At 54.1% G+C, this 115,343-nt stretch carries 87 protein-coding genes, 13 tRNA genes, 2 rRNA genes and 1 pseudogene (2 of these 103 cut by a window edge); 74 read left to right on the top strand and 29 right to left on the bottom strand.

The annotated features are described in order from the left end of the window. The 5 genes from msrAB to MHH28_RS26475 all read right to left on the bottom strand — a co-directional run. Nucleotides 1-1,392, bottom strand: partial view of a bifunctional peptide-methionine (S)-S-oxide reductase MsrA/peptide-methionine (R)-S-oxide reductase MsrB gene (msrAB, locus tag MHH28_RS26455; protein WP_405107112.1) — the 5' portion only. 162 nt of this gene lie to the left of the window's left edge; the window shows 1,392 of its 1,554 coding nt (coding positions 1-1,392); the start codon lies at nt 1,390-1,392; the stop codon falls past the left edge of the window. Between the two features lie 18 nt (nt 1,393-1,410). Beyond that, nucleotides 1,411-2,127, bottom strand: coding sequence for a cytochrome c biogenesis CcdA family protein (locus tag MHH28_RS26460; RefSeq protein ID WP_076158670.1), 717 nt, complete (start codon nt 2,125-2,127; stop codon nt 1,411-1,413). A gap of 44 nt (nt 2,128-2,171) precedes the next feature. Next, entirely contained in the window at nt 2,172-3,212 is a 1,041-nt protein-coding gene (locus tag MHH28_RS26465; protein WP_076158673.1) for a cell wall metabolism sensor histidine kinase WalK, read from the bottom strand. Next, nucleotides 3,212-3,916 carry a response regulator transcription factor gene (locus MHH28_RS26470; RefSeq protein WP_339222257.1) on the bottom strand — a complete coding sequence of 235 codons (705 nt, stop codon included), beginning with the start codon at nt 3,914-3,916 and terminating at the stop codon, nt 3,212-3,214. The genes MHH28_RS26465 and MHH28_RS26470 overlap by 1 nt, the downstream gene beginning before the upstream one ends. A 75-nt stretch (nt 3,917-3,991) precedes the next feature. Continuing rightward, nucleotides 3,992-4,624 carry a hypothetical protein gene (locus MHH28_RS26475; RefSeq protein ID WP_405107117.1) on the bottom strand — a complete coding sequence of 211 codons (633 nt, stop codon included), beginning with the start codon at nt 4,622-4,624 and terminating at the stop codon, nt 3,992-3,994. A gap of 223 nt (nt 4,625-4,847) precedes the next feature. On the opposite strand from MHH28_RS26475, the gene MHH28_RS26480 reads away from it, so the two are divergent. From MHH28_RS26480 to MHH28_RS26495, 4 genes are all read left to right on the top strand, one after another. Further along, the gene (locus MHH28_RS26480; protein ID WP_405107119.1) at nt 4,848-6,005 is read left to right on the top strand and encodes a 5-methyltetrahydropteroyltriglutamate--homocysteine methyltransferase; all 1,158 of its coding nucleotides are present in this window, start codon (nt 4,848-4,850) and stop codon (nt 6,003-6,005) included. Nucleotides 6,006-6,755: 750 nt separating this feature from the next. Beyond that, nucleotides 6,756-7,823 carry an ABC transporter substrate-binding protein gene (locus MHH28_RS26485; protein WP_405107122.1) on the top strand — a complete coding sequence of 356 codons (1,068 nt, stop codon included), beginning with the start codon at nt 6,756-6,758 and terminating at the stop codon, nt 7,821-7,823. Nucleotide 7,824: 1 nt separating this feature from the next. Next, nucleotides 7,825-8,592 (top strand): (2Fe-2S)-binding protein, encoded by a 768-nt coding sequence (locus MHH28_RS26490; protein WP_405107125.1) that lies wholly within the window; start codon nt 7,825-7,827, stop codon nt 8,590-8,592. A gap of 51 nt (nt 8,593-8,643) precedes the next feature. Further along, nucleotides 8,644-10,368: a helix-turn-helix domain-containing protein gene (locus MHH28_RS26495; RefSeq protein WP_405107128.1), complete on the top strand. Its 1,725-nt coding sequence runs from the start codon at nt 8,644-8,646 to the stop codon at nt 10,366-10,368. A gap of 54 nt (nt 10,369-10,422) precedes the next feature. Here MHH28_RS26495 and MHH28_RS26500 read toward each other — a convergent pair whose 3' ends face one another. Together MHH28_RS26500 and MHH28_RS26505 are read right to left on the bottom strand one after the other, a co-directional pair. Then, entirely contained in the window at nt 10,423-10,854 is a 432-nt protein-coding gene (locus MHH28_RS26500) for a hypothetical protein (protein ID WP_405107131.1), read from the bottom strand. Continuing rightward, nucleotides 10,851-11,057 (bottom strand): helix-turn-helix transcriptional regulator, encoded by a 207-nt coding sequence (locus MHH28_RS26505; protein WP_405107134.1) that lies wholly within the window; start codon nt 11,055-11,057, stop codon nt 10,851-10,853. Before MHH28_RS26505 ends, MHH28_RS26500 begins: the two co-directional genes overlap by 4 nt. A gap of 373 nt (nt 11,058-11,430) precedes the next feature. On the opposite strand from MHH28_RS26505, the gene MHH28_RS26510 reads away from it, so the two are divergent. The 3 genes from MHH28_RS26510 to MHH28_RS26520 all read left to right on the top strand — a co-directional run bounded on the left by MHH28_RS26510 (nt 11,431) and on the right by MHH28_RS26520 (nt 15,159). Then, the gene (locus MHH28_RS26510; RefSeq protein ID WP_405107137.1) at nt 11,431-12,978 is read left to right on the top strand and encodes a diguanylate cyclase domain-containing protein; all 1,548 of its coding nucleotides are present in this window, start codon (nt 11,431-11,433) and stop codon (nt 12,976-12,978) included. Continuing rightward, entirely contained in the window at nt 12,968-13,906 is a 939-nt protein-coding gene (locus MHH28_RS26515) for a phosphotransferase (protein WP_405107140.1), read from the top strand. The genes MHH28_RS26510 and MHH28_RS26515 overlap by 11 nt, the downstream gene beginning before the upstream one ends. Before the next feature lie 83 nt (nt 13,907-13,989). Continuing rightward, a complete protein-coding gene (locus MHH28_RS26520) occupies nt 13,990-15,159 on the top strand; it encodes a DUF4317 domain-containing protein (protein WP_036730773.1) in 1,170 nt (389 codons plus the stop codon). A gap of 86 nt (nt 15,160-15,245) precedes the next feature. Here MHH28_RS26520 and MHH28_RS26525 read toward each other — a convergent pair whose 3' ends face one another. Next, the gene (locus MHH28_RS26525; RefSeq protein ID WP_405107145.1) at nt 15,246-15,848 is read right to left on the bottom strand and encodes a DUF4304 domain-containing protein; all 603 of its coding nucleotides are present in this window, start codon (nt 15,846-15,848) and stop codon (nt 15,246-15,248) included. A 152-nt stretch (nt 15,849-16,000) separates the two neighbouring features. On the opposite strand from MHH28_RS26525, the gene MHH28_RS26530 reads away from it, so the two are divergent. Next, nucleotides 16,001-16,735 carry a hypothetical protein gene (locus MHH28_RS26530; protein ID WP_340956065.1) on the top strand — a complete coding sequence of 245 codons (735 nt, stop codon included), beginning with the start codon at nt 16,001-16,003 and terminating at the stop codon, nt 16,733-16,735. A gap of 282 nt (nt 16,736-17,017) precedes the next feature. Then, nucleotides 17,018-23,332, top strand: a complete 6,315-nt coding sequence (locus MHH28_RS26535) for an S-layer homology domain-containing protein (protein ID WP_405107148.1) — start codon at nt 17,018-17,020, stop codon at nt 23,330-23,332. Nucleotides 23,333-23,513: 181 nt separating this feature from the next. Here MHH28_RS26535 and MHH28_RS26540 read toward each other — a convergent pair whose 3' ends face one another. The 3 genes from MHH28_RS26540 to MHH28_RS26550 form a co-directional block, all read right to left on the bottom strand. Then, nucleotides 23,514-23,684: a hypothetical protein gene (locus tag MHH28_RS26540; RefSeq protein ID WP_405107151.1), complete on the bottom strand. Its 171-nt coding sequence runs from the start codon at nt 23,682-23,684 to the stop codon at nt 23,514-23,516. A gap of 121 nt (nt 23,685-23,805) precedes the next feature. Next, complete coding sequence (locus tag MHH28_RS26545) at nt 23,806-24,234, bottom strand: IS3 family transposase (protein ID WP_405107154.1); 429 nt, start codon at nt 24,232-24,234, stop codon at nt 23,806-23,808. Between the two features lie 34 nt (nt 24,235-24,268). Then, nucleotides 24,269-25,210: a helix-turn-helix domain-containing protein gene (locus tag MHH28_RS26550; protein ID WP_405107157.1), complete on the bottom strand. Its 942-nt coding sequence runs from the start codon at nt 25,208-25,210 to the stop codon at nt 24,269-24,271. 195 nt (nt 25,211-25,405) lie between these two features. Between MHH28_RS26550 and MHH28_RS26555 the strand changes: the two genes are divergently transcribed. From MHH28_RS26555 to MHH28_RS26570, 4 genes are all read left to right on the top strand, one after another. Next, on the top strand, nt 25,406-26,425 hold the full coding sequence (locus MHH28_RS26555) for a glycoside hydrolase family 105 protein (protein ID WP_405107160.1): 1,020 nt from the start codon (nt 25,406-25,408) through the stop codon (nt 26,423-26,425). Between the two features lie 12 nt (nt 26,426-26,437). Beyond that, on the top strand, nt 26,438-28,609 hold the full coding sequence (gene gnpA / locus MHH28_RS26560) for a 1,3-beta-galactosyl-N-acetylhexosamine phosphorylase (protein ID WP_405107163.1): 2,172 nt from the start codon (nt 26,438-26,440) through the stop codon (nt 28,607-28,609). An 87-nt stretch (nt 28,610-28,696) separates the two neighbouring features. Beyond that, entirely contained in the window at nt 28,697-29,455 is a 759-nt protein-coding gene (gene yaaA, locus MHH28_RS26565; protein WP_405107166.1) for a peroxide stress protein YaaA, read from the top strand. A 262-nt stretch (nt 29,456-29,717) separates the two neighbouring features. Next, nucleotides 29,718-33,080 carry a HEAT repeat domain-containing protein gene (locus tag MHH28_RS26570; protein ID WP_405107169.1) on the top strand — a complete coding sequence of 1,121 codons (3,363 nt, stop codon included), beginning with the start codon at nt 29,718-29,720 and terminating at the stop codon, nt 33,078-33,080. Here the strand turns inward: MHH28_RS26570 and MHH28_RS26575 are convergent. Beyond that, nucleotides 33,075-33,518: an acetyltransferase gene (locus MHH28_RS26575; protein WP_405107172.1), complete on the bottom strand. Its 444-nt coding sequence runs from the start codon at nt 33,516-33,518 to the stop codon at nt 33,075-33,077. The genes MHH28_RS26570 and MHH28_RS26575 overlap by 6 nt on opposite strands. Nucleotides 33,519-33,790: 272 nt before the next feature. On the opposite strand from MHH28_RS26575, the gene MHH28_RS26580 reads away from it, so the two are divergent. The 7 genes from MHH28_RS26580 (at nt 33,791) to MHH28_RS26610 (ending at nt 40,401) form a co-directional block, all read left to right on the top strand. After that, entirely contained in the window at nt 33,791-34,918 is a 1,128-nt protein-coding gene (locus MHH28_RS26580; RefSeq protein ID WP_405107175.1) for an ROK family protein, read from the top strand. Between the two features lie 358 nt (nt 34,919-35,276). Continuing rightward, entirely contained in the window at nt 35,277-36,317 is a 1,041-nt protein-coding gene (locus MHH28_RS26585; RefSeq protein ID WP_405107178.1) for an NAD(P)-dependent alcohol dehydrogenase, read from the top strand. A gap of 356 nt (nt 36,318-36,673) precedes the next feature. Further along, nucleotides 36,674-37,306, top strand: coding sequence for a glycoside hydrolase family 11 protein (locus MHH28_RS26590; RefSeq protein ID WP_405107181.1), 633 nt, complete (start codon nt 36,674-36,676; stop codon nt 37,304-37,306). 167 nt (nt 37,307-37,473) lie between these two features. Continuing rightward, the gene (locus tag MHH28_RS26595) at nt 37,474-38,334 is read left to right on the top strand and encodes a formylglycine-generating enzyme family protein (RefSeq protein WP_405107184.1); all 861 of its coding nucleotides are present in this window, start codon (nt 37,474-37,476) and stop codon (nt 38,332-38,334) included. 257 nt (nt 38,335-38,591) lie between these two features. Further along, nucleotides 38,592-39,587 (top strand): glycosyltransferase family 39 protein, encoded by a 996-nt coding sequence (locus MHH28_RS26600; RefSeq protein WP_405107187.1) that lies wholly within the window; start codon nt 38,592-38,594, stop codon nt 39,585-39,587. 126 nt (nt 39,588-39,713) lie between these two features. Next, nucleotides 39,714-40,163, top strand: a complete 450-nt coding sequence (locus tag MHH28_RS26605; protein ID WP_405107190.1) for a hypothetical protein — start codon at nt 39,714-39,716, stop codon at nt 40,161-40,163. Then, the gene (locus tag MHH28_RS26610) at nt 40,150-40,401 is read left to right on the top strand and encodes a hypothetical protein (protein ID WP_405107193.1); all 252 of its coding nucleotides are present in this window, start codon (nt 40,150-40,152) and stop codon (nt 40,399-40,401) included. Before MHH28_RS26605 ends, MHH28_RS26610 begins: the two co-directional genes overlap by 14 nt. A gap of 67 nt (nt 40,402-40,468) precedes the next feature. On the opposite strand, the gene MHH28_RS26615 is transcribed toward MHH28_RS26610, so the two are convergent. After that, entirely contained in the window at nt 40,469-40,999 is a 531-nt protein-coding gene (locus MHH28_RS26615; RefSeq protein WP_405107196.1) for a ClbS/DfsB family four-helix bundle protein, read from the bottom strand. A gap of 107 nt (nt 41,000-41,106) precedes the next feature. Here MHH28_RS26615 and MHH28_RS26620 point away from each other — a divergent pair, with 107 nt between their 5' ends. Both MHH28_RS26620 and MHH28_RS26625 read left to right on the top strand, forming a co-directional pair. After that, nucleotides 41,107-42,024, top strand: a complete 918-nt coding sequence (locus tag MHH28_RS26620) for a GyrI-like domain-containing protein (RefSeq protein ID WP_405107198.1) — start codon at nt 41,107-41,109, stop codon at nt 42,022-42,024. A 24-nt stretch (nt 42,025-42,048) separates the two neighbouring features. Beyond that, on the top strand, nt 42,049-42,651 hold the full coding sequence (locus MHH28_RS26625) for a GNAT family N-acetyltransferase (protein ID WP_405107201.1): 603 nt from the start codon (nt 42,049-42,051) through the stop codon (nt 42,649-42,651). A 630-nt stretch (nt 42,652-43,281) separates the two neighbouring features. On the opposite strand, the gene MHH28_RS26630 is transcribed toward MHH28_RS26625, so the two are convergent. Together MHH28_RS26630 and MHH28_RS26635 are read right to left on the bottom strand one after the other, a co-directional pair. Continuing rightward, nucleotides 43,282-45,057 carry an ABC transporter ATP-binding protein gene (locus MHH28_RS26630; RefSeq protein WP_405107204.1) on the bottom strand — a complete coding sequence of 592 codons (1,776 nt, stop codon included), beginning with the start codon at nt 45,055-45,057 and terminating at the stop codon, nt 43,282-43,284. Then, nucleotides 45,044-46,819 carry an ABC transporter ATP-binding protein gene (locus tag MHH28_RS26635; RefSeq protein ID WP_405107207.1) on the bottom strand — a complete coding sequence of 592 codons (1,776 nt, stop codon included), beginning with the start codon at nt 46,817-46,819 and terminating at the stop codon, nt 45,044-45,046. Before MHH28_RS26635 ends, MHH28_RS26630 begins: the two co-directional genes overlap by 14 nt. A 226-nt stretch (nt 46,820-47,045) precedes the next feature. On the opposite strand from MHH28_RS26635, the gene MHH28_RS26640 reads away from it, so the two are divergent. Next, nucleotides 47,046-48,425, top strand: coding sequence for an amino acid permease (locus MHH28_RS26640; protein ID WP_405117260.1), 1,380 nt, complete (start codon nt 47,046-47,048; stop codon nt 48,423-48,425). Between the two features lie 87 nt (nt 48,426-48,512). On the opposite strand, the gene MHH28_RS26645 is transcribed toward MHH28_RS26640, so the two are convergent. After that, a complete protein-coding gene (locus MHH28_RS26645; RefSeq protein WP_405107209.1) occupies nt 48,513-49,490 on the bottom strand; it encodes a DUF4003 family protein in 978 nt (325 codons plus the stop codon). Between the two features lie 171 nt (nt 49,491-49,661). Here MHH28_RS26645 and MHH28_RS26650 point away from each other — a divergent pair, with 171 nt between their 5' ends. The 12 genes from MHH28_RS26650 (at nt 49,662) to MHH28_RS26705 (ending at nt 66,182) form a co-directional block, all read left to right on the top strand. Further along, nucleotides 49,662-52,055, top strand: coding sequence for a GH36-type glycosyl hydrolase domain-containing protein (locus MHH28_RS26650; protein ID WP_405107212.1), 2,394 nt, complete (start codon nt 49,662-49,664; stop codon nt 52,053-52,055). Between the two features lie 20 nt (nt 52,056-52,075). Further along, the gene (locus MHH28_RS26655) at nt 52,076-52,915 is read left to right on the top strand and encodes an aldo/keto reductase (protein WP_405107215.1); all 840 of its coding nucleotides are present in this window, start codon (nt 52,076-52,078) and stop codon (nt 52,913-52,915) included. Between the two features lie 167 nt (nt 52,916-53,082). Next, nucleotides 53,083-53,979, top strand: a complete 897-nt coding sequence (locus tag MHH28_RS26660) for an SDR family oxidoreductase (protein ID WP_405107217.1) — start codon at nt 53,083-53,085, stop codon at nt 53,977-53,979. A gap of 218 nt (nt 53,980-54,197) precedes the next feature. After that, the gene (locus tag MHH28_RS26665) at nt 54,198-54,899 is read left to right on the top strand and encodes an ABC transporter ATP-binding protein (RefSeq protein ID WP_405107220.1); all 702 of its coding nucleotides are present in this window, start codon (nt 54,198-54,200) and stop codon (nt 54,897-54,899) included. Nucleotides 54,900-54,912: 13 nt separating this feature from the next. Beyond that, the gene (locus MHH28_RS26670) at nt 54,913-57,471 is read left to right on the top strand and encodes an ABC transporter permease (RefSeq protein WP_405107223.1); all 2,559 of its coding nucleotides are present in this window, start codon (nt 54,913-54,915) and stop codon (nt 57,469-57,471) included. Nucleotides 57,472-58,047: 576 nt separating this feature from the next. Next, nucleotides 58,048-59,790 (top strand): peptide-binding protein, encoded by a 1,743-nt coding sequence (locus MHH28_RS26675; RefSeq protein WP_405107225.1) that lies wholly within the window; start codon nt 58,048-58,050, stop codon nt 59,788-59,790. A gap of 120 nt (nt 59,791-59,910) precedes the next feature. Further along, entirely contained in the window at nt 59,911-60,882 is a 972-nt protein-coding gene (locus tag MHH28_RS26680; RefSeq protein ID WP_405107227.1) for an ABC transporter permease, read from the top strand. Between the two features lie 59 nt (nt 60,883-60,941). After that, nucleotides 60,942-61,901 carry an ABC transporter permease gene (locus MHH28_RS26685; protein ID WP_405117262.1) on the top strand — a complete coding sequence of 320 codons (960 nt, stop codon included), beginning with the start codon at nt 60,942-60,944 and terminating at the stop codon, nt 61,899-61,901. Beyond that, complete coding sequence (locus tag MHH28_RS26690) at nt 61,868-62,884, top strand: ABC transporter ATP-binding protein (RefSeq protein WP_405107229.1); 1,017 nt, start codon at nt 61,868-61,870, stop codon at nt 62,882-62,884. The genes MHH28_RS26685 and MHH28_RS26690 overlap by 34 nt, the downstream gene beginning before the upstream one ends. Further along, nucleotides 62,881-63,906, top strand: coding sequence for an ABC transporter ATP-binding protein (locus MHH28_RS26695; protein WP_405107232.1), 1,026 nt, complete (start codon nt 62,881-62,883; stop codon nt 63,904-63,906). The genes MHH28_RS26690 and MHH28_RS26695 overlap by 4 nt, the downstream gene beginning before the upstream one ends. A 250-nt stretch (nt 63,907-64,156) precedes the next feature. Next, nucleotides 64,157-65,491: a hypothetical protein gene (locus tag MHH28_RS26700; protein ID WP_405107235.1), complete on the top strand. Its 1,335-nt coding sequence runs from the start codon at nt 64,157-64,159 to the stop codon at nt 65,489-65,491. Nucleotides 65,492-65,525: 34 nt separating this feature from the next. Then, nucleotides 65,526-66,182 carry a M48 family metallopeptidase gene (locus tag MHH28_RS26705; RefSeq protein ID WP_405107237.1) on the top strand — a complete coding sequence of 219 codons (657 nt, stop codon included), beginning with the start codon at nt 65,526-65,528 and terminating at the stop codon, nt 66,180-66,182. 364 nt (nt 66,183-66,546) lie between these two features. On the opposite strand, the gene MHH28_RS26710 is transcribed toward MHH28_RS26705, so the two are convergent. After that, a complete protein-coding gene (locus MHH28_RS26710; RefSeq protein ID WP_405107240.1) occupies nt 66,547-67,422 on the bottom strand; it encodes a GNAT family N-acetyltransferase in 876 nt (291 codons plus the stop codon). A gap of 30 nt (nt 67,423-67,452) precedes the next feature. After that, nucleotides 67,453-68,037 carry a GNAT family N-acetyltransferase gene (locus tag MHH28_RS26715; RefSeq protein ID WP_405107243.1) on the bottom strand — a complete coding sequence of 195 codons (585 nt, stop codon included), beginning with the start codon at nt 68,035-68,037 and terminating at the stop codon, nt 67,453-67,455. A 272-nt stretch (nt 68,038-68,309) separates the two neighbouring features. Here MHH28_RS26715 and MHH28_RS26720 point away from each other — a divergent pair, with 272 nt between their 5' ends. The 6 genes from MHH28_RS26720 to MHH28_RS26745 all read left to right on the top strand — a co-directional run bounded on the left by MHH28_RS26720 (nt 68,310) and on the right by MHH28_RS26745 (nt 74,066). Beyond that, a complete protein-coding gene (locus MHH28_RS26720; RefSeq protein WP_405107246.1) occupies nt 68,310-70,235 on the top strand; it encodes an asparagine synthase-related protein in 1,926 nt (641 codons plus the stop codon). Nucleotides 70,236-70,263: 28 nt separating this feature from the next. After that, complete coding sequence (locus MHH28_RS26725) at nt 70,264-70,389, top strand: paeninodin family lasso peptide (protein WP_036694602.1); 126 nt, start codon at nt 70,264-70,266, stop codon at nt 70,387-70,389. Nucleotides 70,390-70,560: 171 nt separating this feature from the next. Further along, a complete protein-coding gene (locus MHH28_RS26730; RefSeq protein WP_405107249.1) occupies nt 70,561-71,499 on the top strand; it encodes an aldolase in 939 nt (312 codons plus the stop codon). Continuing rightward, nucleotides 71,496-71,801 carry a lasso peptide biosynthesis PqqD family chaperone gene (locus MHH28_RS26735; protein ID WP_405107252.1) on the top strand — a complete coding sequence of 102 codons (306 nt, stop codon included), beginning with the start codon at nt 71,496-71,498 and terminating at the stop codon, nt 71,799-71,801. The genes MHH28_RS26730 and MHH28_RS26735 overlap by 4 nt, the downstream gene beginning before the upstream one ends. Beyond that, on the top strand, nt 71,798-72,256 hold the full coding sequence (locus tag MHH28_RS26740) for a lasso peptide biosynthesis B2 protein (protein ID WP_405107255.1): 459 nt from the start codon (nt 71,798-71,800) through the stop codon (nt 72,254-72,256). Before MHH28_RS26735 ends, MHH28_RS26740 begins: the two co-directional genes overlap by 4 nt. A gap of 13 nt (nt 72,257-72,269) precedes the next feature. Further along, on the top strand, nt 72,270-74,066 hold the full coding sequence (locus tag MHH28_RS26745; RefSeq protein ID WP_405107258.1) for an ABC transporter ATP-binding protein: 1,797 nt from the start codon (nt 72,270-72,272) through the stop codon (nt 74,064-74,066). A gap of 184 nt (nt 74,067-74,250) precedes the next feature. Here the strand turns inward: MHH28_RS26745 and MHH28_RS26750 are convergent, their stop codons facing one another. Further along, the gene (locus tag MHH28_RS26750; RefSeq protein ID WP_405107261.1) at nt 74,251-75,447 is read right to left on the bottom strand and encodes a nucleotidyltransferase family protein; all 1,197 of its coding nucleotides are present in this window, start codon (nt 75,445-75,447) and stop codon (nt 74,251-74,253) included. A 326-nt stretch (nt 75,448-75,773) separates the two neighbouring features. Between MHH28_RS26750 and MHH28_RS26755 the strand changes: the two genes are divergently transcribed. Beyond that, the gene (locus MHH28_RS26755) at nt 75,774-76,484 is read left to right on the top strand and encodes a DUF554 domain-containing protein (protein WP_405107263.1); all 711 of its coding nucleotides are present in this window, start codon (nt 75,774-75,776) and stop codon (nt 76,482-76,484) included. A gap of 24 nt (nt 76,485-76,508) precedes the next feature. Here the strand turns inward: MHH28_RS26755 and MHH28_RS26760 are convergent, their stop codons facing one another. Next, on the bottom strand, nt 76,509-77,012 hold the full coding sequence (locus MHH28_RS26760) for a hypothetical protein (RefSeq protein ID WP_405107265.1): 504 nt from the start codon (nt 77,010-77,012) through the stop codon (nt 76,509-76,511). A gap of 58 nt (nt 77,013-77,070) precedes the next feature. Beyond that, nucleotides 77,071-78,018: an NADP-dependent oxidoreductase gene (locus tag MHH28_RS26765; protein WP_405107268.1), complete on the bottom strand. Its 948-nt coding sequence runs from the start codon at nt 78,016-78,018 to the stop codon at nt 77,071-77,073. A gap of 210 nt (nt 78,019-78,228) precedes the next feature. Here MHH28_RS26765 and MHH28_RS26770 point away from each other — a divergent pair, with 210 nt between their 5' ends. Then, complete coding sequence (locus tag MHH28_RS26770; RefSeq protein ID WP_341186978.1) at nt 78,229-78,669, top strand: HEAT repeat domain-containing protein; 441 nt, start codon at nt 78,229-78,231, stop codon at nt 78,667-78,669. Nucleotides 78,670-78,771: 102 nt separating this feature from the next. Then, nucleotides 78,772-79,344, top strand: coding sequence for a hypothetical protein (locus tag MHH28_RS26775; protein WP_405107271.1), 573 nt, complete (start codon nt 78,772-78,774; stop codon nt 79,342-79,344). A gap of 136 nt (nt 79,345-79,480) precedes the next feature. On the opposite strand, the gene MHH28_RS26780 is transcribed toward MHH28_RS26775, so the two are convergent. Next, nucleotides 79,481-81,019: an acyl-CoA synthetase gene (locus MHH28_RS26780; protein WP_405117263.1), complete on the bottom strand. Its 1,539-nt coding sequence runs from the start codon at nt 81,017-81,019 to the stop codon at nt 79,481-79,483. A 282-nt stretch (nt 81,020-81,301) separates the two neighbouring features. On the opposite strand from MHH28_RS26780, the gene MHH28_RS26785 reads away from it, so the two are divergent. Together MHH28_RS26785 and MHH28_RS26790 are read left to right on the top strand one after the other, a co-directional pair. After that, the gene (locus MHH28_RS26785; protein ID WP_405107274.1) at nt 81,302-81,844 is read left to right on the top strand and encodes a GNAT family N-acetyltransferase; all 543 of its coding nucleotides are present in this window, start codon (nt 81,302-81,304) and stop codon (nt 81,842-81,844) included. A 107-nt stretch (nt 81,845-81,951) separates the two neighbouring features. After that, entirely contained in the window at nt 81,952-82,668 is a 717-nt protein-coding gene (locus MHH28_RS26790) for a hypothetical protein (RefSeq protein WP_405107277.1), read from the top strand. 182 nt (nt 82,669-82,850) lie between these two features. Here the strand turns inward: MHH28_RS26790 and MHH28_RS26795 are convergent, their stop codons facing one another. Further along, nucleotides 82,851-82,976, bottom strand: coding sequence for a DUF4023 family protein (locus MHH28_RS26795; RefSeq protein ID WP_076081926.1), 126 nt, complete (start codon nt 82,974-82,976; stop codon nt 82,851-82,853). 399 nt (nt 82,977-83,375) lie between these two features. On the opposite strand from MHH28_RS26795, the gene MHH28_RS26800 reads away from it, so the two are divergent. The 17 genes from MHH28_RS26800 (at nt 83,376) to MHH28_RS26880 (ending at nt 93,196) form a co-directional block, all read left to right on the top strand. Beyond that, nucleotides 83,376-84,936, top strand: a 16S ribosomal RNA gene (locus tag MHH28_RS26800). 290 nt (nt 84,937-85,226) lie between these two features. Then, nucleotides 85,227-88,153, top strand: a 23S ribosomal RNA gene (locus MHH28_RS26805). The 16S and 23S rRNA genes sit together here with 13 tRNA genes alongside, the layout of an rRNA operon. A 61-nt stretch (nt 88,154-88,214) precedes the next feature. Then, nucleotides 88,215-88,290 (top strand) — tRNA-Asn (locus MHH28_RS26810). 3 nt (nt 88,291-88,293) lie between these two features. Then, nucleotides 88,294-88,383: transfer RNA gene (locus tag MHH28_RS26815), tRNA-Ser, on the top strand. A 151-nt stretch (nt 88,384-88,534) separates the two neighbouring features. Continuing rightward, nucleotides 88,535-88,609: transfer RNA gene (locus tag MHH28_RS26820), tRNA-Glu, on the top strand. A 116-nt stretch (nt 88,610-88,725) separates the two neighbouring features. After that, nucleotides 88,726-88,801: transfer RNA gene (locus tag MHH28_RS26825), tRNA-Val, on the top strand. Between the two features lie 32 nt (nt 88,802-88,833). Continuing rightward, nucleotides 88,834-88,907: transfer RNA gene (locus MHH28_RS26830), tRNA-Met, on the top strand. Nucleotides 88,908-88,980: 73 nt separating this feature from the next. Next, nucleotides 88,981-89,058: transfer RNA gene (locus tag MHH28_RS26835), tRNA-Asp, on the top strand. 211 nt (nt 89,059-89,269) lie between these two features. Continuing rightward, nucleotides 89,270-89,345, top strand: a tRNA-Gln gene (locus MHH28_RS26840). A 24-nt stretch (nt 89,346-89,369) separates the two neighbouring features. Then, a tRNA-Lys gene (locus tag MHH28_RS26845) sits at nt 89,370-89,445 on the top strand. A gap of 16 nt (nt 89,446-89,461) precedes the next feature. Beyond that, nucleotides 89,462-89,545: transfer RNA gene (locus MHH28_RS26850), tRNA-Leu, on the top strand. Nucleotides 89,546-89,552: 7 nt separating this feature from the next. Next, nucleotides 89,553-89,627, top strand: a tRNA-Gly gene (locus MHH28_RS26855). 10 nt (nt 89,628-89,637) lie between these two features. Then, a tRNA-Arg gene (locus tag MHH28_RS26860) sits at nt 89,638-89,714 on the top strand. A 130-nt stretch (nt 89,715-89,844) separates the two neighbouring features. Further along, nucleotides 89,845-89,918 (top strand) — tRNA-Pro (locus MHH28_RS26865). 17 nt (nt 89,919-89,935) lie between these two features. Then, a tRNA-Gly gene (locus MHH28_RS26870) sits at nt 89,936-90,006 on the top strand. A gap of 1,217 nt (nt 90,007-91,223) precedes the next feature. After that, nucleotides 91,224-92,177, top strand: a complete 954-nt coding sequence (locus MHH28_RS26875; RefSeq protein WP_405107282.1) for a helix-turn-helix transcriptional regulator — start codon at nt 91,224-91,226, stop codon at nt 92,175-92,177. Between the two features lie 176 nt (nt 92,178-92,353). Next, nucleotides 92,354-93,196 carry a DNA-binding protein gene (locus tag MHH28_RS26880; protein WP_405107285.1) on the top strand — a complete coding sequence of 281 codons (843 nt, stop codon included), beginning with the start codon at nt 92,354-92,356 and terminating at the stop codon, nt 93,194-93,196. 195 nt (nt 93,197-93,391) lie between these two features. On the opposite strand, the gene katA is transcribed toward MHH28_RS26880, so the two are convergent. Together katA and glgP are read right to left on the bottom strand one after the other, a co-directional pair. Beyond that, nucleotides 93,392-94,846 (bottom strand): catalase KatA, encoded by a 1,455-nt coding sequence (gene katA, locus MHH28_RS26885; RefSeq protein ID WP_405107288.1) that lies wholly within the window; start codon nt 94,844-94,846, stop codon nt 93,392-93,394. Between the two features lie 268 nt (nt 94,847-95,114). Further along, nucleotides 95,115-96,731 (bottom strand): alpha-glucan family phosphorylase, encoded by a 1,617-nt coding sequence (gene glgP, locus MHH28_RS26890; RefSeq protein WP_405107291.1) that lies wholly within the window; start codon nt 96,729-96,731, stop codon nt 95,115-95,117. 300 nt (nt 96,732-97,031) lie between these two features. On the opposite strand from glgP, the gene rbsK reads away from it, so the two are divergent. From rbsK to MHH28_RS26920, 6 genes are all read left to right on the top strand, one after another. Beyond that, entirely contained in the window at nt 97,032-97,952 is a 921-nt protein-coding gene (rbsK, locus tag MHH28_RS26895) for a ribokinase (RefSeq protein WP_405107294.1), read from the top strand. Between the two features lie 160 nt (nt 97,953-98,112). Next, on the top strand, nt 98,113-98,877 hold the full coding sequence (gene aroD / locus MHH28_RS26900) for a type I 3-dehydroquinate dehydratase (RefSeq protein ID WP_405107297.1): 765 nt from the start codon (nt 98,113-98,115) through the stop codon (nt 98,875-98,877). 182 nt (nt 98,878-99,059) lie between these two features. After that, nucleotides 99,060-99,752, top strand: a complete 693-nt coding sequence (locus tag MHH28_RS26905; protein WP_405107300.1) for a response regulator transcription factor — start codon at nt 99,060-99,062, stop codon at nt 99,750-99,752. Then, on the top strand, nt 99,749-101,116 hold the full coding sequence (locus MHH28_RS26910) for a sensor histidine kinase (protein WP_405107302.1): 1,368 nt from the start codon (nt 99,749-99,751) through the stop codon (nt 101,114-101,116). The genes MHH28_RS26905 and MHH28_RS26910 overlap by 4 nt, the downstream gene beginning before the upstream one ends. Next, nucleotides 101,113-101,715 carry a PepSY domain-containing protein gene (locus MHH28_RS26915; RefSeq protein WP_405107305.1) on the top strand — a complete coding sequence of 201 codons (603 nt, stop codon included), beginning with the start codon at nt 101,113-101,115 and terminating at the stop codon, nt 101,713-101,715. The genes MHH28_RS26910 and MHH28_RS26915 overlap by 4 nt, the downstream gene beginning before the upstream one ends. Nucleotides 101,716-101,903: 188 nt before the next feature. Continuing rightward, nucleotides 101,904-102,392, top strand: a complete 489-nt coding sequence (locus tag MHH28_RS26920) for a PepSY domain-containing protein (protein WP_405107307.1) — start codon at nt 101,904-101,906, stop codon at nt 102,390-102,392. A gap of 160 nt (nt 102,393-102,552) precedes the next feature. Here the strand turns inward: MHH28_RS26920 and MHH28_RS26925 are convergent, their stop codons facing one another. Both MHH28_RS26925 and MHH28_RS26930 read right to left on the bottom strand, forming a co-directional pair. Continuing rightward, the gene (locus MHH28_RS26925) at nt 102,553-103,317 is read right to left on the bottom strand and encodes a MerR family transcriptional regulator (protein WP_405117264.1); all 765 of its coding nucleotides are present in this window, start codon (nt 103,315-103,317) and stop codon (nt 102,553-102,555) included. 243 nt (nt 103,318-103,560) lie between these two features. Then, nucleotides 103,561-104,313: an exonuclease domain-containing protein gene (locus tag MHH28_RS26930; protein ID WP_405107310.1), complete on the bottom strand. Its 753-nt coding sequence runs from the start codon at nt 104,311-104,313 to the stop codon at nt 103,561-103,563. 213 nt (nt 104,314-104,526) lie between these two features. Here MHH28_RS26930 and MHH28_RS26935 point away from each other — a divergent pair, with 213 nt between their 5' ends. The 3 genes and pseudogenes from MHH28_RS26935 to MHH28_RS26945 all read left to right on the top strand — a co-directional run. Continuing rightward, a complete protein-coding gene (locus tag MHH28_RS26935) occupies nt 104,527-104,946 on the top strand; it encodes a hypothetical protein (RefSeq protein ID WP_405107312.1) in 420 nt (139 codons plus the stop codon). A 13-nt stretch (nt 104,947-104,959) separates the two neighbouring features. Then, nucleotides 104,960-109,945, top strand: coding sequence for a DUF4132 domain-containing protein (locus MHH28_RS26940; protein ID WP_405107315.1), 4,986 nt, complete (start codon nt 104,960-104,962; stop codon nt 109,943-109,945). A gap of 517 nt (nt 109,946-110,462) precedes the next feature. After that, a pseudogene (locus tag MHH28_RS26945) lies at nt 110,463-110,561 on the top strand (ATP-binding cassette domain-containing protein); the annotation flags it as partial. 54 nt (nt 110,562-110,615) lie between these two features. On the opposite strand, the gene MHH28_RS26950 reads toward MHH28_RS26945, so the two are convergent. Together MHH28_RS26950 and MHH28_RS26955 are read right to left on the bottom strand one after the other, a co-directional pair. Further along, nucleotides 110,616-111,356, bottom strand: a complete 741-nt coding sequence (locus MHH28_RS26950; RefSeq protein ID WP_405107318.1) for a spermidine synthase — start codon at nt 111,354-111,356, stop codon at nt 110,616-110,618. Between the two features lie 214 nt (nt 111,357-111,570). Beyond that, nucleotides 111,571-112,923 carry an MATE family efflux transporter gene (locus tag MHH28_RS26955; RefSeq protein WP_405107321.1) on the bottom strand — a complete coding sequence of 451 codons (1,353 nt, stop codon included), beginning with the start codon at nt 112,921-112,923 and terminating at the stop codon, nt 111,571-111,573. Nucleotides 112,924-113,056: 133 nt separating this feature from the next. On the opposite strand from MHH28_RS26955, the gene MHH28_RS26960 reads away from it, so the two are divergent. After that, nucleotides 113,057-113,755 carry a TetR/AcrR family transcriptional regulator gene (locus MHH28_RS26960; protein WP_405107323.1) on the top strand — a complete coding sequence of 233 codons (699 nt, stop codon included), beginning with the start codon at nt 113,057-113,059 and terminating at the stop codon, nt 113,753-113,755. Nucleotides 113,756-114,004: 249 nt separating this feature from the next. Continuing rightward, nucleotides 114,005-115,343: the 5' portion of a glycosyl hydrolase 2 galactose-binding domain-containing protein gene (locus MHH28_RS26965; RefSeq protein WP_405107326.1), read on the top strand. The gene runs 1,235 nt beyond the window's last position; 1,339 of the gene's 2,574 nt are visible here — the first part of the coding sequence; its start codon is at nt 114,005-114,007; its stop codon lies beyond the right edge, outside the window.

The raw sequence follows: 115,343 nt of genomic DNA on the forward strand, positions 1-115,343 counted from the left end.
GACCTCGGTGCGTTCCATGCCGAAGTTGGTATCCGTATCATAGGTGACGACCTGCGGGGCAAGGGGCTTGGTGAAGCTGGGCCAGCCGCAGCCGGAATCGTATTTATCCTTGCTGGAGAAGAGGGGCTGACCCGTGGCGATATCGACATACAAGCCAGGATCGTAGTTATCCCAATAGTCGTTGCTGAAGGCACGCTCGGTGTCATTATTGACGGCTACCGCGTATTGGTCGGCGGTTAACCGCTCCTTCAGTTCTGCGTCGGAAGGGCGCGGATATTGGGCCGGATCGATAACCGGCTCTTGCTCATCCAGGATGCTTAAGTCAATGTGGCAGTACCCGTTCGGATTCTTCGCCAAGTAGTCCTGATGATATTCCTCCGCCAGATAGTAGTTCTCCAGAGGAAGGACTTCCGTTACGATCTTCTTGTCATACTTGGTCTGCTCCTGCGCTACAGCCTGCTGGATAACAGCCGCATCCTCCGGGGACGCATAGTAGATTCCTGTCCGGTATTGAACGCCCCGGTCATTGCCTTGCTTGTTGAGGCTGGTCGGGTCAACGACCTTGAAGTAAGCTTCCAGGATCTGCTTCAGGGTGACCTGCTTCGGATCATACTTCACATGCACAGTCTCCGCGAACCCCCGGTCCCCGCGAATAACATCCTCATAGGTCGGATTCTCGCCTGTCCCGTTGGCATAGCCGGAGGTGACATCCTGAACCCCTTGAATGCGGGCCATATACGCTTCCACGCCCCAGAAGCAACCGCCCGCCAGGTACAGGCTACGCAGATCCTTCTCGGCTATAGCTGCGGTCTTGACCGCTGGAACCGGAGCGGCGGCTGAGGCGGAGCTCATTCCTGCGAAGGTGTCCTTAATCTGCTCGTTGGAGGCATGACCCGGGAGGGATTTTACCAGCAACCCTTCTTCATCGATATAAAAAGAGCTCGGATATGCCCGTACCTGAAACTCCTTAGCCCATGTCCCGTCTTCATCGAGCAGCACAGTCAGATTGTTATACGACTGCTTGCTGAACCAGTCCGTGAACTCCTTGGCAGATTTCTCGCCTTTGTAGCCGGGAGTTACAATCGATACCACCTGGAAATCCTTCTCCTGTCCGGCCAGCGTATTCAGGTCTTCCAGACCGGCAAGACAGATGGAGCACCAGGAGGCCCAGTACTTTACATAGACCTGTTTGCCTTTCAGATCCTCGAGCTTCATAGGGTCGCCCTTCAGATCATTTAACGCGAATGCGGGTGCTGGCTTCCCCTTGCTCATGGAAGCCGGGGAGTCCATCTTGCCGGATGCTGTATCGGGCTTCGCACCGCATGCGGCCAGGATCGACAGCAGACCGCCAATCACCAGCATATATCCCATCCACTTCCATATCTTGTTCATGCCTGATTCCTCCTCCCGTTATTGAATCCAGCTCACAATCGTATTCAGCTGGTCTGTCATTAGCAGCAGCCCCATGGCGATCAGCATACAGCCGGAGGCGATCTTGATCCCTCCCATGAACCGGTACAAGCGGCGAATCCGCTGCACCAGAACTTCCGAGAAGACGGATAGTATGAGAAAAGGAATCGCCAGACCCAGCGTGTACAGCAGCATGAGGAACCCTCCGTAGGCAGGGGAGCCTTCCCCAGCGGCGATGCTGAGAATGCCCGCAAGTACCGGGCCGATGCACGGCGTCCACCCGAAGCTGAACGTCAGGCCGAGCAGGAAGGCCCCGATATAGCCGCCGCGTGCTGCGCGGGGACTGGACAGTTTTTTTTCCCGTTCCAGCCAGGAGATCTTGATCAGTCCGGTCTGGTAGATTCCGAATAAGATGACAATCGCTCCGCAGACGGCAATGAATCTGGAGCTTGAAATGACACTGCCAAGGATACCGGAGCCGAAGCCCAGGGTAATGAAGACTACAGACAGTCCAAGCACGAATATTAGCGTCCGCAGCATGAATACCGAACGGAACCGCATGGAGCCTGTGTCCACCCCTCCCTGATTCACATTGCCCGCCAGGCTTCCGGACAGATACGAGACATAGACCGGAAGCAGCGGCAGAATACAGGGTGCAAAAAACGATAATACCCCTGCGCCGAAGACGCCGAACAGGAATACAAAATCACCAGCCATCTCTGTCACCACCTATATGAATACTGCTTCTCTAACGCTAAGGCTTACCGGCTGGTGTAGATGGGGACCGTGAACCAGAAGCAGCTTCCAGAACCCTTAGTGCTCTCTACACCAATCTTGCCGCCATGCAGCTCCACAATGGATTGTGCAATGGCAAGACCCAGACCGGCGCCTCCGCTATTCTTACTGCGTGATTTATCTATCCGGTAGAACCGCTCGAAGATCCGTGAGGTCTCTGCCGCATCGATTCCCTGACCCTCATCGCTCACAGCGATCCGCAGGAACGGCCCTTCCTCAGCGGCGGACAGCACGATATGGCCTTCTTCAGGGGAATGTTGAATCGCATTCTGGACAAGATTGGACAGTACCCGCTTAATCTGCGTGGGCATCATCAGGGCCGCGGGCAGCTTATCCGGCAGCTCAATCTCGACCTTCAGCCGCTTCTCCGCCAGATGGAAGGAGAAGCTCTCCAGCGTGCTGATCAGCAGCTCATCTGCATGGCACGGCTGCGGGTCGAACGTTCCGCCGCTGGCCTCCAGGCTGGATAGTTCAAAGAGGTCCTGGATCAGTCCGGCCAGCCGCTTCGTCTCGAGCCGGATCGTATTCAGATACCGCTGGAAGGTCTCTTCGTCCTTGATCACATCATCCTCCAGCGCTTCCACGAATGACTGAATGGAGGCAAGAGGGGTCCGCAGATCGTGCGAGACATTCGCGATCAGCTCCCGCCGGGCGGACTCGGACTGGTGGAGATGGTCGAAGCTCTCTTTTAACTTACTGCTCATCTCATTGAATTGCCGGGCCATCAGCTTGAACTCGTGCGGGCCGATGGTGGGAACTTCGGTGTGGAAATCCCCCTTGGCAATCCGTACCGTCTGCTCGGTAATCCGGGCAATGGACTTCTCCACCGGCCGCGTCAGCAGATGCTGAACGATGAAGGAGAACACGCCGATCCCGGCTGTGATGCCGGACAGATAATAGAGCTGATCGATGGTCAGCAGCATTTTGGAATAACTGACGAACAGACAGATCAACAAGACGCCGATACCCGTGAGACTGGACAACATTAGATACGTACGCAGTTTCATTAGATGCCATCACCCGCAAACTTATAGCCGATTCCCCAGACCGTCTTGATGTATTTCGGGTCGGAGGGAGTCTGCTCGATCTTCTCGCGTAATCTCCTTATATGCACCGTAACGGTAGTCGTATCTCCTTCATAGCTGAAATCCCAGATCTTGCTCAGCATCTGCGTCCGGGAGAACACCTGCCCCGGATGGCTCGCCAGCAGATACAGCATTTCGAATTCGGTCACCGTCAAGTCAATCGCCTGCCCGCTGATCTCCACCGTACGCTTCCCGACATCGATAGTCAGTCCTTCGTACTTGATCGTGTGCTCAGCGGCGGTAGCCGGCGATACCTGCACATATCTCATTCTTCGTAGAATCGCCTGCACCCGCAGTACGAGCTCCCTTGGACTGAAGGGCTTGGTCAGATAATCATCCGCTCCCATCGTCAGCCCCATCAGCCGGTCCTGTTCCTCGCCGCGCGCCGTCAGCATGATGATCGGGAGATCTTCGGTCTGCCGTATCTCGCTGCACACTTCCCAGCCATTCTTATGCGGCATCATGAGGTCGAGCACAATCAGGCTTGGAGACTGGCTGCGCCATAGCTCTAGCGCCTCCAAGCCGTCCTTGGCGGTGGTGACCAGATACCCCTCCCGTTCCAGATACCTGCGGCACACATCGGTAATATTCGGATCATCATCCGCGACTAGCACTCGTTCATTCATCCTAACCCACCCCATATCCGGAAAAATCCATTTGATTCCATCATATCACAGGGTGAGGGTATCGCTCATCCCGTCTTATTTCATGGCCTTGGCAGGCTTCATGTACATGGTCACTACCGTATCCGCCACATAAGTGCTGCCATCGTACAGGGCAGTGGCCATGCTCAGATTAACCGTCTTACCGTCGACCATCATTTTTTTCGACCCAATCATAACCTTGATCATCTTGGCTGCCGGCTTCATGCCGTCGTCCATCATCTTGCCATCATCCATCATCTTGCCGTCGTCCATCATCTTGCCATCGTCCATCATCTTGCCGTCATCCATCATCTTGCCGTCATCCATCATCTTGCCGTCATCCATCATCTTGCCCTCGTCCATCATCTTGCTGTCGTCCATCATCTTGACGTCCTCCATCATCTTGCCGTCCTCCATCATCTTGCCGTCCTCCATCATCTTGCCGTCGTCCATCATCTTGCTGTCGTCCATCATCTTGTCCATGTACATCAGCGATACGGAGCGGTCCTTGCTGTTCCATTCAATGCTGTAGCCGTACATCATGGCGGCCTGTCTTAGGTTCATTAGCTCCATGCCGTCTTTTTTCATCGTCTTGATGCCTGCCGCTGCGCCGGAGATGCCGGACACCGCCAGAGAAAGTACCAATACTGCCGCCATCATGAACCGTTTGCCTGCTTTGCTGTTACCCATGCTTATCACGCTCCATATCTTTTTAGTGGTTTACATGGAACAGCATAAGCGGAAGAGCTTACGATTCTCTAAGCGAAACCTTACGATTGTATTACGGCAGCGAAAAGAACGTATAACTTCTCCCTATAGCCAGATATCAGTTATAAGTGTTACGTCTAAGGCCGCACTCCATGCTAGAATTTATACACAAAGACAGAACAGTGGAACTAGAGGAGGGCTAATCATGTGTGATAGATTTCAGATCGTAGGCAGCCTGCTGCGTCCGGCGGAGCTATTAGAATATAAGCAGCAAATCGAACACCGGGACGATATTCAGTATCCTTTTTACGGGGATTTCCAGGGCTATGAGCAGTGTGAGGCGAAGGCGATTCAGTCGGTAGTCGAGCAGGCGAGCGAGAATGGGCTGAGCATTCTGACGGATGGGGAGTATTCCAAGTCGATGTGGCATCTGGACTTCGTATGGGGCTTCCAGGGGATTGAGCGCTATATTGCACCTCACGGGTATTTCTTCAGAGATATTGACGGCACCTCCAAATACGAGACGCGAAAAGACATCGGTCTGCGCATCACAGGCGAGCTGGGCGGGAAGAATCACCACTTCCTTCAGGCGTACCGCCAGCTTCAGGAGCATGCCGGAGACCGGGAGACGAAGCTGTGCGTGCCTTCGCCGTCCCATATCTTCGGAGAGCTGTCCTGGTCGGATAACCTTGGCGGCGAGGGTGCAGTGTACCAGAACCGTGATGAGCTGAAGGAGGGTCTGGTGACGGCGTATAAGGATTTCGTAGGGGAATTCGCAGCCGCTGGCGGTAAGATTCTGCAATTCGACGACTGCCTCTGGGAGCTGTTCGCGGACGATAATCCGAATTCGCCCTTTACCGGCGAGAAAATCAACCATGAAGAAGTACAGAGTCTCGCCACAGAGTTCATCGATATTAATAACACCATTATTGATTACGGACATAGCCTGGGGCTGAAAATGTGGACCCATAACTGCCGCGGCAATTATGATTCCCGGAATATGGGCGGCGGCTCTTATGTGAAGATTGCCAACCTGTTCCTGAAGCAGCTGAAGTACGACCGCTTCTTCCTGGAGTGGGACGACGAACGCGCTGGCTCGCTGGAGGCACTTGCTGTGTTCAAGGATAGACCGGAGACGGAAATTGTACTTGGCTTGCTGTCTTCCAAAACCAGTACGCTGGACGATGAGACCCGTGTCCTCCGCATGCTGGATGAAGCGTCCACGATCATTCCGAAGGAGAGATTACTGCTCTCCCACCAATGCGGCTTCGCCTCCTGTGACGGAGGGAATGAGCTGACGGAAGCGGAGCAATGGGCGAAGATCAGACAGGGGCAAAAGATTGCCCAGCAATATTGGGCTTAATGCATTAATAGATAGCAACTGTTCATAAAAGTAAGCCCGCATCTGACCACAGGATGCGGGCTTGTTGATTGTTTAGGTAACATTTATAGAGAAATCCTGCAAGAAATGCAACATTGCTGCCCATTAGAAGCGTCTTACGCTGAAATTCTGCACGATATGCAACAAATCCAGGGCTAACTTACTCTAAACACCGAAATTTGTGCAAATAATGCAACATTGTACTTCAGCCAGTAACATGTGTAGAGGAATCCTGCAAGAAATGCAACAATTCTCTCTATAAACGGTCGGTGAGAGAAGGCATCAGCAACCTTCACCCGTTAGGGTGATTTTGTAATGTTTCCGTCTATAGCACCTGCTATATAGATTAAACTTGAAAATTTAAGTAAGGGAAAAGTGGCGGAGGGGAATTTTGGAACTGTAGGAGCGGAAGCGTCCGCCTGAAGGCTTTCCGCAGGAAAGCTCGCATCGTAAGCATAGGCTGTGTTTGGATTTCCACCGCGCGTAGCAGTTTTAATCAAGAAATTCAAACACAACAGCGGCCGGAAGTCCAAAACTTCTCTGGAGTCACGGCCAATCCCAAAACATAAAAAACCATTAGTTCAATTTATATAGCTAAACACCATGTCGCATTTATCCGGCTGCAATGTCGCAAAAGTACATGGAAACAGAGGTTGCAAATCGGCTATACTCGCTGTAACAATTATGATAATGAAAATCATTATCACATAATACATAACAGGGGGAGTCAGCGTGAACAGAGCAACAAGGAGACAGAAAGCGGGCAGGAAGAAGTACGCCGCCCCAAAATTAGGACTATTCATGGTATGGATGCTGGCACTGGTACTGGTAATGACAGCTTGCGGATCTGGAGAAGGAGCTAATGCCGGTACAGCCGCACAGCCGTCTGCGTCAGCGGAACCGTCCCCGTCGGCTGAAGCACAGGCGCAGGCATCACCGGAGGCACAGGCTACAGCGGCTTACCCGGTCACCCTCACACATATCAAGGGTGACTATACGCTGAGTGAGAAGCCGAAGGTGATTGCTGTGCTTGATGTGAAATTCGCCGATCAGCTGATCGCGCTTGGAGAGAAGCCGGCAGGCAGCGTGGTTGCCGGAACCAAGGACGAGTTCCCGGAATATCTGAGTGCTCAGATGGACGGGGTGAAGGTCCTGGGTACACGCGATGAGCCCAATCTGGAAGCGATAGTGGCATTGAACCCGGATCTGATCCTGATGACAGATTTTCAGGAAGAAGCTTATGAGAGTGTGAGTAAAATTGCGCCTACTATCGTCCTGGACTTCTATGAGGATTGGCGGGATACGCTGGCTACCATCGGTACAATAACAGGCAAGCAAGCAGAGGCCGAAGTGGTGAAGAAGGCCTATGAGGATAAAATCACCGGATTGCGTGAGCAACTGTCGGCGAAGCTGGGCGACGAGACGGTCGCGCTGATTCGTCCGAGACCGGAAGGGATTCGTGTACATGGTCCAGAGCACCGGACCGGAAGCATTTTGTATGAGGATCTGGGCTTAAAGGCTCCTGCCTTCGTTCAGGCGATTAAAGATGACACCTCGGTTGAAATATCGATGGAGACTGTTGGTGATATCGGGGCAGATCACTATTTCCTGCTCTCGGATGATCTATTCGCCAAAGAGGCAGAGGTTCTGGCAAGCAGTCCAATCTGGAAATCCCTAGATGCAGTCAAGAATAACCGTGCCTATGATGTGAATTCAACGCTCTGGATCGCGTACTATGGTCCTCTTGCGATTAATATTATTGTAGATCAGGCCTCGGAAGCGCTGCTTGGAGCTCACTGAGATGGACCGCTATCTGTCGTCGGCCCCCTGGAGGGAACTGGCGGAGGATTACCGGATGAGGCTGGGGGAGCCGCCTGCGGGCAGCGTTCGCACCATCGCTCTGAGTGAGCTGCAAGATGAAGCCGCCTGCCGCGAATATGTCAGCTGGTTGAAGGATTATATCGGCGCGCCGGACATGCAGGTGGCGGCTTCCATGCTGGCCAAACGGATCGGCTATCTGTGGATCGCGCCAATATTGACCGCCATGACCTTTCATCATCGTGAAGTCTTCTTCCCGCTGGACAGAAGCTTCCTCTATCATCCGGCCTCAGCAGAAGAGACGACATTCCCTTTCCTGGCACTGGACAGGCTGCAGTCAGCCTCCCCGGCGGATGATCGGGGAGTATGGCGCGAAGCTGTTGTTAAGGAAAATTTTGCAGTACGGCTTGCGCCGATGCTGCAGACGCTTGCCACCGTTGGACCTGTCTCCATGGCTGTGCTGTGGGAGAATATTATGGTGCGTATTGCCCCGCTGTATGCGCCAGAAGCAGGTCAATCCGGCGAAGAAAGGCTGCGGATTCAAGAGGATTTTGCGTATCTGACCCGGACGGCTCCCGGCCAATGCTTCGGCGCAAGACGTAATCCGTTCACCCGGTTCACAGAGGGGAATGACGAGGCTCCGGTTGCGAAGAGCAAGCGCCTTACCTGCTGCTTTTATTACCGGATGTCCGGGGAGTATTGCCGCAAATGCCCGAAAATTGACAATGAGAATGAATCTCAATTAAAATGACAGCAGGTCTATCCGTTTAGCAAAGGATACTGTTGTCAGGAGATGAGAGAAATGCCGCAACAAGAACAGGCGAGTCTATGGAGTGATACGGCGGTCAAGATGCTTGATGTGCGCAGTGGTACTGTGCCGCCCGGCGGCGTGCTGAGCGAAACGGAACTGGCGGCAAATCAGCTGCTGCTGGCCATCGGCGGGCAGGGAAGGCTTGTGATGAATGGTGAAGGCAGCCATGTCCAGGCCTCTTTTGCTTGTCATGCTGCCAAGGGATCAGCCTACACTCTGAGTGCGGAATCAGACAACATTCATTATACAGTTATTAGCTACAAGGCCATTCCTGTGGCGGGAGCCGCCCATGTGCTCTTCCCGCAGCGTAATCACCCGCTGCGGACTTCGTTCATTCACTACTCCACGCCCCCGGCGGATCTGCATATGGCAGCGGAGAGAATTGCAGCCAAATGGAGCCGGGGAGAAGGGCTGGAACGCTTCCATGCCAATGCGTTGCTGCAAGGTATGCTCTACGAGCTGATTATGGAGCAGGAACGTGGTCAGGGCGGCAGAGAGCCGGATATGGTGGAGGTTGTTGCCGCCTATATCGCGGGGAACTATCGTCAGGAGCTGGGGCTTAAACAGCTGGCTGCACTGGCCGGATGCGGCGTGCGGCAGCTCCAGCGGCGGTTCAAGCAGGAGAAGCAGCTCGGGCCCATGGAATACGTAATCCGGCTGCGGATGGAGAGCGCAGAACGGATGCTGCGTTATACGGACGCTTCCATCGGCGAGATTGCTGAGCGGACAGGCTACCGCGACATGTATTATTTCAGCAGGGCGTTCAAGAAGCATTATGGAGTTCCCCCGCAGCTCTACAGGCGTACTGCTGCTTCAGCTCCCGGTACGCTTATCGTTCCTTCGGGACGGTCAGAGCGCTTGGCCTCCCTGAACGCTTCACCACGGGGTCCGGTGATCTTCCATCTGCGGGGCGAATATCGTGTCACCGCTGCTCCGCGGCGGATCGCTGTGCTTGACGTCCAGTATGCTGACCATTTGCATGCGCTGGGGATATCCCCCGCAGGAAGCGTAGGCTTCGGAAGCGGGGCGCTGAATTTCCCCGCTTATTTCCGGGAGAGACTATTGGAAACGGAAATGCTCGGAACCTATGAGTACCCGGACCTGCTGGCTGTAGAACGGCTGCGCCCGGACCTGATTATCTGCACTGAGGTGCATGAACCGCACTATGAACGCTTCAGCCGGATTGCGCCAACAATTATGTTCAAGCGCAATGAGAGCTGGCAGACGATTCTGCGCCTATTCGGCGAGCTGACAGGCAAGCAGGCGGAGGCCGAACGCATTATTACCGATTACCTGCGCCGTACGGCATTGCTGTCCGCAGAGCTGGCCCCGGTACTCGCGGGTAAAAGCGTGGCTCTGATCCGTCCGCGCGAGTCCATCGTCAGGGTACATACGGCTTCTCACCGCACAGGCGCTGTGCTGTACCGCGACCTGGGTCTGCCTGCTCCGCGATTCGTGGCAGAACCGTCCTCTGACACGGCTTATCATATCTCCGTGGACAGACTGCCGGCTGTGCATGCCAACTATTACTTTTTGCTGAGCAACGAGAAGATGCAGGAGGGGATATCCATGACAGAGCACAGTGTGAGGGGGATGCTGGGTGCAGACCGGCGGCAGCTTATATACCCGGTGGATGCTGCTACCTGGATCGGCTGTTACGGACCGACTGGCATCAACTGCATTCTGGATCAGGTGGCCCGGGCCTTACTGGCTTGAGCGGACTAGCGGCAGACGGAACCCATGCCAACCAGTCTATCGGTACGTAGCCGCTCACATCTCCCGATCATACTTGAACCGGTAATAGACGCCGTACCCAATCGTGAACAGGTAGCCGAATACCAGTAACAGCACAACGGTGAGGTCAGTCTCCATTAAGGCGAGAGCCAGCATTAAAGCCCCGAATACAAAAATCATCATGTCATAGGCCTTCGCTTTCGCCCGGGTTGCAATGGCGATATTGCGTTCATCGTGCTTGTTGATCTCCATCTGCTTGGCGATGGCGGGGCTATTCTTCAATGCGCGCCGTCCGATGAGTTCTCCCATCCCGCTCCCGAACATGCCGGAAGCAAGCCCGATACAGACATAGGGCAGTGTCCGCATTAACCCCTCCGGGTCTGGATTGGCTCTAATAAGGTACAGGCTGCCAGCCAATAAAATTAGACCTGCAACGACCCCAATATAAGCGGTGACCGATTTCTTCATTTCTTTTCTTCCTCCTCATAAATAAAAATCTCCTCTATGCTCAGCCCGAAATAACGTGCGATCTTGAACGCCAGCAGAATGGACGGATTATAGCGGCCGTTCTCCAGTGAACCAATCGTCTGCCTGGACACCTCAAGCGCCGCTGCTAATTCCTCTTGCCTGATCCCGCGTTGCTTGCGTAATTCTTCCAAACGGTTGTTCATGGAATCACTCTCTTCATGGAAAGTTAACTTTACATATGGAGTGTACTGCATGTTGTATTGAATGTAAAGCTTACTTTCCATTTCGGGGTGGGAGAACTTCTTCACTCCACCTATGCGAACATCCGTGCTACAATATTCCTTGTGAATATATGGAAGGCGGTGGGGCAGTGACTGCAAGACGGCAAGGTGGCAGCCTGCGATACCCATGCCAACCTGCGTAACCGGAATGAAGCGTATGATCTGCTGTTCCGCAGTCAATACGCCTCCTTGATCAATACCACAGAACTTGTTCATTGACGGCGTCTCCGCCCGGTAATATATTAAAATTAAGATTTAATAGGCGGCCCGTGACGGACTGTAGAGGAGAAGAGAAATGAGCCCGACCCATGTGTGGATACCTGTCGTATGTTATTGGCTGCCGATGCTCTTCTTTTTCTACATGGGAATGGATGTGCTGCTGCGCAACCCGAGGAAGATTGAACATCGTCTGGTAAGCGCTACAATTCTATGCTACTTCCTGCTGTTCCTGGAGGAGTACATCCGGTATATGCTGCCGATTGAATATAGTCCGCTGCTGGCTGCGGTCTGGTTCGCCAATGTGGGGATTCTCATTCCAGGGCTTGGCTTCCATCTGATGGCCCGGTTAATCGGCTTGCATAAGCGGATGGCCCGGCCGTGGTATCCCTATCTGTTCCATATATTAACGCTGGCTATTCCAGCAGGACTTATCGGTCAACGTTCCTATACCTCGGTCGAGCTGTTCACGGCCTCCGGGGTGTGGAAATGGCCGGTGGCGAATGGAGCCTATTACGGAACCCTGACAGCCAGCCTGCTGCTGAGCTTCGTTCAGATCGTCATGCTGCGCCGCACGCGCAAGTGGAGTGCAGCCGATCCTGACCAACAGGAGCATGACGGCATCTTCAAGCTGCTGGAGTACGGCTCCTGGGTGACGTTCCTCTGGGTAGCCGTATTTGGCTATTTCCGCTTCCATGAAGTGCTGCCGCCCTATACGTATATCTATGGGGGGTTGATCTGGTGCTTCGTGCTGCGCCTGTCCATGCAGAGATACGAGTTCCTTAATCATTCGGGGCAACGCTATAAAAAAATGTTCCAGATCAACTCGCAGGCTGCGCTGCTCGTCTCGCTGTCCGGCAGCATCAAGGAAGCGAATCCGAGTGCCGGCAAGATGTTTGACCGGCTGACACTCGGGAAGGCCAACCTCGCGGATCTGGGAGGTGCGGATATCGTGGCGAAGCTTCAGGCACAAGCGGATATCGGCGAGCTGGAAATGGTATTGCGCAACGGGGACAGTCTGATTGAGGTCATGATTAATGGGGATTACGTGACCGTGGATCATGAGATTCATGCTGTTCTGCTCATCAGGGATATCCGGCTGCGCAATCAGCATCTGCGCCAGATTGCCTTCATGGCCTATCATGACCCGCTTACCGGGCTGCCGAACCGCAGACAGTTCTATGACAAGCTGGAGGAGGCTCTTGCCGAAGCAGAGCGCAGCGGCGGGGAAGTGGCAATCCTGCTGATCGACCTCGACCGGTTCAAGCAGGTGAACGACCGCTGGGGACATGAAGCCGGAGATCTGGTCTTATGCCATGTGGCTGCCATGATCCGCGAGCAGGTCCAGCCGGACGGGCTTGCGGCCCGCTTCGGCGGCGACGAATTCGTGCTGTTCTGCCCTGTGGGCCGGAACGGGCTGAGCGCCGCAGAGCTGGAGCACCGGCTGCACACGGCTGCCAGTCAGGCTGCACTTGATTACGAAGGCGAAGAGCTGAAGATTGATATGAGCATCGGGATCAGCCTCTACCCGCAGGACGGAACCGCCCCGGATGCCCTGCTGCGCCAGGCGGACAGACGGATGTATGCGATTAAGCGGGGAGAGGCGGAGGGAAATCATGAGATTTGAGATTGGCGGGGGGATGTCGTTAATTGAGGAAACCGTGCGGGAGTTTCTGTGTGAGACGGCAAGGGTCCTCCATATGGAGAGCACTCCGTTACATTCAGGATACCAGGCGGTAGGCTTATTCCGGCACAAGATTCTGCTGGAGAATGAAGGCAGACAAGAGTATATCTCTGTGATTACCAAAATGGCGAATAGTATTGAACGCCGGGTGATGAACCGGTTATGGCAACAGAGAGCTAACGTTCCTTTTAACAGAGCGGTTAATCTCAATTCGGACCAACGGGCGCTCCTATGCATTCAGGATGTAGATTATCAGACGGATTATCAGAATCTGGATATCGGCAGGCTTCAGCACAAGGAAATGCAGGCGCTGGCTTATATTCATAACCATAATCGTGGATTGCAGGAGGAGTTAGCCGGGCTCCCCCGGGTTAACCGTGCATACATAGAGACTATAATTCATGGACTATGGAAGCCCGCATGGGAAGAGGCCAAGCACAATGAACGGTTCGTGGAGACCTTCGGGGCGTATATGTCTGAGATAGATGCCGTATCGGGGAACATAGTGGACGAGCTTGAAGCCGTCTGGAAGGATGACACCACTCACACGCTGATACATAATGATCTGAACCCCGGCAATGTATTGGTACACAATAATGATGACGTTATGTTCATTGACTGGGAAGAAGCGCGCTACGGTTCCCTGTTTCTGGACATCCCGATGCGAGTTGACCGGTCTCAAGCTGGAGAATACCGTGAAGTGCTGGCTTCACTGGGCTGGAAGCTTCCTGCGGATACGTTCGAGCAGAGGTATAGGGCTGCTTCGCGGTATCTCGGCCTGCGTTATATGACTTGGAGCTTGGGGGCGTGGCTTAAGGACCCTGGTACTGAGGGCGGGCTGCGGCGATATTTGGATATGGTTATTGTGTAGTAGAATACTGAACTAGCGAAGTTTAGTGCCTATCGTTTATACTAATACAACCAATTGATTTCATAGGAGCTGTGTCACAACCCATGATCAAGAAAGAAGCCGCACATATCCGCAAACAGTTCAAGATGGACCACGACCAGTTGAATCTGTACGATATTCTGAACGTCTATATTATGAAAGAAACGAACGAAATCTACCACTTCGAGCGCCAGCCGTTCGCCATGCTGGAACGCGAGAAGCAGGAGCTGTATATGAGTAACTTCCGGAAGCTGCTGACGGGCGAGCTGGATCAGAAGCTGTTCGAGTTGAAGTTCCTGGAGGAAGCGGAGGAGCCGTCGCAGGTGATGCTGCACCAGGGGCTGATAACCGGTGACCCGGAGGAGTGGCAGGATCTGATGCTCATGCTGGTGGACAAAATGCTGGTGGATGCCAAGTATGAGAAGGATGCTGTAATCACGTTCGTCCGTGGGCAATACTTCCGGCCGACCAAGGCGCGTAATGACGAAGCGGAGGAGACCGGGAAGGACGAGGTGTTCGCGCATCCGTTCATTCTGTGCAGCGTGAATTCCACGGAGCAGCAACGCAAGACGCTTTTGTTCGATTATGTGGAGCGGGAATTCAAGTATAATATTATGGTTGATCCGATCATCAAGCTGAGTACACCGGAGCAGGGCTTCTTCTATCCGAGTGTGACGGACAACTATTCGGATATTAACCGTGTGCTGTACTGCACGGGAAGCGCGAATAATCCGAACCCGCAGTTTATCGAGCAGGTGCTGAATGCGGAGCGGTCGGTGACGGCGCTGGAGGAACGGTCTATTTTTGAGGACATCGTGAAGGAAGTGGCGGGCGAACAGATCGATGTGGCGACCATTGCCCAGGTATACGAGGAGATTCACCAGGTCATTGAGGACAATGCGGAAGAGGAAGAACCGCCGAGACTCGATTACCGCGATGTGGAGCGTGTGCTGAAGGCCAGCGGCGTGGAGGATGTGACGGCGGAGAAGGTGGAGCGCGCGTTCGAGACCATTGTGGACAATAAGCACTACGAGTTGAAGGCCAGCAGTGTCATCCCGAAGTTCACCTCCAAGTCGATCAAGATCGATACGAAGGTCGCTTCCATCACGATTAGCCCGCAGGACCTGAGATATGTAAGACAAGTGAATTACCAGGGCAAACGCTGCATCATGATTGAGATCGATGAGGATGCGGTGATCGAAGGCTTCACGCTGCTGACGGAGAACTTATCTTAATCTGTACAGATGTATATTGAAAAAGGGCTATCCCGATCTCTCCTAACGAGAGCGGGAGGCCCTTTTATTTGTGGAGGGTGGCTGTGCTAGGAAGAGCTTCCGTATTTCTCCCAGACCGCCGCAAACTTCTTCTCCCAAATCGCCCAGCGCTTCTCGGCGCCGTATTTCGCTTGGAGCTGCTGCAGGTATTGCTCCGCAGTCTCTGTATCCCCTGTATCCAGCAGGAACCCAAAGGTCTCCTCACTTAAATGCAGTGCTATCCGCGGCATATAGTATTCAATAATGGCCCTGGCATCGGTTAGGGTGTACATGAATTGGAGACCCTGATCCAAGTGGAGCAGCAGGTCTGCCGTGAACTTGTCCACATCTACCTCCGGCGTCAGGAAGTAGCGTTCCGGGGCGGCGGGGACGATTTGGTTGATCCGGGCATAGAAGTGAGGCAAGCCCAGAGACGAAGCAGGCCTATATTGCGCAAGCTCTTCGGAATGAAGATTGTAATTCACATAGAAGCTGAGTTGCTTGTGTGTATTGTACTTGAATTTCTGGATATTGATTTTATAGCTGAGTTGGCCTTCTGTTTTGTAGAAATTCAGATCTTTTGTACGATAGCCCTGTGCGGAGAACAAAGGTTTGACGTCCTGCTTGATGATCTGCTTGAACAATTCCTTCATATCTAACAATTCATTCATAGTAAGTAAATCCTCCTTCACCTGGGTTAATTATAGACTACATTTATAACATGTCGGCTGACAGCTATAATTGTACTATAAACAGGATCGCCTCAAATGACTTCATTCTGGGTAAATATAGGATAGGAGGCAGGAGAGGAGGAATGAAGGTAGTGATGAAGAATGTTAAGATTTTATTGTTTTTCTTTGGGTTTGCGGCTGTTATGGTGCTGCTGTTCGGGTGGGGGCTGCCGGTAGTTTTTCAATTATTCCTACATAACGATTACATAAGAAGTCTGACTTTGCTGGTTGTGTTCAGTATGGTGGTATTAGTCAAAAGGTTGAATTGGTCTAATTATCTAGTTTTTGCTGTCGCCATATTCTCGTTCTTGGGCATGATGATCGATACAGCCGGGAACCCCGTAACCAACAAGCCGCTGGAATGGATTGTCTCACCTATAGGTCAGTTGCAGCTGGACCAGGATATCAATAATTATGCGCCAGGCCAGTACGTCATTTCGGATAACCTCTCCATTCTGAAGCCAGGCGGGGAGATGGTTACGCTAAGTACAGTATGGTTATACCTGTACCGGTGCGCTCAGTATCTGGTGCTCTACTCGATTGTAGGCACCTTGCTTGCAGTGATCCGGGGGAGTAAGCCAGAGCGCTGGCCGGTGCCTGCCGCGACCGTAGACGAGACGTTGACACCGGATATGGAGCAGCGGGTAGCCGCTGAGCTGAAGCGCCGGGAGGCAGCAAGCACTACGCTGAGGGTCCTGCCTGAAGAGGTCCAGGAGCATGTCCGGCAGTTAAAAAAGGACGGCAAGCTCATTCTTGCCATCAAGCTCGTCCGTCAGCATACGGATATGCCCCTTGGCGAAGCCAAGCGGTATGTGGAAGAAATGTAGAGGATATTTTTCAGCCCGTTCTGTTCAATCGACAGAGCGGGCTTTTTTGTGCGCATTTTCGTCTTTTTAAATTATACAAGGACTTAAAGCGCACTTATTGACGATATGACTGATATTTATTTGTCGAATTAGTTAAATTTAGCGCGGAAAATGTCGATAAACCATTATGGAAAACTAATGCTTGCTAATGCCGGGCATGTGCAGAATGTGTGCAGCATGTTCAGAGTTTTACGGAAGCGTTATCAATATTATGGAAATGTTCATTCGACAAGGAGGAAAGCGATGTTTGGAAAAATTGGAAAGATAGTCCTGGCTCTGGTATTGGTGGTTGGGCTGCTGCCCATGATGTCGCTCCGTGCTTATGCGGCGGTGCCGTCATTTAATGAAGCGGCTGATTTTGTAATTGAGCCTCCGGTTACGTATTCGGCGGGCAAGAATCTGGCGGATGCGAAGGGTCTACAGGATGGAAGTACGGCGGTTCTGCTGAACTCATTTGTTTATCAGGGGAATTCTTACACAGCCTCTAATTTCTTAAGGGTCTTTAACAGCACAGGAACGCTTATAACGGACGTTAACCTGGGCAGCCTGATGGACACCTATTACAAAATGACGTATGTGAGCATGCTTGCGCTCAATAACGGCAATCTGCTGATTATGTACAGTAAAAGCGACTCCAGCGAATACAACCTGCAGCTGGGCACAGTTACTGAGAGTACACCCAATGCCTATTTCATGGTGCTGGATAAGAACGGCCAGAAGGTGACCGGCCAGACCCGGCTGAATACCTTCAGTGCGGCCAGTCTGCCGCAGCTCACGCGCTTTATATCTGCGGCTGAGCTGTCTAACGGCGATATCGCTTTTTCCTGGCAACGAAATGATAATAAAAGCACGGTTACCCGTGTGTTCACCGCTGCGGGCGTACCGGTATCAAGCGAAACCCTGCTGATCGACGCTAATGCAAGCATGTCCTACGTAGCTGCTGGTGACGGCGTGTATATGGCTGCGTATAATTCAGGACCCTCGAATGATAATATTTACCTGAAGTTATTCAATAACAACGGAACCTCCATAACCACCATTAATGTTGGGGCGAGAACGAATGAGAAGCAGCTGTATCTGTCTACACTGAGCAACGGGAATTTCATGTTCAGCCAGTATAGCTGGCAAACCGGAATCACCAGTGTCTCCTTATATGACAATGCGGGTGTAAGCCAAGGCGGATTCAACGTAAATGGTTCGCTGGGCGAGGCGTCAGCCGCTGTCTACAAGAAAGGCGCGATGCCGGGATTCGTAACGGTTAGTACAGATCCTGTGTCGAATAAGGCCATCGATGATGCCTACAATTACGGTACAGAATGGTCTGGAACCCAGTACGCATACCTGAATTACTATGACAATGACGGGACCCTGCTGTATACAACGGATCAGCCGGTGAATTCTGCTCCTGCTGTATTTCAGGGATACAATGAAGACACCTGGATGTTCAATGTGGAATATTATCCGAAGTTTGCCGTATATCCGGCCTTCGGCGACAAGATTGTTTTCATCACAACAGATAATACAGATGCCACTCATTTCCGAATCACCGGCAAGCTGTTCAACAGGGAGGTCTTAACTCCGGTTGTGCTGCAATCGGCTGTAGCGGACGGTGTGCCGGGAACAACCACTTCAACGAAGATTGATCTGACCTTTGATGCTGCGATTGCCGGATTGACGGCAGACGATATCACGATTACAGATGGTACAGGCTCTGCGGTAAAAGGGTCCTTAAGCGGGTCGGGAACCGCTTGGAGCCTAGCGCTTACTTCAGTCACCGGCGAGGGCGATGTGTCCGTGGCTGTGAATTCGCCAAGCGGATACACGGTTAGCGGTTCGCCGCAGACGGCAACTGTATCGCTGTTCAAGCCAGCGCTGGAGCCGACACCGGCAGCGGTGATTGACTATGAGGCGGAGCAACTTAGCGGTCTGACGGCGAATGGCACGTATACCGTGAACGGTACGGCGGTAACGGCGAGTGCGGCTGGCACCCTGGTGCTGGATCAGAGCTGGCTGGGAGAGTCACTGAGTATTGTGAAGAAGGGGAATGCTTCGACAACCGTAGACAGTGCGGCGCAGGTGCTGGTCATTCCATCCCGTCCGGCAGCCCCTACGGGTGTGACGGCAACGGATGAACTGGCCATAGATGCGAACAACGGTACGCTTGTGAATGTGACTGCTGAGATGGAGTACAAGCAAGGTGCCTTGGGAACGTGGACCGATGTGACGGGTACAACGGTGACGGGGCTTGCTCCGGGTACGTACGAGGTCCGTGTGAAATGGACGGCGGGGTCTTTTGTATCGGAGCCGCATAGTGTAACGGTGAAGGCGTATGTGCCCACACTGGAAGCAACTCCTGCTGCAGTCATTGACTACACAGCCGAGCAGTTGAGCGGCCTGACGGCGAATGGAAAGTATACGGTGAACGGCACGGCGGTAACAGCCGATGCTGCGGGCAAGCTTGCACTGGACAGCAGCTGGCTGGGAACGTCACTGAGTATTGTGAAGCAGGGGAATACTTCGACAACCGTAGACAGTGCGGCGCAGGTGCTGGTCATTCCTTCCCGTCCGGCGGCGCCTACAGGGGTGACAGCAACGGATGAAATGGCGATAGATGCGAAGAACGGTAAGCTTGAGAATGTGACTACTGCGATGGAGTACAAGCAAGGTGCCGCAGGAGCATGGATCGATGTGACGGATACAACGGTGACGGGGCTTGCTCCGGGCACGTATTACGTCCAGTCAAAGGCGACAGCGGGGGCTTTTGCCTCGGAAGCATATCCTGTGACGGTGAAGGCGTATGTGCCAACGGCTGAAGCCACCCCGGCAGCGGTCATTGACTACAAGGCTGAACAACTGGGCGGTCTGTTGGCGAATGGTCTGTACACGGTGAATGGCACGTTATCGGTTCAAGCGGATGTGGCGGGCAAGCTGGCACTGGATAGCTCCTGGCTGGGAACCTCCCTGAGCCTTGTGAAGCAGGGGAATACGTCAACGACTATTGACAGCGCGGCGCAGACCTTGAATATTCCAGTCCGTCCGGCAGCCCCTGCCGGAGTAGCGGCAACGGATGAGACAGCGATTAATGCGAAGAACGGTACGCTTACGAATGTGACTCCGCTCATGGAGTACAAGCAAGGTGCCGCAGGAGCATGGATAGATGTGACGGATACAACGGTGACGGGGCTTGCTCCGGGTACGTACTACGTCCAGATTAAGGCGACATTGACGGCTTTTGCCTCGGAAGCACAGAGCGTGAATGTGGTGGCGTATGTAGCGATACCGGAAGCCACGCCTACAGCGGTCATTGACTATGAAGCAGAGCAGCTGAGCGGGCTTGCGGCCAGTGGCACGTATACACTGAACGGTACGTTGACCGTAACAGCAGATGCAGATGGTAAGCTGGCGCTGGATAGCTCCTGGCTGGGCAGCTCCCTGAGCCTGGTGAAGCAGGGGAATGCGTCCACAACCATTGACAGTGCGGCGCAGAGCTTGACTGTTCCTGCCCGCCCGGCAGCACCTGCCGGAGTAACAGCAACGGATGAGACCGCGATTAACGCGAAGGATGGCACACTCACGAATGTGACTACAGCCATGGAATACAGAAAAGGTACAGCAGGTGCATGGACAGATGTTCCAGGCACCAGCGTAAGCGCACTAGTTCCGGATACGTATTATATCCGTACAAAGGGGACGGTGACAGCTTTTGCCTCGGAAGCACAAGCTGTAACAGTGAATGCTTACGTTCCCATACCGGAAGCTACTCCTACAGCGGTCATTGACTATGAAGCGGAGCAACTGAGCGGGCTTGCGGCGAAAGGCACGTATACAGTGAATGGTTCGTTGACTGTAACGGCGGATGCAGACGGCAAGCTGGCGCTGGATAACGGCTGGCTGGGAAGCTCCCTGAGCCTGGTGAAGCAGGGGAATGCATCCACAACCATCGACAGTGGGGCGCAGACCTTGAACCTTCCTGCCCGCCCGGCAGCGCCTGCCGGAGTAACAGCAACGGATGAGACCGCGATTAACGCGAAGGATGGCACACTCACGAATGTGACTACAGCCATGGAATATAAAAAAGGTGCCGCTGGCGCATGGACAGATGTTCCAGGCACCACGGTGACAGGGCTTGCGCCGGACATCTATTATGTCCGCACGAAGGCGGCAGTAGAGACATTCCGCTCGGCTGCGGCGGCAGTGACGGTGGCATCCTTTGCCTCTGCGGCGGAAGTGACACCTGTTGCGGTGATTGATTTTGCCGCTGAGATATTGACGGGTCTGATCCCGGAAGGCTTATACACTGTAAACGGTGCGGCTGTAACAGCGACAGCGGATGGAACGCTGGTTATAGATAACAGCTGGCTGGGCACCGCATTGAATATCGTGAAGACGGGCAACGGCGTGACCACTACCGACAGTGATGCGCAAATGCTGAGTATTCCTGCCCGTCAGGCTGCTCCGGTTGGGGTGAGTGTCACGGATGTGACCTATAACGGAGCCAATGACGGAACAATGGGGAATCTGACCGTCCAGATGGAATACCAGCTTGGTAACAGTGGTGCTTGGACAGAAGTTACAGACACCACGCTCACCGGTCTAACACCGGGCATGTATTATGTCCGTGTGAAGGCAACGTCAACAGATTTTGCCTCAAATATTGCTCAGGTTACCGTTCATGACTCGGATGCAGTTATCCCGTCTGCACCTGAAGTAGCGGCAGATGATCTGAACAATAAGATTATGGGTCTGAACACCAGCATGGAATTCTCTGTAGATGACGGACCTTACGTAAGGTATGACGGAACCAACCTGCCGGACCTCAGCGGCGAGCATACCGTGAACGTACGGGTTGCGGCCAGCGGATCAGTTCCGGCAGGACCGGCGGCTACACTGACTTTTACAACGAATGTCTTGATCCCTGCCGGAGACCTGGCTGTGAGTGCCAGCGACCCGAGTGGTGCGGCCAATAACGGCTATACGCAAATTAATGTAACGCCTGCACCGGCTGAAGGGCATAAGCTGCTGTATAAGAATTTCGGTGCCGGCAGCATCATCGTTCCGAATGTGGGAGACCTCCTGACCGGATACACACTTGTAGGCAGTCAGGGTCTGATTCCGGCAGCCGATGGAGATACGATTGGCGTTGCTGAGGTAGATGCGGAAGGAAATGTGGTGAAGTACGGCAGTGTCATTGCAGTGGTTGCGGCTACTAATCCGGTAACGCCAGATCCTGATCCGGTCAGTCCGGGCAGTGGAAGTAATCCGAACAGTGGCGGGACTCCTTCCGGAACTCCGGCCATTACGGTCACTGATGTGATTGTCCTTGTGAACGGCAAGGAGGAGAATGCAGGCAAAGCAACCACAACGACCATCGGCAATATCAGAACAACGACCATTGCTGTAGATCCGGCCAGACTTCAGGCGAAGCTGGATGCCGAAGGGAACGGAGCTGTAGTAACCATCCCGATGATGCTGGATTCCAACATTGTTGTCGGTGAGCTGAGCGGCCAGATGATTAAGAATATGGAGAATATGGCGGCAACCCTGGTGCTTCAGACCAGCAAGGGAAGCTATACGTTGCCTGCCTCCGAGATTAACATCGGCGCATTGGCCGGAAGATTAGGAAATGGGGGTAAGCTGGAGGATATTACACTGAGAATTACCATTGGTGAGGCTTCGGCGGCCATGAATCAGGCGGTTACCGCTGCGGCAAGCAGGGGCGGACTTACCCTTGCAGCGCCAGCCCTGGATTTCACAGTTACGGCTTCTTCCGGTACCTCGACCGTAGAGTTGAGCCGGTTCAATGCTTATGTAACACGTACCCTGGCGCTTCCGCAGGGGGTTAACCCTACCCGGGTTACCACAGGGATCGTTGTAGATCCGGATGGAACGGTGCGTCATGTACCGACCAGAATCCTTTTGAAGGACGGTAAATATTATGCAGAGATCAAGAGTCTGACGAACAGTACCTATTCGGTGGTCTGGCATCCGCAGACGTTCGCGGATGTGGAGAAGCATTGGGCGAAGAATGCAGTGAATGACATGGGCTCCCGTCTGGTCATTAACGGGGTGAACGCATCCACGTTCAACCCGAACGCGGACATTACCCGGGCAGAGTTCGCAGCGATTATCGTACGCGGTCTGGGTCTGAAGCTTGGAGAGGGAGCCGCGAAGTATGCAGATGTTCCGGCGAATAGCTGGTATGCCGCAGCTGTCGGGACAGCCTCCGAGGCGGGGCTGATCAACGGCTTCGAGGACGGCACCTTCCGTCCCGATGTCCGGATCACACGTGAGCAGGCCATGAACATCATCGCCAAGGCGATGAAGCTGACCGGTCTCGCGGACCGGACCGGCACAGTGGACACCGCAGGCGTGCTTGCAGCCTTTACCGATGCAGGCCGCGCAGGAGCCTGGGCGAAGGACAGTCTGGCGCTCGCAGCATCCGCCGGCTTGATCACCGGCCGCGGCGGCAATAAGCTGGAGGCGCAGGATAACGTCACCCGCGCAGAAGTGGCGGTACTGATTCAGCGTCTGCTCCGGAAGTCGGAGCTGATTGATTAAAGGATTAGACTAAGATATTCGAATTAGAAAAAGCGGATTCAGGCATTGTGCTGAATTCGCTTTTTTTTGACCGATAAAGTTTAGGGTTTGCCGTATAGCCAATTAGGATAAGGCTCGATCTGGACCTTGGATAACCTGTGGGGAGGGAGATAGCAGGATGGCGGGCGGAAGCAGTTGGATTTTATACACTTACTGCCGAGCGGATGAGTCCTGAAGGGATAGTAGTTGGATAAATGATACTTAATGGATCGCTATTCAGAGAAATTGGCACAATCCCAAGAATTAGTTGCTGTTTTTCCACCTGTTTGCGTACAATCCCCGGAAAGCGATAAATTAAGATACGTTTGTCCACTTGCTGGTTGAACTGAGCGGCAGGAGGCTAGCCCCCCCAAGAAAGTAAGTCCCTCCTCGCGTTATCCATCCTCACCACAATCCCTCCTAGCGCCAGTCCTCTTCACCATCTTTCTTCACCGTCAGTCCTTGGCAGGTCGATTCGCCAGGGGGGAGTAGGACGAGCGTAAACCAAGCTCCTTCATGAACTTGCCTACGGTCCGTTCGCTGATAATGTAGCCTTCTTCTCTTAAGAGAAGAGTAATTCTGGGACTCCCGAATTGGCCCTGGTTAGCTTCGAAAAGGTCGGTGATCCGCGTCAGCAGCAGGGCCTTGCGCTTCGCCTGGTTGCTGACCTCGGCGTTTCTCCATTTGTAGAATCCGCTTCGTGAGACTTCAAGAACCTTACACATCTTCTCTATAGGGAACTCGGAGCGGTGATCTTCAATGAACTGGAACCGCAGTGACTTGGACGGCGGGTGCTCAGGCAGGCACTTTTGCAGGCGGGCAAGCTCCTCATCAGTTGATGACACCGGCTCTGTCGAATCATGCCTTCGATCTGCGTTCTTCATGGGAAAGACCTCCTAGTTACGTTCAGTATGAGGCTCACACCCACCCCGTGAACTCCAGAATACTGGCCTTAGCCGATTGCGCCTCAGACTGCGCACCCTTGCGCCATTCCTTGGGGGAGACGCCCATCAGCTTGGAGAAGCAGCGGTTGAAGCTGGAGATGGAGTGGAAGCCTACTTTTTCGGAAATGTCCAGAATCGAATCCTCTGTGCTCTTGAGCTGTTTGCAGGCTTCTTCGATCCGGGTGCTGCTCAGGAAATCCAGGGGGGCGGTGCCCATCATGTCATGGAATTTGCGGCGGAAGTGGGTGGTGCTCAAATGGCAGAGCTCGGCCAGATCATCAATGGTCATCGGCGTCATATAGTTCCTGGTGATATACTCCAGCGCCGGAGAGATCACAAAATCGCCCTTCAGGCTATGCCCGGCCTCCTGGCCGCTCAAGGCTTCGTTCGTGGAATGGATGCGGAGCAGCTCGATGTACAGGGACAGCAATAAGCCGTAGGCACTCTCCTGATAATAAGGCTTCTGCTGCTGCAATTCGAGGACAATGGAGGTGGCCAGCGTATAGACCAGGGGGTACTTGTCCCTGCTTAGGATACAATTGCTGCCCTGCACTGCCCAGAGATTCGGCTCGAAGCCAGCGTAAGCGCTCTTGAAGGAATGCTGAAACAGATCCTCCGGCGAGAAAAACAGATAGGACCACAGACTGGCCTCTCCCGGAGAACTGTACGTCGTATGGGGCAGATACCGCGGCAGGAAGGTCACATCCCCGGCGGCAAAAGGGACGTCCTCGCCCTTAATCTCCATAATCCCGCTATCCGAATAGCAGATCCCGATCTCCAGATGGTTGTGGAAATGAAGGTGCTCGCTCTTGATATCGGAAATCTTCCAGCGTTCGCCGCTGAGCAGCAGGACAGGGAATTGGATCGGCAGGCTGTAGTGGCGGTACTCGATGACGGGCTTCTTTTTTCTGGGCATATTCAGCAGCTCCTGTCCTTCTTGCGTTAGAATAGGAATGAGGAATAAAGGGTCGAATCTGCGCAGTTTTGATATGAATGTGCTTAGATGTAGAACATTTTACTGCTTACAATAGATTCTGTAAAGCGCTTGCAAGCGGATGGACGGAGGATAGCTGCCTTCAAGAAACGCAGGGAACAGGAGAGGGGAATACACATGCTTCGAGTCAAAGTGAACCGGGAAGAAATCTTGAGCGTAATCGATAAGGTCACCAGGAAGACGCTGGCGATGGACTTAACGTGGGAGTGGCCTTGCGGCGTTGCCTATTACGGGGTGTCCAGAGCCTACCAGACCACGGGGAATCAGGAGTATCTGGACCAGCTGGTGAAGTGGGTGGATGAGTATATTGAGCTGGGGCTGCCCGACTGGACGGTCAACACCTGTGCGATGGGCCATATGCTGATTACCTTGTACGAGGAGACCGGGGACCAGAAGTACTGGGATATTGTGTTGAGTAAAATCGGCTATATCCGGGGGAGCGCGCTGCGGTTCGGGGATCAGGTGCTGCAGCATACGGTCTCGGTATCCAATGACTTCCCGGAGCAGGCCTGGGCGGATACGCTGTTCATGGCGGCGTTCTTCCTGCTGCGTGTGGGCAGCAAGCTGGAGGATCAGGAGCTGATCCAGGACGCGCTTAACCAGTACTACTGGCACATCAAATACTTACAGGACCCAATCACAGGCCTCTGGTTCCACGGCTATAACCATGTGAAGCAGGACCATATGTCCGGGCTGTACTGGGGCCGGGCAAACGCCTGGGGAGCTTATACGATGTCGCAGGTAAAGCCGCTGCTTAAGGAATGGTACCTGTATCCGCAGTGCATGGATGTGGAGTGCTCGCTCCGGGATCAGCTGGCGGCGCTGAAGCTGGTGCAGACGGAGAACGGGCTGTGGCGCACGCTGCTGGACGATGAGGAATCCTATGAAGAGGTGTCGGCGTCCTGCGGGATTGCGGCGGCAATGGTGAATAACGGCAATCCGCTGCATACCAAATATGTGCAAAAGGCCCTGAAGGGCATCCTTGAGAACATTACTGAAGACGGCCGGGTACTGAATGTATCAGGCGGCACGGCTGTCATGAAGGACCGTGATGGCTACCGGCATATCCCGAAGGACTGGACTCAGGGCTGGGGCCAAGGCCTCGCGCTTGCGTTCCTGTCGGATCTGCTTAAATAGGAGGGATTGGCGTTGGCGAACAAATCCACAGGCTCCACAGGAGCTTTTACCCTGCCGGGGGAAGCCGGTTATGAAGCCCTGACGCTGAAGCTTGCCGAACGCTGGGGGGCCGATGTCATTCGTGACAGTGACGGCACGCAGTTGTCGGAAGAGATTACGAATGCCGGATACGGCATCTATTCGACCCTGTGCATCATCCGCGACCATAACGGCTGGGCGGCGAAGAACCCGGACAAGCTGCAGCAGACCTTCCTCATTACAAGTCCGAAGGTGGCTGTGCAGGATTACATATCCATCTACCTGCTGGAGGATTTCTTCGCTGAGCAGTTCCGGGTGAATGATTCCCGGGAGGCGTTCAAGTACTGGCAGGTGTATGACCGGACGACCGGGGAGGAGGTGCCGGGGTGGCAGTGGAATTACGACCGGGAGTCCGGCAACGTGGTGCTGACCGGAATTACGCCTTGGCATAAGTATACCGTCAGCTTCATGGCCTACCGGATCTGGGAAGAAATCTCGATGTACAACCATACGACGAATCACTGGGACAAAGAGCATCTGATGCAGATCGATCCGATGTATGAGGGGACCCGGCAGTACCTGCTGGACTGGATGGAAGACTGGTGCGGGGAGCATCAGGCGACGACCGTGGTCCGGTTCACCTCCCTGTTCTACAATTTCGCCTGGATTTGGGGCAGCAGCGGGCGGAACCGCCATCTGTTCTCGGACTGGGGGTCCTACGATTTCACGGTGAGCGCCCGGGGACTGGATCAGTTCGCCCGGAAGTATGGCTATTCGCTGACCGCAGAGGATTTCGTGAACGGCGGCAAATACCGCGTCAGTCATATCCCGGCGGAGCAGCGCAAGCTGGACTATATGGCTTTTATCAACGACTTCGTTATTGGATTCGGCAAGCAGCTAATTGACATTGTGCATAAGCACGGCAAGCTGGCGTATGTCTTCTACGACGACAGCTGGGTGGGCGCAGAGCCGTATAACGACCGCTTCGGGGAGTTCGGCTTCGACGGGATGATCAAATGCGTGTTCTCGGGCTATGAAGCCAGACTCTGTTCAGGGGTGAAGGTGGATACGCATGAGATCCGGCTGCATCCGTACTTGTTCCCGGTTGGCCTGGGCGGCGCACCTACCTTCATGGAAGGGGGCAATCCCACGCTCGATGCCAAGCAATACTGGATCAGCATCCGGCGTGCCCTCCTGCGGGAGCCGGTTGACCGGATGGGCCTGGGCGGCTATCTGCATCTGGTCGAGCCTTACCCGGATTTCTGCGCGTACATCGAGAAGATTGCGGATGAATTCAGGGAGATCAGGGAGCTGCACCGGCAGGGCAAGCCGTATCAGCTCAAGACTAAGGTAGCTGTTCTGCACTCGTGGGGCAAGCTGCGGTCATGGACCCTGTCCGGCCACTTCCATGAGACGTATATGCATGACCTGATTCATATCAATGAGGCCTTATCCGGCTTGCCGGTGGAGGTGCGGTTCATAGACTTCGAGGATGTCCGCCAGGGGGCCTTGCAGGATGTGGATGTAGTGATTAATGCAGGCAGCGCCGGTTCCGCATGGAGCGGCGGGGACCACTGGAAGGACAGCCAGGCGGTGGATGCCTTGACGGAGTGGGTGTATCAGGGCGGTACGCTCATCGGGGTGAACCAGCCTTCCGCCGTGGACGGCTACGATCACTACTTCCGCATGGCGCATGTTCTTGGGGTAGATGAGGACACCGGCGCACGGGTAGCGCACGGCAAATGGGCTTATGAGGTTCAGGCCGTGCAGGGTCTGGTGCCGGAAGGCGTCAGCCTCATACCGAAGAACGGGGTCTATCTGACGGGCGGGGCTGCTGCGGTGATCCTGGAGGCAGAGGGCAAACTGGCCTTGACGGTGAATAGCTTCGGGAGAGGGAAGGGCATCTACCTGCCGTCCTTTGCCTTCAGCTGGGGGAATGCCCGCCTGCTGCTGAATCTGATCCGCTATGCCGGCAACGAGCTGGAGGAGACCCGCTACCTCCCGGATAACCTCTATACCGAGTGTGCGTATTACCCTGGGAGCAGGCATCTGGTTGTGATTAACAATAGCGACCAGCCGCAGAAGACCACCATCGGGACGGACTATGGTCCGCAGAGTGTGGAACTGGAAGCTTTTGATACGGTGATTCGGGTGATTGGGGAGTAGGGGGATTCTTACACGGGGCCGGCAGGTGGATAGTATGATAGTATAGAGGTACATTTATTTTCCCGTAGGGGTAGAAAAGAGCGTATCATGAGAATCATCATTTCACCTGCCAAAAAGATGAAGACGGACACGGATTTCCTGGAATCCCGCCAGGCTCCGCAGTTCTTAAACGAGTCACAGACGCTCCTGGCCCTGCTGCGCAAGCTGAACTACGAGGAAGCCAAGGCGCTGTGGAAATGCAATGACGCTATTGCCGCGCTGAATATGCAGCGGATTGAAGAGATGGATCTAACCCGGAATCTGACCCCTGCGATCTTCGCCTATGAGGGTATCCAGTACCAGTACATGGCTCCGGGGATTTTTCAGACGGAGGAGCTGGACTATCTGCAGCAGCATTTGCGGATCCTGTCCGGGTTCTATGGAATCGTCCGGCCGTTCGACGGGGTGGTCCCTTACAGGCTGGAGATGCAGGCCAAGCTCGGCGGGCCGGGCTTCAGTTCGCTCTATGAGTTCTGGAACAGAAGACTGGCGGACCAGCTGTTCGCCGAGACTGACACGATTGTGAATCTGGCCTCCAAGGAGTACAGCAAATGCATCTCTCCCTACTTGGGCAGCCATGTCCGGATGGTAAGCTGTGTATTCGGGCAGAGAATCGGCGGCAAGGTCGTGGAGCGGGCGACACTGGTCAAGATGGCCAGAGGCGAGATGGTCCGGTTCATGGCAGAGCGGCAGATTACAAGCGTCGAGGAGATTCAGGGCTTCACCGGGTTTGACTTCCGGTACGAAGCGGCCTTGTCGGATGAGAACACGTATGTGTTCGTCCAGGCGAAGCAAGACAAAGAGTAGACTGATAGAGTGAACAGTATAGAGGGTAATCTTGAAGATGGTGGAAGCGCCGGATTCGGGGTTATCCTTTTGTTTGAAATATAAGAAATTATATGTTTCACACAATAACTTATCCTTCTATTTCTCGCTGAAACGTTACCGTCCTTCAAAAGGACGGCAAAGCCGTTTCCACTTGTTGCGGGCGAAAGCTCGCTTTTTGTAAAATAAGGAAGAACTCAGTGCAGATTCAAGAGGAGGACTTATGACTAGGAGACGAGACCCATTGAATAAAGAGCGCTTACTGGGGGAACTGGATGCCCTGGGGTATTCCGATAGGATCAAAACAATCACAGGACTAGGCCGCGATCACCTGGGGTCCCCGGAATACTCACAGTTACTTACCTCCTTACTTGAGGGCGGAGCTTATGAAGCGCGTCTGGCCCTGATGGGGGCAATAGCCACACTGGATGCTCCTGTGATCCGGGCTGCGCTCCGTCATCCTATGGCGAGCATCAGGAATACGGCGGCTGGACTGCTGCCCAAAGTCGCCTCAGCCGAAGCGATTGAAGGCGAGCTTCCCGATCTGTCACAGGACTGCCGCCGCAAGCTGCTGCGCACGGTTGCCCTGATGAACCGCCAGGAGCTGGCGGAACGGCTATTGCCAGTGGTACAGGTCCGGTGGGGCCTGGAGGAGGCAGCAATTGTGCTGCAGGCTTGCTCTGCGGAAACCGTCCGCGCGCGGCTGGCTGAGCTGGGGTACGCCATTAAGGATTGGAAAAAGCTGGCCAGCCGCCATCTGGAGGTGGTCGCTGAGTATTTCACCCGTGCGCTGGAAGATAGCCCGCTGAGGGCCAGGGGGATGGTCTGGTCGCGGTTCTCCTCCGCGATGGAGCATCTGTGTAACCACAAGCCAGACCTTGTGCTGGCCTGTGCGGTGAACCATGGGCCGGCAGACGGGCTGCCTCCTGCGCTTAAAGCGAATCTCGGCACACTGATGCGACTTAGACCGGACGCGGTATATGAGCTGCTGATCCGGACGCAGATGCGTAGTGAGCTTATGACTTATGGTGTGCCTGAAGCTGTGCTCAAGCGGGCGAAGCTCCTCTCTATGGACCAGTGGTCGCAGCTTGCCAAGCTGCTGGCGGACGAGCCCTACCATGTGGCGCGGCTGCTGGAGCATCTTGCGCCGTCCTGGCGCCAGGAGATTTTCGAAGCTGCGTATGAGGAGGAGAAGCGCCGGGAGTGGATTTTCCCGGAGCAGCTACTGTATGTATTGCCGCATGCACTGCGTGATCAGGAAGCCGCCCGCATGCTGGACCTGCGTGAGATCAGGGAGAACCGGGAGCGCACCCTGCGTATCACCGCCGCCCGCTCGATTCTTCAGGTCAGAGAGCAGCTGGAGCAGGCAATCCGGGTATCGAATGCAGATGAACGCGCTACGGCGTTGATGCAGCTGATCCGCAGTACGGTGCTGGCAAGACAGGGCATGGATGCTACATTGCTGACCTTAGGCCGCATCCGCAATGATCAGGACCCTGTGCGGGGAGCGGTATTCAAGGAGCTGTCGGAGAGTCCGGCGTCCGTGTATGAGGCTGCCCATGTCCCGGCGCTTACTGTGCTGGTGGATAGTGTGATCGATGCCCGGGACACCTCTTATGGTACGAGGTACTCTGTGCAGCAATTGGCTTTCTCAATGCTGCGCCATTATGCGGCGGAGCCGGGCGGGGAGCTGTTCACCTTCGCCCTGAACACGCTCCAGAAGCTGGCGAAGCAGGATGGGCAGCTCTCGCTGCCGTCTTTGGAGAAGAATATGCCGAAGGGCGTTGAAGAAATCATCTTTGAGGGCATCTATTCCTACGCTGCGCAAGCGGGTAAGAGAGAAAATTACAATCTGGTGCTGAGTCTGGCGGGTTCTTTTGGCAAAAGGGGGTACGGCATCGTCAAGCTGCAGCAGCTCTTGCGGGAAGCGACCCGGGCCAAAGCAGAGGGAACCGCGATCCGGGCAACCCGGCTCTGGCTGGAGCCGCTGCAGACACGGGATGAACGGGTGAAGGAGCTGCTGGATGCAGATCCATCGTATATTTCCATCTACGAGGTGTTTCAGCATCTGCATCTGAAGCGTCAGGAATGGCTGGACCCTTATATTTCAGGTTTTGCCGTCAAGGGCAAATTCCTCTCGGGCAAAACAGTCTATCTGGTTCCGGCTGCGGACGGATTCCACCGGTGGCTGCCACGCCAGCAGGAGGCGTACGGCTCCCTGTTAAGCACGATTGCCTTCGGTCCCAAGTACAGCCTGTTCGAGCGCTCCAGAGCGATCAGAATTACGGCCAGCATGCCGGATGTGAACCCGGAGCGGCTGTATGAGCTTGTTCAGGACCCGGAGGTGGCTGTGGCGGAGGCGGCACTTCACGCGCTGTCCCTGACGGAGGAGCCGGAGAACGCCCTGCCTGTACTGCTGGAGCATCTGGGTGGCGACCGGGCCCGTGTGGCGATGTACTCCATCCCAAGGTGTATCCGCCGGGTCAGTCCGGTGCTGCTGTCCCGGGTGCTGAAGGAGCTGCTGAGCCGTGAGAAGCTGAAGATCACCGTCCGCAAGGAAGCCGTCCGCCTGCTCGGTGCGTATAGAATTGAGAATAGCCTTCCGCTGCTCTTGAACGAATTCGCGAAGCCTAATGTGCACAAGGATGTAGTGATTGCTATAGGACATGCTGCCAGAGGCCTGCTGGATGATGAACGGAGCTGGGAGGCGCTGCGCGCCATCGCTGCTTCTCCAGAGCGTGATATCGCCGTGAGCTTGTTGTCCCAGCAGCCTGATGCGCTTCCGCTTGTCTACAGACGGTGTTATCTGGACTTGATTATAGAGATTGCCGATCATCCGGATGCATCTGTCAGCAGCCAGGCCTATGGTTCCATGAAGAGGTGGACTAATGGTTACGAAGGCACCGTTGCCGCGGCTGCGGCTCAGGCGGTTACGGATCTGGAGGACAGCCCCAGCTGGGAATTTGCGATGCTGACACTGATTGAAGCCGCCCGGGACGGCAAGGCTAATGCGGTTGTGGCCGATATCTGCCGGAAGCTGACGGCTGCCGCGATCAGGCAGGAATGGAATGCGGCGGCGGACAGAGATCTGCCGCACCGGCAACGCTTGCAGGTGCTCATCGGGCAGCTTACCGGTCTGCCCAAGAGTACCAGGGTACAGCTTACCCCGTTGTACCTGGAGCTGGCCGATATTCTGGCCGCCGATGAGACGTTACTACAGCTTGTTCTGGCCTTGTATATTGCAGTGATTGATTGGAGTAACGTAGCGGAAGCGTCCGATTATATGAAACGGGTCGCACAGGCGGTAACCCGCCAGCCGCAGCTCTTAAGCGGGTTATACAGCGGGATTGCCGCTAACTTGGAGGACAGCGCCGGATACTGGACGCCGGAGACGCTGCTTGCGATTGTGGATGTGCTGCGGGCAGAACCGTCTTACGAAGCTCCGTATCTCGGATTGTCCTTGCTGGAAGCAGCGGGAACCGCGCTTCGCTGGAGCCCGGAACCGGCAGAGCGTCTGCGGGAGTACAGGAATCACGCGAATCCCGCAGTCCGCACGCAGGCGCTGAACCATTGGACGGCGAAGGAGTCCCGGCTGTTCATGCTATAGCCGCATATGCAGGATAGGCCAAGGCTTACCTTGTTCATCGTGATCAGACCGGTCATAGACGCGGAAGCCTAAATGTTCGTAGAATCCGGCAGCCTGGGGATTGTCCTCATTCACATCCACAGCATGCACATGCAGAGCGTGTATGGCGTAAGTGACCAGCGCTTTGCCGATCCCCTGCCCCCGGGCAGCCGGATCTACGAACAGCATTTCAATCTTCTGCTCCTGAATGCCGATGAAGCCGAGGAGATGCCTATCGGGATGGGTAACTGCAAGCAAATGGGGGATGGCTGCAATGCCTTGCAGCACTAAGGGGCGCAGTTCTTCAATATCCTGCGGGGTGAGGAACAGGTGCGTAGCCCGCACAGCACTCTCCCAGATGCCCAGCAGCTCTTGAGAGACGGTCTGATTTCGGTCTGTAATCTCTTGAATCGGGTTCATTGGTTTCTCCTTGGCTGATTTTTTTTGATTATAACATACCCCTTGCAGCAAGAAGCTGAACGGAGGTCATCACTGAGCGAAGGCGGTTCAAGCTTTCGATCACGGACGATCCGAAAAGAATAATGACGAGACTCCCAATCATTGCTACAATATAGATACAATAGTGAAATTTTTCACAAATAAAGCAGCCAGATGATTGCAAAAAAGGGTGCGATTGAATATTATATTTATATAGATTATAAAGTACATTTGTAAAAGTCAGGGGAATCCGTATGGCGACACATCGCTTGAACAGTATGGAAGTTAAAAAGATGAACCGGAACGCCATCTACCGATACCTGTATCACCGTGAATCCACTTCCATTCAGGAGATTGCGCAGGCGCTTAATCTAAGTCTTCCCACCGTAACACAGAATCTCAAGGAGCTGCAGGAACGCGGGCTGATCGAGGAGACCGGGCTGTATGAATCTACCGGAGGCCGTAAGGCCAAGTCGATGGCCTGTAACAGTGTGGCGGGATATGCCGTCGGGCTGGATGTTACCCTGAACCATGTGGGGATCGTCATCATTGACCTGAGCGGCAGAATTATTAAGAATGTCAGGAATCATTATCCGTTTGCGAATGAGGAGACCTACTTCCAGGGGGTAGGCAAGCTGGTGGAGGAGTTCATAGAGGATTGTCAGCTGGACCGCAGCCGGATTCTGGGCGTAGGCATTGCCCTGCCCGCGATTCTGTCCGGTGACCGGCAGACAGTGAGCTATGCTACAGTCATCGATTTCAAGGGAGGCAGTGTCCGGCGGTTCGCCGAATACATCCCGTACCCCTGCGTTCTGAGCAATGATGCGAATGCGGCGGGCCTCACTGAGCTATGGGGAGAGCAGGACATGCACAATGTGGTCTATCTGTCTCTTAACAATAGCGTAGGCGGTTCCATTATTGTCAGTAACCAGATCTATACGGGCGAGAATCACCGCAGCGGGGAGTTCGGGCATATGACGATTCTGCCTGAAGGGCGTACCTGCTACTGTGGACAGAAGGGCTGTGTAGATGCCTACTGTTCAGCGAGAATCCTCTCGGACAGCACAGGGGGCAGCATAGCGGAATTCTTCCGCCTCCTGGGAGAGGGCAAGGAGGAGCAGCAGGCCATCTGGCAGGAGTATCAGGGCTATCTGGTGATTACGGTGAATAACCTGCGGATGCTGTATGATTGCGATGTGATTCTCGGCGGCTATGCCGGAGCTTACATGGAGGAATACATCGATGATCTTCAGGCGCTGGCCGCGCGCAAGAACACCTTCGAGCAGGACGGCTCCTACCTTCGGGTCTGCAAATACAAGCTGGAAGCGACCGCTGTAGGCGCTGCTCTGGAGCTGGTAACGGAATTTATCGACAGCATCTAGGTCCAGGTTGATTGTACTCAAATCTAATCCAATCTCTGTTTTCCCCGCTCCTCCGGAAGAGGGACGTTGCTGCAACTGCGGCCCTGTCCTTCTCCGGGGGATTTTTTGTTGCCTGCTGCCCTGAGCATGCCGTCTTTTGAATGCAGTACATTTGCTTTTAAATTTATGTTGACTTCATTCCATTTCAGATTATAATCTTATTAATAGCGTTTTATAAAAGTTATTTATATAAGATGCTCATATAAGATTCGACAGCTTCAAACTCAGTTCATCACTTACTACATGGATGACTGAAGTTTCACTGTTGCTCGTGCTGGGATTTATAGAGCACGCTAATGTCTCTGAGGAGGAGAAACGGATGAAGAACAGAGCTTTTTATATGACAGATCTGAAGCAAATGGCAATGAAGGAAATCGGCATGCCTGTGGCCGGGGAGGGCGAGGTGATTGTGAAGCTGGAGGTTGTCGGCATCTGCGGCTCGGATGTGCATTACCTGGAGCATGGCCGGATCGGTGATTTCGTAGTGGACGGAGATTTCATCCTGGGTCATGAATGCGCCGGAGAAGTGGTGGAGCTTGGCCCCGGGGTGAAGCAGCTGAAGGTGGGGGACCGGGTGGCCCTGGAGCCTGGGGTGACCTGCGGCCAGTGCGAATTCTGCAAAAGCGGCAAATATAATCTGTGCCCGGATGTACAGTTTCTGGCGACTCCGCCTTATCACGGCTGCCTGATGGACTATATTGCTTTTCCAGAGAACATGGCGTTCAAGCTGCCGGGTAATGTCTCCTCGGAAGAGGGGGCGCTAGTGGAGCCGCTGGCGGTGGGACTCCATGCTGCGGCGCAGGGCGGGATTAAGCTGGGGGACCGGGTTGTGATTCTGGGAGCAGGCTGTATCGGACTGGTTACCCTGCTGGCCTGCAAGGCTTATGGCGCAACGGACATTATCGTGGTAGACATCATTGAGAAGCGGCTGGAGGCAGCGATGAAGCTGGGGGCCTCGCAGGTCATCAACGCCAAGCAGGAGAATGTGCTGGAGGTCATTGCTGCATTAACGGACGGCCAAGGCGTGGATAAGGTGATTGAGACCGCAGGAAGCGAGCATACCGTGAAGCAGACGCCCTATCTGGTCAAAAGAGGCGGAACCATTGTCCTCGTTGGCCTCGCAGCCAAGGATATCATCGACTTCGACTTCATGCAGATTATGTTCAAGGAAGCCGACATCAAGTCGGTATTCCGGTACCGCAACCTGTATCCGGCAGCCATCGGAGCCATCGCGGACGGCAAGATTGACGTCAAGGGCATCGTGACCCACGAATTCGACTTCGAGCAGACGCAGCAAGCGTTCGATTTCGTGATCGGCAATAAGGAGGATGTGGTCAAGGCAGTCATCCGGATGGGCTGAAGAGACTTATAGGAGCGCTTATCAGCGCTTAGGAGAAATTAGGAGTGCCAGTGCAAAGCTGTCCCGTACCGGGGTGGCTTTTTTGGATTGTAGCGGGGAGCCGCGAGGGCATCATAAATTGTTACATCGTTCACCTTTTAAGGTCATTTTGCGCGTATTCGTCCCAATAATTTCATAATACCAATAAAAATTGGGGGTTAATCTTTAGTTTGCAGAGAGAAATGTAAACGCTTACTAGATATAATCATCTCGAAAGGAGGACAAGTAAATATATGGGATAACCCTCAGGATAAGTTATATTCTGCGGGGAGAAGCAAGCTGCAAGCAAACACATTATAATCGGGAGGTAATCATTTATGTTTAAAATGAAAAAGAAACTTCTAACGGTATTAATGACAGCGGCAATGAGCTTCAGCGCGTTCGCAGCAACTGCAGGCGCAACAGATTATTGGCAGAACTGGACCGATGGCGGCGGAACTGTGAATGCGGTGAACGGATCGGGCGGGAATTACAGTGTGAATTGGTATAACACCGGGAACTTCGTAGTCGGTAAAGGCTGGACCTACGGCACGGCGAACCGGGTCGTGAACTATAACGCGGGTGTCTTTGCACCTTCCGGCAACGGTTATCTGACCTTCTACGGCTGGACCCGGAATGCCCTTATTGAATATTACGTGGTAGACAGCTGGGGGACTTACAGACCTACCGGCCAGTATAAAGGTACTGTGAACAGTGACGGAGGCACCTATGATATCTATACCACGATGCGTTACGATGCCCCATCCATCGACGGGAATGCCACGTTCCCGCAGTACTGGAGTGTAAGACAGTCGAAAAGACCGACCGGAAGCAATGTTCAGATCACGTTCAGCAACCACGTGAATGCCTGGAAGAGCAAAGGGATGAATCTGGGCAGCAACTGGTCTTACCAGGTACTGGCGACCGAAGGGTACCAGAGCAGCGGCAGCTCCAATGTAACTGTGTGGTAAGGGACAAGCTGATCGGTATCATGCCGGTTCCGGCAGTCGCGTAAGCTCAGCTAACCGTTGACAGGCTAAGGCCGGCCGGGTGTACAAGCTGCCGGCCTTATCATTTTCACGCACCGATCTGCGCTTAGATCCTGTATCTTGCCCATCTGTTCAAAGGAGAGCTATTCATGAGAAAACCATTAACGATTCTGATTCTGTGTATGGCAATCGCGGGGATTGCCGGTGCCTGCTCGCAGGAGAAGCCTGCCAAGGATGAGCGTTTAGTACGGGTTGAAGGCGGTACTTTTAAAGATACGAAATCCAATTATTACGGAACCGAGATGACCCTCCCGGACTTCTACATCGGTAAATACGAGGTCACCCAGCAAGAATGGATGGAAGTGATGAAGAGTAACCCCTCGCAGTTCCAGGGGGACAAGCTGCCGGTCGAGAGCGTAACCTGGTATGATGCCGTGGAGTATTGCAATGAGCGGAGTGTGAAGGAAGGCCTGGCCCCCTATTATAATATAGACAAGAATGCGGTCGATCCGAATAATACAAGTGACCGGGATTTCATGAAATGGACTGTAACGGCCAATGAAGGGGCGGACGGCTACCGTCTGCCGACAGAAGCCGAGTGGGAATATGCAGCAGGCGGAGGCCGGATGAGCAATAGCAGCCCGTATAGCGGAAGCAGCAATCCGGAGGAGGTAGCCTGGTACTGGAGGAACTCCGGCGATCAGTTCCTGACCGGGGACTGGAACTGGCCGGCGATTGAGAACAATCATGGCCAGCCGAGAAATACCGGGCTCAAGCAGCCCAATGAGCTGGGACTGTACGATATGTCAGGCAACGTAAGGGAATGGTGCTGGAACTGGTATGGAGAGACGGATTCGAATAGCAAGACCGGCTCGGTCCGGCTGGTGAAGGGCGGCGGCTGGATTGGCGGGGTGAACAACACAGAGGTATCCTTCCGGGGCAAATTCGAGCCGAGCAGCCGGGGGAATGACCAGGGGTTTCGTGTGGTTCGTGCTGTAGCTGGCAAATGATTCACCCGTGCGTATTCACCAGGAACAGAAGTAGGACAGACTGGCAGCCCGCCTTCGGGGAGCCTTTCCGGCATGACCGCATCTATGGATACGGTGGCTGGAGAGGACCCGGAGGCTTTTTTGTAAGGCAAAACCGTTTCCGCTTGGCGCGTCCGAAGAATCCTTTCAACTTACATTCAGGTTCACTATGTATACTCCTCATATGGATTATGGCACATGCGAAGAAATCGCCGGACGCTGCCAATCAGGAGGGTATCATGGTAAAAGGAATCCAGCAAATCGTAACGCTCATCCTCGCCCTGTTCATCGGGCTGTTCATTGCTTCATCCTTCTTTCTCCGGGCGGAATATAATTATTCCCTGTATGGGGACCGGGCAGTGCTGGAAGGGCAGCAGCCGCTTGTGTTCCTGCTATGGATTGTGGTTGTTCTGGGACTGGGCTACGTGCTGTACAGACTCTCCCGGAAGCTTGAAGGGTACAGCCGGGCCAAGGTTATTCCCGCCGTTCTGCTGGTGTCTTGTATTATGCAGGCCGTGATTATTTTCCTGTTCACCCGCATGCCTACAGATGATTCACAGACGGTGCTGTCCCTGGCCTGGGCGATGCTCTATGACAAGGATTATTCCTCCTTCCAGTCAGGCGGATACCTCTACATGTTCCCTTTTAATTTCTCCTTCGTGCTGTATCTGAAGACGCTGCTGCTGCTGTTCCCGGACAATTATCTGGTGATCAAAAGCTTCAACATCCTGTTCTCGCTCGTAACCACGCTGGTTATCTATCTGCTCTGCCAAGAGCTGAAGCCCAAATCAGACCGGAAGGACTATGGTCTTCTGATTGTGGCTGCGACCTATATACCGGCTATGTTCATGAGCAACTTCATCTATAATGATGGAATTGCCACGGCTCTGCTCACCAGCGCGCTCTACTTCGGAGTCAGGTTCATCCGCATAAGATCCATGAAGGATATGCTGTTCGCGGCAGTACTGCTGACACTTGGCAACTACTTCCGCAGTATAGGTATGATCTTCCTGATTGCCATTGTTCTCAGTCTGCTCCTGAACCTGCGGGCGGTTGGCGTGAAAAGGATCATTGCCGCCATTGGCATAACGCTGCTGCTGTGGGGGCTTCCATCTTGGATCCAAAATGCGGCACTTCAGGCAACCGGAGTCGTGAGCGAATCGCCGTCTAGCCATTCCGCTCCAGTGTACATGTGGCTGAATATGGGGCTTAATCTGGAGACTCTCGGGTTCTAGGATGACCGGGAGAGCTATAATATCTACCAGCAGGAGGCCGGCTATAATAAAGCGGATAGTGTAGAACTGTTCAAGGCGTCCATCCGCAGCAAGCTCTCTGACGCGACCTTAACTGAGCTTGCAGGAATGTATTATAAAAAGCTGGTCTGGACCTGGACGGAAGGAACCTATCAGATAGAGCGCTACGGGATAGGAAATGAAGGAGCCTCCTCTATTGGCGGGAGGGGCAGCATGGTGATGGGCCATTACAGCTATTCCACCGCCGCAAGCAGACTGTTTGAAGGTGCTTCTATGTACCGGAGCGGCCTATTGTGGGCCTTATATGTCCAGAATTTCCTGATGTACGTCTTCATTCTGATCCGGCTAATCGGGGGATTGCGAGCTAAGCGCTTCGCGGAGACCCCGCTCCTTCTGGTGATTCTTGGCTTCATCGGGTTCTATCTGCTCTGGGAGATCAAGGCCAGATATCTGTATCCCGTATATCCGCTGCTGCTCGTCTTATCCTACTTGGGTGTTCAAGACGTATATGTACTGCTGACAGGCACAAGGACAAGGAGGTTCCATGATGCAGACTAAAAAATATTACATCCCCTTAATCATTAGTATGCTTAGCTGTTCGCTGCTGCTCACTTCCTGCGAAGCAATCACTGCCCAGAATATTACGAGTGCAGACTTCAACTCCCGGCCCGGCGGGTTCCCCGGCATGAACGGCGGCGGCACCAACTTTAAGGATGGGGGCAGGGGGATGGATCGGGAAGGCCCAGGAAGAAGGGGGACGCAAGGCACAGACGGGAGAGCAGGCGGTACGCAATAATTCCCGGGCAAGGGGGATGCCATTTTGCCGCAGCACCTCTATCTTGCTATGTCACTCTGCGACTATGTCACTCTGTCAGTCCCTCGGGGAAATACTTTTTCCACTTTCGGATCTTCGCCCGGAAGGTCTTGAACGGAGCAGCAGAGTTGATATGAATCCAGCGGGCCATCGGCCAGTCCTCCTTGCTTCCGGTCCACTTCCGTGCACCTTGGATAAATAGTTCCTCTTCCGTCAATGTGCCGATCCAGTCCAGCCACTGCTGCTCCGCTTGCCGGAAGAGTTCACGCAGTTCGGGCAGAGAGTACTCAGCATATTTACTGTAAAAGGATTGGTACAACCCGCCCAACTCATTCCACTTGTAATCCTCAGCGGGCATGGAGAAGGTCTGACCTTCCAGCTCCTTTTGATCCCAATCTCTCACCAGTTCCAGCCAGCCCAGCTGATAAGCGATGATCTCGGCAGGAGTTTTGTCCACCTCGGGAATGCGCGTATCCTTATATGTATTGTTAATTCCGTCATACTCGGCATCCAGGAGCAGGTACAGGGTATGGATCGTATCCATCAGTTCCTGCCGGGACGAGTATTCATAGCTTGCCATAACAATCACTCCTTTCCTTTGGTTATACCATAGGGTTGTGACAACAGTCTGTCCAGTTTACAATATTTGTACTGAATTGTAACATGAATGAACCGGAGGATTCAGCCATGAATGAGGAGTACAGAGAGCGGATCAGAAAGGTCATTGCCTACATAGAACAGAACAGCAGCCAGCCGCTCCGGCTGGATCAGTTGGCGGAGATCTCCCATTTCTCCAAATATCATTTCACCAGGATATTCACAGCCATTGCGGGCATGACGCCCATGGCTTTCGTAACCAGGAAGCGTATCGAGCGGGCACGGGTACTGCTGACTGAGACGGATCTGGCCATTCTGGAGATTGCGGGGGAGAGCGGGTTCGAATCGGTATCCGCGCTGAATGTCCATTTCAAACGGCATTTCGGCTGTACCCCCAGCAGGATCAGGACTAACGGGCGGAAACATAGCAATTTCCCGTCAGTCCTCAGCAATAAGCAGGCAGAGCCGGTGCCCCTGGCGGATTACAATAGAACAGAAGGTAATCCGCTGTTAAGGAGGGCATGGGACAGTATGGTAGAACTCAGAGAAATCACGGAGGTTGAGGTTGCGTATGTCCGGCATATTGGAAGTTATCTGGACACGCATAACGCATGGGACAAGCTCAGCCACTGGTCTGCTCAGCAAGGGCTCCATCCGGCGAATCAGCAGTTCATCGGAATCTCACTGGATGACACTGAATATGTCGATGAGTCCGTCTGCCGCTATGATGCTTGCATCACACTCCCGGACGGGTTCAAGCGGGACGCCCAGCGGAAGGAGGTCGAATACAAAACATTATCCGGCGGGCTGTATGCGGTGTATTCGTACTATGATACGGTAGATAGATTTGTCCTTGCGTACGATACCATGTTCAGCGTATGGTTACCCCGCAGCGGCTATGAGGCCGATGACCGGCCATGTCTTGAATTCTGTCTGAATGATCCTGCGCAAGACCCGCAGGGCAAGTGCATGGTTGGTCTGTACGTCCCCATTAGGCCAAGCGCCTAAGGATCAGAGAAGGGAGTGCCCCGGGTGAAGCTGGAGATTGTGTTTGACCAGTTCCCTGTCCTAAGGTCAGAGGAGCTTGTATTGGGCAAGATTGAGGAGCAGCATCTGGACGAACTGTTCGGGATTTACAGCAATGACCATGTATTCGAATATTGCGGGATTATCCCCAAGCACAATAAGGCTACGGTGAAGAGTATGATCGGTCATTATGAACGGGATTATGGCAAAAGATCGCGGATCAAGTGGGGCATCTTCGCCGCAGAGGATGACACGCGACTGCTCGGCATTATTGAAGCCTGCGACTTCAACCAGAAGGTGAACATGGTGACCATCGGCTACTTCCTCGCGGAAGCCGAGTGGGGGAAGGGCCTCGCCTCCAGGGCCGTTGAGCTGTTGACAGCATTCCTGTTCCAGCAGGCTCAGGTGAACAGAATTCAGGCGGAAGTGATGCTGAATAATGAGCCCTCCAAGAAGGTGCTGCTGAAGAACGGATATGTCAAGGAAGGGATGCTGCGGCAAGCGGCCCTTTGGTCCGGCAAAGGGGTTGTCGATCTGGAGATTTACAGCATGTTGAGGGAAGAGTATATGAAATTTCTACAACCGGACCATAAGGCTCTTATCTTTTGAAAAAGACAGCTTTATCGCACGCACGCGGACTGAGAGGCCGTTATAAGGCCAGCTGGTGATGGAAATGAGGCAAGAGCGACTAGTTAAGGGCATGTGAGTCCGCTTAGCCCGCAAAATGGTGCAATTTACAGGAATAGCGGCTCTCCAGTCCGCATGGATCGCAGCAGGAGTATCCGTATTGCTTAATTGCACGAAATTGAGAAAGCCAGCAATAGTAGTCTTAGGCGGTAATGGGTCTTGCGCACGGAACTATTCTTCACTGAATATATGCTGTATCGTCCACCCAAGCACGCCAAAAACCGCAGACAGGGGAGAAGCCCTGCTGCGGTTTTTGGCGATTTCTTATTTGAACCTATATAAATTGAACTTAAAATAAACAGACAGGGAAAAGTGGCGGAAGAGAATTTTGGCACTGTAGGAGCGTCAGCGTCCGCTTGAAAGCTTTCCGCAGGAAAGCTCGCATCGTAAGCATCAGCTGTCACCGGATTTCTACCGCTAGTAGCGGTTCAAATTAATTCAAGAAATCTGGGGACAACAGCTGCCGGAGGGCCAAACATTCTCTGGAGTCACGGCAATCCCAAAACTGAAAACTACAAGTACAATCTATATAGCCTTATTCTGTGTTGCACCTCAGGCTTCCATCTTCTGCGCCGTATACAGCCGGTGATACAGGCCGCGGCGGGCGATCAGCTCGTCATGGGAGCCGCTCTCGGCAATGCCCTTGTTCGAGACATACATGATCCGGTCGCAGTTCTTCACCGTAGACAGGCGGTGCGCGATGATGAACGAGGTGCGTCCCTTGAGCAACTCATTCAGCCCCTTCTGGAGCAGACGCTCGGTCTGCGCATCAATGGAGGAGGTGGCTTCATCCAGGATCAGAATCCGCGGGTTCGCGAGCAGCGTCCGGGCGAACGAGATCAGCTGCCGCTGTCCCTGGGAGAGCTTGGAGCCGCGCTCATTCACCTCTGTCTGGTAGCCCTGGTCAAATTCGCGGATGAAGTCGTCGGCACAGACCGCCTTCGCTGCGGCAATGACCTCCTCTTCGGTAGCATCCGGTCTGCCATAGCGGATGTTATCCAGAATGGTTCCCGAGAAGATGAAGCTGTCCTGCAGCATAATCCCCATCTGTCCGCGCAGCGATTTCAGCGTGATCTGCGAGATGTCCTGGCCGTCGATCAGAATGCGTCCGCCGGTCAGATTATAGAAGCGCGAGATCAGGTTGACGACCGTCGTTTTGCCGGCACCGGTCGGGCCGACCAGAGCGATGCTCTCTCCGGCTGCGACCTCAAGCGAGATATTCTCTAGAATATTCAGGCCCGGATCATAGGCGAAGGTGACATCGTCGAAGGTAACCCGGCCCTGAACGGGCGGAAGGGCCTTAGCGCCGGGGATATCGCTGACAGTCACCGGCTCATCCAGCGTCTCGAAGATCCGCTCCAGATAAGCTACTGCATTGATGAAGTTGTTGTACAGGTTCGAGAGATTCAAGATCGGCTGCCAGAAGCGGGCCGCGTAGCTGCTCATGGCGAGGATAACGCCAAGAGTCATGCTCTGCGGGTCCAGGGTCAGCAGGCCGACCAGGAAGATCATAGCCGTAACCATAGTAGACAGGTTATCGACACTGAATGGAATCAGCAGGTTGTAACGCTGCGCCTTCATCCATGCGGTGCGGAAATTGCCTGCCAGACGGGTGAAGATCCCTTCATTACGCGTCTCCCGGGAGAACATCTGCGTGACACCGATGCCGCTAATGCTCTCCTGCAGATAGGCATTCAGATTGGAGCTTTTGTTCGATACGGCCTGCCAGGCCCGGCGCTGCCGGGTCTTGATCAGCAGCATGACGCCGAGGAAGACAGGCAGTCCGGCAAGAATGATGAGGGAGAGCCGGACATCCACGGCGAACATGAACACAGCGATGAAGATCAGATTCACAATTTCCAGGATGAAGTTAATAATTCCGTTGGATAACACATCGGATACCGCATTGACATAGTTCACGACCCGGATCAGGATCTTGCCCTGTGGCCGGTCATCGTAATATTTGAAGGGCAGATCCTGCAGATGCTTGAACAAATCTGTGCGGATATCGAAGATAATATCCTGTCCGACACTTGTCATAATCCGTGAGCGGATCGTAGCGAGAATTACGCTGACCACGATAGTCGCCAGCATTAGCATGGACCAGCCTACCAGCGGCCCCATGGCTTTGGCCGGAATGGTGACGTCCACCACATGCTGCATAATAAGCGGTGCTGACAGGGCGATAGCCGCCGACAATGCACTAAGCACAAATGCGATAAGCATCGGCTTTTTTTTGCGTCTGATATAGACCATGGCCCGCCGGAAATGCTTGATATTAAACGGCGATTCCAGATTCTCATCGACATCGAATTTATTCCTGGCCACTCTCGGTCACCTGCCTTCCAATACCCTCGTTCTGCAGCATAAATACATCATAATAGTAGCCCCGCTTCGCCAGCAGCTCGGCGTGGGTGCCTTCCTCAATCAGACGGCCGCCCTCCAGAATAAGAATGCGGTCCGCCTGGGCGGTGGTCGATACCCGCTGCGCAATGATGATCTTCGTGCAGGGGTACTCCAGCTCGCGCAGGCTCCGCTGAATATGCTCCTCCGTCTCCAGATCGACAGCAGAGGTCGTATCATCCAGGATCAGGATCGGACGGCGGACCGCCAGAGCTCTGGCAAGCGCAATGCGCTGCTTCTGCCCCCCGGATAATCCGACGCCGCGTTCCCCGACCACGGTATCATATCCCTCAGGCATTTTGACAATGAAGTTATGGGCAGCGGCGAGGCCTGCAAAAGCCTTAGCATCCTCCTCCGGAAGCTCCGGATCGCCATAAGCGATGTTGCCGTCAATGGTATCGGAGAACAGGAGCACATCCTGTGTCGCCATACCGATATTACCGCGGAGTTCATCCAGCTCCAGCTCCCGGACATCTCTGCCGTCTACCAGCACACGTCCTCCGGCTACATCATAGAACCGGGGAATGAGGTTGATCAGCGAGGTTTTGCCGGAGCCGGTTGCGCCCATAATCGCAATGGTCTCACCGGGCTCAATCGTGAAGCTTACATCATCCAGCACGGTAGCGCTGTCATATTTGAACCGTACATGGTCGAATTCAATCCGTCCCTCGTAGCGGCGCTGCTCTATCTTATTATGATGGTTGACAATCGCAGGCCGGGCATAATAGAGATCGATGATTTTGGACAAGCTGGCAAAGAAACGCTGAATATCATTAATGATGATCCCGATATTGCGCATAGGATTCGAAACCGCCCAGATTAGTGATGAGAAAGCCGTGAATTCACCGAAGGTAATCCGGCCCTCCATCACGAAGTAGCCGCCGGCCAGCATCAGCACCACATTGAAGCCTTGAGCGAAGGTCTCCAGATAAGGGAAGTAGTCAAGCCAGACGAGAGCTGCTTTTTTGTTCGCCACAGCGTAATTGACGTTCTTCTCTGTGAATTTCTCAATTTCAAACGCTTCACGGGCAAAAGCCTTGACCACACGGTTCCCGGAAATATTCTCCTGGGTCGTCGTGTTGAGCTGGGACAGCCGTTCACGCAGGTCGATGTACATCGGGCGCACTTTTTTGGCGAAGATGAAGGCCACGACGAAGATCGGCGGCGACAGGATCAGCATCCACAGCGTCAGCTGGACATCAATAGTAAGGAAATAAATCACAGCCGCCAGGAAAATCGTCAGCGATTCAATAATCGTCTTGAAAATCCACGCCATCGAGTGCCGCACCATATCCAGGTCGCCTGTCATCTTGGTCATCAGGTCGCCGGTACGGTTGCGGTCGTAATACTCACGGTCCTGACCCTGAATCTTGTTGTACAGATAAATGCGGATGTTGTACATCATGTTCTGCGAAGACATTTCGTACTGCATCGTCGTGAAATATGCCAGCCCGGTGCGGAGCAGCGAGAAACCGATCATGCCCAGGCAGAGTGCAATGAGCAGTCCGCGTCCGGTAGCAAGATTCTGTCCTGCATGGTCGCCGGCAATGAACGTATCGACGATACGCTGGCTGATGTAGGGGTTCACAATCGTAAGACTAGAGCCCACTACCGAGAGGCAGAGTGCCACGACATACCGTGCCCGGTTGCCTTCCAGGTTCTGCCACAGCCATTTGAGTTCAAACATTTGATCACCTGTTTCCTGTTGTTCTTGATAAATAAACACAGTGATTATAACACTATGGTTCAGAATGTATAGGTTTTCGGGCAAATTTTTATTACAATTCGCAAAACTTTTTGCTGGAGTAATTCTGCATTGCGTTAATGTAGATCACAGCATACAATGATTCTTGCATATTATGATAGTTAGCGTCGTATACATGCGGGCTTTACATATGAGGGGGAGCATTGTGTTGGAATCGAAACAGTTGACTAGAGGACTGAAGCCGCGGCATATCGAGCTGATCGCACTGGGCGGCACGATTGGCGTGGGATTGTTCATGGGCTCGGCAAGTACGATTAAGTGGGCGGGGCCTTCCGTGCTGCTGGCCTATCTTTTGGCGGGAATCATTATGTTTTTTGTGATGCGGATCATGGGCGAGATGCTGATTGTTGAACCGGTGACCGGCTCGTTTGCCACCTTTGCCCACAAATATATCAGCCCGCTGGCCGGCTTCCTGACCGCCTGGAGCTACTGGTTCCTGTGGGTGACTGTCGGGATGGCGGAGGTTACGGCGATTGGAATCTATGTAGGGTACTGGTTCCCGGACATTCCGCAGTGGATTCCGGCGCTGGTCGGTGTCGGCATCATTGCGGCAGCCAATCTGGCGGCGGTGAAGCTGTACGGGGAGTTTGAATTCTGGTTTGCGATGATCAAGGTGGTCGCTATTGTCGTGATGCTGGTGATCGGTACCGGGGTGATTTTCTTCGGTCTGGGGAATGGCGGGCAGCCGCTCGGACTATCCAATCTGTATAGCCATGGCGGATTTTTTGCCGGAGGACTAAAGGGCTTCCTGTTCGCACTCTGTATAGTCACGGCGGCCTATCAGGGCATTGAGCTGGTGGGGATTACGGCAGGGGAAGCGGAGAATCCGGGGCATACGCTGCGCAAAGCGATCAAAAATATCATATGGCGCATTCTGATTTTCTATGTGGGGGCCATCTTCATCATTGTGACCATTTACCCCTGGAATGAGATCGGCGGGATCGGCAGTCCGTTCGTGTTGACCTTTGCCAAGGTGGGCATTGTCGGCGCTGCGGGCATCATCAACTTCGTCGTGCTGACAGCAGCCATGTCGGGCTGCAACAGCGGGATCTACAGTGCGGGCAGAATGCTCTACACCCTGGCCCAGAACGGACAGGCTCCGAAGTTCTTCGGCCGGGTCTCCGCCAGCGGAGTGCCCCGGAACAGCATTATTACCACGATCTCCCTGCTGCTGGTCGGTGTGCTGTTCAATTATCTGATGCCGGACTCCAAGCTGTTTCTCTATATTTACAGTGCCAGCGTGCTTCCGGGAATGATTCCGTGGTTCGCTCTGGCCTTCAGCCAGTTCAGGTTCCGGGAAAAGTGGAAGGGCGAGATGGCAGCACATCCGTTCAAGTCCCGCTTTTTCCCGGTCAGCAACTACATTATTATCATCTTCCTGTCGCTGGTCATTATCGGCATGTGGTTCAATCCCGACACCCATCTGTCGCTGATCGTCGGCGCGTCTTTCCTTGCTATTGTTGTGGCGGGGTACTATGCTTTTGGGATCGGCAGACGCCGGATGCCCGGGGATGGGGAGGAAGGCTAGGCTTCGTTCTATATAAATCAATAACAGCCACCCGAAAAAATGCTTCCGGAGCGTAGTTTGCTCCGGAAGCATTTTGCATGTCTACATCTAAGACGAAGCTGCCGCCGCAGCAGCAGAGGCCGCAGCTACAGCAATCGCCGTCTGCTGGGCAATGATGATGTTGGTCAGGCTGGTAGACAACGCGGAATCAACAATGCCGTTTCTCACATCATCTACATATTGATAGGAGACCAGTGCGGCAGACAGCAGGAGCAGCTCCTGCTTGTTGATCGACCAGCCGCCGAAGCCCTTCTGCGGGCGCAGGAACTCATAGGTGTCCGAGACATCGCTTACCAGCTGCTGCTGTTCGTGCGGGAGCAGGGACAGGATACCCAGCGACGAGAGTGTATACTCTTTATCCATTCGGATATCCCGTGCCCGGAACGCTTCACGCAGGCTTAGCACCCGGCTGGCGAGATCTCCGCCGCCCAGCACCAGCACCTGTGTCAGCGCCTGCACGCTGTTGCCAGAGAAGAACTCGGGCTTGAGCGTAAGATAGAGCTGTTCGAGCTGCTCCAGCCCCCGCTCCACAGGAATATCGGAGAGGCCCAGCATAGCAGCGAAGATATAGTCATCCCGCCCGGTCAGGAAACGGTGCTTCGACCGCATCCCCTCATAGAATGCCTGAGTGCGGTCTATGGCTGCGTCATATTGATTGTACGGGGTATGGGCAGCGATCTGATAGGCGGCAATGACCAGGTAGTCGGAGGCCCGGAATTTGCGTTCCTTGAGCAGGTCATATACAGCCAGCGTATTTGCCAGCTGCTGTTCCGGCTGGGCGGAGAGGGAGAGCAGAGCAGCAATACAAATGGCTGAGGTTCCCCGGAAGGAGGAGAAGCCGCGGGTGTTATCCTTGACCATCTCGTGGTACATGCGGATTGCCCCCACATCGGCGCTCTTGTCCTCCACTGCGTAGAGCAAGGCTGCCAGCCGGTTCACGGAGGCATTTTGCCAGGGGAATTCCTGTTTGATCTGTTGGGCGTTAGTTACGAATAATTCAAGTCTGGCTATGTACGATTGCTTCATTAAATGCACCTCTCATTATGTGGTAGTTGACTTGGGTATATTCTACTATAAAACCCAAAACGATGAAATTGAAACGGCTCCGGCAGACTTGCCGCCAAACCTATGAGAGCGTATTCTTAAAGCAAGATAGAATAGAGAGCAGACTGATAATCCGGAAAGCGAGGCATGAGAATGATAAGAGCATCTGAAGATAACGAATATTATGAACTGTCCAGTCCCACCATTCTACCCAAGGCTTCGGGGTTCCTGTGGAATGAGCAGATGATGATTCATATGAACTGCCGCGGCTATGCGGTAGCCCAGTTCATGCAGCCCGAGCCTGCCAAGTACTCCTATGCGCCGAATCTGGAGGCCAAGACCTTCATGCAGCCGGAGCAGCCGTATTACGCCCACCACCCCGGCCGCTTCGTCTATGTCAAGGATGAGGAGAGCGGGGAGCTGTTCTCTGCCCCTTACGAGCCTGTCCGCACACCCCCGGATCATTATACTTTTGCTGTTGGTAAACATAATATTGTATGGACCATCGAGAAGAACGGGATCGCCGTTGAGATGACGCTGAGCCTGCCTAAGTATGAGCCGATGGAGCTGTGGCGGGTGAAGGTGACCAATTTGTCTTCGGTCCGGCGGAGTATCAGCATCTATCCCTACTTCACCATAGGTTACATGTCATGGATGAATCAGTCGGGCGAATATAAGGAAGACCTGCAGGCCATTGTGGCTACAGCGGTCACACCATATCAGAAATATCAGGATTATGCCAAAATCAAGCATCTGAAGGACAAAACCTTCCTGCTGGCCGATCATGCCCCGACCTCTTGGGAGGTGAATCAGGAAGCCTTCGAGGGCGAAGGCGGAATCGGCTCGCCGTCTGCGCTTAAGAGCCGGCGGCTGGCGCAGGGCGAAGCCCGTTATGAGACCCCGGTTGCCGCCTTGCAATACAGTCTGGACCTGGCTGCGGGGGAAGAGCGCGAATACCGCTTCATCTTCGGACCCGCCCGAAGTGAGCAGGAGATTGCGGAGGTCCGCCGGAAGCTGTTCCTGGATACCGATTCGGCAGGCGAGGACGGATTCGTGCGCGCTGAGCGGGAATATGCGCAGTACATCGCAGAGGGCAGAGGGAGCATTGAGATTTCCACGCCGGATGCGGACCTCGACAATCTGGTCAACCACTGGCTGCCCCGGCAGATGTACTATCACGGGCAGACCAACCGCCTGACTACAGACCCGCAGACCCGGAATTATCTGCAGGATAATATGGGCATGAGCTATATTAAGCCGCAGACGGCAAGAGCAGCCTTCCTGACGGCCTTAAGCCAGCAGGAGGCCAGCGGAGCGATGCCGGACGGCATTATTTTGCATGAAGCGGCTGAACTGAAATATATCAATCAGGTTCCGCATACGGACCATTGTGTCTGGCTGCCGGTCTGCCTCAGTACCTATCTGGATGAGACCGATGATTACAGCATTCTGGATGAGAGGGTACCTTATGCAGGCGGGGAAGAAGCGGGGAGCGTTGCAGAGCATATCGACCGGGCGGTGCAGTGGCTGCTCCATGAGCGGGACGGGCGCGGCCTTAATTATATCAATCAGGGTGACTGGTGTGACCCGATGAATATGGTAGGGTACAAGGGACAAGGGGTGTCCGGCTGGCTGACCATCGCTACCGCGTATGCGTGTATGGTCTGGGCGGATATATGTGAACGGAGCGGACGCCCGGATGCGGCCAAGACCTTCCGCCACACAGCGGAGGAGGTGAATGCGCTCGTCAATCAGTACTTCTGGGATGGCGAGTGGTATGCGCGGGGGATTACCGATGACAATGTGGTGTTCGGTATCAGCAGCGATCCGGAAGGCCGGATCTTCATTAATCCCCAGGGCTGGGCGCTGCTCAGCGGTGCGGCGGATGAAGAGAAGCGGGCGAAGCTGATGAAGTCGGTTCACGAACAGCTTGAGACCCCGTATGGAGTGGAAAAGCTGGCACCCTCCTATACCGCCATGCGCGAGGATGTGGGCCGGGTAACGCAGAAGCATCCGGGCACAGCCGAGAACGGCGCGGTCTACAACCATGCCGCAGCGTTCTATATCTATGGCCTGTATGCCGTAGGAGAGCAGGATCAGGCCTACCGTCTGCTGCGCAAAATGCTCCCCGGACCGGACATCGAGGATATCATCAGACGGGGCCAGCTGCCGGTGTTCATCCCCAACTACTACCGGGGGGCTTACAGGCAGTTCCCGCAGACAGCCGGACGCTCCAGCCATCTGTTCAACACTGGAACCGTTCCCTGGGTGTACCGCTGCCTGATCGATGGGCTATTCGGCCTGCAAGGCTGCCGGGAAGGCCTCCAGGTGAAGCCGCAGCTTCCGTCCGACTGGCAGGAGGCAACCGTGAAGCGCAGCTTCAGAGGCGCGGAGCTGCATATTGAGATGAAGCGTGAGTCCGGCATCTCCGCTACCGGGGTCTATCTGGAAGGCAAGTTAGTGGAAGATAGTGTTCTCAAGGAGCTGAAACCGGGTAAGCAATATCAGGTGCGGGTTAAGATTCCGGCAGAGACTGTTACTATCTAAACAAAGGAGGCTGAATGAACATGGCAAATCATATTCCGGAAGTACTGCTGAACGATGGAAGGAAGGCACCTGCAATTGGCTTTGGAACTGCGCGGATCAGAGGCGCTGAGGGTGTAGAGAGTGTGAAGACAGCGCTGGATTTAGGATATCGTCTGATCGATTCAGCATTCAACTATGAGAATGAGGGCGTTGTCGGGGAGGCGGTGCGGCAGAGCGGCGTAGCCAGAGACCAGCTGTTCATTACCTCCAAGCTGCCCGGACGCCATCACAAGTATGAGGAAGCAGTCAAGACGATTGAGGAATCGCTGTACCGGGCAGGACTGGATTATTATGATCTGTACCTGATCCACTGGCCGAACCCCAAGGTGAACCTGTATGTGGAAGCGTGGCAGGCGCTGATTGATGCCAGGGAAAAAGGGCTGATCCGTTCGATCGGAGTCAGTAATTTCCTGCCGGAGCATCTGGACCGCCTGATCAAGGAGACGGGTGTGGTGCCGAGTATGAACCAGATTGAGCTGCATCCCTTCTATAATCAGGCAGAGCAGCGCGCATATCATGAGAAGCACGGAATCATTACAGAATCCTGGAGTCCGCTGGGACGCGGCGAGGATCTGCTGAAGAATGAACAGCTCCGGAACCTTGCCTCTGCCCGTGGCAAGTCCGTCTCACAGATTGTTCTGCGCTGGCATGTGCAGCTGGGAGCCGTTCCGATTCCAAGGTCGCAGTCGGAGGCGCATCAGCGGGAGAATATAGATATCTTCGGCTTCGAATTGTCGGAGGAAGAGATGAAGGTGATCTCGGACATTCCGACCACCGGCCCGCTGTGGGAGCAGGACCCGGCCGTGTACGAAGAGTTCTGATTCATGAAATGATATACAGTGGCGGCCCCTTGCTCTTTTGGCAGGGGGCTTTTGTTTTTTTTTGTTGCTGCACTCATACATAATTCGTTTAGGAAAAAGGGAAGCTGGTTACATAGAAAGAGTCAGAAGCCTACAAAATCAGAAGCGAACAGAGGAGGAATATGATCATGAGTGATCAATATAAGATTCAAGATCCTGTGCAGCAATATGAAAAGGCTACGCCAGAATTCGAGCAGCAGCAGCCCAGCCCCGGCCTGGAGACGAGGATGCACCCGCGTCCCGATGACGGAGCGGGCACCTACAAGGGCAGCGGGAAGCTCACCGGACGGAAGGCCGTCATTACGGGAGCGGACAGCGGGATCGGGCGGGCGGTAGCGATTGCTTTTGCCCGGGAAGGCGCCGATGTGGTGCTGGCCTATCTGCCGGAGGAAGAGGCTGACGCGAAGGAAGTCGTTAAGCTCGTGGAGGAAGCAGGCCGCAAGGCGGTGGCCCTGCCGGGCGATCTGAAGGACGAGAAGTACTGTGAGCAGCTGATTGCCAAGGCCGTAGAGGAGCTGGGCGGGATTGATATCCTGGCTAACATTGCCGGTAAGCAGCAGTTCGTGAAGGACATCGCAGATCTGACCACAGAGCAGTTCGATGCTACCTTCAAGACGAATGTCTACTCGCTGTTCTGGCTCTGCAAGGCAGCGGTGAAGCATATGAAGCCCGGGAGTACGATTATTAATACATCATCGATTCAGGCCTATGAGCCTTCAGAGATTCTGCTGGATTATGCCACCACCAAGAGTGCCATTAACACCTTCAGCAAAGCGTTCGCCCAGCAGGTTGCGCCTAAGGGAATCCGCGTGAACGTTGTTGCCCCCGGACCGGTATGGACTCCGCTTCAGATCAGCGGCGGACAGCCGGAGGAAGTCCTGAAGGACTTCGGAGCCAAGACCCCGCTGGGACGTCCCGGCCAACCGGCTGAAATGGCCCCGGCCTATGTATTCCTGGCCAGCCAGGAATCAAGCTATGTCAGCGGTGAGACCCTGAATGCCAACGGCGGAATGCCGACCCCATAAGTTAAGCTTGAGTAAAAACACGCATGAGCAGGAACCTCCGTTAGGAGGTTTTTTGCCGTGGGTGGAATGCTGGCAGGTCAAGTTATCTGAATTCAGCGGAGGCGGTGCAGCCTCACTTTTGCCATCATAGGGGGTTCATGTGCTACACTTGAGTCATTGAATCGTAACTGCCGGTTCTGGTACATAAGCGGTTTATGGAGAAGACAGGAGGAGTGGGCATGGCATTCGTATCGGTGAAGGGCGAATATAAGCGCTATAAGATGGGGGAGACCCTGATTGTCGCCAACGACGGCATTGAATTTGAGATTGAAAAGGGTGAATTCGCTGTAATTGTAGGGCCCAGCGGGGCGGGAAAATCAACGGTGCTTAACATACTGGGCGGGATGGATTCCGCCGACGAAGGCCAGGTCATTGTGGACGGTACTGACATCGCATGTTTCAGCGCCAAGGAATTGACCGGCTACCGCCGCAATGACGTGGGTTTCGTATTTCAGTTCTATAATCTGGTCCCTAATCTGACCACTCTGGAGAATGTGGAGCTGGCTTCGCAGATCTCGCCCCGGGCACTCGATGCCCGGAAGGTGCTGGAGGATGTCGGGCTTGGCGCACGGCTGAATAACTTCCCGGCCCAGCTCTCGGGCGGGGAACAGCAGCGTGTCGCTATCGCCAGAGCGCTCGCCAAGCAGCCGAAGCTGCTGCTCTGTGATGAGCCGACCGGGGCGCTCGATTACAATACCGGCAAGCAGGTGCTCAAGCTGCTGCAGGATACCTGCCGCGACACCGGCACCACGGTGATTGTCATCACGCATAACCTGGCGATTGCTCCAATGGCCGACCGGGTCATTGAGATCAACAACGCCAAGGTACGGAAAATGGTGAAGAATCCATCACCGGTATCCGTGGAAGATATCGAATGGTAAGGAGCCGGGAATCATGAAGAAACGGGCATTATGGAAGGATGTTTTTCGGGAGATCGGCCGCACCAAAGCGAGGTTCCTCTCGATCTTTGCGATTATTATGCTGGGGGTCAGCTTCTTCTCCGGGATCAAGTCGGCCGGGCCGGATATGCTGGATACCGCAGCAACGTATTACAAGGATCTGCAGCTGATGGATCTGCGGGTCCAGTCCACTTACGGGCTGTCGGAGCAAGGGATTGAGAAGCTCCGGGATATTCCCGGGGTGCAGACCGTTCAGCCTGTATACAGCTCCGATGTCTTCCTTGGCGACAGCGGGCTGATTGCCAAGGTCTATTCCTACAAGGACGATAATGAACTGAACGGCTATAAGCTCGCCGCCGGGCGTCTCCCGGAAGCTTCGGGAGAGATTGTACTGGATGAACATCTGCGCGAGGACAAGAAATTCGCACTCGGAGATTCCATTACGTTCGGCGGGGAAGCCGGGGAGAAGCCCGAGCAGAGCTTCCGGACCAAGACCTATACCGTGGTAGGCTTCGCGAAGAGTCCGCAATATATCGAGACCGCGAACCGCGGGACGAGCCGGATCGGCAAAGGGACCGCCGATGCTTTTGCCGTCATCCCGGAAGGGGATTTCTCACTGCCGGTTTACACCGAAGCGTATCTCAGCTTCAAGGATACGGCCGCACTAACCGCCTATACGCCCGCTTATGACAAGCTGATCGAGCGGCATCTTTCCGAGGTGGAGGAGGCGCTGAAGGATTACCCGGCGCAGCGTCTGGAAGAGTTGAAGGCGGAGGCTGTAGCGGCGGCCAAGCAGGCTGCGGCTCAGCAAGGGGCTCAACAGGGGACGCAGCAGCAGGCAGCATCCGCCGCCGCACAGAGCCAGCCGGAGCCGCCCAAGGTGTATGTGGCTGACCGCACGATTAACCCGGGATACGCCGAATACAAGGATAATGCGGACCGTCTGTCCGCGATTGCATCGGCATTTCCGGTATTCTTTTTCCTGATTGCAGCGCTTGTCAGCTTAACCACGATGACCCGTATGGTGGAGGAGCAGCGGCTCCAGATCGGGACGATGAAGGCACTTGGATACGGCGCTATGGACATTATGACCAAGTTCCTGGTGTACGGCACACTTGCCAGTTTGTCCGCCTCGGTGGTAGGCCTGGCGGTGGGCTTCACCTTTTTCCCGGACCTCATCTATAATGCCTACAGTTCGCTTTACAACCTCCCGGATGTGATCAAAAGCTTCTACATGGACTATGCGGTGGTCTCCATCCTGGTGGCGCTGGTCTGTACAACGATGACGGCGATGATCGCTTCCCGGGTCGAGCTGCGGAGCAACGCCTCTGTGCTGATGCGGCCCAAGGCGCCGAAGAGCGGGCAGCGGATTATGCTGGAGCGCTTCAAATTCCTGTGGACCAGACTCAGCTTCGTGCAGAAGGTGACGGCCCGCAACCTGTTCCGCTATAAGCAGCGGATGTTCATGACCGTTATCGGGGTGGCAGGCTGTACCGCGCTGATCCTGACCGGCTTTGGACTGAAGGATTCCATTGGCAGTATCGCTGAGCGGCAGTTCGGCGGGATTATGAAATACAGCGCTCTGGTAGCCCTGCACGATAATGCAGCTGCAGCAGATCAGGCTTCCTATAAGGAGCTGATTGAACAGGAGACTGCGGTGACAGGCACGCTGAATGTGCTGCAGGAGGCTATGACGGCCCGGGCCAAAGGCGTTAACGACCAGGAAGTGCGGATCTTTGTTCCCTCGGATACGGCTGAGCTGGCATCTTTTGTTCATCTAAAGGACCGCAGCACCGGTAAGCCGCGTGTATTGAGTGACGAGGGCGCGGTCATTACAGAGAAGCTGGCCAAGCTGTATAATGTGGCTCCCGGGGATACATTGACGGTTCTTGACAGCAATAATGAGCCATTCCAGATCAAGGTAGCGGCGGTCACCGAGAACTATGTGCTGCATTATATGTACATGACCCCGGCGTATTACACAGAGGTGTTCGGCAAGGAGCCGGTCTACAATACTCAATTGTTGAACTACGGCGGCAAGGATAAGAAATGGGAGAGTACCTTCGGTGAGAGGCTGACGGCGAATGGACAGGTGGCCTTGGTCAGCTTTTCCAGCGGAGTGGGAGAAGCCTTCGAGGGAACCATGGACAGTATGGATATCGTCATTGTGGTGCTGATTGTCTCTGCTGCCGCGCTGGCCTTCGTGGTTCTGTACAACCTGACCAATATTAATGTGTCCGAGCGGGTCCGCGAATTGTCTACGATCAAGGTGCTCGGATTCTATGATAAGGAAGTCACTCTGTATATTTACCGGGAAAATATTCTGTTGACCCTGCTCGGCATCCTGTCCGGCAGTGCCCTGGGGGTGATCCTGCACCGGTTCGTCCTGTCGACTGCTGAGCTGGATGCCACCATGTTCGCTCCGCTCATCAAGGGGCAGAGTTACATCTATGCAGCCTTGCTAACCCTGCTGTTCTCAGGCATCGTAATGGCATTCATGCACATGAAGCTCAAGCGGATTCATATGATTGAAGCGCTGAAATCGGTCGAATAGCACAAGCAAGCGAATGAGGAAGGATTATTAGCTGAGGGCAGAGCTGCCCCCAAGCTATGATCCTTCTTTTTTGTATCTAAAAATAAGAGAAATGATAGGGTATTCAAGGACATTTAAGGCTGAAAGTTGGAATTATATGATGAATGATGTCGAAATAACGCAAAAATAACAGAATCGTGTCATTAAAACTAACTCAACTAACACGTTGCATAAACAAAGAAGATAATTAAAAACGCTTTCATTGTGGTATATTGGAAGTATATGTTTCGGAAGCAAAAAAATAAGATTCTATACCGGCGAATAAATATATTGACGTAAGATATATTCACATGTAATATAAACCATAATTTATTAGGGAAGTTGTGAGGCTTCCCGCCGGGAAAGTTGTCCCTGACCCTAATTGACCTGCGGTCTATTCATCGCATTCCTACAATATATATCAGGTGTGATGTTATATCACATATAATGCGAAGGCGGTCATTAGCAGTCTCAGGCGCATAACGATCCAGAGCATCCCAGTCTCCCGAGAAGTTTTGAAGAGCAGGTACAAGCACTTAACTAAGGAGGAGTAAAGGAATGGCGAAACAGAGAAAATGGTGGTCAGGTTTACTTGTCGTATCGTTGGTAGGGGTTCTATTTACAGGTTGCAGTACGAATAACACTGCGGGTTCTTCAACAAATGCGCCTGCAGCCACTACAGCTCCGGCAGAGAGCGCGGCTCCTGATGCTACTGAAGCACCTGCGGCTGACGCGCCCGTTGATGGCGGGACCCTCGTTACAAGCACATTCTCCGATATTGTTAATCTTAATCCTCTCTTAATCAATGACACTGCTTCAGGCGATGTGGCGCAATTCGTCTTCGCCAAGCTGTATAACCTGGACCGTGAAGGCAATGTGCAGGCCGAGGATTGGTCGCTGGCAGCTGCGCTTCCTGAGATCTCCGAAGATGGCTTGACCTACACCGTGAAGCTGAAGGATACCGCCAAATGGAGTGACGGCCAGCCCGTCGTTGCAGATGATGTAGTCTATACCGTTGAAACGGCCAAGAATAAGGAGACAGGCTCACCCCTGATCAGCCAATATGACAAGGTGAAGAGCGTGGAGAAGGTTGATGACCACACGGTGAAATTCACGATGTCCCAGATTTATGCCCCGTTCCTGTACGCGCTGGTTCAGGAGATTGTTCCAGCCCATGTCCTTAAGGATGTGAAGCCGACCGAAATGCAGAAGAACGCCTTCGGTACAGATCCGGCCAAGACGGTCACAAGCGGACCGTGGAAGTGGACAGCCTGGAAGCAGGGCGAGAGCCATACCCTGGATGCTGATCCGAACTATTGGGGAACGGTGAAGCCTCATATCGCTCAGATTATCTACAAAGTCTACGCCGACCAGAACACTGAAGTTCAGGCGATTATGAAGGGCGACACGGACCATATCAGTGCGATTCCGGTAACGCAGGTTGAAGCCGTTAAGGCTGCCGGGAATATCGATATCATCCAGAAGCCGGGCGCGCAGTATGAATATGTAATGTTCAACTTCGACGGCAAGAACTTCCCGGATAGCTACGGCCTGTTCCAGGGACAGAAGACCAGACAGGCAATCGCCCATGCCTTGAACCGTCAAGGAATGGTAGACAATATCCTGAAGGGCGTAGGTGCGCTGATGAACGCTCCGTTCCTGCCTGATACCTGGGCTGATCCGAAGGATGCCGCTGTGAATTATGATTACAATGCCGAAACGGCCAAGAAGCTCCTGGCTGAAGACGGCTGGGTTGCCGGAACGGATGGCATTCTTGCCAAAGACGGCCACCGCTTCTCCTTCGAGCTGCAGTACAATGCCGGCAACAGCCGCCGCGAGCAGGTAGCCGCTGTTATCCAGCAGAACCTGAAGGATGTCGGAATTGAAGTGAAGCCTAAGGCAATCGACTTCGCGGCATGGATTGACCAGAACGTGACACCGGGTAAATTCCAGGCCCTGCTGCTGGCATGGTCCCTGAATACACCGGACCCGGATGCTGAGAGTATCTTCTCCTCCAAATACTTCCCGCCTGCCGGACAGAACAGCGGCTGGTATAAGAACGAGAAGCTGGATCAGCTGTGGGTAGACGGATATTCCACAGTAGACCAGGCCAAGCGCAAAGATATCTACAAAGAAGTAGGCAAGGAAATCTCCACTGACCTTCCTTATGTCTTCCTGTATCAGTATGGTCAGGCGATCGGAACAGGGCCTAGAGTACACTGGGCAGAGGAAGATGCTCCTGAGCCGTCACTGGGCTACGGACAGTTCTTCCACGCTATTAAATGGTGGGTAACCGAGTAACGCACTGACTAACTGAATAGACTTGCGGGAGGTGAAAGAGAATACTCTTTCACCTCCCCCTTTTGTATAAATGGGGGGCTTCCGCAATCTAGCGCCTTACCATCTCTAGGAGGATAACCTATGACAGAATATCTGATACGCCGTATACTTCAATCGGTATTGGTCATCTTTCTGATTACCATACTAACCTTTCTTCTTATCCATGCGGCTCCGGGCGGACCCACACAAGTGATGCTGTCCCCGGGCTTGACTCCGGAAATCTTCGAGCAGCAATCCAAAAATCTGGGCTTGGATCAGCCTATATACGTACAGTATGTCCGCTGGATCGGCGACCTGCTGCAAGGGGATCTGGGCTATACCTTCAAGAACCATATTGCGATATCGGACCTGCTCTGGCCGCGTATCGGCAATACCGTAATTCTGATGGGGGCGGCATGGCTGGTATCCCTGCTGATCGCAATTCCCTGGGGAATCTACAATAGTACCAAGGTCTATGGTTTATCGGATCAGACGGCTTCATTCATTTCTTATCTGGGCTTCGCCATGCCAACCTTCTGGTTCGGGATTCTGTTGCAGCAGTGGCTGTCACTTAAGCTGGACTGGTTCCCGTTGTCGGATATGCATACAAGAGGCAAGGAAGACAGTATAGGTGATTTATTCATGCATCTGGTGTTGCCGGTAACCGTACTGGCACTTGGTTTCCTTGCTTCTTATATGAAGTATGCGCGGGCCAGTATGCTGGAGGTGCTGGATCAGGATTATATCCGGACGGCACGGGCCAAAGGTGTCAAGGAACGCAAGGTCGTCTTCCGCCATGCCCTGCGCAATGCACTGATCCCAATTATTACAATACTCGGCCTTGATCTTCCGATTCTGGTGGGCGGGGCCGCATTAACAGAGAATGTATTCAACTGGCCGGGAATGGGCCGCTGGTTCGTAGAGATGGCCACTGCACGCGAATATTCGGCACTGATGGCTGTGACGATCGTAACGGCTGTGATGGTCGTCATTGGCAACCTTCTCGCAGATATACTCTATGTAGTAGTTGATCCCCGGGTCAAGCTCGGCAAGCAAGGGGGGAAGGCAGCATGAGTACAGACAATCCTGAGATTACCAAAGGAATTGTATCCAAGCCGCTGGGGACACCGGATATGAATCCGATGCCGGGCGGGACAGACCCGGAAATTCCGGTGGTGGATATGGACAGACCTCCCGGCCCGTGGAGAGTGCTGTGGAAGAAGTTCTCGCGCAATCCTTTTGCTATGGGAGGTCTGGTAGTACTGCTCATATTTGTATTCATTGCGCTCAGCGCTCCGCGCCTGACCCCATATAATCCGGAATCCATTGATCTGATGTTCGCTAACCTGAAGCCGGGAGCGGAAGGTCATGTACTGGGTACCGATGAGCTGGGCCGTGATATTCTCACCAGACTGCTTTACAGTGCGCGTGTCTCGCTGCTCATCGGCTTCTCTGTTGCTTTTGTATCCGTGCTGGTCGGATCGGTGGTCGGAGCAATTTCGGGTTACTTCGGCGGATTCGTAGATACGGTATTCATGCGTATTGTTGATGTCATGAACTCCGTACCGTCCCTGTTCCTGAATATCCTGGTCATGGCGTTATTCGGCACAAAGATCGAATTCATGATCCTGATTCTGGCGTTCACCAGCTGGATGAGTATTGCCCGGCTCGTCCGGGGAACCTTCCTGCAGCTGCGGGAAATGCAGTATGTGGAAGCGGCCAGAGCGATCGGGGTATCCAGCTGGGGCATCATCTTCCGGCATCTGCTCCGCAATGCGAGCTTCCCGATCATTGTCAATGCCACCTTGATGGTCGGCGGCGCGATTCTCAGTGAATCCGCGTTGTCCTATCTGGGCCTTGGCATCCAGGCTCCGGCTACGAGCTGGGGGCTGATGCTAAGCAGTGCACAGGAATTCATGCTGATTGATCCAATGCAGGCCGTATATCCGGGTCTGTGTATCCTGCTTGTCGTGCTGGCGGTTAACTTCATCGGCGACGGCATCCGGGATGCCCTTGATCCCAGACAGCAAGTGACCAAATCCCGGAGGAGGCTGGAGCAATGGCGCAAAAACTACTCGAAATCCGGAAACTGACCGCCGGCTTTGCTACTGAGAAGGGACTGCTCAAAGCAACAGACGGCATCTCCCTTGCGGTGGATAAAGGTCAGACGGTCTGTATTGTAGGCGAATCCGGCAGCGGCAAAAGTGTAACCTCGCTGGCGATTATGCGCCTGATTGATTATGCTGGCGGGATGATCCTGGATGGGCACATTGACTTCCATGGACAGGATCTGGCAGCGAAGAGCCAGGAGGAGATGCGGAAGATCCGCGGCAACCAGATCGCCATGATTTTCCAGGACCCGATGTCCTCGCTGAACCCGGTCTTCACCATAGGGGAGCAGATCGCGGAGAGTCTGCGGCTCCATCAGAACAAGAGTGATGCGGAAGCATTGAAGCTGGCGGTTGACCTGATCCGGCTGGTCGGCATTCCGGCCCCGGAGATCCGTGCGAAGCAGTACCCGCATGAGCTGTCCGGCGGGATGTGCCAGCGTGTGGTCATTGCGATTGCGCTGGCCTGTAAGCCCGAGCTGCTGATTGCCGATGAGCCGACCACCGCGCTTGATGTTACCGTCCAGGCGCAGATTCTGGATCTGCTGCGCAAGCTTCAGTCCGAGCTGGGGATGTCTATCCTGCTGATTACCCACGACATGGGGGTGGCCGCCGAGATGGCTGACCGCATTGCTGTCATGTATGCGGGCGCCATCGTGGAAGAGGGCGGCGTGGAAGAGATCTTCGACCGTCCCAGCCATCCGTATACGATAGGACTGCTCCAGTCGATTCCGGGATTTGAAGGCGGACGGGGAGGCGAGCTCTATACGATCAGCGGAACGATTCCGCCGATTGGCCAGCTGCCTGCGGGCTGCCGCTTCCACCCGCGCTGCCCGCATGCAATGGAGATCTGCCGGAGCCAGGAGCCGCCGGATTTCATGATCTCTGAGGATCACCGGACCGCCTGCTGGCTGTTCAAGGATAAGCCGGTTGCAGCGGATATCAGCAGGGAGGCGAAGCGCGCATGATGAACAAGACATTGTCCAAGCCGGAGCGTAAGGCAGCGGCCTCCTCGGAAGTGCTGGTGGAGGTTAAGAATATTAAGAAGTATTTTCCGATCACCAAGGGCCTGCTTAACCGGACCGTCGGTCAGGTGAAGGCGGTAGATGGAGTCAATCTGGCGATCCGCCAAGGCGAGACCTTCGGGCTGGTCGGGGAATCCGGCTGCGGCAAATCCACCTTCGGACGGGTGCTGCTCCGGCTGCAAAGTGCGACCGGGGGACAGGTGTTATTCAAGGGCAAGGATATCCATTCGCTGCGTTCGCGTGACATGCGGAAGCTGCGGGAGGAGATGCAGATTATTTTCCAGGACCCGTTCGGGTCGCTGAATCCGCGCTTCCTCGTCAAGGATATTATCGGCGAGCCGCTGCGCATTCACTGGAAGATGTCTGCCAAGGCTATCGATGCCCGGGTGGTCGAGCTGATGGAGCTGGTGGGTCTGGATGCCAGCCGCCGGAACCGCTATCCGCATGAATTCTCCGGCGGACAGCGCCAGCGGATTGGTATCGCCCGGGCGATCGCCCTGAATCCGCAGTTTATTGTGGCCGATGAGGCCGTGTCCGCGCTGGACGTATCGGTGCAGTCCCAGGTCATTAACCTGCTGATGAAGCTGCAGAAGGAGCTGGGCCTAACCTTCCTGTTCATTGCGCATGGTCTTAATGTAGTCCGGCATATCTCGGACCGTGTCGGGGTCATGTACCTGGGCAAGCTGGTGGAGGTGGGGGAGACAGAGGCGCTGTTCGCGGCTCCGCTGCATCCGTACACTGCAGCCCTGCTCTCGGCCATTCCCAAGCCGACTCCAAGGCGCAAGCAGGAGCGCATTATGCTGGAGGGGGATGTGCCCTCCCCGGCCAATCCGCCCTCTGGCTGCCGGTTCCATACCCGTTGCCCGTTCGTGCAGGACAAATGCCGCGTCGTGGAGCCGCTTATGGAAGAGGTCTTGCCGGGCCGTCCGGTAGCCTGTCATTTCCCGCTGCTTCCGAAATCCTGATCAACGAGTACCTATGCTGTGCCGAAGAGGAACGCTGCTGAATATTACGCGGTGTTCCTCTTTGCTTGTCATATCGTGCTAAACTAATCATTGTGCTACAGGCATTTCTATAAGAAAATGAGAAAAGCGGATTCTTGCAATTCCATATTTGCATTTCAATAGAAGTCTAATCAATACCGCACAGGTTGCGGAACCGGAGGCTATAGTGAAAAAGGTAAATACAGCAATTTCAGCACTCTTTATACTTGTTATGATTGTAGCCGTCTGGGTCTGGGCAGTGTCGGTGTATACCTGGACCCTGGCGGGAACCCTGGCTTCCCTGCTCTGTCTGGCCCTATTTATCTGGACAGGCCTGCGGGCCATTCCTGCAATAACCGGGTACATCATGCGCCCCGGCGCACTGCGGGCAGTGAATACGGACGACTCGCCGGAGGAGCGGCAGCGGACCTGGTGGAAGATTGTGCTGTGGCTGATCGTCAGCCGGGTGCTGCTGATTCTTGCCGCTTATGTATTCTGGGTGCTCCGCGAGGGAGGCTCCGGCAGCCTGTTCTCCCGCTTCATTGAGATCTGGCACCTCCGCGGAATTGATGCGATGTCTTACCTCGGCATTGCGGAGCGGGGGTATGTGACGGAAGGGGACCCCAGATTTCATATTGTATTTCTGCCGTTCTTCCCCGTTATGATCAAGCTGGCGCAATTCTTCACAGGCAATTATATGGCTGCCGGATTTGTCGTAGCCAATCTCTGCACGCTTGCAGCAGCCTTGTTCGCTTATGAGCTGGCCCGGCTGGATATGGGGCGCAGGAATGCCCTGCGGGTAGTGAAGTATATCTTCATCTTCCCCTCGGCCTTCTTCTTCTTCATTCCCATGACTGAGGCGCTGTTCCTGCTGCTCTCCCTGATGGCACTTCATTATGTACGCAAAAAGCGCTGGCTGCTGGGCTGCCTCTGTGCGGCGCTGGCCGGATTCACCCGTTCCCCGGGGATTCTGCTGGCCGTGCCGATTGCCGTGGAGATGGCCCGGGAGCTGGCCATCGGGTACAAGGGGATGGCCCGGAAGGCTTTTACGAACAAGCTGATCTTGGCCGTCATCTCCCTGGTGACCGTCTCTTTCGGTCTGCTGGCCTATCTCTACATCAATTACAGTGTGACAGGCAACGCGTTCCAGTTCAGTATTTATCAGCGGGAGCACTGGTCGCAGCGGTTCTACTTCTTTTTCGATACCTTGAGATATCAGATGGAGTATGCGGTGAATACCTTCAAGGATGCCGACTACCGTTCGTTCCTGGGGCTGTGGCTGCCGAATTTGAGCGCGATCTTCCTGGTTCTCATCATGATGCTCCGCAGTGCGAAGAAGCTGAATCCCGCCTACATGGCGTATATGATCGTCTATTTCGTCTACGTGGTGGCCCCGACCTGGCTGCTGTCCGCTCCGCGTTACTTCGCCGTAGCGTTTCCGCTGGCCTTCGCGGCTGTGCTGTTGACGGAAGAGAAGAAGTGGAAGGATATCCTGCTCACTGCGTTATTTATTGCGGGAGGACTGCTTTATCTGGCAGTGTTTGTTGCCGGTTATCCGGTGTATTAGCGTGTAATTAGAAATTACAGAAATGATGGTGGCTATGCAGATTCAACTGGAAGATCAACTGGTGACGTTACATGTCCAATATGCCAAGCGCAAGAAGCTTTCCGTAACGGTGGACGGCTCGGATCTCATCACCGTCAAGGCGCCGAAGGGAACGGGCGAAGAGGCGATTCTCGGTGCTGTAGCAAGCCTGGGCCCGAAGATTCTGGAGAAGCTGCGCAGCAATGCGGCGGCCCGGCAGGTGCCGAAGGTTAAGGCGTATCAGGGCGACGAAGAAGCCTTCTTGTACTTGGGGAAGGAGCATGCGCTGCATGAGCTGATTGGGGACCGGCAGGCGGATGCGGAGGAGCTGAAGCTTGCGCTGAAGAAATTCTATACGGCCAGTCTGAAGAAAATCATTGCAGAGCGCATCAAGCCCTACCAGACGCAGCTCAGAGTGAAGCCGAAGAGTATGGAGATTGTGGAGTCGCGGACCAAGTGGGGGAGCTGCAGCTTTGACGGCAAGCTGACGTTCAATTACCGCCTGGCCATGGCGCCGCCTGAGGTGATCGATTATGTCATCATTCATGAGCTGTGTCATCTGCTGCATATGAATCATGACCGTTCCTTCTGGCGGCGCCTGGGCAGTATCATGCCGGACTATAAGGAGAAGGAAGCGTACCTGGCCCGGCAGGGGCAGTTCATGACGCTGTGACCTATGTGACATATCGAAAGAAATGAATTCATTCTAAAGATGCGGTAATGTATGGACTATCGTTCTTTCCGAAGCGAACATTCGGTGATAGTTGTATTCTGTACACTTAAAAACAGTGGAAAAGAAAGATTTCCTCTCTTAACTGTAGTCTGTACAACTAAATCCGCCTGAATGGGTGAGAACCCGGTGCAGAGGGCATTTTAGTTGTACGAAATACAGCTAAACGGAGATATGGCGGCACATCAGACGATTTAGTTGTACGGATTGCAATTAAGCATACCACTTGTACCTTCATCGGGGCATGGCAAACCTTCAACAAGCGACTTAGTTAAGCTGTTCTCACATATTGCAATCTGATGCTTCACTAGGCGATGGAAGTAGCCGGATGCTTAACGTTAGCAGGATATTGCTGCCCGCCCTGAGTCCGGACGAATAGGCCCTCTGAATGGCTGCTGGCTGACAACTCCAGGTCAGGATCATCCGGGGTAAAGTGGAAGACGATCGTCTCCGTATCGCTATCTGCAAGCTTCAGGGCGATTTCGCCGCAGGAGACGGGCTGTGTGCTGATCAGATCGAAGATCTCAAGCTGTCTGTTCTCCTGCTGGCAGATGGCGATAAGATTCTCGTCCTCCAAATAGTAGAGCTGATCGCTGAACACATTCAGGCAGTAGAACATCAGCAGTCCATGGGCGCTGTTGACGCCAAGACGCTCGGATACCGGTACCCGCTGCGCTCCAAGGGTGGAGACCAGGCTCAGATCACGCGGGTCGTCTAGATCCAGCTTGCGGATTGCCGCAGAACCGGCAGTGCCCCCGGGGCAGGCCATGGAGAAGATCTGCTCTTCCACCGGGTGGAAGCCGAACTTAGGATAGAACTCCAAGACTGACTCATTGGCAAAAAGATACATGAATTCACACGCTTGCCCATACTCCTCCAGCACCTTGTCCATCAACCGTGCTGACAGGCCACGTCCTCTATAGTCAGGATGAGTCATCACCGTCCCGATCTGCACAGCAGGGGACTTCACCCCGTTAATGGTTAACTCTATTAGATTCACCGAGACATTCGCCACAATCCGGTCTCCCTCCGCGTAAGAATAAGGAACATACTTATCCGTCCAGAAGCCCTCCTCATACCAGCGTTCCAGTTCCAGCTCGAACGTGTCTTTTGCCAGCTCGAAAAAGCTGTTCCGCAGCATCTCATCCTCTTTATAATTGCAGACAAATTTAAAGCTATCCATGGTAGTTGCTCCTTCGGCTAAGTAATCACGTTAATATTCAATTCCGCGAACCTTTGAGTAAATCATCGTGTCTCTTAAGTTCCCCTGTACATCGGTCTTGTCATTGCGCAGAATGCCTTCCAAGGTAAAGCCTGTACGTTCGGCTACTCTGGAGCTCTGTGTATTGCGGGAATCACAGCGAATCTCCAGCCGATTAGCTTGTAACTCCTGTATGGCGAAATCCGTAATGGCATTCACCGCTTCCGTGATGTAGCCCTGACCCGTGTATGAAGTGTGTGCCCAATATCCGATTTCGAATTTACGCACCTGCCAGTCGATCCGGTGCAGGCCGCTGCTCCCGATTAACTGCCCCGTTGACTTATGGAAGAGCAGTAGCCGGATATCGCTGCGTTCCAAGAACTGCAGCCGTGATTTCCGGATGGAGACCTCGGATTCCTCTACAGTCGGGATACGCTGGGCCCAGGGCATCCAAGGGCTTAATTCATCGGCACTTTCCCGAACGGCTTCGTTAACAGCGGGACCGTCCCCCCACCGTGCTGCACGGATGTGCAGGCGGCTGCTTTCGAAGCTCTCCGGTACGGGAATCAGAATGGGGTCTATTGAATAATTGTTCATATAATCTCGCTCCTGTAGAGGGGATTTGGTGAATTAATCTCTTTTAGTATAAGCCATTATATCCCATAGGTCATATTTCAGGGTTCCAATACCACAGATTTTAACTATAGTCAATACGCTAAAGGATACCTTAAAGTACTCTCTGGTACTATTCACATTTAATGGCAAGAACGTTATCTTAGGTAGTAAGAAGTGTTCACGATTAAGAATCTATTGAACTGAACCTATGAAATGAATCGGTATTGAATCCATAGACAGCTGGAGGTTAACCCATGAGCGCAATCGCCGGGATCTATTCTATGCAGCGTGGGCCGCTGGACCCGGAACTGGGCCCGCGCCTGATGCAGGAGCTGCGGCGTTATCCGGCAGATGATGCCCGGGGCTGGAGTGCGGAGGGACTATTCCTGGGCTGCCACGCGCAGTGGATTACTCCGCAGTCCCGGGGCGAGGTGCTTCCCTATTATGATCCGCAGCGGAGGCTGGCGATTGTGGCTGACGCCATCATTGATAACCGCAGCGAGCTCTTCGGACAACTTCAGGTGGTCCGGGAGGATCAGGCGTCGATGCCGGACAGCCTGCTGATTCTTCTGGCCTATGAGAAATGGGGAGAACAGGCCCCGGTGCATCTGATCGGAGACTTCGCCTTCATGATCTGGGATGCCGGCAGGCAGCAGCTGTTCGGGGCGAGGGATTTCTCGGGGAGCCGGACGCTCTATTTCCGCCGCTCGGGCACACAGTTCTCCTTCTGCACCGTGATTCATCCACTACTCACGCTAATGGACGGAGCACATGCTCTGCATGAAGGCTGGATCTCGGAATATCTGGCGGGCCAGGGACGGATGGATGTCGCGGATATGTTCTCCACGGTATATCAGGGCGTGGAGCAACTGCCCCCGGCGCATTCCATGACGGTCAGCGCGAAGGGGGTTTCGTTCTCCCGGTACTACACCTTCCAGACACCAGCTCCGCTTCGGCTTCGCAGCAACGGCGAGTATGAGGAAGCATTCCGTGAGGTGTTCGGACGGGCGGTCAGAGACCGGCTGCGTACCCACCGAGCAGCAGGCGCGAACTTAAGCGGCGGGCTGGATTCCGGGGCGGTGGTCAGCTTTGCAGCGCAGGAGCTTCGCAGCGAAGGCAAGCCGCTCTACACCTTCAGCTCGTATCCGCTGGATCACTTCACAGGATTCAAGCTGGGCCAGCGGGTGACCGATGAACGTCCATATATTCAGGAGACGATTGACTATGTCGGGAATATTGAGCCCAGCTTCTATAACTTTCCTGAGCGCAGCTCTTATGGCGACATCGACGAATGGCTCGACATTATGGAGATGCCTTACAAATTCATAGAGAATTCCTATTGGCTGAGGGGCATATATGAACAAGCAGGACTGAAGAATGCCGGTGTGCTGCTCAGCGGACAGCGGGGCAACTGGAGCATCTCCTGGGGACCGGCGCTGGATTACCAGGCGAAGCTGCTGCGCGAATTCCGCTGGTTCAGCTTTTACCGGGAGAACAAACTGTACAGCGATTCGATGGGAGTAAGCCGCAAAAGAATGCTGAAGATTGCCGGACGCAAGGTATTCCCCGCGCTGGGCCAGCTGATCGCCGGAAAGCCGGAGGCTGCGCCGGAGCTGATCCATCCTGAGTTTGCCCGGCGGACAGGGGTGCAGGAGCGGCTGAAGGAGCTGGACCAGTCGCCTGCTTCCCAGACTGTGTACGATATCCGTAGAGAGCATTTCCGCCAGCCGCATGTCTGGAATGTGAACGGAACGGCGGCTACCAAGCTGTCACTGAAGTACAGGGTATGGGACCGGGATGCGACGAATGACCTGCGTGTCATCAACTTCTGTATGTCGGTGCCCGAGGAGCAATACGTCCAGAACGGAATGGACCGCTCGCTGATCCGCCGGGCAATGGAGGGGCGGCTGCCGGATACGGTCCGGCTGAACCAGACCCGGCGCGGCATTCAGGGGGCGGATGGAATTACGCGTATGCTGCCCCAGTGGCAGAAGTTCCAGCAAGAGCTGAAGGAGATGCTTCAAGACCCCCGCACTTCGTCATACCTGAATCGTCCCGGGCTCGCCGGATGTTTGGACCGGCTGGGTAGTGAGCCCGAACCATTATTAATCTTTAACACGGATTTCCGCCTTCTTACGCGAGGACTGGTGTTCTACCGCTTTTTGAAGCGGCTCTCCTGAAGGACGTTTCTTGAAAGGGGGTGACAATATGAAAAAGGAATACAGCAAGCCTGCATTGGAAGTGCTGGATGTGAAAATGACTATGGCTGGCCCTGGGGTATCCATTGCCGATGCATTCCAAGCCGATCCGGATGAGATCGTTAGTCACTCCTAGTCTTCCTGCCTTACCGTTCAGCCCTAATCCCTCTTAGCTTGCTGGAGGGGGATCAGGGCTATCCCTTTATCCGAAGTAACGACGGTACCGTCCTTTGAAAGGGCGGCAATGCCGTTATCACTTGTCATCCGCAAGACAACGGGTGAAATTGACTGAGATGGAGTGAGCAGTATGGCTGGCACAGTGCAATGCCCCGGTTATAAGGCCTTTGGCCTGCAAATCCTCAGTGAGTTCCCGTTGCCGGAGCTTCCCCGTACGGATCAGCCCGGAAGAATAGGCAGCCTGTCTGTAGTTGAAGGCCATCTGTCAGAGCGATGGGAAGCGATACCGAAGATTACGCCGAATCTGGGCATCGCGGAGCATGAAGTGATGTTCATGGTGAAGGGTACTGCTATTTTTTCCATACAGAACGGCAGCACGATTACAGTCTCTCCTGCAGCAGGCGCCGACCCGGATAGCATCCGCTTGTTCATTCTGGGCAGCTGTATGGGCGTAGTATTGATGCAAAAAGGCATACTGGCCCTGCATGGCAGCTCACTTGTGCTGGACAATAAGGCCTATGCGCTGGTGGGGCGTTCCGGTGCGGGTAAATCCACACTAGCCTCCTATCTAATGGATCAGGGACATCTCCTGGTCAGTGACGACGTTATTCCCGTGTTGGTGCATAATGGACATCCATTAGCTGTTCCAGGTTACCCGCAGCAGAAGCTGTGGCAGCAGAGCCTGGACTATTTGGGAATGAATTCGTCTGTGTACCGTCCGCTGTTCCAGCGGGAGACCAAGTTCGCCGTACCGGTGCATGACCGGTTCCAGAGTGAGCCGCTGCCGCTGGCCGGCATATTTGAACTGTCTGTGGTGCAGGACGGGCCGGTGGCCGTAGAGGCTATAAGCGGCTTGGACCGGCTTCATACCTTATACAATCATACTTATCAAAAAGCGCTGGTAGACCCGATGGGTGTCAGAGAATGGCACTTCGGGCTGCTGGCCTCGTTCGTGAACCGGCTGCCGATGTACCGGCTGACCCGCCCCGGGCAGGGCTTCAGTGCACCGCAACAGACGGAATTGATATTTGAGACGATTATGCCCAAGGTGAAGGAGATGAACCTATGAATATGAATACTACAGAAGTGCTGTCGCTGGATTCGGTGCTGGTTCAACGGGAGGGCAACATCGCAAGTGATATGGACGGCGAGAAGGTCATGCTGAATGTGAAGAACGGCAAATACTACAACCTCGGCGAAGTCGGCGGTGAGATCTGGGAAGCGCTGGCTTCACCGGTATCGGTCCGGCAGATTGCCGTGAAGATGCAGGAGATCTTTGAGGTGCCGGCAGAGCTGGCGCAGCAGGATGTCATTGATTTTGTGCAAAATCTGCTGAATGAGGATCTTGTCTCCATCGTTAGCGGGCCATGATGACCCTGCGGCGGCTCCGTCTTCTGCTGATCCATGACAAAGCCGTGCTGGGACTGATTCCCGAGGCGTTATGGCGGCTGATGCTGGTCCGAATCCAGCTGTTGTTCCCCTTTGCCAGGACGGCCCCGCAGCTTGGCGTGAAATCCCGGGAGACCTCCGCAGTGTCCAGACCTTCCGATATTCGCCGCATCCAGCAGATTACCAAGGCGATCCGGGTGATGAGCCGCTATACTCCCTGGAAAAGCACCTGTATGGTCCGCGCGGTAGCCGGACTGAAGATGCTGGAGAAGCGGGGAATTGAGAGTACCCTCTATATGGGGGTGGCCCGTGATAAGCAGGGAAAAATGATTGCCCACGCCTGGCTGCGCAGTGGAGCCCATTATGTCTCCGGGGATGATGCTATGCAGGGGTTCGTGGTGGTGGAGAAGTTCGCCAAGGTGTTACAAGCCGAGTAATCGAGGTGGGTCCATGCAAGTGATAATCTACTACGTCCGGCAGCTTCAGCGGTTGTCGGGCGTGAAGCTGTATCTTAATCTGTTTGGCATGGTGGTCAGCGGTCTGCTGGAGAGCTCCGCCATTCTGCTGCTGGTGCCCATGCTCGGCATGGCCGGCATTCAGCTGGGCGGCGCGGCAGCCGGCTATCATCTTCCCATGCTCGGGTTCATCACTGAACTGCCGCAGTCCACAGCGCTGCTGCTGGTGCTGGGCAGTTATGTTCTGATTGTCCTCTGCCAGAATCTGATCTCAAGGTTCGTGGCAATCCGCAATGTGGAGATTCAGCAGACCTATGGCAGACAGCTGCGGTATGAGGTCTATAGCGCATTGCTGCGGGCACAGTGGTCTTTTTTTCTGAGAAAACGCACCTCTGATTTGATCAATATGATGACCACCGAGCTGGCCAGAGTCCTGGCGGGCATCAGCGGCTTCCTGCAGTTTCTCACTTCGCTGTTGTTCACTCTTGTGCAGATTGCCTTTGCCTTCTGGCTGTCCCCCAAGATGACAGTGGCGGTTCTCGTCTGTGCGGCGCTGCTGTCCATCTTCTCCCGGCGGTTCATCCGCAAGGCGAAGCGGCTGGGCAGCCGCAGCACGGAGCTGGGCAAGACGTATCTGGGCGGCATTACCGATCAACTGAACGGAATCAAGGATATCAAAAGCAATAATCTGGAGCAGTCCCGCCTGGAATGGCTGCATGCCTTCACCGGCGAGGTGAAGCAGGAGCAGCTTGACTATACGCGGCTGCGTTCTAATTCCCAGCTCCTGTATAAGCTGTCCTCTACGTTGCTGATTGCCGTATTTATCTTCGTGTCCTTCCGGTTCATGCAAGTGGAGGGGCCGAATCTGCTGCTGGTTATTCTCGTCTTCACCCGGCTATGGCCGACCTTCTCCACTCTGCAGTCGCTGCTGGAGCAGCTCGCCTCGGTAGTACCTTCCTTCAAACAACTGCAATTGCTGCAGAAGGAATGTCTGGCCGCTGTCGAGCATGACCCGGATCAAGGCGGAGAGCCGGTGCAGCCTATGATTCTGAAGCACAGTCTGGAGGCGCGGAATGTCGATTTCCGCTATCATGCAAGCGAGCCGCAGTATTCACTTCAGCATGTGAATGTTATGATCCCCGCCCGGCAGATGACGGCTATTGTCGGACGATCAGGCGCTGGCAAAAGCACACTTGTCGATCTGCTTATGGGACTGATGCAGCCGGAGAACGGGGAGATCCTGGCGGACGGCGAGCCAATCACAGGGAAGCGGCTGCTGTCCTACCGGAGATCCATCGGGTATGTGGCACAGGACCCGTTCCTGTATAACGCTACCATCCGCGATAATCTGATGATGATCAAGCCGGATGCAGTGGAAGCGGAGCTGTGGGAGGCGCTGGAATTCGCCTCCTCGGCGGACTTCGTCCGCAAGCTGCCGGACGGACTGGATACGCTGCTTGGCGACCGGGGCGTCCGCTTGTCGGGCGGGGAGCGGCAGCGTCTGGTACTGGCGCGCGCCATTATCCGCAAGCCGTCGATTCTGGTGCTCGATGAGGCGACCAGTGCGCTCGACACTGAGAACGAGCAGCGGATTCAAGAGGCGCTGGAGCGGATTAAGGCATCGGTGACCGTCATCGTCATTGCCCACCGCCTGTCCACAATCCTTGGAGCCGATCAGATTCTGGTCATTGACCAGGGCCGGGTCATCCAGCAGGGAGTCTATAGCGGTCTGGCTTCTGAGAAGGGCGGCATGTTCAGCCGGCTATTGAAGGGGCAGGAAGAGGTTGGATAAGGGTATACCTTAAACGCGAATGTAGGCGAAAAACCGAACACATTCGGTGCTGCGTGGGTGTGTGGCCCAAATGTAATCGAAAAACCGATCACATTGGCTGACCGCCACCTGGCTCCGGAACCGTAAAAAGGCAAGTGCTGCTAATCTAACGCAGCACTTGCCTTTTTGGTATGGCTGTCCCTGCCTACATCTCCTTCTCCGTACCCGTCACCTTCCGCCAGCTCCACAGCAAAGGACGCAAAGGGAAATACAAGAAATGCAGCATCCTCGGCAGCGGCAGCGTCTTGGCATCCGCAGCATAAGGATACAGGAAGCTCGCGGAGCGGAGCATCCGGCTTCGGGTGGATAGAATGCTGGGCAGATACCGGTTGAAATGCTGCTCAACCTCCGGCTCCAGCGGAGGAGTATTCAAATTCACGATCCGTGGGAGATAGAACAGAATGTCCTGCGCCAGCCTGCGGGCCTTGGGGCTGTCCATCAGAGGGGCAAGGCTGGAATCGACCGGCGTCTCCAGCAGCTCGTTGGCCAGAATCAGCGTCTGTCCTCCTATGGCGTTATGATTATAGCGCTGCAATAAGCGGACCAGCTTGACGGAGTCGGGCGGCTGCTGTCCCAGCAGCAGCATCTTGATGTCCTGCAGCCATCTCAGCCGGGACCAGGCATGTCTGGCTCCATGCACAGCCAGGAACATGAACAGATCCTCCGGCCCCAGATAGCGGACATTCTGGCCGAAGGTGCTGCTGGTCCGCGATTGACGCCATAGCTCGTCGAACGCAGGCTCTTTGGCGGGACCTGGTCCTAACCGCCAGTGAAGCTCCAGGTTGACATTGCTGAGCGGATGCACGAACGTTGAATGATGCTCCCGCCATTTCCAATCGCCGAGCAGGCTCTCGAATTTGTCTTCCTTTACATAACCCAGCCGGATCAGCAAGGTTTCGGCATCCTCCAGCTGTTCCATCGGCACCAGGAAGTCGAGATCCCGGGAGGTGCGCTGCGACAAGTCTCCGTACAGCTCCTGCCCAAGCACCGGCCCTTTGAGGAACAGGCAGCGGATATTCAGCTCGGCCAGCTGGCCCGCGATATTGCTCATTTCACCGCTAAGCTGGAGCATCTGAACCGTATTCCTGCGGTATTGCCATTTTAGCTGCTCCAGAACCTCAGAAGGGACCACCTTCTCTTCCATCTTGCTCAGCCTGGAATAGAGGTAGGGATAGACCCTATGCTGCCGGTTCAGCTCCACGAATAAGTCCCAGTTCACCTCTGTGAACAACTGCGGATGCTTCCGCGCCGTCTCATCTGGATTTCCGGAATTCAGAAGTGCAAGAATAAGGGTTACTTCCTTGGTTAAGCTTGCCTGATTAAGGATATTCCGGTCAGTCATAGAGACGCTCCTTACCTGAGTTGTGAACAGATCCGCACCGGATTTGTTCAAATATAAGAATTTATATGTTGCACACAATAACTTATCCTTCTATTTCTCGCTGAAACGGTACCGTCCTTTAAAAGGACGGCGAAACCGTTTCCACTTGTATTAAAAAAACGATATTAGTGAGCGTACCACCGCTAACCGAAATTTGTCAATTTTTCGCCGGGGCGTCCCGGAGCCTGTCAATCCTGCCGGCAGAGAATAATCTTGACTCCGCAGTGACGGCTGCCCTTATAATGCAGGTTAAGAGAGAAATGAATCGACGGGAGAGTTGCAGAGGAATGGTACTGCTCGGAGCAATCGTGAATGGAATAGCAATTATTGCCGGAACTCTGCTGGGCAAGCTGCTGGAACGGATACCGGAGAGTATGAAGAACACTGTGATGCACGCGATTGGTCTGGCGCTTATGCTGCTGGGGGTACAGATGGGCCTGAAAAGCGGGAATTTCCTCATTGTCATTCTAAGTCTGGTAATCGGCGCAGTGGCCGGGGAGTGGATCAATATTGAAGACAAGTTCAGCCGCGCAGGCGATTGGCTGGAGCGTAGAGCAGGTGCGGGCGGACGGGGGAGGATCTCGGTGGGTTTTGTCACGGCAAGCCTGGTGTTTGTTGTAGGGGCAATGGCTATTCTGGGAGCGCTGGACAGCGGTATCAAGGGCAATCATGAGATTCTCTACGCCAAATCCATCATGGACGGGTTCATTGCCATCATTCTGACTACAACGCTGGGCATCGGTGTGATGTTCTCGGCCATTCCCGTTGTTCTGTATCAAGGGGCCATCGCTTTACTGGCTACGCAGATTACCCGGTTTGTGCCTGATGCGCTGCTGAACGACTGCATTGCAGAGATGACCGCAACAGGCGGAGTGATGATTATCGGAATCGGGCTGAACCTGCTCGGGATTATCAAGATCAAGGTAGCCAACTTACTGCCCGGTATCCTGGTGGCTGTGCTGCTGGTCGTGCTGGTCCATAACTTTCAACTGAATTGAGGGAGGGACTTCTCCGCTTGAGCTTCATTGAACCTGCTTGCGTCTCTCATTAATGGAACTAACCCACTGCTGGGTTTGATCTACTTTCCAAGCGGCGCATTCTTCCTGTCCTCCGTCTGTATATGTAATTCTTAACAGCAGCTGGCCGGCCTTGCCGGTTTTGCCGAGATGTGCAGGGGTTGTGTCGACACTCAGGATAGATTTCAGCGGAATGGCCAGGCTTCGGGCGGGCAGATACATTTCCCATCGTAGATCGTCCTTTATCATAAGAAGCCAGCCATTACCGCGGATTTGTCCCTGACCCTGTGTAGAGCGGCCGTAGAAGTTGGCAAGACGGTTCGAGAGAATAATCGTCTGTTCGTGTAACTGGCGGCGGATTCGCAGAATCCTGACAAATACTATGACTGCAGCAAGCAATAGTCCTGTGAATACAATGATAAATGTAATGCCGATCATCCCCTTACCTAATTTGTGCAGCTTCAATGGGGAGATTACCATATACTGCGGCTGATGAAAATGAGGTTGCACACAGTATAGTCAGATTCGCTCGTACAGCTACGGCTAATGCGTATGCTCCGGTTATTCTCTACTTTTTAATTGTAATAGCAATAACACCCCGCGCTTTCCCGCTTACGCTGAGCGCATGTGCAGTGCGCAGTCCTTCTTCACTCAGCGCAAAAGAACCGCCGATCAGCGCCTGGAGCTTCCCTCCAGCCGTTAGCCGGGCCAGCTCGGTCAGCTGGTAGGGATCGGCGGCGGGAGTCAGATAAGCTGCTGTAATTCCTTGCTGTGCAGCCAGGGCCGGATCAGGAGGCTGGGCAGTGGAGACCAGCCTTCCGCCCGGAGTCAGTACCGCGAAGCTTCTGCTTAGCGCATGGCCTCCTGCGGTATCGATCACCACATCGATGCTCTGGCCCAGAATCGCGGCAAAATCCTGCCCGCCGCTGTTAATCGCCTGATCAGCCCCAATTCCCCAAGCGGCATCCAGCCCCTCATCGCCGTTGACGGTAGTGATCACCGTGGCTCCCCGGAGCTTGGCCAGCTGCACTGCGAAGCTGCCGGTTCCTCCGGTACCGTTCTGCACCAGCACGCGGTCCGTGCTTGCGACCTTGGCGGCTGACAGCGCCTGCCAGGCCGTAAGCCCGGCAGCGGGTAACGCCCCGGCAACTTCGAAGGATAACGCCGGTGGCTTAAGCGCCAGCTCATCCTCCCTGGCCAATGCATATTCCGCATAACCTCCGCCCTCGGCTGCGGGCTTCAGACCAAATACCTCGTCGCCAGGCTTGAAGCGGCTCACCCCTGCACCGGTGTCTGCAACGATTCCGGCTACAGCAACACCCGGGATGAACGACCGGGAAGCTGGGCGGGCCCCGCCGGCAGTCCGTGCTCCATCCAGTATCCTGCAATTTGCCGGATGAACTGAGGTCGCATACATCTCAATCAGCACCTCCAGCTCACCCGGAATGGGCAAAGGGAGTTCTATTTCTGTTAAATCCCCGGACGGGCCGGTCACGTGTATGGCAATGGCTTTCATCTGTAATAAGCCTCCTTATTCGGCTGGCGGAATATTTGGTACATACTATACTCATTCGGCTGCCGTTAGTCAAAATCAGTCATTCCAGGCTTTTTTACGCGAATGTTTGGACAAAAGATTGAAATCAAGCCGCGCAGTACGGTAGAATTGCACTAGGTAAGATGATTACGTTCGATATATCAGATTTAACCAAGAAGGGGATTGTAACGCTTGAATAATGAAGAAGTCATCCAAGAGCTGCCAGAGAACTATGACGAACTGAAGAAAGCCGCCGGCCGTTCCGCAGACTGGAGAGCGCGTCTTGAAGCAGTAGAAGAGCTGGGCCGCTACAACCACAAACAAATTATCGATATCCTGAATCGCCTGATGATCAGCGATCCTGTATATACCGTGCAAGAAGCTGCATATCACAAGCTGGTGGCTTTTGGCGAAGAGGTCAAGGTTCCATCGAAGAACAAAGCAGAACTGTTCAAAGGGGTATCCAAGATTATTCTGCGGATTAAGAAGAGCCTGCCTAAGGACCATTCTTACGAAGAATTCAAAGAGAAGCTGAAGAAGATGCGGGTTGATGTCTACGATGCCTATGAAGGCGAGAAGGGCGCGGATTTCGATCAGTGGCTGGAGAAGATGTGGGCTTCGGCTGCCAAGTAACCAATCTCAAAATAACATAGCACATTAGCATGGCAGCACCAAGCGGAGAGATAGGGGCGTTCCCTATGGCTCCGCTATATTTTTGTGATAAAGGATGATTACATGCTTACTGGTACATTTCAGGAATTCCTTAAGCTGTCCACGCAGCTGCGTCCCGGGTACACCGCCAGTCTGGGGAAGGCTCCGGCAGGAGGCAGTGATGCGATATTAGAGTTTACATCCGAAGTGCCTGCGCTTCTGCGGGCAATCTATGATACGGTTCTGGGAACGGGCGGCGCTGAGGAAGATCCCAGCCTGCTGGAGTTCATTCCGGGCTACCGGCTGATTCATATCGGGGAATACGGCCATGAAGTGAACATACTGTCAGGGATTCTTCAGGAGAAGGGATACACCGGCGGTGGAACCATCTTGCCGCTGCTGACGAACTATGGAAGTGATTATATCTGCTACTACCGCTCTGAAGAAGGGGTGGAACGGATCTGTGATTTGCTGCACGACTACGGCGATCTGGTGGTAATGTACGATTCACCGGAGAAGTTCCTGGAGACACTGTGTGAATTCTATAAGCAGGAGGTCTATTTCCTGGATGAGGAAGGGTATCTGGACTGCGATCTGGTAAAAGAAGGCGAGGTAGGCGCGACGCTCAACCCGGAAGCGGAATATTGGTCCGAGTAAGGCATGTGCTGCACGCTTAGGCGTCCAAAAACACAAAAATCCCCGTCCTACATCACTGTAGGAACGGGGATTTTATAGTTTCGGCTGGCGATATAGCTGCCTAATTTGCAGGATTCCCTGGATAGAGCAGCTCTTGCTACAGATTAGCCTGCTTTTCCTGCTCACGCAGCTCGATTCTGCGGATCTTTCCGGAGGTTGTCTTCGGAAGATCTGTAATGTATTCGATTTTGCGCGGATACTTGTAAGGGGCGGTCTGCTCCTTGACATGGGCTTGCAGCTCTTTGGTCAGCTCCGGTGTTCCGGCATGGCCGTCTTTCAGCACGATAAAAGCCTTGACGACCGAGCCGCGGATCTCATCCGGGCTTGCGACCACAGCGCATTCCTTAACGAGGGTATGCTTCATCAGCGCCTCTTCCACCTCGAATGGTCCGATGGTATAGCCCGAGCTGATGATGATGTCATCACCGCGCCCCTCGAACCAGAAATAACCGTCCTCATCCTTGCGCGCCCGGTCGCCCGTTACGAAATACTCCCCATGCGAGCAGTTCGTTTTGCGCTCGGGATCTTTATAATAGTTCTGGAACAGGGCAGGCATGCTCAGATGTACGGCGATATCGCCGACCACTCCGGCAGGCAGCGGATGTCCGTCCTCGTCGATTACCTCGACAATGCCGGGGGCAATCGATTTGCCCATGGAGCCGACCCGGATCGGTTCATCCTTCAGCGCTGCGATGATGAGTGTGCTCTCCGTTTGTCCATAGCCGTCACGGATTGTAATATTGAAGTTTTGCTGGAACGTGTGAATGACTTCCTGATTCAGCGGTTCACCGGCGGATACGGCGCAGCGCAGATTGGACAGGTCGTAATCGGCCAGACCCTCAGTCTTCGCCATCAGGCGGTATTCAGTTGGAGTGCAGCATAATACCTGGATCTTCTCGTCCTGCAGCAATTGCAGGTAGCGCTCCGGATGGAAGGCTCCGTTATAGACGAAGCCGGTTGCCCCGTTGCCGAGTACCGTCAGGAACGGACTCCAGATCCACTTCTGCCAGCCCGGTGCGGCGGTAGCCCAGACCGTATCCGATTCGCGGATATCGAACCAGAGGGAGGAAGTGATCCGCAGATGGGCATATCCCCAGCCGTGGGTATGAACGACTGCTTTGGGGTTGCCGGTTGTGCCGGAGGTATAGGCCAGAATGGCGATATCATCACGGCGGCTGGCAACCGCAGGGAACGAATCCGCTTGTCCTATCATTAGACCCTCCAGGTCGATCCAGCCTTCTTCTGGCTCAGCCTCGCCGCTTGCGACAGACAGGCGGTAGTCCAGTGCGGGCAGGTCATCGGAGATTTTGTTCACTTCACCGGTAACCTCGGACCAGACAATCACAGCCCGTGCTTCGGAATGGCGCAGCCGGTACGAGAGATCCTTCGCCCGCAGCATTTCAGATGATGGAATAACAGCCAGTCCCAGCTTCAGGCAGGCCAGATAAATCGCATAGGCGATAATCCGGCGGGGCACCATGACCAGGACCCGGTCGCCCTGCGTAAGTCCGAGTGCGGCCAGCCCGCCAGCGAGACGGTTAGCCTGAGCCATGAGCGCACCATAGGTGATTTGCTCCAGGCTCCCGTTTTCATGTAACCATTTAATTGCAATCTTGTCTTCAGGATGCTGCTCCATTTCCGAAGTGAGATTGTAGAATTCAGGTGCGATCCAGCGTTGATTATCCAAATGAACCTCTCCTATATAATCGTGATGATGTATCTGTTAACTTCAGTATAGCATGTTCTCCTAGTACCAGATGCTAATCGGCTCACAGGACACCGGAGAACGTTGTGTGACAGTCTTTATTTTGAAGCTTCTTGATGCTTAAAGAATCCCTGGAAAGTATTCTTAACCGGATACGGGTACAATACCTTAGAGCCCTTCGCCCAGCGAAGCGGCAGAAAGCAGGCAACGGCAATGGACCGGAATACAGTGATCAATGCAACAGTTATTAATGAAACCGAATTTAATGAGATATTCGCTATTATGGAAGCTTCTTTTCCGGTAAGTGAGCTCCGCACCCGCAGCGGACAGCAGGCTTTACTGGAGCATCCGAATTATCATCTATATACGAGTAAGGATGCGGAGGGGCGGATATTGGCTTTTTTGGCGGCATGGGAATTTCCCGGACTGCGGTTTATTGAGCATATTGCCGTGAATCCCCAGCGGCGGAGCGGAGGGATCGGCCACAAGCTGATGAGCAGCTATCTCATGCGTTCGGACAAGCCGGTGCTGCTTGAGGTAGAGCCGCCGGACGGCGAGCTGGAGCGGAGAAGGATCGGATTCTATGAGCGGCTGGGCTTCCACCTGAATCCCTATGATTACGTGCAGCCGCCGCTGCGTGCAGGACAAGCTGAGCTTCCACTGCGTATTATGACCTGCCCGGAGCCGGTAACGATGGAGGAATTCTGCCGCTTCAGAGATATTTTGTACACAGAGGTGTATGGGTTGAGCGTTTGAATTACTTCTTTACAATCCGGATACAAGTTGGAAACAAGTTAATGGTTTAATAAGTCTATAGCAAGGAACACACACACTAACATCACAACTAAGGGAGACGATATTCAATGAAAAGCAAAAAAATGATCATAGCCACTATGGTATTCGGAATGGCCGTTACAGGTTCAGCAGGTGTCTACGCAGGAACGAACATGCAGAAGATCAGCGCCTATCTTAACCACGGCATCGGATTCAAAGTAAACGGAGCAGCCTACACCCCGGTAGATAACAACGGTAAAACCATGGCGCCGATCACTTATAAGGATACGACATATCTTCCGGTCCGGGCGATGGCAGATGCGCTGAAAGTGCCGGTTACATTCAACGCCTCCACGAATGAGGTTATCCTTGGCACTGGAACAGGGACCACCACGCCGGATAATGGTTCAGCTGTGAAGCTGACAGAGGTACAATACAGTGCAGCACAGAAGGAGCAGATTGCTAAGGAGTTTGCGAAATTCGAGGGCTTTGAGACAGCCTATGCCCCTACACAGATGATCAGCGGAGATGCTTTCCAGAAGGTTGCAGGCGGCGGTGACGGCGTAAGCTTCCTCTTCAACAAAATGCGGGTGAATATCTCGCCGCGTGACTATTCCGAGGGCTATAACAGCAGCACAGTGAAGCTCTCCAATGGAACAGAGGCGAAATGGTACACCCCTTCGGATACGCCTATGCTGACCTTCAAGCTGGCCGACCGTTTCGTAACCATCAGCTCCGCTGACAAATCACTCAGCAAAGCGCAAATCGAGAAAGTGGCTGTAGGTGTAGCGAAACTGAGTAAATAAATAACTATTCATGCAAAAGGGATGTCCACGCAAGCCGTAACTGGCTGCGCGGACATCCCTTTCTGTTTTGTATTGTGCTTGTAATGGAGCAATCATCCCGCACAAGCCGGAGCCTGGCAGGTTAACGGGACGTCAATGTTTGCGCTGGATGCGATGTGCTGGAGGTGCTATTTCTGGATGTACTATTTGTTGGAGCTATGCTGTTTATTGGCCAGCCGTGCGCCAGGGGTACCTTTACCCCGTTTTCTGTTCTTTAGCGCTTTACGCTGATTCTCCTGGAACTTCTCCACGAATTCATGAGTGTCCATTATGATCCCCCTATAACGTTTGATTACGTAAGCTTCCGGCTTCCAGAGCTAACGTTTAGATACTCGGTTATTCTACCCACATAAGGCTAATATCATTCGAAGATGTTGCTTATAAAATAATTCTTGCAACGAATTGCTATACATGATATATTCTATTTCTGGCCGCGAAACATCAAGTCCTGGCTCGAAAAGAAGTTGAAAAAAAGAGCTTGCATTGATTGGCTGGATGTGATATATTATAAGAGTTGCTGGTGACGACAACATCGACACTAACAACGAGCTTGATCTTTGAAAACTGAACAACGAGTGAGTATCGGAGATCGCTTCGGCGAGATCCAAAATGAGAATGAAAATTCTCGTCAGATGTTTCAAAATGAGCAATCGCTCTTTCTAAATACCAATTTGGAGAGTTTGATCCTGGCTCAGGACGAACGCTGGCGGCGTGCCTAATACATGCAAGTCGAGCGGAGTTTGAAAGGAAGCTTGCTTCCTTTCAAACTTAGCGGCGGACGGGTGAGTAACACGTAGGCAACCTGCCCTCAAGCCTGGGATAACTACCGGAAACGGTAGCTAATACCGGATAATTTCTTTCTTCTCCTGAGGAGAGAATGAAAGGCGGAGCAATCTGCCGCTTGGGGATGGGCCTGCGGCGCATTAGCTAGTTGGTGGGGTAACGGCCCACCAAGGCGACGATGCGTAGCCGACCTGAGAGGGTGAACGGCCACACTGGGACTGAGACACGGCCCAGACTCCTACGGGAGGCAGCAGTAGGGAATCTTCCGCAATGGGCGCAAGCCTGACGGAGCAACGCCGCGTGAGTGATGAAGGTTTTCGGATCGTAAAGCTCTGTTGCCAGGGAAGAACGTCCGGTAGAGTAACTGCTGCCGGAGTGACGGTACCTGAGAAGAAAGCCCCGGCTAACTACGTGCCAGCAGCCGCGGTAATACGTAGGGGGCAAGCGTTGTCCGGAATTATTGGGCGTAAAGCGCGCGCAGGCGGTTATTTAAGTCTGGTGTTTAAACCTTGGGCTCAACCTGAGGTCGCACTGGAAACTGGGTGACTTGAGTACAGAAGAGGAAAGTGGAATTCCACGTGTAGCGGTGAAATGCGTAGATATGTGGAGGAACACCAGTGGCGAAGGCGACTTTCTGGGCTGTAACTGACGCTGAGGCGCGAAAGCGTGGGGAGCAAACAGGATTAGATACCCTGGTAGTCCACGCCGTAAACGATGAGTGCTAGGTGTTAGGGGTTTCGATACCCTTGGTGCCGAAGTTAACACAGTAAGCACTCCGCCTGGGGAGTACGGTCGCAAGACTGAAACTCAAAGGAATTGACGGGGACCCGCACAAGCAGTGGAGTATGTGGTTTAATTCGAAGCAACGCGAAGAACCTTACCAGGTCTTGACATCCAACTAACGAAGCAGAGATGCATCAGGTGCCCTTCGGGGAAAGTTGAGACAGGTGGTGCATGGTTGTCGTCAGCTCGTGTCGTGAGATGTTGGGTTAAGTCCCGCAACGAGCGCAACCCTTGACTTTAGTTGCCAGCAGGTAGAGCTGGGCACTCTAGAGTGACTGCCGGTGACAAACCGGAGGAAGGTGGGGATGACGTCAAATCATCATGCCCCTTATGACCTGGGCTACACACGTACTACAATGGCCGGTACAACGGGAAGCGAAGCCGCGAGGTGGAGCCAATCCCAGCAAAGCCGGTCTCAGTTCGGATTGCAGGCTGCAACTCGCCTGCATGAAGTCGGAATTGCTAGTAATCGCGGATCAGCATGCCGCGGTGAATACGTTCCCGGGTCTTGTACACACCGCCCGTCACACCACGAGAGTTTACAACACCCGAAGTCGGTGGGGTAACCCGCAAGGGAGCCAGCCGCCGAAGGTGGGGTAGATGATTGGGGTGAAGTCGTAACAAGGTAGCCGTATCGGAAGGTGCGGCTGGATCACCTCCTTTCTATGGAGAATCGTTTCCTGCAATGGAAACATTCAAATCGGAAGCTTTGCTTCCACAATGAACCCTTGGGTTCAAACACTCACTCGTTGGTCAGTTTTGAGAGCTCAAACTCTCAGTAAGACTTGATCCTTGAAAACTGGATACCGAAACGAATTTGCGTTTTAGAACATTCCTTTAAGCTGAACTTGTGTAAACAAGTTTTGAATTAATGGCGATGCTACGATGATCTTGAAGGAAATACAGACGTTGAAGAAATTCATTGTCCGATATTTTCCTGACGGAAAAATCGAGGTTAAGCTACTAAGAGCACACGGAGGATGCCTAGGCGCCAGGAGCCGACGAAGGACGTGGCGAACAACGAAACTGCCTCGGGGAGCTGTAAGCAAGCTTTGATCCGGGGGTGTCCGAATGGGGAAACCCAGCTGTGGTAATTCGCAGTTACTCGTATCTGAATACATAGGATACGTAGAGGCAGACCAGGGGAACTGAAACATCTAAGTACCCTGAGGAAGAGAAAACAATAGTGATTCCGTCAGTAGCGGCGAGCGAACGCGGAACAGCCTAAACCAAGGGGCTTGCCTCTTGGGGTTGTGGGACGTCTCACATGGAGTTACAAAGGAATCGAGTAGGCGAAGAGGTCTGGAAAGGCCCGCGATAGAGGTAAAAGCCCTGTAGCCCAAACTGTGTTCCCTCCGAGACGGATCCCGAGTAGTGCGGGGCACGTGAAACCCCGTATGAATCCAGCAGGACCATCTGCTAAGGCTAAATACTACCTGGCGACCGATAGTGAAACAGTACCGTGAGGGAAAGGTGAAAAGCACCCCGGAAGGGGAGTGAAATAGAACCTGAAACCGTGTGCTTACAAAAAGTCAGAGCCCGTTTTAGGGGTGATGGCGTGCCTTTTGTAGAATGAACCGGCGAGTTACGTTTAACATGCAAGGTTAAGGTGAGAAGCCGGAGCCGCAGCGAAAGCGAGTCTGAATAGGGCGACTAAGTATGTGGACGTAGACCCGAAACCGTGTGATCTACCCCTGTCCAGGGTGAAGGTGCGGTAACACGCACTGGAGGCCCGAACCCACGCATGTTGAAAAATGCGGGGATGAGGTGGGGGTAGCGGAGAAATTCCAATCGAACTCGGAGATAGCTGGTTCTCCCCGAAATAGCTTTAGGGCTAGCCTCGGTGAATGGAGTGGTGGAGGTAGAGCACTGATTGGGTGCGGGGCCCGCAAGGGTTACCAAGCTCAGTCAAACTCCGAATGCCATTTACTTCTTGCCGGGAGTCAGACAGTGAGTGCTAAGATCCATTGTCAAAAGGGAAACAGCCCAGACCATCAGCTAAGGTCCCCAAGTGTGTGTTAAGTGGGAAAGGATGTGGAGTTGCACAGACAACCAGGATGTTGGCTTAGAAGCAGCCACCATTGAAAGAGTGCGTAATAGCTCACTGGTCGAGTGACTCTGCGCCGAAAATGTAACGGGGCTAAACACACCACCGAAGCTATGGCTAGATGCGTTGCATCTGGGGTAGGGGAGCGTTGTATGTGGGTTGAAGGTGTACCGTAAGGAGCGCTGGACAGCATACAAGTGAGAATGCCGGTATGAGTAACGAAAAGATCAGTGAGAATCTGATCCGCCGAAAGCCCAAGGTTTCCTGAGGAAGGCTCGTCCGCTCAGGGTAAGTCGGGACCTAAGGCGAGGCCGACAGGCGTAGTCGAAGGACAACAGTTTGAAATTACTGTACCACCGTAATCCGCTATGAGCGATGGGGTGACGCAGGAGGGTAGTGACGCGGACTGATGGATGTCCGTCTAAGCAGTGAGGCTGGTGTGCAGGCAAATCCGCACACTACTAAGGCTGGGCTGTGATGGGGAGCGAAAATTATAGTAGCGAAGGTCATGATCTCACACTGCCAAGAAAAGCCTCTAGTCAGGAGAAGGTGCCCGTACCGCAAACCGACACAGGTAGGCGAGAAGAGAATTCTAAGGCGCGCGGAAGAACTCTCGTTAAGGAACTCGGCAAAATGACCCCGTAACTTCGGGAGAAGGGGTGCCTCGGTAGGGTGAATAGCCCGAGGGGGCCGCAGTGAAAAGGCCCAAGCGACTGTTTAGCAAAAACACAGGTCTGTGCGAAGCCGCAAGGCGAAGTATACGGGCTGACGCCTGCCCGGTGCTGGAAGGTTAAGGGGAGCGGTTAGGAGCAATCCGAAGCTGTGAACCGAAGCCCCAGTAAACGGCGGCCGTAACTATAACGGTCCTAAGGTAGCGAAATTCCTTGTCAGGTAAATTCTGACCCGCACGAATGGCGTAACGACTTGGGCGCTGTCTCAACGAGAGATCCGGTGAAATTTTAATACCTGTGAAGATGCAGGTTACCCGCGACAAGACGGAAAGACCCCATGGAGCTTTACTGCAGCTTGATATTGAATTTGGGTACGATCTGTACAGGATAGGTGGGAGCCGGTGAGGCAGGAGCGCAAGCTTCTGCGGAGGCGCCGTTGGGATACCACCCTGATCGTATCTAGGTTCTAACCTGGTGCCCTTATCGGGTACGGGGACCGTGTCAGGCGGGCAGTTTGACTGGGGCGGTCGCCTCCTAAAGAGTAACGGAGGCGTTCAAAGGTTCCCTCAGAATGGTTGGAAATCATTCGCAGAGTGCAAAGGCATAAGGGAGCTTGACTGCGAGACCTACAAGTCGAGCAGGGACGAAAGTCGGACTTAGTGATCCGGTGGTACCGCATGGAAGGGCCATCGCTCAACGGATAAAAGCTACCCTGGGGATAACAGGCTTATCTCCCCCAAGAGTCCACATCGACGGGGAGGTTTGGCACCTCGATGTCGGCTCATCGCATCCTGGGGCTGAAGTAGGTCCCAAGGGTTGGGCTGTTCGCCCATTAAAGCGGTACGCGAGCTGGGTTCAGAACGTCGTGAGACAGTTCGGTCCCTATCTGTCGTGGGCGCAGGAAATTTGAGAGGAGCTGTCCTTAGTACGAGAGGACCGGGATGGACGTACCGCTGGTGCATCAGTTGTTCCGCCAGGAGCATGGCTGAGTAGCTACGTACGGACGGGATAAGCGCTGAAAGCATCTAAGCGTGAAGCCCCCCTCAAGATGAGATTTCCCAGTATGTAAGACCCCTTGAAGACGACGAGGTAGATAGGTTGGAGGTGGAAGTGCAGCAATGCATGGAGCTGACCAATACTAATCGGTCGAGGGCTTATCCAATTTCTAATACACAGATTCGTTTCGGATTCAGTTTTCAGGCGATCAAGCCTGATATGTATATTCCCTGATAGCTCAGTTGGTAGAGCACTCGACTGTTAATCGAGTTGTCACAGGTTCGAGTCCTGTTCGGGGAGCCATATGGAGAGGTGTCCGAGTTTGGCCGAAGGAGCACGATTGGAAATCGTGTAGGCGCCACAAGCGTCTCGAGGGTTCGAATCCCTCTCTCTCCGTAGCGTTACTTCCCTGCAAAGGGATGAGAACCCTCCGTGGTTCGTTGGAGCATAAGCTTCGTTAGCACTACATCGCAATCTCGTAACGAAGTGAAGAGTATCCCTCTCTCTCCGTAGCGTTACTTTTCACTGAATACTTTTTACACAGCATGGCTCGTTGGTCAAGGGGTTAAGACACCTCCCTTTCACGGAGGTAACATGGGTTCGAATCCCATACGAGTCACCAATTTCTTCTTCGATTAATGGGATGAGAATTCCCTGGGTTCGTTGAAGCATAAGCATCGTAAGGAATACTTCGCAATCTCGTAACGGAGTGGAGAGTATCCCATACGAGTCATATATGGAGGCTTAGCTCAGCTGGGAGAGCATCTGCCTTACAAGCAGAGGGTCGGGGGTTCGAACCCCTCAGCCTCCACCATCTATCTTAACCGAATAGATATTGTTCAATGACGCGGGGTGGAGCAGCCCGGTAGCTCGTCGGGCTCATAACCCGAAGGCCGCAGGTTCAAATCCTGCCCCCGCAATTGTTCCCCACAAGTGGAAGATTTGCTCTGAAGCATATTCCGAATACTTTCCGGGGGACCCAAATGCCAACATGGAACCGTGGTGTAGTTGGCCTAACATGCCTGCCTGTCACGCAGGAGATCGCGGGTTCGAATCCCGTCGGTTCCGCCATTTAATGGCGTAAGGGATGAGAAATCCCTGGGTTCGTTGAAGCATAAGCTTCGAAAGGAATACTTCGCAATCTCCTAACGGAGTGAAGAGTATCCCGTCGGTTCCGCCATTTTTATTGTATCCTTGTATCAAGGTGTAAGGGATTGAGCATCCTATATCTCGAAGTATAGAGTATCCATCCGATTCCGTAGTGTTCTGCTAATTATAATATTGGGGATTAGCCAAGCGGTAAGGCAACGGACTTTGACTCCGTCATTCCATAGGTTCGATTCCTATATCCCCAGCCATTTTTTTGAATGTTTCTCTTATGAGAGCCATTAGCTCAGTTGGTAGAGCACCTGACTTTTAATCAGGGTGTCGAAGGTTCGAGTCCTTCATGGCTCACCATTTTCTTGTAACGTGTGCGCGTGTGGCGGAATGGCAGACGCACCAGACTTAGGATCTGGCGTTTCACGACGTGGGGGTTCAAGTCCCTTCACGCGCACCATGTTTTTGCGGACGTGGCTCAGCGGTAGAGCATCGCCTTGCCAAGGCGAGGGTCGCGGGTTCGATTCCCGTCGTCCGCTCCATATAGATTTTGCGCCCTTAGCTCAGCTGGATAGAGCGTTTGACTACGAATCAAAAGGCCGGGAGTTCGAATCTCTCAGGGCGCGCCATTATCACATCATTGATTCAACAAAGTGTCCTCAGATTCGAACGAGTTCGTTGGAGCATAGGCTTCGATAGGATCACTTCGCAATCGGATGTGCAGCATCCGAATCTCTCAGGGCGCGCCATTTTTATTATCGGGATGTAGCTCAGCTTGGTAGAGCACCTGGTTTGGGACCAGGGGGTCGCATGTTCAAATCGTGTCATCCCGATATTTCATTTCACCTGTGCGGGTGTAGTTCAATGGTAGAACTTCAGCCTTCCAAGCTGATAGCGTGGGTTCGATTCCCATCACCCGCTTATATCTGTATCACCTAAGTCCGTCAGCCCTATGGGGAAGACGGACTTTTTTGTTGTATTAGGAAACTATAGTTTCCTGCTGCTGTGGAAAAGGTGTGTGTAAATTTGTAGATAAGAGTTCTTGGAAGGATTCGTAGAATGACTTCGATGCGGAATGTGACTGAAGGCTGAAGGTATGCTTAAACCGAATACAATGGGCAGGTATAGGCATACGGACCAAATATATGTCAAAAACAGCATACGTTGTGCCCGCAAGCAGGCATACGGACCAAATGTATGTCAAAAACAGCATACGTTGTGCCCGCAAGCAGGCATACGGGCCAAATGTATGTCAAAAACAGCATACGTTGTGCCCGCAAGCAGGCATACGGGCCAAATGTATGTGGAAAACAGCATACATTCGGTGCTGGTAAGCAGGCATACGGGCCAAATGTATGTGGAAAACAGCATACGTTGTGCTCGTAAGTAGGCATACGGATCAAATGTATGTAGAAAACAGCATACATTGTGTTCGCGCAAAGGTAATTTTATTCATCCGTTAGGATGATTTTGTCGTGTCCTTTATTTAGGAAATATGTGCGGAAATCCGAATACAATTGGTGCTGCTCCGATGAGGAATGGGCCCTACGCTCCGCAGGCCGTAACATTTTAGAGAAATCCTGCAAGAAGTGAAGGAATACTGCCCAATAGAAGCGCCGGATTCAGAAATCCTGCATGAAATACAACAATGCCAGCGCTAATTTGTACTAAACACCGGAATTCCTGCAAATGATGCAACAATGTACCGTAGCCCGTAACATTTCTAGAGAAATCCTGCAAAATGTGCAACAATGCGGCTCCGAGCAAGTGGGCGGTGAGAGAGAACGCTTAGAATTGACTAGAGGTAGGATACGGGAGTACCGCCATGAAAGGAAAAACACTTCAGAACGCGTGCGACCAACCCCGACCAACCGAATACATTCGCTGCTGAGGAGCTATCCTCCTACCTTGCTAGGCTGTAGTCGTCAAAAGGTCGCCAGAAGGCGGTTGATGGAGAAAAGTGAGCTCCCTGTAAGCGTGGTATAGAGGGACCAGTATGGTTCACCCACCAGGGGGATTTTGATGTAGTCAGGGGAATGTTGCAATAGTATTGCGGAGCGTTATGTTTCTATAGAACTGATATAGTATAGCTATGGGAACATAGACAACATTGACTTGGAAGCTGAGGAGCATATGCAATGACAGACAAAGTAATACGGATTTTCAGAATCATTAACGCTATTCAGTCGAACCCCGGGATTACGGCGGCGGACCTGGCCTTCAGGTGCGAGGTGAATATTAGAACGATCTACAGGGATCTTGAGGTGATCAGCCACTTTGCTCCGGTTACGAATCAGGGAAGAGGCACGGGGTACCGGTTCATGGGGAAGTTCTTTTTGTATCCGCTGGATTTCTCGGAGCAGGAGTCGCTGGCGTTCTCGCTGCTGCCATCGGTCCTCAATCAGGATCGAATCCCGCCGGGATTCCATTCTGCGTACGACAAGGTGATGGGCACCCATCTGAAAGAGAAATCCAGGCAGAACGGCCTGCTGGAGGATATAGCGGATATTATCCAAATGGGCACGCCGGCCTACCGCAAGGAGAGCAGGAACTTCCTGCAGCCGCTCATTGGAGCGATTCTGGAGCAACGCAGCATCCGGACGGTCTACCACTCGCAGTCACGCAACGCCACTACAGCACGGGAGATTGACCCGTATTATCTGATCCCGCGGGATCAGCGCTTTTATCTGATTGGCTATTGCCACCTGAAGGGAGCGATTCGTACGTTTCGGATTAGCCGATTTGAGCAGGTAGAGATGACGGCTTCCACTTTTGATAAGGGGAATTTCAATATTAAGAAGTATCTGAAAAACACCTGGTCGATCAACCGCGGAGCCCGGAATATCACGTTCAAGGTACGGTTCCATCCGGAGGTGGCGCGTTATATTAAGGAAGAGGAGCTGTTCGTACAGCCCCGGATGAGCGAAGAAGGCGATGGAACCCTGCTGTTCGAGGTCACGGTTAATAATGAGCAGGAGTTCACGAAGTGGATTCTGCAATATGGCCCGAACGCGGAGATTCTGGAGCCGGAATCGGCCAGGGTACGGTTGAAGGAGCAGCTGGAGCAGTGGCTGGATGTATATCAGCAGTAGTGTTGGGCAACAATATTACATATTTTGGAACGAGTTGTGTCGAAAAGGTTAGTTTGATTGGCTCAACTGGAGAATAAAGGGCTTTTTAGCGAGATATATGCTGTGAATGAATTGACCGGAGCGATGAAGCAGGTTATTATTGGAATATAATGGAATGATAGGAGGCAAGATAGAAATTGCTGGAACTGGATGGGATGAATGAAGACTCTTTGACAGATATGCTTAAAGTTTCGTTCTCATGGGAGAACTGGACAGCCATTCTCGAGATTTCTGACAAGCTCTTTGAACTCGCAGTTCTAACCTACGGCTCCCATCAACAGGGTGCAAAGAAGCATTTTTTGAAAAAAAATATAGTGTATTATCTCGGGTACAGTGCGTGCATGAAGGGAATTGCCTATCAGAAGCTCGGTAACCTCGCTGAATCCAGGAAGTGTATAAGCTTGTATTCGGATTTGAGCTGGATCACGGATTTGGATCATGAGGCTGCCGCCGAAGTGGAATACTACAAGAATATTGCGACAGCCAATACCTTTGTCATCGATCTGCTGGAGGGGAAGGTTGAGGTGCTCGCAGATTATGTTGAATTCATCCGCACGGGGGACCAGGAGGAGCTGCTTGCCTGTCTGATTACTGTGCTGGAATCTGCCATTAAGTATAACTTTTCGATCGATTGGGTGCTGGATGAGTTCAATGAGCCGCTGAAGGAACTGAGCTGCAGAGAGAAGCAGGAAGACATCAGATACTACATAGACTATATGCATCTTAGTGCAATTTATTTGTATAAAAGGGAGAAAATTCATGATGCAATTAATCTGACTCTCTATATTTTGGTAATAAGCAGTAAACTTTATGATGGGACAGGCTTTAGGAAGATCGTGTCGTTTTATGAACATATCCGAAGCCATGCTTCTGCAGAACAACAAGAGTCTTATCAAAATATAATGAAAAATATCTTAGAGAGGGAGTTTTTAAAAGATGAAAAAGGCGATCTCGTTATTAACAGCCGTATTGTTGATTAGCGCAAGCGTAGTGGTAACCACGGTAAGCGCAGGCGGTTACGTGTCCCCATCCTCCGGTAATATCTCTATCAACAATCACGGAGCCGGGCACTAGTCTGAAATCTCTCTGTCCTCTGGAATCTGGGAATATATGCTGTACCAATAACGCAAAGAAGGGGTAAGCGATGCTTACCCCTTCTTTGCTGTGGATAGAGGTTACTCTACGGCAGCCAATCCCAGCCCCTCTGCGATGCGCCGGCCGAACTCCGGATCGGCTTTGGAGAAGTGGCCAATCTGGCGGAGCTTGATCTCGTCGGACTTCACTGGGGTCATGGCACCGACAATATTGCTCACGAGCCGGGCACGTTCCTCTTCACTGAGCAGACGGTACAGGTCACCCGGCTGGGTGTAGTGATCGTCATGGTCATAAGATACGCTGTCCGCCTGGCCGGAGACTTCAAAAGCAGCCGCTTTATGCTGCGCAGACTCGGTTGCCCCGCCGGAGCTGTTGGGCTCGTAATAGACGGAGCCTCCCCCGTTACTGGTGGCATTCATCGCGCCGTCGCGCTGATTATTGTTGACCTCTGCGATAGGCCGGTTAACCGGCAGGTGGTTATGGTTCGCTCCTACCCGGTAGCGGTGGGCATCCCCGTATGCGAACAGGCGGCCCTGAAGCATTTTGTCGGGAGAAGCCTCGATGCCTGGAACGAACGAGCCGGGAGAAAAGGTAGCCTGCTCCACTTCGGCGAAGTAATTCTCAGGATTGCGGTCCAACACCATGCGGCCTAGCTCAATCAGCGGGTAATCCTTCTGCGACCACACTTTGGTGACATCAAACGGATCGAAGCGGTAGGTGTCGGCATCCTCCACAGGCATGATCTGCACATGCAGCCTCCAGGCCGGGAAGTCCCCAGTATCAATGGCGTTGAACAAATCCTCCGTATGATAGTCCGGGTTGTCGGCGGCAAGCTGTGCAGCCAGCTTAACATCGAGGTTCTTGACGCCCTGCTCTGTCTTGAAGTGGTATTTCACCCATACGGCTGCACCTTCGGCATTCACCCATTTGAAGGTATGGCTGCCGAAGCCGTGCATATGGCGGAAGGTGGCCGGGATGCCGCGGTCGGACATCAGAATCGTAACCTGGTGCAGAGACTCGGGGGAGAGCGACCAGAAGTCCCAGACCGCATTCGGGTTCTTCAGATGAGTCTGCGGATGGCGCTTCTGGGTATGGATGAAGTCCGGGAATTTGATCGCGTCGCGGATGAAAAAGACAGGCGTGTTATTGCCGACCAGGTCATAGTTGCCTTCTTCGGTATAGAACTTCACAGCAAAGCCGCGCGGATCGCGCACGGTATCGGAAGAACCGAGTTCTCCGGCCACGGTGGAGAAGCGGATGAACATCGGGGTGCGTTTGCCGACCCCGGACAAGAAGGCAGCCTTCGTATATTGGGAGAGGTCATTGGTGACTTCGAAATAACCATGGGCACCGGCACCCTTGGCATGGACGACACGTTCAGGAACACGTTCACGGTTGAAGTGGGCCAGCTTTTCCAGTAAATGAACATCCTGCAGCAGCACGGGGCCACGGGCACCGGCGGTCATTGAATTCTGGTTGTCGCCTACGGGGGCGCCCCAGCTTGTTGTTAGTTTGTCGTTATTATTAGCGGTCATGATCGCAATCACCTCGTATAGGATTTGATTTTAGATTAAGTATAAGTTCTATGATACCAAGAATTTAAATAAAATCAATCCTTTTTTATAATCATTATAATTAAGCTTATGTAGATGAAGACAGATTCATGATATAAACAGAACAAAAACTCCCGCCCGCAGCAGCGGACAGGAGGGGGATTCTGGAACAGAAGCGGCGCAGGAAGGGGTACTGGTGACGGAAGCAAGAAGACCTGCAAGATAGCTGATGATACCACACTAATACGAGTTAGCTGGTGATATACATCCGGTTATAGTATTCGTCCAGCATACGCTTGGTGGCGAACTCGGTACGGGTGGTCTCGATGCTGCGGTGCATCATCTGCACCCACTTGGCCTGATCCTCATAAAAGACGGGAAGGACACGGTTCAGCAGCGTATCGTACAGTGCATCGCTGTCGTGCTGGTCAAGCACCGCAAAGTCGGTGGTCTCGAAGCCGTCGCCGATCTGCCAGCCGTTCTCGCCGTCGATGCAGGCCTCCGGCCACCAGCCGTCAAGGATGGAGCAGTTCAGGACGCCGTTCATGGCGGCCTTCATGCCGGAGGTTCCGCTGGCTTCAAGCGGTCTGCGCGGATTGTTCAGCCAGATATCCGAGCCGCGGGTGAGCTGGGCCCCGATGGTCATATCGTAGTTCTCCAGGAAGACGACGCTCTTCGGATATTTTCTCATCATGGCTACGAGGTTGCTGACGATTCGTTTGCCGTTGTCGTCCAGCGGATGCGCTTTGCCGGAGAAGACAATCTGGATCTTACCGCTCTCCAGGTACGGTTCTATAATGTCCGGCTGGGAGAAAATCAGGTCACTTCGCTTATAAGGAGCCGCACGGCGGGAGAAGCCAATCAGCAGATTCTCCGCATTCAGGGCGATGCCGGAGCGTTCCTCGATGAAGCGGATCAGCTCCTGCTTGATCTCCTTATGGGCAGCCCACAGATCGCCGCCCTCATCAAAAGCGCGGGTCATCCGCTCATCTACCCAGGTAGGGGTGTGAATCGCATTGGTGATGCCGATGATCGCTGATCTGCCGGCGACTTCCTTCCACATGGTGTTCGCGGTATCGGCATGAAGCTGGGCCACCGCATTCGAGATCCGCGACAGCCGCAGACCGGCAACCGTCATGTTAAAGGGTTCACCGCCGATCCGCTCCATCTGCGCGCGGGTTAAGCCATTGAAGGCCCCCATATATTCCAGACGGTCCAGCGGATGGGTCTCGTTGCCCTCCTTAATCGGTGTATGTGTAGTGAACACAACCTCTTCCCGTGTAGCCTTCCAGGCTTCTTCAAAGGTACTGCCGCCGGACATCTTCTCCCGGATCAGTTCAATCGCAGCGAGCGCCGCATGCCCTTCGTTGAAATGATAGACATCGATCTTAATTCCCAGGGCGCGCATGGCTTTGACGCCACCGATGCCCAGCACAATCTCCTGGGCAATCCGCTCTTCCCCGAACCAGCCGTAGAGCTGGCCGGTAATCCAGGCATCACTGTTCTCGGGGATATCGGTGTCGAGCAAATAGAGCGGACGGTTGCCGAACCGGTCTGTTCTCCACACTTTGCAGACTACATCGGTCTTTCTGACTTTGACCGTGACCTTGACGCCCGTATCTTCCAGGAAGTCGTACACATAGTTGTGGTAAGAGTCGTAGGGGTTGCCGTCCGCATCAATCTTCTGGTCCGTGTAGCCCTGTTTCCATTTGAGTCCGATGGGGATGATGGGTGCCCCGATATCCTGTGCGCCCTTGATGTAATCTCCGGCCAGGATGCCCAGGCCTCCGGCGTACATTTTGAAGTCGGAATGCAGTCCGTACTCCATGCTGAAATAAGCTACTGACGGTAAGTGGTTGTCGCTCACTTGATAAGCCTCCTAAATGCGATTTAGATGGTACTGCGAATAAGAAATGCTGCAGGCTGTATCTAAGATGCAAACGTTTGCTCAATGGCGCAGGACAGGATCTGGAAGCGATTGCACCATCATTCTAGCATAATTATCCTTGAAAAGCACAGCGAAGTTTCGCTGACGGATAACTGCCCGGGGAGCTGATAATAAAAATTTGATTAACCTGCCGGAAGGCCATAAGATAAGGAGAGAATAAATGTACAAGGTTCATCTGAACCATAAGCCAAACAATAAACCAAGTGGTGGTGTAGCGGGTTGAGTATAGTCGTAATTGGCAGTCTGAATATGGATATGGTTGTGCGGGCAGAGCGTGCGCCGGAAGCCGGTGAGACCCTGTTCGGTCAGGGGTTCGCTTTGTCTCCGGGCGGAAAAGGGGCGAATCAGGCGGTTGCAGCCGCCAGACTTGGCGCGGAAGTGACGATGATCGGCCGGGTGGGAAAGGATACTTTTGGCAGCGGCCTGCTAGAGATTATGGAGCAGGAGCAGGTTCACACCGCGTACATCTCACAGAGTGAATCCCAGGCTACAGGGGTTGCTTCCATTGTGGTGGATGGTGCTGGGGAGAACCGGATCATCGTCGTGCCTGGTGCGAATGTGGAGATGACGCCGGAGGATATTGCAGCGCTGGAGGATGTGATCAGCGAAGCCCGGATCGTGGTGATGCAGCTGGAGACGGATCTGGCGATGTGCGGGGCTGCGGCTGCGATGGCGTCCCGGCATGGGATTCCGGTAATTCTTAATCCGGCCCCGGCCCAGCCGCTGGGCGATGAGCTGCTGCATCATGTCACCTATCTGACCCCGAATGAGACAGAGGCGGGTATTCTGGCCGGTATCTCCGTGGAGAGCGTGGAGGATGCAGAGCGTGCGGCCCGGATCATGCTGCAAAAAGGGGTCCGGCACGTGATTGTAACGCTGGGCTCCAAAGGGGCGTTAATCGTGGACGCTGCCGGAAGCCGCCATGTCCAAGGGTTCCCGGTGCAGGCGGTAGATACGGTGGCGGCGGGCGATTCCTTCAACGGGGCGCTGGCCTGGCAGCTTACCTGCGGCAGGACGCTGGAGGAGGCGGTCCGCTTCGCCAATGCGGTCGGTGCGCTGGCGGTCGGCAAGAAGGGGGCGATCTCCTCGCTGCCCCGGTTGCAAGAGGTAGAGCAGTTCCTGCAGGCAGCCTCTGAGTAAGAATCAGGGTGCAAGACAGGCAGGATGGGCAGAGCTGGGACCAGGGGCGGCAGAGGGGTCTCTGGTGCTCCTGGATCAGCAGCTGGGGGAGATGCAGCACCCGCAGATCAACGGAGATATAACAGGCAGGCAACGCCTGATACATAAGGAGCTGATACGTTTGAGCGGTACAGTAACCGTCAAGAATATAACCCTCGGAGAGGGGATGCCCAAGATCTGTGTTCCGCTGGTCGGGGCGACACTGAATGAGCTGCGCGATGAAGCTGAGGCATTGCTCGCACTGGCGCCGGATGTGGTGGAGTGGCGCAGTGATTTCTTCGCAGAGGTGGAGGATATTGCCGCTGTAACCCGGGCGCTGGGAGAAATTCAGCGTCTGCTGCCGGACATTCCGCTGATATTCACCTTCCGCAGCGCCAGGGAGGGCGGGGAGAAGGAAATCTCCACCGCCTATTACTTCGAGTTGAACCTGGCTGCGGTAGAGAGCGGGCTGGTGGATATTGTGGATGTGGAGTTGTTCCATGAGGAAGCAGAGGTCCGCAAGCTGATTGCCGCAGCGCATGGGCAGGCGGTGTTCGTGATTGTCTCGAATCATGATTTCCACGGGACGCCGTCCGAGGAGGAGATCGTATCCCGGCTGCGCCGGGCGCAGGAGCTGGGCGGCGATCTGCCGAAGATTGCCGTGATGCCGCAGGGTCCTGCCGATGTGCTGACCCTGCTGGCGGCGACGAACCGGATGCAGGAGCAGTATGCAGACCGTCCGATCATAACGATGTCGATGGCCGGGGAAGGCGTGATCAGCCGTCTGGCCGGGGAGATCTTCGGCTCGGCGCTGACCTTCGGTGCGGCGCATAAGCCTTCGGCTCCGGGGCAGGTGGCGGTTGCCGAGCTGCGCAGTGTGCTTACGCTGCTGCACCGCAGCTTGTAGCGGCTGCGGGGTTCAGAAGCCGCAGGGATATAGAGGGTTAATGGGTGTTTCCGGGCCGGTGATGAAACGGTGGAAGCACCCTTTTGCATACATAGGGAGATAGCAGATAGCGGGCGGAGTTTGAAACTGTAGCAGCCGATGCCCTACAATGGAGGCAACCAAGTAGAAGGGGCGGAGCGCCGATGACAGAATTGATCCTGGTTGTGGAGGATGAGGTGAGAATTGCCCGTCTGCTGCAGATTGAGCTGGAATGTGAGGGATACCGGGTGTCTATGGCCGGCAGCGGCCATCAGGGGCTGGAGATGTACCAGGAGCAGCAGCCGGATCTGCTGTTGCTTGATGTGATGCTGCCTGGATTCAGCGGGATAGAGCTGCTTCGGCGTATCCGGGCGGGCGATGCCGAGACTCCCGTTCTGCTGCTTACGGCCAAAAGCTCGGTAGAGGATAAGGTGTCAGGCCTGGATCTGGGGGCCAACGATTATATTACCAAGCCGTTCCAGATCGAGGAGCTGCTGGCGCGTGTCCGTGCTGCGCTGCGGCTGGCCTCGGGCCGGAAGAGTGCAGAGGCTGCCCACCTGCTGACGGCAGATAATCTGGAGCTGAACGAAGCTACACGTGAAGTTACGCGGGCGGACCGGAAGATTGAACTGACTCCAAGGGAGTTCGATCTGCTGGTATACCTGCTGAAGAATAAGCGCCAGGTGCTGAACAGGGAACAGATCATGGCCGCCGTCTGGGGGTACGATTATTACGGCGATACGAATATTGTGGATGTCTATATCCGCTATGTCCGCAAAAAAATTACGCTGGATTCCCAGCAGGAATTGATTCATACCGTACGCGGCGTCGGTTATGTACTGAAGGATTCCCCATGAAGCTGCGGAGCAAAATCCATCTGTATTCCAGCGTGCTGTTCGCCGTGCTCCTTATCCTCATGAATCTGGTTATCTATGCCGTGTTCAGCCGGATGTCCTTAGACAGCCAGCTCGGGCAGGCGTCTGCCGAGACGGCAAGAATCGCTGCCGCTATGAGAAATGCGGGAAACGGGGTAACAGCACTGGAGCTGCTCCGGGCGTATGTGCCGGTGGAGGGAATGCTCCGGCTGCTCACTGCGGACGGAGGCGGACCGGCACCGGTCACCTCAACCTCCGGGCAGGGGATCAGCCGGTTGAAGCCGGTCTACCATTCCGGGAAGCAGGCGGAGCTGGTCCGGGCGGACGGACGCTTGTATGCGTTCGTGAGCCATCCGGTCATTTGGACGGACGGGAACGTCCTTAATGTGCAGATGACCAAAAGTCTGGAGAGCACGATGGATACCTTGCGGGTGCTGCGGCTGGTCCTTGCCGGCGCTTCGCTTGCGGCGCTGCTTCCGTTGCTGCTCTCCAGCCGCCTGTTGTCGGGCCTGATTATGCGGCCCATTGTCCAAATGACGGCGACCATGCGGGAGATCCAGCGCAGCGGGAAATTCCGCAGGCTTCCGCTGAAAGCACACTCGAAGGATGAGCTGGTGGAGATGGGGCATACCTTTAACGAAATGATAGGCCTCTTGGAGAGCAATTATGTGAAGCAGGAGAAATTCGTCTCGGATGCCTCCCATGAGCTGCGCACACCGCTGACGGTTATTGAGAGCTATGCCAGCCTGCTGAAGCGCAGAGGGCTGGACCACCCGGAGCTGTTCGGTGAATCGGTTGAGGCCATCCATTCGGAAGCTGTACGAATGAAGGAAATGACGGAGCAACTGCTGCTGCTGGCGAAGCACCCGGAGCAGTGGGATCTTGAGCTGAAGGTGATTAATCTGGAGGAGCTGGCCCGTTCTTCGGCGAAGGCTTTTCATAATGCATATGGGAGAGAGGTCGTGGTTCAGGTTAAGGGACCAGCCGAAGGCTACAGCGATGAAGCGAAGCTCCGGCAGCTCCTGTTCATCTTCCTGGACAATGCCCGCAAATACAGCGATGAGGAGATAACTATCCGTGTGGAGGCCTCCGGGCAGGAACGGATGATCGTGATTACCGACCGCGGCATCGGAATTCCGCCGGAGGAGCTGCCGAAGATATTCGACCGTTTCTACAGGGTGGATGAGGCCAGAACGCGGGAGAACGGAGGGGCAGGCCTGGGCCTGTCGCTTGCTGCCGAGATCGCTGAAGCGATTGGAGCCAGGCTGTCCATTGACAGCACGATAGGCCGGGGAACCTCGGTGACGATCTGCATGGCTGCGGAGAACAGGGGAGGAGGACAATGAACCGGAACCAAGTCAACAAGAGGATGATATTCAATGTCGTCATGGGTATAGCTGCCCTCCTGCTGCTGGCCTTGGCAGCCTTCTGGATGTTCGGCAAGGATTCGGAGCCGCTGTTGTCCCAGGATCAGGCGGAGCAGGCGGTGCTGAGCGAATATGCCGGTAAGGTGGACAGCTTGAAGCTGCAAGCCGGAGCTTATGTAGCAGAGCTTCAGACGGAGCAGGGACGGTATGAACTGAAGCTGGACGGCGTCACCGGCGAGATCCTCTCCATCGTGCTGCTGAAGCACGCAGACGAACCGGCGGTGCAGCCTACCTCTGCCGCTTCTCCGGCTCCATCTGGCGGAGCTGCCCCAACCCGGTCGCCTGCACCTACCCCGGCGGCGCAGAGCCTCGTCTCCGAGGAGGAGGCGGTCCGGCTGGCGCTGCTTGAGGTACCAGGGGAGCTGGATGATGTGGATACGGGAATCGATGCAGCGGGTGCTTTTTATCTGGTGGAGATCCATACTTCAGACGGACGGGAGGCCGTAGTCCAGGTGAACGCGATCTCGGGCAAGATCATGTCTGTAACCTGGGAAGAACCGGATGGAGAGGATTCCTGAAGGGGCTGCTTGGTTGTTTCTCAGCGAATTCTAATGTTGCTCCCGCTGTTCTCTCAGATTGTAGCGTTATAGTTACTACATGAAGCAGCACAGAATGAACTTGGGAGGCGTTAACATTTAAGACAAAGATATGGAGCACTATTACGGCGGCAGCGCTTATTCTTGGAGGCGCTTATGGTATAGGCGAGATGAAGGGCAATACGGCAGAAGCAGCCGCATCGGTGAAGAGTCAGAGCAAAACGTTAATCGGTGTAAGCAAAGCCGAGCAGATTGCCTTGAAGGCAGCGCCGGGACAGGTTGAGAATATCGAACTGGAGAAGAAGGCCAGCGGCACGTATTACGATATCGAAATCCAGCAGACTAAGCAGGAGATGGATGTCCGGGTAGATGCGTATACGGGAAAGGTGATAAGCGTGCGCAAGGATTCGGACGATGATGATTCTTACAAGGCAGCTCCGGCCCCAGGTGGCAAAATGATTACCGCAGGCAAGGCGGCTGAGGTGGCTCAGGCTGCTGTGAAGGGAACGGTTACCGAGATAGATCTGGACGGGGACCACGGGGGTGCCGTCTACGAGGTTGAAATCAGGAACGGGCAGGTCAAGACAGAAATTGGAGTCGATGCGTATACTGCCAAGGTTGTGTACACCGATACAGATTCAGACGATGATGATGATTGAGCCACAAGGGCGTTCCAGCAGAATAAAATACCCCACAAAGTGGGGCTTTAGCTTCGATGATGACTCAGGTACTTTGCGGGGACCCCAAACCATATAAATTCTATTAAAAAAGAGGCAGCCGTTCAATCCGGCTGCCTCTTTGCTACGCTAAACTATATGCCTACTGCTTCGCTCCTGTATACACATGGACAGCATCCCGCAGGAACGCCGCCATGCCCGGGCGGCGCTGGTCGTAATAAGCGGTAAAGCGCTCATCATCGACATACATCTGGGCGACACCGGCATGGGCTTCCTTGGTGTACTTATCCCAATAGAAGCTGAGCCACTGACGGTGCAGGCCGGCGGCCTTCTGCGCCAGCTCACTTGCCGGGTCGCCTTCCTCCATCGCCTGCTCCAGTGAAGCGAACATGTCGGCCTCCAGCTGCTGAAGGGCAGCGTACTGCTCCTCCGTCATATTGCTTAGCTTGCGGTTAGACTGCTCCACGGCTTCCGCGCCGTAGTTCTCCCGGATCTCCTGCCCGTATTTCTCTTCGTTATCCTCGATCAGCTTCTGCTTGAAGCCTGCGAATTTCTCCTGATTGCTCATTGTAATTCTCCCTTCTGTGTGTGCAATGGTCTGCTCGACGTTCGCGATGAGCCGGTCCAGCTGCTGTCTCCGCTGAAGCAGCTGGTCATGGTGCTCACGCAGGGCGCGGGCGCCGTCGAAGGAGGGCGAATCGACAATATCCCTGATTGCTTCAAGGCTAAGTCCCAGCTCCCGGTAGAACAGAATCTGCTGCAGCCGGTCCACCTCGGCCTGGCCGTAGATCCGGTATCCTGAGGAATTGAGTCTGGCCGGCTTCAGAATCCCGAATTCATCGTAATACCGCAGGGTCCGCGCGCTGATCCCTGCGAGCTTCCCCAGCTTCTGCACGGTGTACTCCATGGTCATATCTGCCTCCAATCTATCTTGGCGTATACAGCAGGGAACGGGTTCAAGGCGCTCCCGCGGGGTAAGCGGCCGCTTACAAAACCAACTGTACACCTTAACGTAACGGCAAGGTCAACTACTGATTTTAGAATAACCAGACAGCGGGGCCAGTAACCGGGGCGGGCAGAAAACAGCAAACAGCGGCAACCGCCCAGGCTATGCCTTGGGAGGTTGCCGCTGCTGCGCGCGGGTATTGGTCTATTTCTTGCCGAGCTGGGCGGTGAAATACGCCTTGAGCTCTGCTACCTTCCGGGGGTCCGCCAGGGCATCCTCCGCAGGGAAGTAATGCTCGGCGACCAGCTCCCAGGTGGGGACGATCTTCTGGGCGGTCATCGCTTTGATGGCGATCTTAACCGTCTTGCGCTCCCGCGCGTTCGAGAAGGTATCGACATAATGCTGCGACCGCCCGAAGTCCAGCTCGCTGAAGACTGCGCGGAAGATCTCCGCCGTCATCTTGGCATCGTCCAGCGCGCGGTGGGCGGAGCCGGAAGGCTCCAGGCCGAAGAGGGCCATTGCGCCCTCAACGCTGATGTCGTTACTGAGGCCGCGGGCGCGCAGGACGCCCTTGAGCAGATCGAAGTAGGTGGCCTCCATCCAGTAGGCATCATCCATTTTGTGCATCCGCACATCCTGGATAATCCGCTTCATGTCCTCGCCGCCCCAGGTTAAGAGCAGTACGCCGTCCGCGCTCTGGTCAAGCCACGCTCTGAAGGCGGTAATCACCTTCGGGAACCGGCTGGCGACGTCGATATCCTCCTGGGGGATGCCGGTTTTTTTCTTAATGAAAGAATTCAGGGTGGAGAAGTATATGGGTCTGATTAAGGCTGAGAATTCATCCTTAACCTGCAAGGAAGCGTCTAACCGGACTGCTCCGATCTCAATGACCTCCATGGGATGCTCGCTGGCAAATTTGCGGCCGTTGAATTCTATGTCCAGAATAATATAATCCACAGGTAATGCCTCCGTTTCAGTGACTGGCGCCAAGATTGCACGGAAATGCGCCGACCCTTCTATTTTAGCAAAAAAAGCGCTGCACAGATACCGGATGCCGTGCATCCTTACAAATTTGAATTTTCGGCCGGCGGAACGGGTTGATTTCTGCAAAATCGGGTAATGAACTAGATAATCTGTCGAATAGCGCTATTGATGTAGGGAGGGAAGGCCATGAAGCTGTATGTTACCGTCAAAAGCCTGGGGAAACGCAAGGCAGTGCTGGAGCGCAAGGAGCTGCTGCTTGCTGCCCGTCCGCAGACGCTGCGCGCGCTGATCTCGGAGATTGTAGCCGGGCAGGTGCAGGCGATGCTGGAGCGGCAGGAGCGGGGAGATCTAATCCCTTACCTGACCGCAAATGAAATTGCGGAGCAGGGTGATAACGGCAAGGTCGGATTCGGTACGGTGTACGGTGAGACGAAGCCTGAGGTAGAGCAGGCTACGGCTGCGGCACTGCTTGCTTACGAAGACGGATTGTACAAGGTATTCGTGCAGGAAGCGGAATGTTCCGCGCTGGATGAGCCGCTGAGGCTCGAAGAGGGCGATGAGCTGACGCTGATCCGGTTCACGATGCTGGCAGGAAGACTATGGTGAGGGAGATGACAGGATGAAAATCGGAAATGCAGAGTGGGAGACTCAGTGGTACGCGGATGTTGAGAACAAAGCCAAGGGGCTGAAGGGGGAAGGCGCGGAGCTGGCAGGCCTGCTCGCGGAGTTCAGCAAGAACCGCTACCTTCATGAAGGGGAAGATTCGTTGGACCGCTTCCTTGTTATCATGGATGATCGCGCTGCGGCGGCTCAGGCTGATTTTACCGGATACTGGGAGCCGCTGATGGGGATCATGCAGCAGCTGTACAGCACACATACCGTTGAGCTTGCCCGTTACATAGTTAAGCATGCAGTGGAGTACCCTTATTCCATAGGGTATCTGCGCCGGCCGTTCCGGACCCGGGAGGTTCAGGCGCACCGGATGCAGATCCTCCGGAAAATCAATGCCCTGATCTATATGGAGCTAATTGAATTCTCGTTGCCGGAGTACCTGAAGGGGGATTATGAAAAGGATTACAGTATCTCTTACCGTGTAGATGTTGCCGTTCCCGATGTAGTCGCCTATGAGCTGGACCGCAGCGGCAGCGGAATGGAGGAGCTGCTTAAGGATGCGGTGTACGGGGACAACCAGGGGGCAATGCTCAGCCGCAATATGATAAAGGGTGCATTCCTCAGCCGTAACCAGGCCGCTGTTCAGATGATTGGCGAGCTGCTGCTGGCTGCCCGGCTGCAGGAGGGACTGCGCCAGTCCATTATGGAGACGATGGATGAGGGGACGATAGAGAATAACCTGTATATGCTGAAGGTGATTCTGGACAATGATCTCGTGCGCTACAGCTCGGTGGTGCGTGCCCTGGGCGTATGGACGGGGATGGGTCTGGAAGCCCAGAACCAACGGGTGGCGAAGCAACTGATTGAAGGAGCCTATCAGGTGCTGACGGATGAAGCGCTGCGGGCAGACTGGCTGACCAGCGAGAATGCCAACCATGTCTATCTGAGCCTGTGGGCGACGGCAGTCTATGAGGAGAATGAGCTCATCGGCAAGGTGGATACTCTGATGGAACAAGGGCAGTCCTACCAGAAAATCGTAGCCCAGTATGTACTCTCGTGCAGCCAGAACCGGGAGGTGCGCCTGCACAGCGCCCGGAAGTACCTGAAGGAGCAAGAGCCGGAGCTGCTGTACTGGATTCTGACGAACTATAATTATGATTATAACCGGATGTGGAGAGGGCCGAAGGATAATGGTCCGAAGATCGAGGTTGTAACCAGCCCGCAGCTTGAGGATAAAAGCGAGCGGCAGCGAGACTTCAGCCTGCTGATGGACATCTTCCTGAACCCGGACAGCAAGGAGCTGACCGGCACCTCCAAGGTGCTGGATTTCCTGCAGGTCAGCTACACCCGTGATCTGCCGGTCCAAAAGATGCTCTATCTGATCTCCTATGACATGGACCCGGCCTGGGTGAATGAACTGCTGGCGCTGAAGGACAAGCTCAGCACGGATATACGCGGGGAGCTGCTTAATTATTTCGTGCAGCATACGGATGATACCGTGCAGCGCGAATTCATCTTCGCCAGCCTCTCCGACAAGAGCATCAAGAACCGGGAGCTGGCGCTGGACCTGGCGCAGGAGCTGACGCTGACGGAGGATGAGCTGCTGATGGCCGAAGGGCTGCTGAAGCTTAAGACCGGTACGCTGCGGCAGAGCGTGACCCGGATGCTGCTGAATCAGCCGGATGAAACGCTGAAGGAGTCCGTCCACAGACTGGTGCAGGGCAAGAATGCCCTGCAGCGGCAGGCAGGGCTGGAGATTATGACCGTGCTGTTCCAGGATGAGGAGCGTCAGGAGCTCTTTGAAGCGGTGCGTCCGCTGGCGGAGGCGCTGGACAAGCCTTCCGACCAGGAGCGCGAGCTGATCGCGAGGCTGAGCCAGAAGAATGAGTATACGAAGGCTAATGGCTTCGGCTTGTTCGATCCCAAGCAGACGGAGGAGTGGCTGACTCAGGGGCCTGTACTTGACGGATTCGCCTGGGATCAGGTGTTCAAGCTGTCCTTGGAGCAGATCAAGACATTCCTTAAGGGACTGGACAACACGATCCACAAGCACCGCGACGTAGAGTACGAGGTTGAGTATTACAGCGGCTATAAGGACACGGTGCTGATCGGCACTAACCTCAGACCATTGCAGGGGTACTTAATTAACGATGAGGAGAGCGGCAAATCCGCCCTCGAACAGTACCCGCTGCATGAAGTATGGGCTGAATATTGGGACAAGAGCGGCTGGAGCGCCCGGGATCTGATAGAGTTGAACTTCTATATCAGCCTGGAAGAGCTGGATGAGACTCTGGATAACTATGACGGTTACGACACCTTAGGAATTGATGATAAGGAACTTAGCAAGCAGAAGCTGCTGTCCGGGTGGCGCAAGGAGTTCGCGTCAGAGGTCTACCCGTTGGAGCAGATCGAGGCTGTGCTGAAGCTAGTGGACAAGCTGAAGTACAGATGGCAGGTAGAGACGCTGCTGGATGCGTACCGCGCGGACCACAAGAGCCCGGAGGGCTTCCGCCAAGTGAATGGTGCGGTGAATGCGCTGATGGCTGCGTTCCCGGAGGAGAAGCTTGCGGCGGACTGGCCTTTCCTGTCTGTGCTGGCTGATCCGTGGCTCGATATGGTGCAGAAGCTATGGAACGGAGCAGAGGAGTTCAAGGAGATGTTCCGTACCTGCTACCGGTTCGAGGGGATCAGCGGAGGCGAAGAGCGGGACAGCATCATCGGACTGAAGCACTATGTCCAGGCCTTCACGGATGGAATCATCGGCGAAGAGACGCTGCTTAAGGAGCTGCTGCTGAGTACGGATGCACGCAACCATATGAGCTGGATCAGCTCACGCAGATACGATTGGATTGAAGACAGTCCGCAGATGGTTGCGCTGCGTGCACGGATCATCGACCGTCTGCTGGCCATTGAGCTGGGGCGCGGCGACCTGCCGACTGAGGTGACCGGCATGACGATGGGGCTGCAGCGGATAGAGGGCCTGGAGTATTGTATCCGTATCCTGTCAGGGCTGAACAAGGATACCTTCGTGCGCGGGTATGTGTATGGCTATGGCAACAATATTACGAAGAAGGAATCCTTCAGCCATCTGCTCAAGGTATGTTATCCGCGTGAGGGCGATAATGCGGAGTTGCTGAAGACCTTGCTGCAGGAGTACAAGCTGTCCGATCAAAAGCTGCTGGAAGCCGCCATGTACGCCCCGCAGTGGATCGAGATTATTGCCGAATACCTGGACTGGGAAGGGCTTCGCAGCGGGGCCTGGTACTTCCACGCCCACATTAACGAGAGCTTCTCGGCCGAAAAAGAGACGGTGGTGGCACATTACTCGCCGATCACGCCGCAGGAGTTCAATGACGGCGCCTTCGATGTGAACTGGTTCCAGTCCGCCTACAAGGATCTTGGACAAGAGCGGTTCGAGCTGCTCTATGACTGTGCCAAATACATCTCTGCCGGTGCGAACCACCGCCGTTCCCAGCTGTTCGCCGACGCCACGCTCGGCAAGCTGAACCTGGAAGAGATGAAGCAGTCTGTGGAGCAGAAGCGGGGCAAGGATCATCTGCTCAGTTATAGCCTGATTCCGCTGGGAGAAGACCGCGAGCAGGATATCCGCGTACGTTATGAGTTCATCCAGCGTTTCCTGACGGAGAGCAAGAAGTTCGGCGCACAGCGCCGCGCCAGCGAAGGCCAGGCCGTACAGATTGCCCTCGGCAACCTGGCGCGCAATGCCGGATATGCCGATGTCACCCGCCTGATCTGGGATATGGAGGCGCGCAAGCTAGATGATTATGCTGCATACTTCGAGCCTTATGAGCTGGACGCAGAGACCTTCGTCTCCCTTAGTATTGATGAAGAAGGGCAAAGCGATTATGTGGTCACCAGCAAGGGGAAGGCGCTGAAGTCGGTGCCTGCACGCTTCAAGAAGCATGAGTGGATCGAAGCACTGAAGGAGGCTAAAAGCGAGCTTACCGGGCAGTTCCGGCGCGCCCGGGCCGAGTTGGAGCGCTCGATGGAGTCCGGCAGCAGCTTCACACCGGCAGAGGTTGCCGGGCTGAGCCGCAACCCGGTGCTGGCACCGCTGATTAATAAGCTGGTGCTGAAGAGCGGCGATGCGCTGGGGTATTACGATGCAGATCAGGGCGCGCTGGTGAGCCCTGCGGGAGAACGGCAGGGCGTGGACGGGGAGGCTGTGCTGCAGATTGCCCATCCGCTGGATCTATACCGCAGCGGACAATGGAGTGTGTACCAGAAAGATCTGTTCGACCGTCAGGTGCGCCAGCCGTTCAAGCAGGTCTTCCGCGAGCTATACCTGCCGAATGAAGATGAACTGGCTCATGGCGTGCTATCCCGCCGATATGCCGGCCATCAGGTGCAGCCGAGCAAGACGGTGGCCCTCCTGAAAGGGCGGCAGTGGACGGTCAGCTACGAGGAAGGGCTGCAGAAGGTGTTCTATGCCGAGAACCTGATCGTCCGGCTCTATGCGATGGCCGACTGGTTCTCCCCGGCGGACACCGAAGCGCCTACACTGGAGACGGTGCAGTTCTTCGACCGGAAGACCTACAAGGGAGTGCCGCTGGATCAGGTGCCGCCTGTGCTGTTCTCGGAGGTCATGCGGGATGTGGATCTGGTTGTCAGCGTGGCCCATGTCGGCGGCGTCGATCCGGAAGCCAGCCTGACGACTGTAGAGATGCGCCGGGTCATCGTCAGCGAGTCGCTGCGGCTGCTGAAGATTGAGAACGTCCGGCTGGACGGCAATTATGCACGGATTGACGGTACACTGGGCGAGTATGCTGTGCATCTGGGCAGCGGCCAGGCGTACAAGCAGGCCGCGGGCGCCCTGTCGATTATTCCGGTGCATTCGCAGCACCGGGGGCGGTTGTTCCTGCCGTTCCTGGATGAGGACCCGCGTACAGCGGAGGTACTCTCCAAGGTCGTGCTGCTGGCGGATGATACCAAGATCAAAGATCCGCAGATTCTGGTGCAGCTGAGCAGCTGAACAGCTGAGCTGGCGGGGGACAACGGATGGATACATGCCCAGCCGTTGATAGAGGAATGCCGCAGGCACCGGTGCTGAATTTCAGCGCCGGTGTTTTTGTCGCGGAGGGAGGGAAGGTGTCTCTTATGGCTGGGCGAAGGCTTGTGGGCCAAAAATGTATGCGGAAAACCGAACACAATGGGTGCTGCGATGAAGCATGGGGCCCCCATGCTCCACAGCCAGTAACATTTATAGAGAAATCCTGCAAGATGTGCAACAATGCTGCTCCTTACAAGCGGCTGGTGAGAGAGGTACCAGCATCCTTCACCCGTTAGAGTAGTTTTGTTTGTTTGCATATGGCATAAAGCTAACTATATCGATCATTATGATAAAAATACCTTACATTATTTTGGGTCATTTTAATCATATCCCTAACTTGTATTATACAGTCAATAGTCATATGGAATCGGCACCTTAAGAATTAACTCCATCTATATGTTCTTAAATCTATCCTAAGGAAGTGACGCTATGTCATCTCTTTGATAAAAGGGTAGAGGAATTATCCAAGGGCAACCAGCAAAAAATTCAATTCATTGCAGCAGTAATACATAATCCGCAGCTTCTCATCCTGGATGAGGTGTCCCGATTGGGAGCATCTTCCTGTTTCGCCTGATTCCTCTACGGCGAACTACTACCGGTCCCGGATCACATGACCCGGCACTGGTGTGATCTCGCTGAAGCCGGCCATGTGGCGGGACTGGCAGGGGATCGGCCGGGCGCTGGCGGTCATGAGGATATTGCAGAGATCGGCCTTGCCCTCCCCCCGGAGAATGAAGGTTCTGGTATAAGGATACACCTCGCGGAGCGTGGTATGGATGGCACTGATCAAGCGGTCATTGCCGCTGCGGCCCATCAGATTCATGATGATCTGGCCGTGTCCGTTCAGCTTGGCACGGGTAAGGCGGAAGAACTCCAGCGTGGTGAAGTGAGGCGGCGTCCCGGCAGCGGTGAAGGCGTCGAGCAGGATGTAGTCATGGCCCTGGTCCGGCGCGGCTTCCAGCAGGCTGCGGCCGTCACCGATCAGGATGTTATCCTGCGTGTAGCCAAAGCGGGTTCTGCTAAATTCCACCACCTTCGCGTTCACCTCAGCCACCGTAAACTGCCTCTCTGCGAAATAACCGGCAATCGTACCAATCCCGTGTCCGATCAGGAAGACATGCTCGAAATAAGGATTCCCCGCCTCCATCAGATGGATCATCGCCCGGGGGTACTCGAAGATCACCCGGCGCGGATGGTCCAGATCCAGTGCGCCCTGAACAGCTTCCCCCGAGAATTGCAGAACCCGGAACCGTCCGGTCTCACCATATAGCTCGGTTGTATCATAGACCTCGATGTCCTGAGAGTCGGGGTTAGTAAGGGATGGTGCGTCCAAGCGGATCAGACTCCTTCAGCAGATGAGATTCGTTACAATCTTCATATTAACATAAAGCAGCCGCAGGAAGGATTTCCTGCGGCTGCTTGTATTTCTCAAAAGATAAGAATGTATATGCTTCGCGCTATAATTATCCTTATCTTTCTCGCTGAAACGGTACCGTCCTTTAAAAGGACGGCAATGCCGTTTCCACTTGGAGGCGGCTTAAGCCCACTTAATGCACCAGACTCTCGAGTTCAGGCTGAAGCTTGTGCCGCAGGGCGTACAGCATAGCTGCACCGACCACAAAGGCAGCGGCATCGGCAATGACCAGCGACCAGACCACCCCGTGGAAGCCGTTCATCCGGTTGGCGAAGAAGAGCACAGGGATCAGTGTAACCCCTTGAATAATCGACATTACGAATGCGGCCGTTCCCTGCGCGGTAGCCTGGAAGATGCCCATGAACAAGGTGGTCAGCCCTGAAATGAATAAGGACAAGAAGGTGACATGCAGAATGTAGCTGCCCATTTGAATCATTTGCGGGTCGTTGGTGAACAGACCAATCAGATGGTCGGAGATCAGATAGACGACAATGCCGAATACGGCAGCCATGGCGGCCATCGATTTTACCGTGAATCCGATGGTATGCTTCATGCGCAGCTTATCCGCTGTGAATGAGAAGGCAATGAGCGGCACCACTCCCTCGCACAACCCCATCAGAATAAACTCGGGAAATTGCAGCAATCTTGAGGATATCCCGTAAGCGGCTACAGCCGGATCCCCATATTCGATCAGGAACAGGTTGAAGATCAGCGACATGGCTCCCAGAAAGACACTCATGATAAAGACCGGAACGCCGATTTTGAACACATTGCTGAGAATATCCTTGGTGGCCTTGAACCATTTGAAGGAGACCGTGAGGAATTGACTTTTGAAGCCCATGTGGAAGGCATAGTAGGCACTTGCAACCATGTTGGCAACAACCGTTGCCGACGCTACGCCGATTACACCCCAGTGGAGCACGAAGATGACAAGTGCATCAAGCAGGATATTCACGACCACACTAAGCATCATACCGATCATGGAGACGATGGCTGCACCCTCGGAGCGGACCATATTCTCCAGCGTAAAGAACAGGACGACGAACGGCGCGCCAATCAGCATGACAGTGACGTAATCCTTCGTGAATCCATAGGAATCCGGCGTTGCCCCGAGGCTGTTAAGGATGGGGCCGATCAGCGGCAGGCCTACGGCCATGACGAGGAGACCAAGCACGAGACTGCTGTAAAAGGCGAAGGAAGACACATTCTTGACTTCATCATACTTGTGCTCACCAAGCAGCCGCGAGATGTAGGTGCCGCTGCCTATGCCCACCAGATTGCCCAGCGCCATGATAATGGCGAACAGCGGCAGGGTCAGAGCGAGTGCGGTCAGCATGGCCGTATTGTGGAGAGTGCCCAGAAAATAGGCATTCAGAATCGAATAGATGACGTTCATGGATGTGCCTAACATCATGGGCACGGCGAAATGGGCGACGGCTTTGGTGATGGGTGCTTTTTCAAAATAATAAAGGTTTTCGGTATCCATTAGGGATCACTTCTTTCACTGATTTTTGTCAATCTAACGGCGTTAGATTGAACCTTACAGTGTTAGATGATATCATGAACCTAAGAGACTGTAAAGCATAAACTTACACTGTTAGATAAAAGGGCGGATAGCGATGAAAAAAGCACAACCTCAAATCTCGGAAGACCGGATTCTGGAAGCTTCGTGGGAGCTTCTCAGGGAGGGGGGAATCGAAAAATTCAGTATGCGGCGTCTTGCTGACCGGCTGGGGATTCAGGCTCCCTCGCTGTATTGGTATTTCAAGAGCAAACAGAACCTCTACCAGCGGCTGGCCAACCACATCTCCAGAGTCATCCTGGAGGAGCACCGCCCGGAGGGCGACTGGAAGGAGCAGCTGACAGAATTTGCGGTAACGGTACGGAGTGTGCTCAGCCGGTATTCCTGCTCTACGCAGCTTATGATGATGACACTGCCCCACGAGCCGGACATTATCCGGTTCAACAACCGGATGCTGCACTGTGTGGAATCCACGCCGCTTGAGGAGGCGCAGAAGGTGCAGGTGGTCACTACACTTGTGAACTTCGTGTTCTTCTTCGTGCTGGATGATTACGAGCATGAGCGTAATGTCTCCATGATGGCTAAGGAACAGCAGGAGCCTCCGGGCGAGGAACTGCTCCGCCTGATGGACTCCATGAGCGAGCAGGAGGTTGGGTTGTTCCGGAGGATGTTCAAGAACGGACTGTTCGAGCTGCTGGGGACCGATGGGGCTTTTGAATTCGGCCTGAGGCTGATTCTGCTCGGGACGGAGCAGGTGATTAAGGAGCATGAGGAGCAGCAGAGGCAGAGACATTGAAGAACATTTTTTGGCAGAGATTGATAATAATTGAGATAACAAAACTAACGAAATGGAACTTCGTTAGTGTAGGTGTTATTGCAATAGCTGGGTAGTATACTGTTGGGTCTATGTTTGAGAGGTTCTAGGTGATGTTTGTTTTGTTTGTATTGTAGCTGCTTCAAATATTGTTATTGCTAACGTAATTATAACAAAATATAATGAGGGTAGCTAAGCGCCGTAATGTGCAAAAACAGTATAGGAGGAACTATGAAACAACTACAAGTCGACCTGTCGAACTGGGAATTCAGAGCCTGCGGAGATGAAGAATGGCTTACGGCTGTTGTACCGGGAACGGTGCATACGGATCTGCTGCGCAATGGCGTTATCGATCAGCCCTTCTATGGAACGAATGAACATGAGCTGCAATGGATTGATAAAAAGGACTGGGAATACAGAACCCGATTTGTATTAGAAGAGGCATGGCAGACGCTGGCGGTTACGGAGCTGGTGTTCGCCGGGCTGGATACGTATGCCGATGTGTATGTGAACGGCGTGCACGCCTTGTCCGCAGATAATATGTTCCTGTCCTGGACCGTGAATGTGAAGGGGCTGCTGCGGGCGGGTGAGAATGAGATCCGCATCGTCTTCCGCTCGGTGGTGACAGAGGATCTGCCAAAGCTGGCGGCACTGGGCTACAATCTGCCTGCGCCGAATGACCAGTCTGAGTTAGGTGGTCTTCAAGAGCAACGGATCAGCGTATTTGCCCGCAAAGCGCCGTATCACTACGGCTGGGACTGGGGTCCCCGATTCCTGACCAGCGGGATCTGGCGGGAAGCTGTGCTGACGGGCCGGAACGCGGCGGCGATTGAGGATCTGTACATCCGCCAGCATGCGGTGAATGAGCAGGAGGCCCGGCTGACAGCCGTGATTGAAGCGGACGCACCGGAAACGTGGAGCGGAATGCTGCGGTTAAGTACCGAAGGGCAGGAATGGATGAAGGCGGTTACGCTCACTCCGGGCAAGCAGACGCTAGAGCTTGAGCTGGTGATTGACCGCCCGCGCCTGTGGTGGTGCAACGGCCTGGGCACGCCGGAGCTGTACCATTTCTGTGCAGAGCTGCTGCAAGGAGCGGATGCTGTAGCAGTATCGGAGGTAACGACGGGGTTTCGGGAAATTAAGCTGGTGCGTAAGCCGGATGCGCAGGGGGCGTCGTTCCATTTTGAGCTGAACGGGGTGCCGGTCTTCGCCAAGGGTGCCAATCATATTCCGAACGACAGCTTCATTACGGAGGTTACGGAAGAACGTTACCGCCATGAGATTGCCACGGCCGTGGAATCCAATATGAATATGCTGCGGGTGTGGGGCGGCGGCTTCTATGAAGAAGAAGTGTTCTACCGGTTGTGTGATGAATACGGGCTGCTGGTCTGGCAGGACTTCATGTTCGCCTGCAGCATGTACCCGGGCGATGAGGCGTTCCTGAATAATGTCCGCGCAGAAGCGGTATATAATGTCCGCAGATTGCGTAACCACCCTTGTATCGCGCTCTGGTGCGGGAACAATGAGATTGACTCGGCCTGGTCGCAGTATGAGGAGTACATGGGCTGGG

Source organism: Paenibacillus sp. FSL K6-1217 (assembly GCF_045040735.1).
Classification (GTDB): domain Bacteria; phylum Bacillota; class Bacilli; order Paenibacillales; family Paenibacillaceae; genus Paenibacillus_AQ.

What these genes read in the sequence shown, in the direction of transcription:
- MHH28_RS26460 (WP_076158670.1), bottom strand. Translation starts at nt 2,127, where the DNA reads ATGGCTGGTGATTTTGTATTCCTGTTCGGCGTCTTCGGCGCAGGGGTA.
- MHH28_RS26465 (WP_076158673.1), bottom strand. Translation starts at nt 3,212, where the DNA reads ATGAAACTGCGTACGTATCTAATGTTGTCCAGTCTCACGGGTATCGGC.
- MHH28_RS26470 (WP_339222257.1), bottom strand. Translation starts at nt 3,916, where the DNA reads ATGAATGAACGAGTGCTAGTCGCGGATGATGATCCGAATATTACCGAT.
- MHH28_RS26475 (WP_405107117.1), bottom strand. Translation starts at nt 4,624, where the DNA reads ATGGGTAACAGCAAAGCAGGCAAACGGTTCATGATGGCGGCAGTATTG.
- MHH28_RS26480 (WP_405107119.1), top strand. Translation starts at nt 4,848, where the DNA reads ATGTGTGATAGATTTCAGATCGTAGGCAGCCTGCTGCGTCCGGCGGAG.
- MHH28_RS26490 (WP_405107125.1), top strand. Translation starts at nt 7,825, where the DNA reads ATGGACCGCTATCTGTCGTCGGCCCCCTGGAGGGAACTGGCGGAGGAT.
- MHH28_RS26495 (WP_405107128.1), top strand. Translation starts at nt 8,644, where the DNA reads ATGCCGCAACAAGAACAGGCGAGTCTATGGAGTGATACGGCGGTCAAG.
- MHH28_RS26500 (WP_405107131.1), bottom strand. Translation starts at nt 10,854, where the DNA reads ATGAAGAAATCGGTCACCGCTTATATTGGGGTCGTTGCAGGTCTAATT.
- MHH28_RS26505 (WP_405107134.1), bottom strand. Translation starts at nt 11,057, where the DNA reads ATGAACAACCGTTTGGAAGAATTACGCAAGCAACGCGGGATCAGGCAA.
- MHH28_RS26510 (WP_405107137.1), top strand. Translation starts at nt 11,431, where the DNA reads ATGAGCCCGACCCATGTGTGGATACCTGTCGTATGTTATTGGCTGCCG.
- MHH28_RS26515 (WP_405107140.1), top strand. Translation starts at nt 12,968, where the DNA reads ATGAGATTTGAGATTGGCGGGGGGATGTCGTTAATTGAGGAAACCGTG.
- MHH28_RS26520 (WP_036730773.1), top strand. Translation starts at nt 13,990, where the DNA reads ATGATCAAGAAAGAAGCCGCACATATCCGCAAACAGTTCAAGATGGAC.
- MHH28_RS26525 (WP_405107145.1), bottom strand. Translation starts at nt 15,848, where the DNA reads ATGAATGAATTGTTAGATATGAAGGAATTGTTCAAGCAGATCATCAAG.
- MHH28_RS26535 (WP_405107148.1), top strand. Translation starts at nt 17,018, where the DNA reads ATGTTTGGAAAAATTGGAAAGATAGTCCTGGCTCTGGTATTGGTGGTT.
- MHH28_RS26545 (WP_405107154.1), bottom strand. Translation starts at nt 24,234, where the DNA reads ATGAAGAACGCAGATCGAAGGCATGATTCGACAGAGCCGGTGTCATCA.
- MHH28_RS26550 (WP_405107157.1), bottom strand. Translation starts at nt 25,210, where the DNA reads ATGCCCAGAAAAAAGAAGCCCGTCATCGAGTACCGCCACTACAGCCTG.
- MHH28_RS26555 (WP_405107160.1), top strand. Translation starts at nt 25,406, where the DNA reads ATGCTTCGAGTCAAAGTGAACCGGGAAGAAATCTTGAGCGTAATCGAT.
- yaaA (WP_405107166.1), top strand. Translation starts at nt 28,697, where the DNA reads ATGAGAATCATCATTTCACCTGCCAAAAAGATGAAGACGGACACGGAT.
- MHH28_RS26575 (WP_405107172.1), bottom strand. Translation starts at nt 33,518, where the DNA reads ATGAACCCGATTCAAGAGATTACAGACCGAAATCAGACCGTCTCTCAA.
- MHH28_RS26580 (WP_405107175.1), top strand. Translation starts at nt 33,791, where the DNA reads ATGGCGACACATCGCTTGAACAGTATGGAAGTTAAAAAGATGAACCGG.
- MHH28_RS26585 (WP_405107178.1), top strand. Translation starts at nt 35,277, where the DNA reads ATGAAGAACAGAGCTTTTTATATGACAGATCTGAAGCAAATGGCAATG.
- MHH28_RS26590 (WP_405107181.1), top strand. Translation starts at nt 36,674, where the DNA reads ATGTTTAAAATGAAAAAGAAACTTCTAACGGTATTAATGACAGCGGCA.
- MHH28_RS26595 (WP_405107184.1), top strand. Translation starts at nt 37,474, where the DNA reads ATGAGAAAACCATTAACGATTCTGATTCTGTGTATGGCAATCGCGGGG.
- MHH28_RS26600 (WP_405107187.1), top strand. Translation starts at nt 38,592, where the DNA reads ATGGTAAAAGGAATCCAGCAAATCGTAACGCTCATCCTCGCCCTGTTC.
- MHH28_RS26605 (WP_405107190.1), top strand. Translation starts at nt 39,714, where the DNA reads ATGTATTATAAAAAGCTGGTCTGGACCTGGACGGAAGGAACCTATCAG.
- MHH28_RS26610 (WP_405107193.1), top strand. Translation starts at nt 40,150, where the DNA reads ATGATGCAGACTAAAAAATATTACATCCCCTTAATCATTAGTATGCTT.
- MHH28_RS26615 (WP_405107196.1), bottom strand. Translation starts at nt 40,999, where the DNA reads ATGGCAAGCTATGAATACTCGTCCCGGCAGGAACTGATGGATACGATC.
- MHH28_RS26620 (WP_405107198.1), top strand. Translation starts at nt 41,107, where the DNA reads ATGAATGAGGAGTACAGAGAGCGGATCAGAAAGGTCATTGCCTACATA.
- MHH28_RS26635 (WP_405107207.1), bottom strand. Translation starts at nt 46,819, where the DNA reads ATGTTTGAACTCAAATGGCTGTGGCAGAACCTGGAAGGCAACCGGGCA.
- MHH28_RS26645 (WP_405107209.1), bottom strand. Translation starts at nt 49,490, where the DNA reads ATGAAGCAATCGTACATAGCCAGACTTGAATTATTCGTAACTAACGCC.
- MHH28_RS26650 (WP_405107212.1), top strand. Translation starts at nt 49,662, where the DNA reads ATGATAAGAGCATCTGAAGATAACGAATATTATGAACTGTCCAGTCCC.
- MHH28_RS26655 (WP_405107215.1), top strand. Translation starts at nt 52,076, where the DNA reads ATGGCAAATCATATTCCGGAAGTACTGCTGAACGATGGAAGGAAGGCA.
- MHH28_RS26660 (WP_405107217.1), top strand. Translation starts at nt 53,083, where the DNA reads ATGAGTGATCAATATAAGATTCAAGATCCTGTGCAGCAATATGAAAAG.
- MHH28_RS26665 (WP_405107220.1), top strand. Translation starts at nt 54,198, where the DNA reads ATGGCATTCGTATCGGTGAAGGGCGAATATAAGCGCTATAAGATGGGG.
- MHH28_RS26670 (WP_405107223.1), top strand. Translation starts at nt 54,913, where the DNA reads ATGAAGAAACGGGCATTATGGAAGGATGTTTTTCGGGAGATCGGCCGC.
- MHH28_RS26675 (WP_405107225.1), top strand. Translation starts at nt 58,048, where the DNA reads ATGGCGAAACAGAGAAAATGGTGGTCAGGTTTACTTGTCGTATCGTTG.
- MHH28_RS26680 (WP_405107227.1), top strand. Translation starts at nt 59,911, where the DNA reads ATGACAGAATATCTGATACGCCGTATACTTCAATCGGTATTGGTCATC.
- MHH28_RS26685 (WP_405117262.1), top strand. Translation starts at nt 60,942, where the DNA reads ATGAATCCGATGCCGGGCGGGACAGACCCGGAAATTCCGGTGGTGGAT.
- MHH28_RS26690 (WP_405107229.1), top strand. Translation starts at nt 61,868, where the DNA reads ATGGCGCAAAAACTACTCGAAATCCGGAAACTGACCGCCGGCTTTGCT.
- MHH28_RS26695 (WP_405107232.1), top strand. Translation starts at nt 62,881, where the DNA reads ATGATGAACAAGACATTGTCCAAGCCGGAGCGTAAGGCAGCGGCCTCC.
- MHH28_RS26700 (WP_405107235.1), top strand. Translation starts at nt 64,157, where the DNA reads ATGATTGTAGCCGTCTGGGTCTGGGCAGTGTCGGTGTATACCTGGACC.
- MHH28_RS26705 (WP_405107237.1), top strand. Translation starts at nt 65,526, where the DNA reads ATGCAGATTCAACTGGAAGATCAACTGGTGACGTTACATGTCCAATAT.
- MHH28_RS26710 (WP_405107240.1), bottom strand. Translation starts at nt 67,422, where the DNA reads ATGGATAGCTTTAAATTTGTCTGCAATTATAAAGAGGATGAGATGCTG.
- MHH28_RS26715 (WP_405107243.1), bottom strand. Translation starts at nt 68,037, where the DNA reads ATGAACAATTATTCAATAGACCCCATTCTGATTCCCGTACCGGAGAGC.
- MHH28_RS26720 (WP_405107246.1), top strand. Translation starts at nt 68,310, where the DNA reads ATGAGCGCAATCGCCGGGATCTATTCTATGCAGCGTGGGCCGCTGGAC.
- MHH28_RS26725 (WP_036694602.1), top strand. Translation starts at nt 70,264, where the DNA reads ATGAAAAAGGAATACAGCAAGCCTGCATTGGAAGTGCTGGATGTGAAA.
- MHH28_RS26730 (WP_405107249.1), top strand. Translation starts at nt 70,561, where the DNA reads ATGGCTGGCACAGTGCAATGCCCCGGTTATAAGGCCTTTGGCCTGCAA.
- MHH28_RS26735 (WP_405107252.1), top strand. Translation starts at nt 71,496, where the DNA reads ATGAATATGAATACTACAGAAGTGCTGTCGCTGGATTCGGTGCTGGTT.
- MHH28_RS26740 (WP_405107255.1), top strand. Translation starts at nt 71,798, where the DNA reads ATGATGACCCTGCGGCGGCTCCGTCTTCTGCTGATCCATGACAAAGCC.
- MHH28_RS26745 (WP_405107258.1), top strand. Translation starts at nt 72,270, where the DNA reads ATGCAAGTGATAATCTACTACGTCCGGCAGCTTCAGCGGTTGTCGGGC.
- MHH28_RS26750 (WP_405107261.1), bottom strand. Translation starts at nt 75,447, where the DNA reads ATGACTGACCGGAATATCCTTAATCAGGCAAGCTTAACCAAGGAAGTA.
- MHH28_RS26755 (WP_405107263.1), top strand. Translation starts at nt 75,774, where the DNA reads ATGGTACTGCTCGGAGCAATCGTGAATGGAATAGCAATTATTGCCGGA.
- MHH28_RS26765 (WP_405107268.1), bottom strand. Translation starts at nt 78,018, where the DNA reads ATGAAAGCCATTGCCATACACGTGACCGGCCCGTCCGGGGATTTAACA.
- MHH28_RS26775 (WP_405107271.1), top strand. Translation starts at nt 78,772, where the DNA reads ATGCTTACTGGTACATTTCAGGAATTCCTTAAGCTGTCCACGCAGCTG.
- MHH28_RS26780 (WP_405117263.1), bottom strand. Translation starts at nt 81,019, where the DNA reads ATGGAGCAGCATCCTGAAGACAAGATTGCAATTAAATGGTTACATGAA.
- MHH28_RS26785 (WP_405107274.1), top strand. Translation starts at nt 81,302, where the DNA reads ATGGACCGGAATACAGTGATCAATGCAACAGTTATTAATGAAACCGAA.
- MHH28_RS26790 (WP_405107277.1), top strand. Translation starts at nt 81,952, where the DNA reads ATGAAAAGCAAAAAAATGATCATAGCCACTATGGTATTCGGAATGGCC.
- MHH28_RS26795 (WP_076081926.1), bottom strand. Translation starts at nt 82,976, where the DNA reads ATGGACACTCATGAATTCGTGGAGAAGTTCCAGGAGAATCAGCGTAAA.
- MHH28_RS26875 (WP_405107282.1), top strand. Translation starts at nt 91,224, where the DNA reads ATGACAGACAAAGTAATACGGATTTTCAGAATCATTAACGCTATTCAG.
- katA (WP_405107288.1), bottom strand. Translation starts at nt 94,846, where the DNA reads ATGACCGCTAATAATAACGACAAACTAACAACAAGCTGGGGCGCCCCC.
- MHH28_RS26905 (WP_405107300.1), top strand. Translation starts at nt 99,060, where the DNA reads ATGACAGAATTGATCCTGGTTGTGGAGGATGAGGTGAGAATTGCCCGT.
- MHH28_RS26910 (WP_405107302.1), top strand. Translation starts at nt 99,749, where the DNA reads ATGAAGCTGCGGAGCAAAATCCATCTGTATTCCAGCGTGCTGTTCGCC.
- MHH28_RS26915 (WP_405107305.1), top strand. Translation starts at nt 101,113, where the DNA reads ATGAACCGGAACCAAGTCAACAAGAGGATGATATTCAATGTCGTCATG.
- MHH28_RS26920 (WP_405107307.1), top strand. Translation starts at nt 101,904, where the DNA reads ATGAAGGGCAATACGGCAGAAGCAGCCGCATCGGTGAAGAGTCAGAGC.
- MHH28_RS26925 (WP_405117264.1), bottom strand. Translation starts at nt 103,317, where the DNA reads ATGGAGTACACCGTGCAGAAGCTGGGGAAGCTCGCAGGGATCAGCGCG.
- MHH28_RS26935 (WP_405107312.1), top strand. Translation starts at nt 104,527, where the DNA reads ATGAAGCTGTATGTTACCGTCAAAAGCCTGGGGAAACGCAAGGCAGTG.
- MHH28_RS26940 (WP_405107315.1), top strand. Translation starts at nt 104,960, where the DNA reads ATGAAAATCGGAAATGCAGAGTGGGAGACTCAGTGGTACGCGGATGTT.
- MHH28_RS26955 (WP_405107321.1), bottom strand. Translation starts at nt 112,923, where the DNA reads ATGGATACCGAAAACCTTTATTATTTTGAAAAAGCACCCATCACCAAA.
- MHH28_RS26960 (WP_405107323.1), top strand. Translation starts at nt 113,057, where the DNA reads ATGAAAAAAGCACAACCTCAAATCTCGGAAGACCGGATTCTGGAAGCT.